Origin of the sequence: Citrobacter sp. Cpo090 (assembly GCF_030332665.1) — a bacterium.
In the GTDB taxonomy this organism is placed as follows: domain Bacteria; phylum Pseudomonadota; class Gammaproteobacteria; order Enterobacterales; family Enterobacteriaceae; genus Citrobacter; species Citrobacter portucalensis.
Map to the genome: position 1 here is coordinate 344706 of NZ_JAOWHK010000030.1, position 115343 is coordinate 460048.

Below are 115343 nucleotides of genomic sequence, written 5' to 3' on the forward strand. Positions count from 1 at the left end.
CAGCGCAATCGCAATGTTCTGGCGAATATTGGCGTGGGTGGCCCGCGCCAGCTGAATCATTTGCACCAGACCACGCAGACGGTTGTGGGTCAGGGCGGCATCGGCGGTTTCCAGCGCGACGTCGGTCCCGCTCCCCATTGCAATGCCGATGGTAGCCGCTTTCATTGCCGGAGCGTCGTTGATACCGTCGCCAACCATCGCCAGCGGCGACTGTTGGTTAAGATGGGTAACGGCCTGCACCTTATCTTCCGGCAAGAGCCCCGCTTTGAATTCGAGACCCAGTTCACTGGCAATCGCCGCCGCCGCGCGTGGGTTATCACCGGTCAGGATCACCCCTTTTACGCCAATCTGATTAAGCTCGCTGATGGCGCTGCGAGCGTCGTCGCGCAGTGTGTCCTGCAGGGCCAGCACGCCGAGAACGATATCGTTACGCAGCACCAGCACCACCGTTTGGCCCGCGCTTTCCAGCTCACTTATCTGCCCGGCAAAGGCGTCGGCAGGCTGTTTACCTGCGGCGCAAATCAGTACGCGCTCGCCGTTGACCAGCGCTTCAATTCCAGAGCCAACCAGAGCCCGTTGCTCTTTTGCGACAGGAATAGCCAGTTCGCGCATTTGTGCTTCCCGGACAATCGCCTGTGCCAGCGGGTGTGTCGCGCCTTGCTCTACCGCTGCCGCCAGCGTCAGCAGTTCAGCCTCACCGATACCACTCGCTGGATGAATCGCTGTGACGCGCGGTTTACCGACGGTCAGGGTACCGGTTTTATCAAACGCCACCTGTGTGACTCTACCCAACTGCTCCAGCGCGGCACCGCCTTTGATTAACGCCCCACGACGCGCCGCGGCGGCAAGACCAGAGGTAATGGCTGCGGGGGTTGAAATCACCAGTGCGCAAGGACAGCCAATCAGCAGCAGCGTCAGTCCTTTGTAAATCCACTCCTGCCAGGATGCGGCAAACAGTAGCGGTGGAACGAGGGTGACCAGCAGCGCAACCGCCATAATGGCCGGGGTGTAAATCCGGCTGAAACGGTCAATAAAGCGCTCAATCGGGGCGCGGCGTTCTTCCGCTTCTTCAATCAGCTTCAGAATACGGTCAATGGCGCTGGCACCCGGTTCGGAGAGCACTTCCAGCGTAACCAGACGGTCCACGCTGGTGGCACCTGCCGGAACTTTCTCGCCGATGGCGCGTTCAACCGGGATCGATTCGCCGGTCAGGGCACTTTCATCAAAGCTGGCAAACCCGGAGACCAGTTTACCGTCGGCAGGTAAACGCCCACCCGCGGCAACTTCAATAATATCGCCAGGCCGGAGGGTATTGATAGCCACCTCTTCGCGCTCGCCGTTACGCAGGCGCGTGGCGGTTTCCGGCTTGAGCGCCATCAGTGCGCTGACCCCTTTACGGGCGCGACTGGCGGCCCATCCTTCCAGGCGTTCGCCAATTAAAAACAGCAGCAGCACCATAGCGGCTTCCGCTGTCGCGCCGATAAACAGTGCGCCAATGGCGGCGACGCTCATCAACGTTTCAATGGCAAAGTAGCTGCCGGTTTTCATCAGGCGCAGAGCCTGACGGGCAATGGGATACAGTCCGACCAGCGTGGTGGCGATAAACGCTATCTGACCGAAGGGATGATTGAACTGCTCCAGCCCCCAGCTAACCGCCATCATGATAATCAGCGAAATCAGCGGCAGGTTTTCTTTAAAACGTGACTCGGGGGCGGCGTCCGTCGCGTGCTCATCGCGCAGGGTATAGCCTGCTTTTTGCACCGCGTTTTCAACTTGCTGGCGGATATCGGAACCCGCATCGACCACCAGTTTTTCAGTGGCGAACAGAACCTGGACCTGGTTAACGCCGCTGACCTGGCGGACCGCATTCTCTACTTTGCGGGCACAAGCCGCACAGTCCATGCCCGCCACTTTCCAGGAATAGCGGGTACCTTGTACGGTATCGGATACGGGTGGTGTAGTGGAGCAGCTTCCTTCGCAGCAGCAGTCATCCACCTTTTGTGGCGCAGGCGCTGGCTTAAAAGAAGAGAATTGTGGGGCCTTTTTGCCACTGGTATCAGGTGTCGACATGGCATCCTCCGGTTGATAATCATTTCGTATTAACCGGAGGATACACTCTGGAGTCGACTCCAGAGTCAAGCGTTTTAAAGATACAACGAACGAACAATCAGGAAATGCCCGGCGAAGTAGCAGGCGGCGGCAATTGCGTTATCGGCGCGGAAGCGGCGACGATAATGGCTACCCAGCCAGACAATGTTGCCGATGAACAGGAGCGATGCGCCCAGAAATGCCGACAGTGCCGGGGCTGTCGGGCGGAAGAACCACAACTCACCGGCCATCCAGACCATCATCAGCGTGATGCCGATAAAGGTGCAGATAGCGACACGCAACTCTTCCAGACGTGTCCAGATCACGGCGATCAGCAACGCCCCCAGCACCACCAGCACCAACGGCAAAGGCCAGAAGAACGACAGCGTCATTTGGCTGGCGAAGTAGATGGTGTACAGCAGATGCGACAGGAAGAATGCCCCCACGGCGTACAGCAGGCGTTGGCGCGGCAATAACGTCAGCGCATCGCCCAGCAGCGAGGCAAGCAGACCCGCCAGCACCAGATAGCTGATAGCGTTAAACATTGGCGCCTGCCAGGCCAGCAGCGCCAGCAGGAGTAACGTCAGGGGCTTAAAGACCCAGCGTTGCCAGGCGGGCCCACGATAGGAAGCATCCACGAACAACCATGCGGAAAGGCAGACAGCGATAAACGACCAAAGCATCATAGTTCCTTGAATTCGTTATTTTTTCGTGAGCGGGGTGCTCACGGCTCTACTGTCCAGTGTAGAGGTCGACACTGCCAGATGACAACACCATAACAGGCGATGTATGCTTATTTCCGCATTTTCTGATGGGTTAATAATATGAGTAAGCCACCACTTTTTTTCATTGTTATCATTATCTTAATAGTTGTTGCTGCGTCGTTTCGCTTTGTTCAGCAGCGGCGAGAAAAAGCCGATAATGATGCGGCGCCGCTGGTGCAAAAGCAGGTGGTGGTGAGTAACAAACGGGAAAAACCGCTTAATGATCGACGATCCCGTCAGCAGGAAGTGAGCCCGGCAGGAACCAGCATGCGCTATGAAGCCAGCTTTAAGCCACAAAACGGGGGTATGGAGCAGACGTTTCGTCTGGATGCCCAGCAGTACCACGCGTTAACGGTCGGGGATAAAGGCACGCTGAGTTACAAAGGTTCGCGATTTGTTGATTTTACGCTTGAACGCTAAGGTGTCATCTGACTGATGCCGGATGCGGCTTACGCCTTATCCGGCCTACAGATTTTTTCACCCCGCCTCGCAACGCGCCGCCGGGCGATAAGATCACAGTTACTTCTTCAACTGATCTTTAATCTTCTTCTGCCACACCAGCAACTCAAAGACGCCGAACAGAAAAATACGGATTTTCTCTCCGTTGGTCATCTGCGGGCCATCTTTTGGCATGGTGCTTTTTAGCAGCGCCAGTTGCATACCATGCATCAGCACCATAAATATCAGTGCGACGTTAACGAAGATGTTAAGCGGGCGTGGAAAGGGTTGGAAAATATTCAGTAGTAAAAATGCCCAGACGCACAGCATCAGCAGGCGTCCCAGGTTAATCAGCATCGTGTTCTCCTCGTGCTTCACGTTGGTACAGGCGATAGGCGACCTGTCCGGCGACTTTCTCACGGTATAGCGACCAGTTCACCGGAACCGGTGGCAAGCCGTTTTCTACTTCGCTTTCAACGTAAATATACGCTTCATTTGCCAGCCAGCCATGAGTTTCCAGAAGAGTTAATGTTTCTTCCAGTAATCCTTTGCGAAACGGCGGGTCAACAAATACCACGTTATGCGGCGTACCTGCCTGAGCCAAAAATGTCAGCGTATTGGTATTGACGACGCGGGCATGGGAGGCTTTCAGGGTGGCGAGATTCTTTTGTAGCTGCTGAGATACCGCGCGATCCATCTCCAGAAGCGTCGCATTTGCCGCATAGCGAGAGAGGGCTTCCAGCCCCAGCGCGCCGCTGCCGGCAAAGCAGTCCAGACAGTGAGCATCGACCATTACCGGGGCCAGCCAGTTAAACAACGTTTCGCGCACACGGTCAGTGGTCGGACGCAGGCCGGGGCTGTCCGGAACCGGGAGTTTACGGCCACGCCATTGCCCGCCAATAATGCGGATCTGGCCGCTACCAGAGTGATTCGGTTTTTTCATTTCAATTATTGCTCAATCCGCTGCTGACGTGTCATTCCAGGCGGTGATGTGAGTTAAGTTAAGTGATAGACTATTTCATCATTTTTTTAGCTGCTATGTACATAGCGTTGACGCTGTGCCATGAAGCAACAGCGGGGGAGTGTAGTCGCAAATGGCGAAAGAGAAAAAACGTGGCTTTTTTTCCTGGCTGGGCTTTGGTCAAAAAGAGCAGGCACCGGAAAACGAGACAGAAGTAAAAAACGAAGAACAACAACCGGTTGCTGAAGAAACTACCGTCGTTGATGAACAGCCGCACGTCGAGGAAACCCGTAGCGAGGCCGAAACGCAAGCCTTTGCCGCTGAAGTCGTTGAAGTAACTGAACAGGTTGCGGAAATCGAAAAACTGCAGCCGGAAGACGAACCTGTCGCCGAACAAGCGCAGCCGGAGATTGAGCCGGTTGCTGAACCCGTTGCTGAAACTGTAGTGGAAACGCCAGCAGCGGTGGTTATCGAACGCGAAGAATTGCCGCTGCCGGAAGAGGTGAAAACCGAGGAAGTTTCTGCCGAAGAGTGGCAGGCCGAAGCGGAAACCGTGGAAATCGTTGAGGCGGCTGAAGAAGAAGCCGAAAACGAACCGCAACTGACCGACGAAGAGCTGGAAGCGCAGGCGCTGGCCGCTGAGGCTGCTGAAGAAGCGGTTATGGTGGTGCCGGTAGAAGAACCTGCTGTAGAAGAACCGGTAGAAGAAGAGGTGGTTCAGGAGCAGGAAAAACCAACCAAAGAAGGTTTCTTTGCGCGTCTGAAACGCAGCCTGCTGAAAACAAAAGAAAACCTCGGTTCCGGATTTATCAGTCTGTTCCGCGGTAAAAAGATCGACGATGATCTGTTTGAAGAGCTGGAAGAGCAGCTGCTGATCGCTGACGTGGGTGTAGAAACCACCCGCAAAATCATTGCGAATCTGACGGAAGGCGCCAGCCGCAAGCAGCTTAAAGATGCGGAAGCGCTGTACGGTCTGCTGAAAGAAGAGATGGGTGAGATTCTGGCGAAGGTTGACGAACCGCTGAATGTTGATGGCAAAACACCATTTGTTATCTTAATGGTTGGCGTCAACGGCGTGGGCAAAACCACCACTATCGGTAAGCTGGCGCGTCAGTTTGAGCAGCAGGGTAAATCGGTCATGCTGGCGGCAGGCGATACTTTCCGTGCGGCAGCGGTAGAACAGCTGCAGGTCTGGGGTCAGCGTAACAACATCCCGGTGATTGCTCAGCATACCGGCGCGGATTCCGCGTCCGTTATCTTTGATGCTATCCAGGCGGCGAAGGCGCGTAATGTGGACGTGCTGATCGCTGATACCGCAGGGCGTTTGCAGAATAAATCGCACCTGATGGAAGAATTGAAAAAAATCGTTCGCGTCATGAAGAAGCTGGACGAAGATGCGCCGCATGAAGTTATGCTGACTATCGACGCCAGCACCGGGCAGAATGCGATAAGCCAGGCCAAACTGTTCCATGAAGCGGTGGGCTTAACCGGTATCACCCTGACCAAGCTGGACGGTACGGCGAAGGGCGGGGTTATCTTCTCGGTTGCCGATCAGTTTGGCATCCCTATCCGCTATATCGGTGTGGGCGAACGTATCGAGGATTTACGTCCGTTTAAAGCGGACGATTTTATAGAGGCACTTTTTGCCCGAGAGGATTAACAATGATTCGCTTTGAACATGTCAGCAAGGCCTATCTCGGTGGGAGACAAGCGCTGCAGGGAGTGACCTTCCATATGCAGCCTGGCGAGATGGCGTTTCTGACCGGCCACTCCGGCGCGGGGAAAAGTACCCTGCTGAAGCTGATTTGTGGAATTGAACGGCCCAGCGCCGGGAAAATCTACTTTAGCGGGCATGACATCAGCCGTTTGAAAAACCGTGAAGTGCCTTTTCTGCGTCGTCAGATTGGCATGATTTTTCAGGATCACCACCTGTTGATGGACAGAACCGTGTTTGACAACGTGGCAATTCCGCTGATCATCGCGGGTGCCAGTGGGGACGATATTCGTCGTCGCGTGTCAGCGGCGCTGGATAAGGTCGGACTGTTGGACAAAGCGAAAAACTTCCCGATTCAGCTCTCCGGCGGTGAACAACAACGCGTCGGCATTGCCCGCGCGGTGGTGAATAAACCTGCGGTACTGCTGGCGGATGAACCAACGGGGAACCTGGATGACGCGCTGTCAGAAGGGATCCTGCGCCTGTTCGAAGAGTTTAACCGCGTCGGGGTCACGGTATTAATGGCCACGCACGATATTGGCCTGATCTCCCGTCGCTCCTATCGCCAAATGGTTCTGAGCGATGGACATCTGCATGGAGGCCTGGCGCATGAATAGACGTGACGCTATTAACCAAATCAAACAGTTCGGTGGCCGACTGGATCGCTTTCGTAAATCGGGCGGTGCGCCGGGTGACGGCGGCCGCAACGCGCCAAAGCGTGCGAAAGCCGCGCCAAAGCCGAACTCGCGTAAAACCAATGTCTTTAACGAGCAGGTACGTTATGCGTTTCAGGGCGCGTTGCAGGACCTGAAAAGCAAGCCGCTGGCGACGTTCCTGACGGTGATGGTTATTGCCATCTCCCTAACGCTGCCAAGCGTGTGCTACATGGTTTATAAGAACGTAAACCATGCGGCAAGCCAGTATTATCCGTCCCCGCAGATCACCGTTTACCTGCAAAAAACGCTGGATGATGATGCGGCGGCGCGGGTGGTTGGTCAGTTGCAGGCCGAGCAGGGCGTGGAGAAAGTAAATTATCTTTCCCGTGACGACGCGCTGGGCGAATTCCGTAACTGGTCTGGCTTTGGCGGCGCGCTGGATATGCTGGAAGAGAACCCGCTGCCGGCTGTGGCGGTTGTTATTCCGAAACTGGACTTCCAGGGAACGGAGTCGCTGAACACGCTGCGTGACCGCATCGCGCAAATCAACGGTATTGACGAAGTGCGGATGGATGACAGCTGGTTCGCCCGCCTGGCGGCGCTGACGGGCCTTGTCGGACGCGTTTCCGCGATGATTGGCGTGCTGATGGTGGCGGCGGTCTTCCTCGTCATCGGTAACAGCGTGCGCCTGAGTATTTTTGCGCGTCGCGATACCATTAACGTGCAAAAACTGATTGGCGCGACGGATGGATTTATCCTGCGTCCGTTCCTCTACGGCGGTGCACTGCTCGGTTTTTCCGGTGCATTTCTTTCACTGATTTTGTCAGAAATTTTGGTGATGCGTCTGTCGTCAGCGGTGACTGAGGTGGCACAGGTATTTGGAACTAAGTTTGATATCAATGGGTTATCGTTCGATGAGTGCCTGTTATTGCTGCTGGTGTGCTCAATGATTGGCTGGGTGGCAGCCTGGCTTGCCACGGTTCAACATTTACGCCACTTTACCCCCGATTAAAAAATCTCTGGTATAATCTTTCCCTGCACTGAGTAGTTCGCTCTGCAGGGAAAGAGTCCCTGTTGTCTCTTCCCGGCGTATTCATTGTGATGTCACATTTTGTGCGTAATCTATACACATTACGACATGGAACTTGTGGATAAAATCACTGTCTGATAAAAGATTGAATGATATTCTCGTTGCTCATAAGCTCTGGCATGGTTGTTGCTACTGGTTTTTGTTAATTAGTTTTTAGCCAATGCGCCAGATGAAAAGATTGAGAGGATTTGAATGACCAAAGAAATGCAAAATTTAGCTTTAGCCCCTGTTGGTAACCTGGAATCTTACATCCGGGCTGCGAACGCGTGGCCGATGTTGTCGGCTGACGAGGAGCGGGCACTGGCTGAAAAGCTGCATTACCAGGGCGATCTGGAAGCAGCTAAAACGCTGATCCTGTCTCACCTGCGCTTTGTTGTTCATGTTGCTCGTAATTATGCGGGTTATGGCCTGCCGCAGGCGGATCTGATTCAGGAAGGTAATATCGGCCTGATGAAAGCCGTGCGCCGTTTCAACCCGGAAGTGGGTGTGCGCCTGGTTTCCTTCGCCGTGCATTGGATCAAAGCTGAGATCCACGAATACGTTCTGCGTAACTGGCGTATCGTTAAAGTCGCGACCACCAAAGCACAGCGTAAGCTGTTCTTTAACCTGCGTAAAACCAAGCAGCGTCTGGGCTGGTTTAACCAGGACGAAGTTGAGATGGTTGCTCGCGAGCTGGGTGTTTCCAGCAAAGACGTGCGCGAAATGGAATCCCGTATGGCGGCGCAGGACATGACGTTTGACATGTCTTCAGACGACGAGTCTGACAGCCAGCCGATGGCCCCGGTGCTGTATCTGCAGGATAAATCTTCTAACTTTGCCGACGGCATTGAAGAAGATAACTGGGAAGATCAGGCCGCGAACAAACTGACCCACGCAATGGAAGGTCTGGACGAGCGTAGCCAGGACATCATTCGTGCCCGTTGGCTGGACGAAGACAACAAGTCGACGTTGCAGGAACTGGCCGATCGCTACGGCGTTTCCGCTGAACGTGTTCGTCAGCTTGAAAAGAACGCCATGAAAAAACTGCGTGCGGCGATCGAAGCGTAATCTTCCAGCCGACCTGGAAATGCTGATAAACCCTGGATGAAAATCCGGGGTTTTTTGTTTTTATCTCTCCCCCTCTCTCCTGACGTTTATGCTTTTTGTCATCAAGTTGTTATCTGCATGTCAAATTTAGCTATTCCAAAATAATAAAAATCGGGTATGTTTTAGCAGAGTATGCTGCTAAAGCACGGGTGGCTATCCAATAATCGAAATAAAGTGCTGAACAACAACATCACAACACACGTAATAACCACAATAATGGGGATTGTCAGGATGAATATGAAGGGTAAAGCGTTATTGGCAGGATGTATCGCCCTGTCTTTGAGCAATATGGCGTTTGCTAAGGATATTAAAGTTGCTGTCGTCGGCGCAATGTCCGGTCCGGTAGCGCAGTATGGCGATCAGGAATTTACTGGTGCAGAGCAGGCGATTGCAGATATCAACGCCAAAGGTGGCGTGAAAGGCGACAAACTGGTCATGGTGAAATATGACGATGCCTGTGACCCGAAACAAGCGGTAGCGGTAGCTAACAAAGTGGTCAACGACGGGATTAAATATGTTATCGGCCACCTGTGCTCGTCTTCCACTCAGCCTGCGTCAGATATCTATGAAGACGAAGGCATTCTGATGATCACCCCAGCGGCAACGGCGCCGGAGCTGACCGCACGCGGCTATAACCTGGTGATGCGTACCACCGGTCTGGATTCCGATCAGGGCCCGACTGCTGCCAAATATATCGTTGAAAAAGTGAAGCCGAAGCGCATTGCGATCGTTCACGACAAACAACAGTACGGTGAAGGCCTGGCGCGTTCCGTACAGGACAACCTCAAGAAAGCCAACGCTGACGTGGTGTTCTTCGACGGGATCACCGCTGGCGAGAAAGATTTCTCTACGCTGGTGGCGCGTCTGAAGAAAGAGAATATCGATTTCGTTTACTACGGCGGTTACCACCCGGAAATGGGGCAGATCCTGCGCCAGGCACGCGCTGCGGGTCTGAAAACCCAGTTTATGGGACCAGAAGGGGTAGCGAACGTGTCGCTGTCTAACATCGCGGGTGAGTCTGCAGAAGGCTTACTGGTAACGAAACCGAAGAACTACGATCAGGTTCCGGCGAACAAACCGATTGTGGATGCGATCAAAGCCAAGAAACAGGATCCGAGCGGTGCATTCGTATGGACCACCTACGCCGCGCTGCAATCCTTGCAGGCCGGTCTGAACCAGTCTGACGATCCGGCTGAAATTGCCAAATACCTGAAAGCCAACACAGTGGAAACCGTAATGGGGCCGCTGTCATGGGATGCGAAGGGCGATCTGAAAGGCTTCGAATTCGGCGTGTTTGACTGGCATGCTAATGGTACGGCGACAGACGCCAAATAATTTTCCTGGCGCCTTTCGCGCTGCAGATGCGTTGGCTACGTTATTCAACCCCGGTCACTTACTTATGTAAGTGACCGGGGACTTCATAACTTGCCGTCTTCCTGCAACGTGAAATTCCTGGAAAATTGCGAGGCGGTTTTTTATCTTTTTTCCCAGCCATTTTTCTGAGCCGTAAACCCTAACGCCTGCATAAACGCGGCCATCACGCTGCGATCTTCAACGCCGACGTCGGCCATCCACCATGAACTCACGTCAGGGTTTTCCCGGATGACTTCTTCGATCAAATACTGCCCGACACCGCGACGGCGGGTGATATCGCGTACGCGTAATGAATCTAATGCGCCTTGCGTGCCGCTCAGGGTTACGCGAACCGCGCCTAACAGACGCTCGTTAAAGCGTGCGGCGTAGATCCGGTGCGTTTCATCTACGCTTAACGATGAGGCGGAATATTCCGGCCAGATTTTGCCCAGATCAATCTGGTCCTGGTCGCTAAAGTTATCTAAACGAACGATGGTCAGCTTCATTAACAGCATGTCCAAATCACAAAAGATGGAATGAGTGTACCGAAATAATTCGCCCGGATGCTTTCTCTTTTTTATGTGAATAACCAGATTAATAATTTTGTAACAACGGTAATGACAGTTTGAAACCGTAGAGATTGAAAAACAGGCAGAATAATACCCTGGAATGCAGCATTTTATTCGGCTCTTTGTACCGTTATTTTATGCTGACAAATGTACTTTTTTTTGTTTATCTATAGTGAAAAGCAGAATATTATCTTTTCTTAATCGACTGAAAAATAGAGATTTTAGCCTGATTTTGCTTAAAAAACTGCGCTAAACCATTAATGAGACTGGTAAAAATAGTGCAGTTCAAAAAAAGCACAGACTGCTTTTTAACCACATAAATACAAAATATTAATTACGTCACGAATGGGGATTCAGGTAATGAAACGGAATGCGAAAACAATCATCGCAGGGGTGATAGCACTGGCAATGTCACACGCGGTCATGGCGGAAGATATCAAGGTCGCTGTTGTCGGTGCGATGTCAGGCCCGGTCGCGCAGTGGGGTGATATGGAATTTAATGGCGCACGTCAGGCCATTAAAGATATCAATGCCAAAGGCGGGGTCAAAGGCGACAAACTGGTCGCTGTGGAATATGACGACGCTTGCGATCCGAAACAGGCCGTTGCGGTAGCGAACAAAATCGTCAATGACGGCATTCAGTACGTTATTGGACATCTGTGCTCATCTTCCACGCAGCCCGCATCAGATATTTATGAAGATGAAGGCATTCTGATGATTTCTCCGGGTGCCACTAACCCGGAACTGACCCAGCGCGGTTACGCACACATCATGCGTACAGCGGGTCTGGACTCCTCTCAGGGGCCGACCGCCGCGAAATACATTCTGGAGAAGGTGAAGCCGCAGCGTATCGCCATCATTCACGATAAACAGCAATACGGTGAAGGCCTGGCGCGTTCAGTGCAGGACAGCCTGAAAGCGGGCAAAGGCAACATCGTTTTCTTTGACGGGATTACCGCCGGAGAAAAAGATTTTTCTGCGCTGATCGCCCGCCTGAAAAAAGAAAATATCGACTTTGTTTATTATGGCGGCTACTACCCGGAAATGGGGCAAATGCTGCGCCAGGCGCGTTCCGTCGGGCTGAAAACCCAGTTTATGGGACCAGAGGGCGTCGGCAATGCGTCGCTGTCTAACATTGCCGGTGATGCTGCTGAAGGCATGCTGGTAACTATGCCAAAACGCTATGACCAGGATCCGGCGAATAAGGCTATCGTCGATGCGCTCAAAGCTGACAAGAAAGATCCAACCGGACCGTACGTGTGGATCACTTACGCAGCCGTCCAGTCATTGGCGACAGCAATGGATCGCAGCGGTAGCAAAGAGCCGTTGGACCTGGTGAAAGATCTGAAAGCACACGGGGCTGATACCGTGATTGGGCCGCTGAAATGGGACGAAAAAGGCGATTTGAAGGGATTTGAGTTTGGTGTCTTCCAGTGGCACGCAGACGGTTCATCGACCGTTGCGAAGTAATACCTGAAGACGAGTTATCCCACCGCCCGTGCAAAACGGGCGGGTTAAGAAAGGTTACCTTATGTCCGAGCAGTTCCTCTATTTCTTGCAGCAGATGTTTAACGGCGTCACGCTGGGAAGCACCTACGCGCTGATCGCCATCGGTTACACGATGGTGTACGGCATTATCGGCATGATCAACTTCGCCCACGGCGAGGTGTACATGATCGGCAGCTATGTCTCCTTTATGATCATCGCTGCGCTAATGATGATGGGTATTGATTCCAGTTGGCTACTGGTCGCGGCGGGCTTCGTCGGCGCGATTGTGATTGCCAGCGCCTACGGCTGGAGCATTGAACGTGTGGCGTATCGGCCCGTGCGCAGCTCCAAGCGCCTGATCGCGCTGATTTCCGCTATCGGGATGTCCATCTTCCTGCAAAACTACGTCAGCCTGACGGAAGGCTCGCGCGACGTGGCGCTGCCCAGCCTGTTTAATGGCCAGTGGACTGTCGGCAGTAGCGAAAACTTCTCTGCTTCCATCACCACCATGCAGGCGGTTATCTGGATTGTAACCTTCCTGGCGATGCTGGCGCTAACGATTTTCATCCGCTATTCGCGTATGGGCCGCGCCTGTCGCGCCTGCGCTGAAGACCTGAAAATGGCCAGCCTGCTCGGGATTAACACCGACCGCGTGATTGCGCTGACCTTTGTGATTGGTGCGGCTATGGCGGCGGTAGCGGGCGTGCTGCTCGGTCAGTTCTACGGCGTAATTAACCCGTACATCGGCTTTATGGCCGGGATGAAAGCCTTTACCGCGGCGGTACTGGGCGGAATCGGTAGCATCCCTGGGGCGATGATCGGCGGCCTGATTCTGGGCGTCGCGGAAGCGCTCTCCTCTGCTTATCTGAGTACTGAATACAAAGACGTGGTTTCATTCGCGCTGCTGATTCTGGTGCTGCTGGTGATGCCAACCGGTATTCTGGGTCGCCCGGAGGTAGAGAAAGTATGAAACCGATGCATTTTGCAATGGCGCTGCTCTCTGCCGCTATGTTCTTCGTCCTGGCGGGCGTCTTTATGGGCGTTCAGTTAGAGCTGGACGGTACCAAGCTGGTGGTCGATACCGCCGCGGATATCCGCTGGCAGTGGGTGTTTATTGGCACTGGCGTGGTCTTTCTCTTCCAGCTGTTGCGTCCAGCCTTCCAGAAAGGCCTGAAGAGCGTCTCTGGACCGAAATTTATTCTGCCGGCGATTGACGGCTCCACCGTTAAACAGAAGCTGTTCCTGGTGGCGCTGCTGGTGATTGCCGTGGCGTGGCCGTTTATGGTGTCGCGCGGTACGGTGGATATCGCCACGCTGACGATGATTTATATCATCCTCGGCCTCGGCTTAAACGTGGTGGTGGGGCTTTCCGGCCTGCTGGTGCTGGGCTACGGCGGCTTCTATGCCATCGGCGCTTACACCTTCGCGCTGCTGAACCATTACTACGGTCTGGGCTTCTGGACCTGCCTGCCGCTGGCGGGGCTGGTTTCAGCTGCTGCGGGCTTCCTGCTCGGCTTCCCGGTACTGCGCCTGCGCGGTGATTATCTGGCGATTGTGACCTTAGGCTTCGGCGAAATCGTCCGTATTCTGCTGCTCAACAACACCGAAGTAACCGGTGGTCCAAACGGTATTAGCCAGATCCCGAAACCGACCTTTTTCGGTCTGGAGTTCAGCCGTACCGCCCGTGAAGGCGGCTGGGATACCTTCAGCAACTTCTTTAACGTCAAGTACGATCCGTCTGACCGCGTCATTTTCCTCTATCTGGTGGCGCTGCTGCTGGTGGTCTTCTCGCTGTTTGTTATTAACCGTCTGTTGCGTATGCCGTTGGGCCGTGCGTGGGAAGCGCTGCGTGAAGATGAAATTGCCTGTCGTTCTCTGGGCCTTAACCCCACGCGCATCAAGCTGACCGCCTTTACCATCAGCGCCGCGTTTGCCGGTTTTGCTGGTACGCTGTTTGCCGCGCGCCAGGGCTTCGTCAGCCCGGAATCCTTCACCTTTGCCGAGTCGGCCTTTGTGCTGGCGATTGTGGTACTGGGCGGAATGGGCTCACAGTTTGCGGTGATCCTCGCGGCCATCCTGCTGGTAGTGTCACGCGAGCTGATGCGTGATTTCAACGAATACAGCATGTTAATGCTGGGTGGCTTAATGGTACTGATGATGATCTGGCGTCCGCAGGGCTTGTTGCCGATGACCCGTCCACAGTTGAAGCTGAAAAACGGGGAAGCAAAAGGAGAGCAGGCATGAGTCAGCCATTATTATCCGTTAACGGCCTGATGATGCGCTTCGGCGGTCTGCTGGCGGTAAACAATGTTGAACTGGAACTGCGACCGCAGGAGATTGTCTCGTTGATCGGCCCGAACGGCGCGGGAAAAACCACGGTTTTCAACTGTCTGACCGGTTTTTATAAGCCGACAGGCGGGATGATTAAGCTACGCGACCAGCACCTGGAAGGGTTGCCGGGTCAGCAAATCGCGCGTATGGGCGTGGTGCGTACTTTCCAGCACGTGCGTCTGTTTCGTGAGATGACAGTGATTGAAAACCTGCTGGTGGCGCAACATCAGCAACTGAAAACCGGCGTCTTCTCCGGCCTGTTGAAAACTCCGTCGTTCCGTCGCGCGCAGAGTGAAGCGTTGGATCGCGCCGCCACCTGGCTGGAGCGTATTGGCTTGCTGGAGCATGCCAACCGTCAGGCCAGTAACCTGGCCTACGGCGACCAGCGTCGTCTGGAGATTGCCCGCTGCATGGTGACCCAGCCGGAAATCCTGATGCTCGACGAACCCGCCGCGGGCCTCAACCCGAAAGAGACCAAAGAGCTGGACGAGCTGATTGCTGAACTGCGTAACCATCACAACACCACCATTTTGTTGATTGAGCACGATATGAAGCTGGTGATGGGGATTTCCGACCGTATTTACGTGGTGAACCAGGGCACGCCGCTGGCGAATGGGACGCCGGAACAGATTCGTAATAACCCGGATGTTATCCGCGCCTATTTAGGTGAAGCATAATGGGGGCGAGGATTAATATGGATAAGGCGATGTTATCGTTCGACAAAGTCAACGCCCACTACGGCAAGATACAGGCGCTGCACGACGTCAGCTTGTATATCAACCAGGGTGAAATCGTGACGCTTATCGGTGCCAACGGCGCGGGAAAAACCACGCTGCTCGGCACCTTGTGTGGCGACCCGCGAGCGACCAGCGGGCGAATCGTCTTTGATGGTAAAGACATTACCGACTGGCAGACGGCGAAAATCATGCGCGAAGCGGTAGCGATTGTGCCGGAAGGGCGTCGCGTGTTTTCCCGCATGACGGTGGAAGAGAACCTGGCGATGGGCGGCTTCTTTGCCGAAAAGGACCAGTTTCAGGAACGCATCAAATGGGTGTATGACCTGTTTCCCCGTCTGCATGAGCGTCGTATTCAGCGTGCGGGCACGATGTCCGGCGGTGAACAGCAGATGCTGGCGATAGGCCGTGCGCTGATGAGCCAGCCGAGGCTGCTGCTGCTTGATGAGCCGTCGCTAGGGCTGGCGCCGATTATCATCCAGCAGATTTTTAACACCATCGAACAACTGCGCGAGCAGGGGATGACCATCTTCCTCGTCGAACAGAACGCCAACCAGGCGCTGAAGCTCGCCGATCGCGGCTACGTGCTGGAAAACGGTCATGTGGTGCTGGAAGACACCGGTGATGCGTTACTGGCTAACGAAGCGGTGCGTAGCGCGTATCTGGGCGGTTAATCATTCTTTGAATAGACAAGGGGCCGCTGTGGCCCCTTTTTATTGCTCTATGTTATTATTGAGAATAGTTATCAATAATAAAAATGAACATGGAGAAAGGATGATTCGTTCAGGTACCTGCATAATGATTGGAAGTCTGTTATTGGCGCTTTCATTCAATACACTGGCCTCAATACCGCAAACGTTCGACCCCCGCGACCCCGCTATCTGGGAAGAGAAGCCGGACAACCCGTTAGCGCAATCTGATTCGCCCTGCGAAGTGTTTACCAGCTCGGTATGCCCTGGCTGGGAAGATGATAAATCAGATATCCAGCGTGAACGTGAGCGACGAGAGCAGCAGCGTTTACAGAATGAATATGAACGACGCTTGCGTCGGGATTAATCTTCCTTGCTGGAGCAGCAGATAACACTATCCTGGCCGGAGAAGGTATAGCGATATCCGGCTTTGTTGTGCACCACCCCGCATTTTCCTGTCACTACGCTTTCACCGCCTTGCCATCTGTTTGTCGCCTTACTATCTTTTTTTTGTAATAAAAAAGTTATTTTTCTGTCATTCGAGCATGTCATGTTACCCCCGCGAGCATAAAACGCGTGATATCGCGCATCCGGCACAACAAGAGAGATAACCGATGATATCGTTACGACATACAGCTTTAGGACTGGCACTTAGCCTGGCATTTGCAGGTCAGGCACTGGCGGTCACCACTATCCCGTTCTGGCATTCAATGGAAGGCGAACTGGGTAAAGAAGTTGATTCACTGGCGCAACGTTTTAATGCAGCCAATCCCGACTACAAAATTGTTCCGCAGTACAAAGGCAACTACGAGCAGAGCCTGAGTGCAGGAATTGCCGCTTTCCGTACCGGAAATGCGCCTGCGCTGCTGCAGGTTTATGAAGTGGGTACGGCAACAATGATGGCTTCGAAAGCCATTAAACCGGTCTATGAAGTATTCAAAGAGGCTGGCATTAACTTCGATGAGTCTCAGTTCGTACCGACGGTTTCCGGTTACTACACCGACTCTAAAAGCGGACACTTGCTCTCCCAGCCATTTAACAGCTCCACTCCGGTGCTGTACTACAACAAAGATGCCTTCAAAAAAGCCGGTTTAGACCCTGAGCAGCCGCCGAAAACCTGGCAGGATCTGGCGGAGTACACCGCTAAGCTGAAAGCCGCAGGCATGAAGTGCGGTTACGCCAGCGGCTGGCAGGGATGGATTCAGATTGAAAACTTCAGCGCCTGGAACGGTCTGCCGGTAGCAACCAAAAACAACGGCTTTGACGGTACTGACGCGGTGCTGGAGTTCAATAAACCGGAACAGGTGAAACATATCGCTCTGCTGGAAGAGCTGAACAAAAAAGGTGATTTCAGCTACTTCGGTCGTAAGGACGAATCCACAGAGAAGTTTTATAACGGGGATTGTGCCATTACCACCGCCTCTTCCGGGTCTCTGGCCGACATCCGTCACTACGCTAAATTTAACTATGGTGTCGGGATGATGCCGTACGATGCCGATGTGAAGGGCGCGCCGCAGAATGCGATTATCGGTGGGGCCAGCCTGTGGGTGATGCAGGGTAAAGACAAAGCAACCTACGAAGGCGTGGCGCAGTTCCTCAACTTCCTGGCGAAGCCTGAAATTGCTGCCGAATGGCACCAGAAGACCGGCTATCTACCGATCACCACCGCTGCCTACGACCTGACCCGTGAGCAGGGCTTCTATGAGAAGAATCCTGGGGCAGATATCGCCACCCGCCAGATGCTGAACAAGCCGCCGTTGCCGTTCACCAAAGGGCTGCGTCTGGGCAATATGCCGCAGATCCGCACCATTGTGGATGAAGAGCTGGAAAGCGTCTGGACCGGGAAGAAAACCCCGCAGCAGGCACTGGATGCCGCCGTTGAGCGTGGCAATCAGTTACTGCGCCGCTTTGAGCAATCGACCAAGTCTTAAGTGTATAAGTGCCTGATGGCGCTGCGCTTATCAGGCCTACAAGTTCGTAGTTTGTAGGCCGGATAAGGTGCTTGCACCGCCATCCGGCACCTTCCAGGAAAAGAACCTACATGTCTTCATCCCGTCCGGTATTCCGCTCGCGTTGGCTTCCCTATTTGTTGGTGGCTCCGCAGCTGGTTATCACCGTTATTTTCTTTATCTGGCCCGCCGGTGAAGCGCTGTGGTACTCGCTACAATCCGTTGATCCGTTTGGTCTTTCCAGCCAGTTTGTCGGACTGGAAAACTTTGTCGCGCTGTTTCATGACCCGTACTACCTCGACTCATTCTGGACCACCATTAAGTTCAGTACGTTAGTGACGGTAAGCGGTCTGCTGGTGTCGTTGTTTTTTGCGGCGCTGGTGAATTACGTGGTGCGCGGCAGCCGTTTCTACCAGACGCTGATGCTCTTGCCCTATGCCGTCGCACCCGCCGTCGCCGCCGTATTGTGGATCTTTCTTTTTAACCCAGGACGTGGGCTGATTACCCATTTTCTCGGTGAGTTTGGCTATGACTGGAACCATGCGCAAAACAGCGGTCAGGCGATGTTCCTGGTGGTGTTCGCGTCGGTCTGGAAGCAGATTAGTTACAACTTCCTGTTCTTCTTTGCCGCACTGCAGTCTATCCCGCGGTCGCTGATCGAAGCCGCTGCGATTGATGGCGCGGGGCCGGTTCGCCGCTTCTTTAAGCTGGCGCTGCCGCTGATAGCCCCAGTGAGCTTCTTTCTGCTGGTGGTGAATCTGGTTTACGCCTTCTTTGATACCTTCCCGGTGATCGATGCCGCCACGGCGGGTGGACCGGTACAGGCGACCACGACGTTGATTTATAAGATCTATCGCGAAGGCTTTGTTGGGCTGGATCTCTCCGCTTCGGCCGCGCAATCAGTGGTGCTGATGTTCCTGGTCATTATTTTGACGGTGGTGCAGTTCCGCTATGTGGAAAGTAAGGTGCGTTACCAATGATTGAGAACCGTCGTGGGCTGACAATATTCAGCCATGCCATGTTGATTATGGGGATCATGGTGATCCTGTTTCCGCTGTACGTCGCGTTTGTCGCGGCGACGCTGGACAACAAAGCGGTGTTTGAAACGCCGATGACGCTGGTTCCCGGCACGCAGTTGCTGGAGAACATGAAATACATCTGGGTCAATGGTGTCGGCGTCAACAGCGCGCCGTTCTGGTTGATGATGCTTAACAGCTTCATCATGGCGTTCAGTATTACGGTAGGGAAAATCACCGTCTCCATGCTCTCCGCATTCGCCATCGTCTGGTTCCGCTTTCCGCTGCGCAATCTGTTCTTCTGGATGATTTTTATCACCCTGATGCTGCCGGTTGAGGTACGTATTTTCCCAACAGTGGAGGTTATCGCCAACCTGAAAATGCTCGATAGCTACGCGGGTCTGACGCTGCCGTTGATGGCATCGGCTACTGCGACCTTCCTGTTCCGACAGTTCTTTATGACCCTGCCGGATGAACTGGTTGAGGCGGCGCGTATTGACGGCGCATCACCGATGCGTTTTTTCCGCGATATCGTACTACCGCTGTCAAAAACCAATCTGGCGGCGCTGTTTGTTATTACCTTTATCTACGGCTGGAACCAGTATCTGTGGCCGTTGTTAATTATTACCGACGTCAATTTGGGCACTGCGGTAGCGGGTATCAAAGGCATGATCGCCACCGGTGAAGGTACCACGCAGTGGAACCAGGTAATGGCCGCCATGCTGCTGACGCTCATCCCTCCGGTAATCATCGTGTTAGCCATGCAGCGCGCCTTCGTACGCGGTCTGGTCGATAGTGAGAAATAAAAATGGCTGGTTTAAAACTACAGGCAGTAACCAAAAGCTGGGACGGCAAAACCCAGGTAATTAAACCGCTGACGCTGGACGTCGCGGACGGGGAATTTATCGTGATGGTTGGCCCATCCGGTTGCGGAAAGTCTACGCTGCTGCGGATGGTGGCCGGGCTGGAGCGGGTGAGCGGCGGCGATATCTGGATTGATAATAAACGCGTCACCGAGATGGAGCCGAAGGATCGCGGTATTGCGATGGTCTTTCAAAACTACGCGCTCTACCCGCATATGAGCGTGGAAGAAAACATGGCCTGGGGGCTGAAAATCCGCGGGATGGGCAAGGAGCACATTGCTGAGCGGGTAAATGAGGCGGCGCGTATTCTCGAGCTGGGTGAGCTGCTCAAACGTCGTCCGCGCGAACTTTCCGGTGGCCAGCGTCAGCGCGTGGCGATGGGGCGAGCGATTGTGCGCGACCCAGCGGTATTCCTCTTCGATGAGCCGCTTTCTAACCTCGATGCCAAGCTGCGCGTACAGATGCGTCTGGAGTTACAACATCTGCATCGCCGCCTGAAAACCACTTCGCTATACGTGACGCACGACCAGGTTGAAGCGATGACCCTCGCCCAACGGGTGATGGTGATGAACAAAGGCATTGCCGAGCAGGTAGGTACGCCGGTTGAGGTGTATGAAAAACCTGCCAGCCGCTTTGTGGCGAGCTTTATCGGCAGCCCGGCGATGAACCTGCTGGACGGGCGCATCAGCGCTGCGGGCACCCATTTCGAACTGGAGGGCGGCATGACGTTACCCATCGGCAGAAGCGCGAGAGAGTCTATTGGGCGTAACATGACGTTGGGTATCCGCCCGGAGCATATTGCGCTAAGCTCGCAGGCCGAAGGCGGCGTGCCGTTGGTTGTTGATACACTGGAAATGCTGGGTGCAGACAACCTGGCACACGGACGCTGGGGTGAGCAAAAGCTGGTGGTGCGACTGGCGCATCAGCACCGCCCGACGGCAGGCAGCACGCTGTGGCTGCATCTGCCGGAAAATCATCTGCATCTTTTTGATGGCGAAACAGGACAACGCGTATGAGTAACTGGCCTTACCCCCATATTGTCGCCCATCGTGGCGGCGGTAAGCTGGCCCCGGAAAACACCCTGGCGGCGATCGACGTGGGGGCGCGATACGGGCATACCATGATCGAGTTTGACGCTAAATTGTCGAAAGACGGTGAGATCTTCTTGCTGCATGACGACAACCTGGAGCGAACCAGCAATGGCTGGGGCGTGGCAGGCGAGCTGAACTGGCAGGATTTATTGCGCGTGGACGCCGGCGGCTGGTTTAGCGGTGAGTTTAAAGGTGAACCGCTGCCACTGCTGTCGCAAGTGGCCGAGCGCTGCCGTCAGCACGGAATGATGGCAAATATTGAAATTAAACCTACAACCGGCTCCGGAACACTAACCGGCAAAGTCGTGGCGCTGGCTGCGCGGGAACTGTGGGCGGGAATGACGCCACCACTGTTGTCATCCTTTGAAATTGATGCGCTTGAAGCGGCGCAGCAGGCGGTGCCTGAACTGCCGAGAGGCTTGCTGCTGGACGAATGGCGCGAGGACTGGCGCGAGCTGACCACGCGGCTTGGCTGCGTCTCTATTCATCTTAATCATAAGCTGCTGGATGAGGCGCGCGTGGATGCGCTGCGCGACGCTGGGCTACGTATTCTGGTGTATACCGTCAACCGACCCCAGCGCGCGGCGGAACTCCTGCGCTGGGGAGTGGACTGCATCTGTACCGATGCCATTGATATGATTGGTCCGGATTTCCAACCTTTTTAAGGCCCAATCGTTTTTAACGGAACGTTAGGCTGCGGCGTGCTGGAGGGCTTCAGCATGTCGCCATTCTTTTTCTCCGACAGCATATGTTGCTTATTCAGCGCGCTGTCCGGGTTACGAGTTCCACTCAACATCCCACCGTTGCTGTTGGGCAGCATTTGCTGCTGACCGGAATTCAGCTCGCCTGGCTGAGACTGAAGGACTCGCTGGGAGTTGGTGTTGATTTGATTTTCCATATGCTGTTGCTGCATACGCGTCTGCGTTTGCAACTGTTGGTTGAGCATCCCTTTCTGCTGAATCTGCTGCGTTTGCATTTGGGTTTGCATACGCTGCTGGCTCGGGATCTGATAACCAGGTTGGTTCGGGTTATTCATGGTGTTGATGGGCTGTGCAAAGCCTGCAAACGGCAACAGCATGGCTAAAAGTAAGAGTCGTTTCATCGCTTTTCTCCTCTCGGGGATCTCTTAAGTTTACTCCTTTCTCGCCGTTACGATGATTATTTCAGAGTTATGCACCAGGCTTAGTGGGGGCCGACCCCCATACATCTGGAGAATAACGATGATAAAACCGACGTTTTTACGCCGGGTAGCCATTGCTGCTCTGCTCTCAGGAAGTTGTTTTAGCGTTGCTGCCGCGCCAGCTGCGCCACCGCCGGTATCTTACGGAGTCGAGGAAGATGTGTTCCATCCCGTACGCGCTCAGCAAGGGATGGTGGCCTCCGTGGATGCTTTAGCTACCCAGGTTGGGGTGGACATTCTTAAACAGGGCGGGAATGCCGTCGATGCCGCCGTGGCTGTTGGCTATGCGCTGGCGGTGACGCATCCCCAGGCGGGCAATCTGGGCGGCGGTGGTTTTATGCTGCTGCGTACCAAAGACGGTAACACCACAGCGATCGATTTTCGTGAAATGGCTCCCGCTGGCGCGACCCGCGACATGTTCCTTGATGAACAGGGCAACGCCGATGCGAAAAAGTCGCTGACGTCGCATCTGGCATCCGGTACGCCGGGTACCGTGGCGGGTTTCTCGCTGGCGCTGGAGAAATACGGCACGATGCCGCTGAACAAAGTGGTGCGCCCGGCGATGAAGCTGGCGGAAGAGGGCTTTGTGGTTAATGACGCGCTGGCCGACGATCTGAAAACCTATGGCAGCGAAGTGATCCCCAATCACGAGAACAGCAAAGCTATTTTCTGGAAGGACGGCGAGCCGCTGAAAAAAGGCGACAAGCTGGTGCAAAAGAATCTGGCGAAGAGCCTGGAAATGATTGCCGAGAATGGCCCGGATGCGTTTTATAAAGGGGCGATTGCCGATCAGATAGCCGGGGAAATGCAGAAGAACGGCGGGCTGATGACCAAAGAGGATTTAGCCAGCTATAAAGCCGTGGAGCGTACGCCGATCGGCGGTGACTATCGCGGATATCAGGTGTTCTCCATGCCACCGCCGTCCTCTGGTGGTATTCACATCGTGCAGATCCTCAATATTCTCGAAAACTTCGACATGAAGAAGTACGGGTTTGGCAGCGCCGATGCCATGCAGGTCATGGCTGAAGCGGAAAAATATGCTTACGCCGACCGTTCAGAGTATCTGGGGGACCCGGATTTTGTGAAAGTGCCGTGGCAAGCGCTGACCAACAAAGCCTATGCTAAAACGCTTGCCGATCAGATTGATATCAACAAGGCTAAGCCTTCCAGCCAGATCAAACCTGGCAAGCTCGCCCCGTATGAAAGCAACCAGACCACTCACTTCTCGGTGGTGGATAAAGACGGCAATGCCGTGGCGGTGACCTATACCCTGAATACCACCTTCGGAACCGGCATCGTGGCGGGCAACACCGGTATTCTGCTCAATAACGAAATGGATGATTTCTCCGCTAAGCCGGGCGTACCAAACGTTTATGGACTGGTGGGCGGTGATGCCAACGCGGTTGGGCCGAAGAAGCGTCCGCTGTCATCAATGTCGCCGACTATCGTGGTAAAAGACGGGAAAACCTGGCTGGTTACCGGCAGCCCTGGCGGAAGCCGAATTATCACTACCGTGCTGCAAATGGTGGTCAATAGCATTGATTTCGGGATGAACGTAGCCGAAGCGACCAACGCGCCGCGCTTCCATCATCAGTGGTTACCGGATGAACTGCGCATCGAGAAGGGCTTTAGCCCGGATACAATCAAGCTGCTGGAGCAAAAAGGACAGAAAGTGGCGCTGAAAGAGGCGATGGGTAGCACCCAGAGCATTATGGTTGGACCGGATGGCGCACTGTATGGCGCGTCTGACCCGCGTTCCGTGGATGATTTAACGGCGGGATACTGATTTTTGATTAATAGCCCGGTGTCAGGCACCGGGCGTTTTGTTGGCTATGCCGTGAGCAACCGCGCTGGATTATCAATACAGAGCCTGCGCAGAGTATCGTTGTCTACTCCACGGGCAGCCAGATAGGCGAGGAAAACATTCGGGACAAATCCCCAACCGTTCCCCCCATTTTTTGCCCACATCTGTTTGAGAAAAACATCATGGCTTAAAACTATCTGATCGGCGTAACCCAGTTCAATCAGATGTGCTACCGCATCAGCGGTCTCCTGAACGCCAGGGGCGATACCTTCTTTAGGGAAGGTAATGTCCAGACCAATCATGTCAAATTCAAGCCACACGCCGCGGTCGAGCATTTTACGTTGATAGGCAACATCTTTTCCTGACGGGTCCGAGTGTGCCAGCGAAACTTTTGCCGGAGAGACGTTCATCTCTTCAAGGACAATATCCAGTACCTCATCACCCAGTCGCAGCCACCCTGGCATATGGATATTCATCGCCGTATGGGGATTATTACGTTGTGCCAGAGACGCTGCCCGTAGACTGTTCCGCTCCGCTTGGGTAAATGCGGGTGATACGCCAATTTCACCGATCATACCGGCGCGAATATCCGTCTCGCCAATCCCCTGATTCAGTTCCTTATCAATTAGTGCGGCTAATAAATCGACAGGTTTATGGATCCTGGCGCTTTCAAACTTCTCCAGATAAGGTCCTGATGAAGCAACGATATTCAAACCGGTTTTTATTGCCACCTCCCGTAACGATGAAGCGTCCCGGCCGATAGACTCAGAACCCGTCGCGTCGACGATCGTCCTGCCTCCCAGTGACATAAAATTATTGATTTCAAAGATGACATCATCAATCTCTTTTCTGTCCATGTTATCGGCGCAGCAGTATGGATCGTGTTTCAGTCCCCATTGAAGGTCAGCACTGACTTTTTTCCCTACCAGTTGTTGTGAAAAAGCATAATGTGGTTCATCAACAACAGATGACAGATCGTTAAACAGATGCTCATGCGGGAGCGTTAGACCCATATCAGTGTGCGCCACTGAGCCTGTCACGGTTTGCAGGAAACCTTTCATCCTGACACCTCCATTTTTTGCGCCATTTTGGATGCTCTGTATTCAGGAATGGTGGTAACAATTGCGCCCACTAACGCGAACAACGTGCCGATGATAGTGACCAGATAGACCGTATTGCCTAAGGATGGGATCAATTCATCAATCAATACCGACCCAAGCAACTGGCCTGCGGTAGACGCTACACCCAGCATCAGCAGACCTAAGCCTCTGACCAGAATCGCCATCAGCCCGATGGACAGCAGACCCAGCGGGCCACCGAGATACATCCACCACGTATCGGGTAACTGGACGGTGACATGGCCTAATGCGACACGTATCGCCAGTGCAGCGCCCAGCACACAAAAGCCGACAATGAAGTTCCAGGTAATGGAAACCAGCATGGAGCCCGTTGCCTCGGCGACTTTGGCATTTCCAGCAGGCTGCCAGCCAGCGAGTAATCCTGCCAAAAATGGAAGGATAGCGAGCAGGATAAAGGAGGTTGAATGCCACTGTGGCGACACGACAAAAATCGTGGCAATAACCGCGAACAATGCGCCAGCAACGCGCCATGGCGTGAAGTATTTCTTCTCATCCACACCGACACCAAAACGGTCGCACAGTAGGCCGGAAAGGAGCAGGGCGGAAATTAATGCAGTTTGAAACGTGGCAACGCCCAACGCGCTGGCTGATGCCCCTTCCGAAAATACAACCATCGCTCCACATAATCCGGCAAACCAATTCCACAGCGGGATTTTTCTCTTTTTAATCAGCGTCGGGATCGACGCGAATTGCTGTCGTGTTTCTTTACGCGCAATAATAATGAAAAACATGACGACCAGACCGCTGGCGAACGAGATTACTGCGCAAGCATTACCATCTTGTAACCAGTGTCCCAATTGCCCATTAACGGCAGACTGCATTGGGGAAAGCATACCGGCTAAGATAGTTGCAAGCATCAGTAAGGGAGTTGAGTACTTATTTTTGTTCATACATCAATCCTTGTATTTTATAAAAGGAGTAACTTTCGTTACTCCATTGTTTTTTATTTTCTGGCGATGAATTGAAGCGTGTTAACCCACAGGTCGGTATAAAACGGCCAGGACATAAATTGCTGTGTTCCCCAGTGCGGCGAACAGTCGCTCATGAAGCAGGCGGTTTTACCTTGTTGGTATTCACCGAACACTAACAGCGGGTCATTATTTATTGTTAAAACGACATCGGCATCTTCTCTGGCGACAACCTGGTTGTATCCAAGAAATACCGGGTAGTCTGAGAATCCGTTAACGACAGGATGTTCAGGGGAGATAGCCTCAGCGTAGATACCCTCTGGTTTTTCTACCCGGTCATCGCCGTCAAGCATAATAACTGGCAAAACCTCGGCAAGAATGGTGTTCTTGTAATTAGCTTTGGCCTCAATGCCCATAAATGACAAATAGCCGCCAATCATGAGTAATCCACCACCATTTTTGACATACTCTTTAATTGATTCCAGAGCATTGGGCTTTATTTTTAGCTGATAGAACGTCTCGTTTTGCAACAGGAACGTATTGCTACCGATATCGCTAATGACAATGACATCATAGCGGTTTAGTTCATCAATGCTCTCTGGAAATGCAATTTGCACGGTGTGAGCCGGCATATAATCAATTTCTATACCACCTTTCTTTAAGCATTCCAGCAACCATGTAGCACCTTCTTCATATTTACTGGAGGTAAAACTGTCATAGCCTTTTGAATGAATCATGTGAATATGCCAGGATTCTCCAATAAAGAGCACCTTTAGTTTTTTCTGCGTATTGTTCATAGTCTGCTCCTTGATTTAGTGAGTAGAGATAGTTTGTTTGTAATGTGAGCCCTGAATGCGATGAAGAACGGATTCGTTTTCTGGCATGTCAGAGGCATTGGGTGTTTCAACAGCAAGCGAGGCGAATGCGCTGGCGTAGCACAATGCAGATGCCAGTGATTTTCCTTTAGCAAGGCCAGACGCGAGTGCGCCATTGAAGGCATCGCCAGCTCCAGCAGTATTTTTTACAACGGCCGGAAATGCCGGAGAATAGATGAATTGCGTTCCGTCATAAGCGAGAGAACCTTTGCTACCCAATGTGATAATGGTATTTTTGACACCTTTTTGATGAATAATCTTCGCTGCACATTTGGCTGATTCAATATCGTTGACGGACATATTTGCCAGCAGGCCAGCTTCAGTTTCATTTGGCGTGATATAATCGATATTATCAATGATGTTATTAACCATTTCATTATATGGCGCTGGATTGATAATGACCGGGATATCATTTTTCTGTGCGAGACGAATGGTTTGTTGAAGTGCCTCGTAATTTGTCTCCAGTTGTACGAGAACAATATCTGAATGAACGATGGCCTCTTTTTGTATGGTGATTTCATCAGGTGAAATTGTCATGTTAGCACCGGGATAGATGGCGATGACGTTATCCCCGGTATCTCCATTCACCATAATAGTCGCTGTTCCTGTTTGTGTTTCTTTGGTCTGATAGATAACGCTTTTATGGATTTTTGATGAGTTTATAAAATTAATGGCGTAATCACTGAAATGGTCTGACCCTACTTTAGTAATAAAATGCACATCAGAATCGGCATAGCTTGCTGCTAATGCCTGATTGCATCCTTTACCACCGGGCGAAAAAATAAATTTATCGGCAAGCAATGATTCGCCTGTCGAGGGTAGCCTCGGTAGGTAACTGATAATATCAACATTGAACGAGCCAATAACACATACATTATTCTTCATGGCAGAGAGACCTTTTTTTATTTTCTGCGCTGATTCATATTTTTCCAGCACATAAGCAATTTCGTTTTTTGCAACGTTATCAAGAGAGTCAAGGGTAATAAATGCACCACCATGACAGCGAGTGAGATATCCCTGTCCGGCAAGTTCATTGAGATCTGAGCGAATAGTTTCCTTTGTTACCTTGAGACTTTTCGCCAGATTTGAAACTTTTACAACTCCCGAAATACTGATTTCTTTCAATATTCTATGATGGCGTTCAAATTTCATTTTTTACCTCACCGTGGTTAAGTTAGTCCCAGGGGAAGTATATTGTTGTGATTGTCACCATAAAGTGATGGCAGAAACCAAAAAAAAACAAAAATGTAATATTAATAATATTAAAGTTACGAAAAATAGCGATGAAGATAGAAATTTGAATAACCATATAATTCAGGTGGTTGTCAGGCCTGAACATGACGGTGGGGGGAGACGATAAGCTGTAATCAACAACTCTATGCCAGGACTGGATGGCGCTTCCGTTCCTGAATTTTTCGGTGGGATATAAAAGAGAATGGCCTACAGCGTTCTAAGCGGTGTAGGCCTGACTGGTTAGTTATGGCGCATATCCCTGCAGTGATTCGGACCAGCGGAATATTTGGCTGCTTTTATCCTGCAGGTTAACGCGTTCTAAATCATAAAATCCGTGCGTCTTTGCCGAGCGCATTTTGAGAATGTACTTACTTTCGGTGATGTCGTGCTGCCTTGTGCCGTCTTTATTCCATTCTCCGGCGATGTCCGTATATTGATAAACAAGGTCGGAATACACGTTGATTATCTTGCTGTCTTTGATGGTGTAGAGTTCCAGCACTTCATAAAATGCGCCCCCGCCGGAGTAGGCATCGGAGTATCCACCCCGCACCCCGAACGCCAGGGTATCGGGTGCGATCTGGTACGGTGCCAGATCCAGCTTTGTATAATATGCCAGTGGTCTGACGGACTCATCATCGCTCTCTTTTTCTGCGGCTTTATTCCACTCTGAGAGCTGGTTTAACGGTTTTTCCGAGCGTGCAATCGGCGTTAGCTGTGGGTTCTGCCAGGAAAAAACGCCGAGATACAATTTATTAGCGCGCCCGTTGCTGTAGTTTTCCGGGCAGGTGTTATCCGCGTATTTTTTTGCTTGCTCGGCGTTAGCCTTATTATCGGCAAAACAGGCAATGCCAATATATTTACCGTCTTTTCCCCAAGGTTTAGCACCGGTCAGGATCAGGTTGTCAGGATCTTCATTCGGTGCAACCCAGGCAATCCATTGCTTTTCAGATAAGCCCTGAGGAAGCTCACCAAATCCTTTCACAGGGGTTGCTCCCGCCATTTGCTCAGCAAAAATCTGTTTACCTTCCGGATGTTGGATGGCACTGGGTACGGAATCGAGATTTTGTACGGTAGTGGCAAAAGCAGGGGAGAGCGAGGCCAGCAAAACCAGGGGAAACAACTTTTTCACTATTGCGTCCTTTCAATAAGCAGGGCGATATGACTCGCCCTTAAATTTATTTCACGCGCGCCATAAAGTAGGCATCAACGTACTCACCATTACGCAGGCCGTATTTCTTACCGGTACCTTCGATTTCAAAGCCGTATTTCTTATACACCGCCACGGCAGGCTCATTATCAACAAATACGGTCAGCTCAATACGATCGACGCGTAGCCAGTTGTCGCACATGTCGATCATTGTGCGAATCAGCGCGCTGGCAACACCGCGGTTGTGCCACCGAGCATCCACGCAGATACCAAAATCGGCTACGTGGCTGCGGCGTGGGCGCTGCGCAACCTCAATACAGAGATGCCCCACGACGATATCGTCAATGCAGGCAACCAGTTGTTTAACCCCGGCTTGCTCGGTTAGCCGCGCCTGCCACATTTCGAGGGAAGGATGAGGAACCTGTAGCGTGTTGTGGTACACCTCCGGCTGGGCGTGGATCTGACGAATTGCGTCGTAATCTTTTGGTTCAGCGTGGCGTATCACTATCTCACTCATTCCTTATCTCCTGCAGGGTTAATTGTGTATTTACACTCGCTGAGAAAGAAAAATCCGTCAACTGCATTTTTTTGCAAAAAGAAGTAGACAAGTGCGAATGAGAATGATTATTATTGCTCTGCGTTCAGGGGAACCCCTACGGAGAACCTGAAAGCACGACATTGCTCACATTGCTTCCAGTATTACTTTAGCCAGCCTTGCGCTGGCTTTTTTTTGGTTTTGTTTCTGCCTGGCTTACTTGTCATTTTGTCCCTGAGTAGGGCGAGTGATGCCGGATGGTGCTTACGCTTATCCGGCCTACAGCTGAGACCTGGGTTTTGTAGGCCGGATAAGGCAACGCCGCATCCGGCACGATGACAGGATGGATTCAGTCTCCAGCCGCTTTGCGCTATGGTGTAGACAATCACCTTCAAAAGGATCGTCTCATGACCTTACACTGCGCATTTATTGGTTTTGGTAAAAGCACCACCCGCTACCATTTGCCGTACGTCCTTAACCGCAAAAATAGCTGGCACGTCGCGCACATTTTCCGCCGCCACGCCAAGCCGGAAGAGCAGGCGCCGCAGTATTCACATATTCACTTCACCAGCGACCTCGACGAGATCTTAAATGATCCGCAGGTGAAACTGGTGATCGTCTGTACCCATGCTGACAGCCATTTTGATTACGCTAAACGCGCGCTGGAAGCGGGTAAGAATGTGCTGGTTGAGAAACCCTTCACGCCGACGCTTGCGCAAGCAAAAGAGCTGTTTGAACTGGCGCAAAGCAAAGGGCTGACCGTTACGCCGTATCAGAATCGCCGTTTTGACTCCTGCTTCCTCACCGCGAAAAAAGCCATTGAGAGCGGCAAGCTCGGCAAGATTGTGGAGGTTGAAAGCCATTTCGATTACTACCGTCCTGAAGCAGAAACCAAGCCGGGACTGCCGCAGGACGGCGCGTTTTATGGTCTGGGCGTACACACCATGGATCAGATTATCTCGTTGTTCGGACGCCCCGATCATGTGGCCTACGACATCCGCAGCCTGCGTAACAAAGCGAACCCGGACGATACCTTTGAAGCGCAGCTGTTTTACGGCGACCTGAAAGCCATTGTTAAAACCAGTCATCTGGTGAAAATCGACTATCCGAAGTTTATCGTGCATGGCACCAAAGGCTCGTTTGTGAAATACGGCATCGACCAGCAGGAAACCAGCCTGAAGGCCAATATCATGCCGGGTGAGCCAGGTTTCGCCGCTGACGATTCTGTTGGGGTGCTGGAGTACGTCAACGATGACGGCATCACGGTAAAAGAAGAGGTAAAGCCGGAAGTGGGCGATTACGGTTGCGTCTATGACGCGCTGTATCAGACGCTGACCGCCGGTACGCCTAATTACGTCAAGGAATCTGAAGTTCTTACCAACCTGGAGATCCTCGAACGCGCCTTTGAACAGGCAACGCCTGCCACGATAGCCCTTGCCAAATAGCCTGCACAGACTCCTCTGGGTTTGTTCATATTTTTTGAACAGAGGAGTCAATTTTCACCCTCTATGATCCCAGGCGGATTGAGTCCACACTTACTCCATCGAAAACATCTGGGGGTGAACACAATGATCTACTTACGCAAAGCTAACGACCGTGGCCACGCTAATCATGGCTGGCTTGATTCCTGGCATACCTTCTCTTTTGCCAACTACTATGACCCGAACTTTATGGGGTTCTCGGCACTGCGCGTGATTAACGATGACGTGATCGACGCAGGTCAGGGATTTGGTACTCACCCCCATAAAGACATGGAAATCCTGACCTACGTGCTGGAAGGTGCGGTGGAGCATCAGGACAGCATGGGCAACAAAGAGCAGGTTCCGGCTGGTGAGTTCCAGATCATGAGCGCCGGGACGGGGATCCGTCACTCGGAGTACAACCCGAGCAATACTGAGAAGCTGCATCTGTATCAGATCTGGATCATGCCGCAGGAAAACGGTATTACGCCGCGCTATGAACAGCGCCGTTTCGATGCCGCTCAGGGTAAACAACTGGTGCTGTCGCCGGATGCCCGTGATGGCTCGCTGAAAGTGTACCAGGATATGGAGCTGTACCGTTGGGCGCTGGTCAAAGATGAGCAGTCGGTGCATCAAATTGCCGCGGAACGCCGCGTCTGGATCCAGGTCGTAAAAGGTAACGTGACGATTAACGGGACCAAAGCGACCACCAGCGACGGTCTGGCAATCTGGGATGAACAGGCAATTTCTATTCATGCCGACAGCGACAGCGAAGTGTTGCTGTTTGATCTGCCGCCAGTATAACGTGCTGTAACCCTTTGTAGGCCGGATAAGACGCGAAAGCGTTGCCATCCGGCTTTTCATCGTTTGTCATTAATTCCATGCGTCCGTGGTAAACTGGGGGAATCTATCCCTTTTTAACGCTTCAGGACGATGAAAAAGAAAAGACCCGTACTTCAGGATGTAGCCGACCGCGTGGGCGTGACCAAAATGACGGTCAGTCGCTTTTTGCGTAACCCGGAGCAGGTCTCCGTGGCGCTGCGGGGCAAAATTGCCGCTGCACTTGATGAGCTGGGTTATATTCCCAATCGCGCTCCTGATATCCTTTCTAACGCCACCAGCCGCGCTATCGGCGTACTGTTACCGTCTCTCACTAACCAGGTTTTTGCTGAAGTGCTACGCGGCATTGAGGCCGTCACCGACGCCCATGGTTATCAAACTATGCTCGCGCACTACGGCTATAAGCCTGAAATGGAACAAGAGCGTCTGGAATCGATGCTGTCGTGGAATATCGATGGTCTGATCCTCACCGAACGTAGCCATACGCCCCGTACGCTGAAAATGATTGAGGTTGCGGGTATCCCGGTGGTTGAACTAATGGACAGCCAGTCTCCGTGTCTGGATATCGCCGTCGGTTTCGACAACTTCGAAGCCGCGCGCCAGATGACTGCCGCTATCATCGCCCGCGGGCATCGTCATGTTGCCTATCTTGGCGCACGTCTTGATGAACGTACGATCATCAAACAGAGGGGCTACGAGCAGGCAATGCGCGATGCCAACCTGGTGCCGTACAGCGTGATGGTCGAGCAGTCTTCTTCCTACTCCTCCGGTATTGAACTCATCCGTCAGGCGCGGCGCGAATACCCGCAGCTCGACGGCATTTTCTGTACCAACGATGACCTGGCGGTAGGGGCGGCCTTCGAATGTCAGCGTTTAGGGCTGAAAATCCCGGATGACATGGCGATTGCCGGATTCCACGGTCACGACATCGGGCAGGTGATGGAGCCGCGTCTGGCGAGCGTGCTCACGCCGCGTGAACGGATGGGCAGCATTGGCGCAGAACGCCTGCTGGCGCGCATTCGCGGTGAAGCAGTCACGCCTAAAATGTTAGATTTAGGTTTCACCTTGTCACCGGGCGGATCTATTTAAGCCAACAAGTTTGAAGTAGCTCACACTTATACACTTCGAGCACGAATGGATATTGCTTCTCTATTTATCCGGCTGGACAATGTTACCGATAACAGTTACCCGTAACAATTTCCTGATTCTTGTACCAGTGGGGGCAACGCTTTGAGCACGACTAATCATGATCACCACGTTTACGTTCTGATGGGCGTATCGGGCAGCGGTAAATCTGCTGTCGCCAGCGAAGTGGCGCATCAACTGCAGGCCGCGTTTCTTGATGGCGATTTTCTCCATCCGCGCAGCAACATCATGAAAATGGCTTCCGGTGAGCCACTTAACGATGACGACCGTAAACCGTGGTTACAGGCGCTTAATGACGCCGCTTTTGCGATGCAGCGTACCAACAAGGTTTCGCTGATCGTCTGTTCTGCCTTGAAAAAAGTCTACCGCGACCAGTTGCGCGACGGTAACCCGAACCTCTCTTTCATCTATCTGAAAGGGGATTTTGACGTTATCGAAAGCCGTCTGAAGGCGCGTAAAGGCCACTTCTTCAAAACGCAGATGCTGGTTACCCAGTTTGAAGCGCTGGAAGAACCGGGTGCGAATGAAAACGATGTACTGGTGGTCGATATCGATCAACCACTGGACGGTGTGGTCGCCAGCACCATTGAGGTTATTAACCAGGGCAGTAAGTAGTGAGCACATTAACGCTTGTTTTAACAGCAGTAGGGTCCGTTTTGTTACTGCTGTTTTTAGTGATGAAGGCGCGTATGCACGCCTTCGTTGCTTTGATGGTGGTATCCATTGGTGCAGGTCTCTTTTCCGGTATGCCGCTCGATAAAATCGCGGCGACCATGGAAAAAGGGATGGGAGGCACGCTCGGTTTCCTGGCGATTGTGGTGGCGCTGGGGGCGATGTTCGGCAAGATTTTGCATGAGACCGGCGCGGTCGATCAGATTGCCGTCAAGATGCTGAAATCTTTCGGTCACAGCCGTGCGCATTATGCGATTGGCCTGGCCGGCCTGATTTGCGCACTACCGTTGTTCTTTGAAGTGGCGATTGTGCTGCTGATTAGCGTGGCGTTCTCAATGGCGCGCCACACCGGTACTAACCTTGTGAAGCTGGTCATTCCACTGTTCGCGGGCGTGGCGGCTGCCGCAGCGTTCCTGCTGCCGGGGCCTGCACCGATGCTGCTGGCCTCTCAGATGCACGCCGACTTTGGCTGGATGATCCTGATTGGCCTGTGCGCCGCGATTCCGGGCATGATTATCGCCGGACCGCTGTGGGGTAATTTCATCAGCCGTTACGTTGAGCTGCACGTACCGGAAGACATTACCGAGCCGCATCTGGGTGAAGGCAAAATGCCCTCCTTTGGTTTCAGCTTATCGCTTATCCTGCTGCCGCTGGTACTGGTTGGTCTGAAAACCATCGCCGCACGCTTTGTTCCGATCGGTTCTTCAACCTACGAATGGTTCGAGTTTATCGGTCATCCGTTTACCGCGATTCTGGTTGCCTGTCTGGTGGCGATTTACGGTCTGGCGGTGCGCCAGGGCATGCCAAAAGACCGCGTGATGGAAATCTGCGGCCATGCGCTGCAACCGGCGGGGATTATTCTGCTGGTGATTGGTGCGGGCGGTGTGTTCAAACAGGTACTGGTGGATTCCGGCGTCGGTCCGGCGCTGGGCGAAGCGTTAACCGGTATGGGCCTACCGATTGCCATCACCTGCTTCGTGCTGGCGGCGGCGGTGCGTATCATTCAGGGTTCCGCGACCGTGGCCTGCTTAACGGCGGTCGGTCTGGTGATGCCAGTGATTGAGCAACTGAACTACTCCGGTGCTCAGATGGCGGCACTGTCTATCTGTATCGCGGGCGGGTCTATCGTGGTCAGCCACGTTAACGACGCCGGTTTCTGGTTGTTCGGTAAATTTACCGGCGCGACCGAAGCGCAAACGCTGAAGACCTGGACGATGATGGAAACCATCCTCGGTACGGTCGGCGCGATTGTCGGTATGGTTGCCTTCCAGCTGTTGAGCTGATGGTATTGCCCGGTGGCGCTAGCGCTTACCGGGCCTACAAAATCAAAGAAAATACTGTCACCCCTTCATCCACATCCGCACGCCGTCGAGGAACATCTGGGTTGCCATCATTACCAGAATCAGCCCCATCAGGCGCTCCAGCGCGTTAACTCCTTTCTCGCCCAGCAGGCGTAAAAACAGCGAAGACTGCAGCAAAATCACGAATGTACCTCCCCAGGCGATCAGCAGCGCAATCACCAGATGCCCCATCTGGTTCGGATACTGATGCGACAACAGCATTAATGAGGCCAGGATTGTTGGACCGGCAACCAGCGGGATCGCCAGAGGTACGATGAACGGCTCTTCACCAGCCGGAAGCCCGGTGCTATTCCCGGTGGCGCTGGGGAAAATCATCTTAATGGCGATCAGGAACAAAATGATGCCCCCGGAGATCGATACGGTTTCCGCGCGCAGGTTAAGAAATGCCAGAATTTTCTCGCCCGCAAACAGGAAGATCAGCATCACCAACAGCGCAATAAACAGCTCGCGAATCATAATCGCGCGGCGACGTTTTGGTTCGGTATGTTTCAATACGGACATGAAAATGGGCAGATTTCCGAGCGGATCCATAATCAGGATCAATAAAACTGCCGCTGAAATGATTTCATTCATAACTCAAATTCCCTGATAATTACCGCGGACTTTCTGCTTGCTTGCGCAGCGGGATAAGTCGCATTACTGATGGCTTCGCTATCATTGATTAATTTCACTTGCGACTTTGGCTGCTTTTTGTATGGTGAAGGATAGGCCAGTAGGATACTGGTTAGCATACACAGCACACATCTCTGCAGGAAAAAAACGCTATGAAAAATGTTGGTTTTATCGGCTGGCGCGGTATGGTCGGCTCTGTTCTCATGCAACGCATGGTTGAGGAGCGTGACTTCGACGCCATTCGCCCTGTTTTCTTTTCTACTTCCCAGCTCGGGCAGGCGGCACCGACGTTCGGTGGCACCGCGACCGGCACACTTCAGGACGCTTTTGATCTGGATGCGCTGAAGGCGCTCGATATCATCGTGACCTGTCAGGGCGGCGATTATACCAACGAAATCTATCCAAAGCTTCGTGAAAGCGGTTGGCAGGGTTACTGGATTGACGCAGCCTCTTCGCTGCGTATGAAAGACGATGCCATCATTATTCTCGATCCGGTTAACCAGGATGTCATCACCGACGGCCTGAACAAAGGTATTAAGACCTTTGTCGGTGGCAACTGTACCGTTAGCCTGATGCTGATGTCCCTTGGTGGTCTGTTTGCCAATGACCTGGTCGACTGGGTTTCCGTGGCGACCTATCAGGCGGCTTCCGGCGGTGGCGCGCGTCATATGCGCGAACTGCTGTCCCAGATGGGTCATTTGTATGGCCATGTGGCCGATGAACTGGCGACCCCTTCCTCTGCTATTCTCGACATCGAACGTAAAGTGACGACCCTGTCCCGTAGCGGTGAACTGCCGGTTGATAACTTTGGCGTACCGCTGGCCGGTAGCCTGATTCCGTGGATCGACAAACAGCTCGATAACGGTCAGAGCCGTGAAGAGTGGAAGGGACAGGCGGAAACCAACAAAATTCTCAACACGTCTTCCGTGATCCCGGTTGATGGTCTGTGCGTGCGCGTCGGTGCGCTGCGCTGCCACAGCCAGGCGTTCACCATTAAACTGAAAAAAGATGTGTCTATTCCGACCGTGGAAGAACTGCTGGCGGCGCACAATCCGTGGGCCAAAGTTGTACCAAACGATCGGGATATCACCATGCGTGAGTTAACCCCGGCGGCCGTTACCGGCACGCTGACCACGCCAGTAGGCCGTCTGCGTAAGCTGAACATGGGACCGGAGTTCCTTTCAGCCTTTACCGTGGGCGACCAGTTGCTGTGGGGTGCTGCGGAGCCATTGCGCCGTATGCTGCGCCAATTGGCGTAATAGTTTGTTAACGATCAAGGGGTGAGGAATCACCCCTTTTTTTGCGTAATACAGGAGTAAGCGCAGATGTTTCATTTTTTACCAGGAGTAAGATAAAGCATTGGCTATTCTTTAAGGGTGACTTAGTACCGGAGGTATTAAGTTGTTGCCTGAAGGTGGGACGACGCAGAGAGGATGCACAATTGTGCTGCGCCGTTCAGGTCAAAAAAAGTGTCACTACCTGATGTCGAAAATCAGTTGGAAGGGGTGACACCATAAAACAGGATGACAACCATGTCCGTTCGTATCGATAGAGACGTGATTAATGCGCTAATTGCAGGCCATTTTGCGGATCCTTTTTCCGTACTCGGTATGCACCAAACTGATGCTGGACTTGAAGTCCGCGCCCTATTACCTGACGCCACCGAAGTGTGGGTGATCGAACCCAAAACCGGACGCAAAGTCGGCAAGCTGGATTGCCTCGACTCTCGCGGTTTTTTCTGTGCAGTACTTCCCCGCCGTAAAAATTTCTTTCGCTATCAGCTGGCCGTTGTCTGGCATGGACAGCAGAATTTGATTGATGACCCTTATCGTTTTGGCCCGCTGATCCAGGATATGGATGCATGGCTGTTATCTGAAGGTACGCATCTGCGACCTTACGAAACGCTGGGTGCGCATGCGGATACCATGGATGGCGTCACCGGTACGCGTTTCTCCGTCTGGGCGCCCAACGCCCAGCGTGTTTCGGTGGTTGGTCAGTTCAACTACTGGGATGGCCGTCGCCACCCGATGCGCCTGCGTAAAGAAAGCGGTATCTGGGAGCTGTTTATCCCCGGCGCGCAGCATGGTCAGCTGTATAAATACGAGATGATCGATGCCAACGGTAAGCTGCGAATCAAAGCGGACCCTTACGCCTTCGAAGCGCAAATGCGCCCGGAAACCGCGTCACTTATTTGCGGTCTGCCGGAAAAAGTAGTGCAAAGCGAGGAGCGTAAAAAAGCCAACCAGTTTGATGCGCCGATCTCTATCTATGAAGTACATCTGGGTTCATGGCGTCGTCATACCGATAACAACTTCTGGCTGAGCTACCGCGAACTGGCGGATCAGCTGGTGCCTTACGCCAAGTGGATGGGCTTTACCCATCTCGAACTGTTGCCAATTAACGAGCATCCGTTCGACGGTAGCTGGGGCTACCAGCCTACCGGCATGTATGCGCCGACCCGTCGCTTCGGGACGCGCGATGATTTCCGCTATTTCGTTAATGCCGCGCATCAGGCGGGGCTGAACGTCATTCTCGACTGGGTGCCGGGCCATTTCCCATCGGACGACTTTGGCTTGGCAGAGTTTGATGGCACCAATCTGTATGAGCACAGCGACCCGCGCGAAGGGTATCACCAGGACTGGAACACGCTGATTTACAACTACGGTCGCCGTGAAGTCAGCAACTACCTGGTGGGTAATGCCCTGTACTGGATTGAACGTTTTGGGATCGACGCGCTGCGCGTGGATGCCGTGGCGTCGATGATTTATCGCGACTACAGCCGTAAAGAAGGGGAATGGATCCCGAACGAATTTGGCGGTCGTGAAAACCTCGAAGCCATTGAATTTTTGCGCAATACCAACCGCATTCTTGGCGAACAGGTGCCGGGTGCGGTGAGCATGGCGGAAGAGTCCACCGATTTTGCTGGCGTCTCCAGACCGCAGGACATGGGCGGTTTAGGGTTCTGGTATAAGTGGAACCTGGGCTGGATGCACGACACGCTGGACTACATGAAGCTGGATCCGATTCATCGCCAGCATCATCACGACAAGCTGACCTTCGGCATGCTGTACAACTACACCGAAAACTTTGTCCTGCCGCTGTCGCACGATGAAGTGGTACACGGTAAAAAATCCATTCTCGACCGCATGCCGGGAGACGCATGGCAGAAGTTTGCCAACCTGCGCGCCTACTACGGCTGGATGTGGGCCTTCCCGGGCAAGAAACTGCTGTTTATGGGCAACGAGTTTGCGCAGGGACGTGAGTGGAACCATGACGCTAGCCTCGACTGGCATCTGCTGGAAGGCGGCGATAACTGGCACCACGGCGTACAACGACTGGTGCGCGATCTGAACCACACCTACCGGCATCACAAAGCGCTGCACGAGCTCGACTTTGACGCTTATGGCTTTGAGTGGCTGGTGGTGGATGACAACGAACGTTCGGTGCTGGCGTTCGTCCGTCGTGACAAGGTCGGCAATGAAATCATCGTGGTCAGTAACTTTACGCCTGTGCCCCGCCATGGCTATCGCTTCGGTATCAATCAGCCAGGCAAATGGCGTGAGATCCTCAATACCGACTCGATGCATTACCACGGCAGCAATACCGGCAACGGTGGAGCGGTGCACAGCGATGAAATCGCCAGTCATGGTCGTCAGCACTCACTGAGCCTCACGTTGCCGCCGTTGGCCACGATCTGGCTGGTTCGGGAGGAGTAATGACGCAACTGGCAACCGGCAACGCCACCCCCCATGGTGCAACGTATGACGGCCATGGCGTCAATTTCACACTCTTTTCGGCCCACGCTGAACGCGTTGAATTATGCGTATTCGATGAGCAAGGGTGCGAACTTCGCTATGACCTGCCGGGGCGTAGCGGTGATGTCTGGCACGGCTATCTCGCCAACGCCCGGCCCGGTCTGCGCTATGGCTATCGCGTCCATGGCCCATGGCAACCGCAGCAGGGCCACCGGTTTAATCCGGCCAAGCTGCTGCTTGATCCTTGCGCCCGTCGGGTGGATGGCGAGTTAAAAGATAACCCGCTGCTGCACGGTGGGCTAAATGAACCGGATCATCATGATAATGCCACCATCGCGCTGAAGGGCGTGGTGGTGTCCGATCATTATGACTGGGAGGATGATGCCCCGCCGCGCACGCCGTGGGGCAATACCGTGATTTACGAAGCGCATGTCAAAGGGTTGACGTATTTGCATCCTGACCTGCCGGAAGAGATTCGCGGAACCTACAAAGCGCTGGGCCATCCAGTGATGATCGATTACTTCAAGCGCCTCGGCATTACCGCGTTGGAGCTGCTGCCGGTGGCGCATTTTGCCAGCGAACCACGGCTTCAGCGGCTGGGGCTGTCGAACTACTGGGGCTACAACCCGGTAGCGATGTTCGCGCTGCATCCGGCCTATGCCTGTTCGCCGGAGAGTGCGCTTGATGAGTTTCGCGATGCGGTAAAAGCGCTGCACAAAGCGGGGATTGAGGTCATTCTCGATATCGTTTTGAACCACAGCGCCGAGCTGGATCTCGAAGGGCCCGTCTTCTCGCTGCGCGGAATTGATAACCGTAGCTATTATTGGATCAGGGACGATGGTGATTACTACAACTGGACCGGTTGTGGGAACACCCTCAATCTGAGCCATCCGGGCGTTGTGGAATACGCATGTGAATGCCTGCGTTACTGGGTTGAAACCTGTCATGTGGATGGTTTTCGTTTTGATTTGGCTTCCGTCATGGGGCGTACACCTGCGTTTCGTCAGGATGCGCCGCTGTTTACCGCGATCCAAAACTGTCCGCTGCTCTCACGCGTTAAGCTGATTGCGGAGCCGTGGGATATTGGTGAAGGCGGGTACCAGGTGGGGAATTTCCCTCCGCCGTTTGCCGAGTGGAATGACCATTTCCGCGATGCGACGCGACGCTTCTGGCTCCAGCGTAATCTCTCGTTGGGCGAGTTTGCCGGGCGTTTTGCCGCATCCAGCGACGTGTTTAAACGCAATGGTCGCCAACCCAGCGCGACGGTCAATCTGGTGACTGCGCACGACGGTTTTACGCTACGCGACTGTGTGTGCTTCACAAATAAGCACAATGAAGCGAATGGTGAGGAAAATCGCGACGGCACTAGCAATAACTACAGCGACAATCATGGTAAAGAAGGATTAGGCGGCACGCTGGACCTGATTGAGCGGCGGCGCGACAGCATTCATGCGCTGTTAACCACGCTGTTGCTCTCCCAGGGGACGCCGATGTTGCTGGCGGGCGATGAGCATGGTCATAGCCAGCACGGCAACAATAACGCTTACTGCCAGGATAACGCCCTGACCTGGCTGGACTGGCAGCAGGCAAACAGCGGGCTAACCACATTTACCGCTGCCCTGATCCATCTTCGTCAGCAAATTCCTGCATTAACGGACGATCGCTGGTGGGAAGAGGGCGATGGCAATGTTCGTTGGCTGAATAAGTACGCACAACCCTTAAGTGCGGATGAGTGGCAAAACGGCCCGAGACAGATGCAAATCCTGCTTTCAGACCGTTTTCTGATTGCAATAAATGCCACGCTTGAGGTGACAGATATCGTTTTACCTGAAGGGGAATGGTGTGCCGTTCCCCCATTTGCCGGAGAGGATAATCCGGTGCTTACGGCTGTCTGGCAGGGACCTGCGCACGGACTGTGTGTGTTCCAGAGAAGATAAAAAAGGAGTTAGTCATGGTGAGTTTAGAGAAGAACGATCGTGTAATGTTGGCGCGCCAGCTGCCATTAAAATCTGTTGCCCTGATTCTGGCCGGTGGCCGCGGTACCCGCTTAAAAGATTTAACCAACAAACGTGCCAAACCTGCTGTGCACTTTGGCGGTAAGTTCCGCATTATCGATTTTGCCTTATCCAACTGTATTAACTCCGGGATCCGCCGTATTGGCGTGATCACCCAGTACCAGTCTCACACGCTGGTGCAGCATATTCAGCGTGGCTGGTCGTTCTTTAGTGAAGAGATGAACGAGTTCGTCGATCTGCTGCCTGCTCAACAGAGAATGCAGGGTGAAAACTGGTATCGCGGTACGGCGGATGCGGTGACCCAAAACCTGGACATCATTCGACGCTATAAAGCGGAATATGTGGTGATCCTCGCGGGCGATCATATCTACAAGCAGGACTACTCACGCATGCTGATCGACCACGTCGAGAAAGGCGCGCGTTGCACCGTGGCCTGTATGCCAGTGCCTATTGAAGAGGCCAGCGCGTTTGGCGTGATGGACGTGGACGACACCGATAAAATTATCGAGTTCGTTGAAAAACCCGCCAACCCGCCGGCTATGCCAGGCGACCCGACCAAATCTCTTGCCAGTATGGGGATCTACGTTTTCAACGCCGATTACCTGTATGAATTGCTGGCGGAAGATGATCTCGATGAAAACTCCAGTCACGATTTCGGCAAAGACATTATCCCGAAAATCACCGAAGCTGGCATGGCGTATGCACATCCATTCCCGTTGTCCTGCGTACAGTCTGACCCAGAATCCGAGCCGTACTGGCGTGACGTGGGTACGCTGGAAGCCTACTGGAAGGCGAATCTCGATCTGGCTTCAGTGACGCCTGAACTGGACATGTACGACCAGGACTGGCCAATCCGTACGCACATGGAATCGCTGCCACCGGCAAAATTTGTTCAGGACCGTTCCGGCAGCCACGGAATGACGCTGAACTCGCTGGTTTCTGGCGGATGCATTATTTCGGGTTCAGTGGTGGTGCAGTCCGTTCTGTTCCCACGAGTGCGGGTGAATTCATTCTGTAACATTGATTCGGCAGTGTTGTTACCTGAAGTGTGGGTGGGACGTTCGTGCCGCTTACGTCGTTGCATTATCGACCGTGCCTGCGTTATTCCCGAAGGCATGATAATTGGTGAAAACGCGGAAGAAGATGCACGTCGTTTCTACCGTTCAGAGGAAGGTATTGTACTGGTCACGCGTGAAATGCTGCGCAAACTGCAGATCAAACAGGAGCGATAATGCAGGTTTTACACGTTTGTTCAGAGATGTTCCCCCTGTTAAAAACCGGGGGACTGGCGGATGTTATTGGGGCGTTACCAGCCGCGCAAATTGCCGATGGCGTGGATGCCCGCGTGTTGCTCCCGGCGTTTCCTGATATTCGTCGCGGCATTCCCGATGCGCAGGTGGTGACGCGTCGGGATACCTTCGCCGGACGTATCACGCTGCTGTTCGGGCATTTTAACGGCGTGGGTATTTACCTGATTGACGCGCCGCATCTCTATGACCGCCCCGGTAGCCCGTATCACGACACTAACCTGTTTGCGTATACCGATAACGTACAGCGTTTTGCATTGCTGGGCTGGGTTGGCTGTGAAATGGCCTGTGGCCTTGACCCATTCTGGCGCCCGGATGTGGTGCATGCGCACGACTGGCATGCGGGGCTGGCCCCGGCGTATCTGGCGGCGCGCGGCCATCCGGCGAAATCGGTGTTCACCGTCCACAACCTGGCGTATCAAGGCATGTTTTATGCAAAGCATATGGATGACATCCAATTGCCATGGTCGTTCTTTAATGTGCACGGACTGGAGTTCAACGGGCAGATTTCGTTTCTGAAGGCAGGGTTGTACTACGCCGACCACATTACGGCGGTGAGTCCAACCTACGCGCGGGAAATTACCGAGCCGCAGTTTGCCTACGGGATGGAAGGTCTGTTGCAGCAACGTCATCGTGAAGGACGTCTTTCCGGCGTGCTGAACGGCGTTGATGAAAAAATCTGGAGCCCGGAAACCGATCTGCTGCTGGCATCGCGATATACGCGCGACTCGCTGGAGGAGAAGGCGGAAAACAAACGTCAGCTTCAGATAGCGATGGGACTTAAGGTTAACGATAAAGTGCCGCTGTTTGCAGTAGTCAGCCGTCTGACCAGTCAGAAAGGGCTGGATCTGGTGCTGGAAGCGCTGCCGGGGTTGTTAGAGCAGGGTGGACAGCTGGCATTGCTAGGCGCGGGCGATCCGGTATTACAGGAAGGATTCCTCGCTGCGGCGGCGGAACATCCGGGGCAGGTGGGTGTGCAGATCGGCTATCACGAAGCCTTCTCGCACCGCATCATGGGTGGGGCCGATGTGATATTGGTTCCCAGCCGTTTTGAGCCATGTGGCTTAACGCAGTTGTATGGATTGAAGTACGGCACGCTGCCACTGGTGCGGCGCACCGGTGGGCTGGCTGATACAGTCTCTGACAGTTCGCTGGAAAACCTGGCGGACGGTATCGCCAGTGGGTTTGTATTTGAAGATAGTAATGCCTGGTCGCTGTTACGCGCGATCCGGCGTGCTTTCGTATTGTGGTCCCGGCCTTCGCTGTGGCGGTTTGTACAACGTCAGGCCATGACTATGGATTTTAGCTGGCAAGTCGCGGCGAAGTCATACCGTGAGCTTTACTATCGCTTGAAATAGATATCCAGGAATCACCTATATGAATGCTCCATTTACTTATGCATCGCCCACACTCAGCGTAGAGGCACTTAAGCATTCTATTGCCTATAAGCTGATGTTCACAATTGGTAAGGATCCGGTCATTGCCAATAAACATGAGTGGCTGAACGCCACGTTGTTCGCGGTGCGCGATCGTCTCGTGGAGCGCTGGCTGCGTTCTAACCGTGCGCAATTATCCCAGGAAACTCGCCAGGTCTATTACCTGTCTATGGAGTTTCTGATTGGCCGCACGCTTTCCAATGCACTGTTATCGTTGGGTATTTATGACGATGTCAAAAATGCGCTGGAAGGTATGGGGTTGGATCTTGAAGATCTGATCGACGAAGAAAACGACCCGGGTCTTGGCAACGGTGGTCTAGGACGTCTGGCTGCCTGCTTCCTGGACTCTCTGGCAACGCTGGGTCTGCCGGGACGCGGCTACGGTATTCGTTATGACTACGGCATGTTCAAGCAGAACATTGTTGATGGCCGACAGAAAGAGTCACCGGACTACTGGCTGGAATACGGTAACCCGTGGGAATTCAAACGTCACAACACGCGCTACAAAGTGCGTTTTGGCGGGCGTATTCAGCAGGAAGGTAAGAAAACGCGCTGGATAGAAACCGAAGAGATCCTCGCGGTTGCCTACGACCAGATTATCCCCGGGTACGACACCGACGCCACCAACACGCTGCGCCTGTGGAATGCCCAGGCCAGTAGCGAGATTAATCTCGGTAAGTTTAACCAGGGCGACTATTTTGCGGCGGTGGAAGATAAAAACCACTCCGAGAACGTCTCCCGCGTACTGTACCCGGACGACTCCACCTATTCAGGGCGCGAACTGCGCTTGCGTCAGGAGTATTTCCTGGTCTCCTCCACGGTGCAGGACATTCTGAGCCGTCATTACCAGCTGCACAAAACCTACGACAACCTGGCGGATAAAATCGCCATTCACCTGAACGACACCCATCCGGTGCTGTCGATCCCTGAGCTGATGCGACTGCTGATCGATGAGCATAAGTTCAGCTGGGACGATGCGTTTGAGGTCTGCTGCCAGGTCTTCTCGTATACCAACCACACCTTGATGAGCGAAGCGCTGGAGACCTGGCCTGTCGATATGCTGGGCAAAATTCTGCCGCGCCATCTGCAAATCATCTTTGAGATCAACGACTACTTCCTGAAGACGTTGCAGGAACAGTATCCGAACGATACCGCTCTGTTGGGGCGGACGTCGATTATCGATGAGTCTAATGGCCGTCGCGTGCGTATGGCGTGGCTGGCGGTGGTGGTGAGCCACAAGGTTAACGGCGTTTCCGAGCTGCACTCCAACCTGATGGTGCAGTCGCTGTTTGCTGATTTTGCGAAGATTTTCCCGACTCGTTTTTGCAACGTCACCAACGGCGTGACGCCGCGCCGCTGGCTGGCGCTGGCTAACCCGTCGCTCTCTGAAGTGCTGGATGAGAATATTGGCCGCACCTGGCGAACCGATCTCAGCCAGCTCAGCGAGCTTGAGCAGCACTGCGATTACCCGCTGGTAAATCAGGCGGTGCGCCGTGCGAAGCTGGAGAATAAAAAGCGTCTGGCCACGCTCATTGCCCAGCAGCTTAACGTGGTGGTGAACCCGAAATCGCTGTTTGATGTGCAGATCAAGCGTATTCACGAATACAAACGGCAGTTGATGAACGTGCTGCATGTGATCACCCGCTACAACCGCATTAAGGCCGATCCTGACGCTGAGTGGGTGCCGCGTGTGAATATCTTCGCCGGTAAAGCGGCTTCCGCTTATTACATGGCGAAACATATCATTCACCTGATCAACGACGTCGCTAAAGTGATCAACAACGATCCGCAAATTGGCGACAAGCTGAAAGTGGTGTTTATCCCCAACTACAGCGTCAGCCTGGCGCAGGTGATTATTCCTGCTGCCGACCTGTCTGAGCAGATTTCTCTGGCCGGGACCGAAGCCTCCGGTACCAGTAATATGAAATTTGCTCTCAACGGAGCGCTGACCATCGGGACGCTGGACGGTGCCAACGTTGAGATGCTGGAGCATGTGGGCGCAGAAAATATCTTTATCTTTGGTAATACGGCGGAAGAGGTCGAGGCTTTACGCAGCCAGGGCTACAAGCCTCGTGAGTATTATGAGAAAGACGAAGAGCTGCACCAGGTGCTAACGCAGATTGGCAGCGGGGTGTTCAGCCCTGAGGAGCCGGGACGCTATCGCGACCTGGTGGATTCGCTGATCAACTTTGGCGACCATTATCAGGTACTGGCGGATTATCGCAGCTACGTTGATTGCCAGGATAAGGTAGACGAACTGTATCGTCATCCGGAAGAGTGGACCACCAGGTCGATGATTAATATCGCCAACATGGGCTACTTCTCGTCGGACAGGACGATCAAAGAGTACGCCGAAAATATCTGGCATATTGATTCGGTGCGCTTGTAACACACGATGCCGGGGGCGCTTCGCTTGCCCGGCCTACGTTTATGCACTCTTGTAGGCCGGATAAGGCGCTAGCCGCCATCCGGCATTTTTATCAGGAGGCCAGCGACAGCTGGTGTTTCTCGATATACTCCGCCAGCCACTGGGTCATGCGCGACTGCTGCTCAGCGTTCAGCCACATCCCTTCTTTCGTGCGACGCCACAACGCATCTTCCGCACGACGAACCCATTCGTGATCGACCAGATATTTCAGCTCGGCCTCATAAAATTCATGGCCAAAGTCTTCACCTAACTCGGCAAGCGAGGTGGCTTCGCCGATGACCCATTCGGTGTTGCTGCCGTAGGTACGAGAGTAATGGCGCGCCAGCGATTCGGTCAGGAACGGGTAGCGACGGCGCAGTTTGGCCGCGTAATCTTCGCGATCGCCGCCAATGTCACCGCCTGGCAGAATGCACTCTTTCGTCCACGCCGGACCAATTCCCTGATAGTACGATGCCAGTTTTTCCATCGCGTGCTCAGCCAGCTTACGATAGGTCGTCAGCTTACCGCCAAAGACCGACAGCAGCGGCGCTTTGCCGTTTTCGTCGTGGATATCCAGCGTGTAATCACGGGTGATCGCCTGCGGTGAGTCAGACTCGTCATCGCACAACGGACGCACGCCCGAGTAAGTCCAGACGATATCATCACGGCCCAGCTGCTTCTTAAAGTGCGCGTTGTAAACCTTCAGCAGGTAATTGATCTCGCTTTCATCAATTTTCACCGCTTTCGGATCGCCTTTGTATTCAACGTCTGTCGTCCCGATGATCGAGAATTCGTCCATCCATGGGATAACAAACACAATGCGTTTATCTTCGTTTTGCAGAATATAAGCTTGCTTCTGGGTATGTACGCGCGGCACTACGATGTGGCTGCCTTTGATCAGGCGAATACCGTACGGCGATGGTAAGTGCATACCATCGTCGAAGAACTCTTTCACCCACGGACCGGTGGCGTTGACCAGGCCACGCGCCTGCCAGGTGTGTTTTTTGCCGGTATCGATATCTTCAGCTTCAACAATCCACAACCCGTTTTCACGGCGAGCAGAGGTGGCGCGAGTGCGGGTTAATACTTCTCCGCCTTTGCGTACGACCATTTGGGCGTTTGCCAAAACCAGCCGTGCATCGTCTACCCAGCAGTCAGAATATTCGAAACCGCGCACAATCTCAGGTTTCATTACGGAATCTGCGCCAAAACGCAAACCTGTAGAACTTGGCAAACTGGTGCGTTTGCCCAGATGATCGTACATAAACAAACCAATGCGGATCATCCACGCCGGACGCAGGTGCGGGCGGTGGGGCAGACGAAAGCGCATCGGGAAGGCGATATGCGGTGCCATTTTCAACAGCACTTCACGTTCGGCCAGCGCTTCGCTTACCAGACGAAATTCGTAGTGTTCCAGGTAGCGCAGGCCACCGTGGATGAGTTTGGAGCTAGCGGAAGAGGTGGCACAGGCTAAATCCTGCGCTTCCAGCATCAGCACGGATAAACCGCGTCCAGCGGCATCTGCCGCGATACCGGCACCGTTGATGCCTCCACCTATCACAATCAGATCTTTGGTTTCCATGCTGGCCTCTCGCACTTTCGTTATAGCTCATTAATGTTCGTTATCGAGCATAATAGCAAAGAATCGCGCCATTGGTAACATCGGATAAACAATTTACAGTGATACATATAACATTATGGCGTTTAACTGCCGTCGGGACGTACACTAAGCAGTAACATGTCCGAAAAGCGTCACCTGCCATATAAAGAAGAGAGAGCAATGGATCAGTTTGAATGTATTAATGTCGAAGAAGCGCATCAGAAGCTGCACCAGGGGAGCGCGGTATTAGTGGATATCCGTGATCCGCAAAGCTATGCCATGGGTCATGCCCCGCAGGCGTTTCATCTGACGAACGACACGCTGGGGACATTTATGCGCGAGCATGATTTCGACACCGCCGTATTGGTGATGTGTTATCACGGCAACAGCAGTAAAGGCGCGGCGCAATATCTTCTTCAGCAGGGCTATGACGCGGTTTACAGCGTTGATGGCGGCTTCGACGCCTGGCATCGACATTTTCCGGCAGAAGTGACATACGGTTCGTAAGCTAACAAAGATGCAGCCTGAAACGGGCAGGATATATATACTGTCCTCTTTTGTGTGGAATAAGCGACAGCAACCATGTTGATGATTACCTCTTTTGCTAACCCCCGCGTGGCGCAGGCATTTGTTGATTATATGGCGACACAGGGCGTTATCCTGACGATTCAACAACATCAGCAAACGGATGTCTGGCTGGCGGATGAGTCCCAGGCCGAGCGCGTGCATGCTGAACTGGCGCGATTTCTGGAGAATCCGGGCGATCCGCGCTACCTCGCGGCAAGCTGGCAGTCGGGTCAGACCGACAGCGGTCTGCGCTACCAGCGTTATCCATTCCTGGCCACATTGCGCGAACGCGCAGGCCCGGTAACCTGGTTGGTGATGGCCGCGTGTGTGCTGGTCTTTATCGCGATGAACGTGCTGGGCGACCAGGCGGTGATGCTCTGGCTGGCATGGCCGTTTGACCCTTCGCTGAAATTTGAATTCTGGCGTTATTTCACCCACGCTTTTATGCACTTCTCGCTGATGCATATTCTGTTCAACCTGCTGTGGTGGTGGTATCTCGGCGGTGCGGTTGAAAAGCGTCTGGGCAGTGGAAAGCTGATTGTTATTACCGTGATCAGTGCCCTGTTGAGCGGCTATGTTCAGCAGAAATTTAGCGGTCCGTGGTTTGGTGGCCTGTCTGGCGTGGTTTATGCGCTGATGGGCTACGTGTGGTTGCGCGGTGAGCGCGATCCGCAAAGCGGTATTTTCCTGCAGCGTGGTTTGATTATCTTTGCTTTGATCTGGATTGTTGCCGGCTGGTTTGATCTATTCGGCATGTCGATGGCGAATGGCGCTCATATCGCCGGGTTGGCCGTGGGTCTGGCAATGGCGTTTGCCGATACTATAAATGTACGGAAACGAACTTGATTCAAGTTTTGTGGTGCCGGAAGGCGATGTGCGTTTGGACCAATTTGTAGGCCGGATAAGCGACAGCGCATCCGGCAAAATTTCAGGGAACAACAATGAAGCAAACACAACGACATGACGCGATCATCGAGCTGGTAAAAAAACAGGGATACGTCAGTACTGAAGAGCTGGTGGAGCATTTCTCCGTTAGCCCGCAGACGATTCGCCGCGATCTTAACGATCTGGCCGATCAGAACATGATTTTGCGCCATCACGGCGGCGCGGCGCTGCCATCCAGCTCGGTCAACACCCCGTGGCATGACCGTAAAGCGACGCAGACGGCGGAAAAAGAGCGCATTGCCCGCAAAGTTGCCACGCAGATCCCGAACGGCTCAACGCTGTTTATTGATATCGGAACCACGCCGGAAGCGGTGGCCCACGCGCTGCTTAATCACAGCAATTTACGCATTGTGACCAACAACCTCAATGTGGCGAATACGCTAATGGCGAAAGAGGATTTCCGCATAATCCTCGCCGGTGGTGAACTACGTAGCCGCGACGGCGGTATTATGGGTGAAGCGACCCTCGACTTTATTTCTCAGTTCCGTCTGGACTTCGGCATCTTAGGGATCAGCGGCATCGACAGCGATGGTTCTCTGCTGGAGTTTGATTATCACGAAGTTCGCACCAAACGCGCGATCATTGAGAATTCACGGCATGTGATGCTGGTGGTGGACCACTCGAAGTTTGGGCGTAACGCGATGGTGAATATGGGCAGCATCAGCATGGTGGATGCGGTGTATACCGACACGCTGCCGCCTGCTGGCGTGATGCAGGTGATTGCTGACCATCATATCCAGTTAGAGCTGTGCTAAGGTAATTCCAGGCCTGATAAGCGTTGCGTATCAGGCATTAACTAAACGCCGTACCCCATCATCTTCAGCAGCTTCTGCGCATGTTGCACCGCATCCTGGCGATGTGCGACGCCAAGTTTTTGGTACAAATTGCGGATGTGCGTCTTGATGGTCGTGGCCGCGACGGCCAGCTCTCCGGCGATCTGCTCGTTGCTGTAACCCGAATAAATCAGTCCCAGAACCTGCCATTCGCGCTGGGTCAGCGGGCTGGTGCGGATAAGCTCCGGCACTTCCGGGTGAGTAAGCAGACGCTCAACAAACCCTTCATCGAAGTGGGCGAATTTATGGCGGTGGTGCTGGTTAATCTCACGCAAAATGCGCTGGGCGCGGTGCTGATCGAGCTCCGGTAAGGTATTAAGCTGAATCAGCTGACGCAGTTGTTGCGCCATGGCTTCGCCTTCGATAACAAAGTGGCTGATAAACCCGGTGCGGTTCGCCAGCTGTAGGGCGTCGAGTAACACACGCTGGGCGTCATTTTTGCGCCCTGCCTGCCAGTAGAGCTGATTAAGCAGCAGCAGGTTACGGTTCAGATCGCTCATCAGGCGCAGATTGCGCGCATTTTCATTCAACTCTTCCAGTACAATTTCAGCCGGTTCAAACTCGCCGAGCAGGATTTGTGCGCGAGCGATGTTGCGCCACTGGCTTTGCAGGAAGTGGTTATTGGCGAATTCCGGTTTCGGCGTGTGGCGCAGCCAGTTGGCGGCCGAGTTTTTGTCACCCACCATTTGCCAGTAAATCACCCGCACCTTATCGGCATTTGAGATCCAGTCGCTGTGATAGTGACCGTTGCCCAGCAGATTTTCCAGACGGTTGAGCAGGCTGCGAGCGTTATCGAGATCGCCCCGTGCCAGTGAACACTGAACCAGCAGCGCCAGACACTGTAGCTGTTGCTGCGGCTGGAAAGTGGAAAGCAGTTCAATACCGCTACGGGCAGAAGCTTCTGATTCATCCAGACGCGCCCATGCCCACAGTAGCTGCGCGCGAATACGTACTAGGAATTCGTGCATCGGCAGCTGTTCCAGGTGCTGCTCTTTGATCAGCTGGAACGCTTTTTCCTGAGTTTCCCAGGCGGCCTGTAAAAAGCCCTGGGCAAACAAAATTTCGCTTTGCTGGATAAGGCTCCACAGCGCGTAATGCCAGACGTCATGATGACGCGCCATTTGCTCGGTTTGCTGCATCAACGCCAGAGAGCGCGTGAGATCGCCCTTACAGTGCAGGACTTCGCCGTGCACCGAGGTAGCAACGATACGACTATAGAACCAGGCGATGGGTAACTCATCCAACGCCAGTTTCGCCAGGCGTTCGGCTTCGTCAGGATTTCCATCATTAATCGCTACCTGTGCGCGCAGGGCGTTAAATTCAGCGTGCAGCGTTGGTTCCATGTCGCCTTTCATTTCCTGCTCTGCGCGCGCCAGCAGGGTGTTAACCTCTCCGTAGCGGTGCTGGCTTTGCATCAGCCAGGCTTGTAAAAGAACCAAACGCGGATTTTCCAGCAGGCTTTCCCACGGCAGGGCTTTCAGCGACTCTTCCAGTAACGTCAGTTCGCTATGGTTAAACAGTCCCCACGCATGATTAAGCAGGATATCGCGCAGCATATGGGCGTCGCCGGCCGCCAGCGCGTGGTGGATAGCTTCGCTGGGGAAGCCTTGCGCCATCCAGCTTTCAGCTGCGGCGCGGTGTATTTCGGGCAGTTCGTTCGCCAGCTCCCATTGGCAGCGCTGGCGTAAAAAACTGCCAAACAGTGGGTGATAGCTGAACCACTCGCCAACGTCATCCATCCGCTGCAGGAATAACCCCTGGCGCTCAATTTCTTCCAGCCGCATCTGACCGTTTTCTTCCCCGGTAACGCGGACGATCAGCGCATCGTTCATGGAACGCAGAATGGCGCTTTTCAGCAGGAAGTGACGGGTACCGAGATCGACGCTGTCCAGCACTTCATCAACCAGATAATCGGACAAATGGCTGGCGTTGATCCCGGCGAGGCGTCGTGCCGACTGGTGCGCGGAATGATTGTTCTGGCGGGCGGAAAGGGCGATCAGTTGTAACGCAGTGGCCCAGCCAGCAACGTCATCGCACATCCGGCTGCTTTCTGCCGCTTCGATGGGGGAGGACAAACGTCGGTCGAAAAATTGTTTGGCTTCCTGATGGTTAAAGGCTAACTGTTGGCTGCCTATCTCCAGCAGTTGATCGCGTACCCGCAGGTTGGCAATACCCAACTGCGGCAGGTTGCGCGACAGCACGACCAACGTGAGGTTCTCAGGCTGATGACGCAGGAAGAAACGCATCGCTTCGTGAATGGCCGGATTAGAGATCAGATGATAATCATCCACCACCAGGTAGAGCGGGCGGTGCCACTCGGCCAGTTCGATAAATAGCTGGGCAAACAGTGATGTCAGGCTGGCGTACTGACGTTTTTGCACCATTGCTTCGCTGGTGGTGCAGTGTCCACCTGTTGCCTGTTGGATAGCGGCGATCAGATAGCTGGAAAAGCGCTCTTGCTGATTATCGCCCTCATCCAGAGAGTACCAGCCTAAATCATTTTTCCCTGCCGCCCATTGTGAAACCAGCGTCGTTTTTCCATAACCAGCAGGACTTGTTATCAGGGCAAGCCTGAAATTGTTCGCGCCGGAAAGTTTAGCCAACAGGCGCTCACGAACCACCGTATGGTCGAGTCGAACCGGACGACTTAATTTAGACGGAATCAACATAAGTTAGTCACTTCACTGTGTGAAAATAGGGAAGAATGATTTTTTTTGCGCTTCGTAATTAATAGATATAAGGTCGGCCAGATTGGTGTTTTATGCAAGCTAAGCGGACTTTTTGTGTGTCTGATTTTGCACTATGTCACAAATCTATACATCTATTGCAATAAATGTTTTAAAGAGTCGCAACAGGCGTGGCGACTGGATTCGTCGTTATTTTAACTGTGTCGAAAAAATCTCTTTTTTAGAGGGTTACTCGAACAGCTAATTAAAATCACCGAATTATGTGGCCGACTTAAAAGTTCTATATGAATCATCTTATCCGGCACAGATATTTCAGGTTAGAAACTATTTCTCTGTTTACATATTGTTTCCCATCGTCACTCCACTATTTGATATTGTCGATGTATCCCTTGTTATTAATGCGTCGTCTGTAGGGCGTTACAGGGGCGTTGTGTGGGGATTGCGCGAATTTACGGGTGATTACGCCCCCTTTAAGTGGCAGCGATCACACTTTTATGCTCATCCCCGCTCCTCCTCCCTCCCTAATCCGTGCCAGGATGAGGAATGTCAACAACGAGCCAGGCAAACTAGCGATAACGTTGTTTTATTACCTAAGGATCTGGAACCCCTATGTCACAGCCTACTTTCAACAAAGATCAATTTCAGGCTGCCCTGACGCGTCAGTGGCAGCGCTTCGGTTTACTGTCGGCTCAAGAAATGACGTCGCGCCAGTGGTGGCAGGCCGTGAGTGGGGCGTTGGCTGAGTTACTCAGCGCCCAGCCTGCGGCGAAACCGGCAAAAAATCAGCGTCATGTTAACTACATCTCGATGGAGTTTTTGATTGGTCGTTTGACCGGCAACAACTTACTCAACCTTGGCTGGTATCAGGCGGTGAGCGATGAGCTGAAAGCGAATGACGTCAACCTGACTGACCTGCTGGAAGAAGAGATCGATCCGGCGTTGGGTAACGGTGGACTGGGACGCCTGGCGGCCTGCTTCCTTGACTCGATGGCGACAGTCGGCCAGTCGGCGACGGGCTATGGCCTCAACTACCAGTATGGTCTGTTCCGTCAGTCGTTTGCCGATGGGCAACAGATGGAAGCTCCGGATGACTGGCATCGCGGCAGCTACCCGTGGTTCCGTCACAACGAGGCGCTGGATGTGCAGGTAGGTATTGGCGGCAAGGTCACCAAAGAAGGGCACTGGGAGCCAGGTTTTATCATCACCGGCCAGGCCTGGGATTTGCCGGTTCTCGGCTACCGTAACGGCGTCGCGCAACCGCTGCGTCTGTGGCAGGCCAGCCACGCGCACCCGTTTAACCTGACCAAATTTAATGACGGCGATTTCCTGCGCGCAGAGCAGCAGGGCATCGACGCCGAAAAACTGACGAAAGTGCTGTACCCGAACGATAACCACACCGCGGGTAAAAAGCTGCGCCTGATGCAGCAGTACTTCCAGTGCGCCTGCTCCGTAGCCGACATTCTGCGTCGTCATCATCTGGCAGGGCGTAAGCTGCACGAACTGGCTGATTACGAAGTCATTCAACTTAACGATACTCACCCGACTATCGCGATCCCTGAACTGCTGCGCGTGCTGATTGATGAGCACCAGATGAGCTGGGATGATGCGTGGGCGATTACCAGCAAGACCTTCGCTTACACCAACCACACCCTGATGCCGGAAGCGTTAGAGTGCTGGGATGAGAAACTGGTGAAAGCACTGCTGCCGCGCCATATGCAAATTATCAAAGAGATTAACGACCGCTTTAAGGCGTTGGTCGATAAAACCTGGCCGGGTGACGCTGAAGTCTGGGCGAAACTGGCAGTGGTGCACAATAAACAGGTACGTATGGCCAACATGTGCGTGGTCAGCGGTTTTGCGGTTAACGGCGTGGCGGCGCTGCACTCCGATCTGGTGGTGAAAGATCTGTTTCCGGAATATCACCAGCTCTGGCCGAACAAATTCCATAATGTCACCAACGGGATTACTCCGCGCCGCTGGATTAAGCAGTGCAACCCGGCGCTTGCCGCGCTGCTGGATAAATCGCTGAAAAAAGAGTGGGCTAACGATCTCGACCAGTTGATCAACCTGGAGAAATACGCCGACGACGCGAAGTTCCGCCAGCAGTATCGTGACATCAAACTGGCGAACAAAGAGCGCCTGGTGAAGTTTATTAAAGCGCGTACCGGTATTGAAATAACGACTAACGCTATCTTTGATATTCAGATTAAACGTCTGCATGAGTACAAGCGCCAGCACCTGAACCTGCTGCATATTCTGGCGTTGTACAAAGAAATCCGTGAGAACCCGCAGGCAGATCGCGTGCCGCGCGTATTCCTGTTTGGCGCAAAAGCGGCACCGGGTTACTACCTGGCGAAAAATATCATCTTCGCCATCAACAAGGTTGCGCAAACCATCAATAACGACCCGCAAGTGGGTGACAAACTGAAGGTCGTCTTCCTGCCGGATTATTGTGTATCGGCGGCGGAAATGCTGATCCCGGCGGCGGATATCTCTGAGCAGATTTCAACCGCAGGGAAAGAGGCTTCCGGCACCGGTAACATGAAGCTGGCGCTGAACGGCGCATTAACCGTTGGGACGCTGGATGGCGCAAACGTCGAAATCGCTGAGAAGGTGGGTGACGAGAATATCTTTATCTTTGGTCATACCGTGGAAGAGGTGAAGGCGCTCAAAACCAAAGGCTACGACCCGGTGAAATGGCGTAAGAAAGACAAAGTGCTGGATGCTGTCCTGAAAGAGCTGGAAAGCGGGAAATACAGCGACGGCGACAAGCATGCCTTTGACCAGATGCTGCACAGTATCGGCAAGCAGGGCGGCGATCCGTATCTGGTGATGGCGGACTTCGCGGCCTACGTTGAAGCTCAGAAGCAGGTTGACGTGTTGTATCGTGACCAGGATGCCTGGACCCGGGCGGCGATTCTGAATACCGCGCGTTGCGGCATGTTCAGCTCGGATCGCTCCATCCGCGATTATCAGGCTCGTATCTGGCAGGCGAAACGTTAAGGAATCGCGATGGAAAGCAAACGTCTGGATAATGCCGCGCTGGCGGCGGGGATCAGCCCCAATTACATTAATGCCCACGGTAAACCGCAGTCTATTGGTGCCGAAACCAAACGGCGTTTGCTTGACGCCATGCATCGCACCACCGCTGCCACTCAGGTGGCGGTAACCCCGGTGCCGAACGTCATGGTCTATACCGCTGGCAAGAAAATGCCGCTGGCGGTTGAGGGAAGCGGAGAGTTTAACTGGCTGCTGACCACCGAAGAGGGCGTGCAGCACAAAGGGCATGCCGTCGGCGGTAAATCTTTTAACCTTCCGGCGAAGCTGCCGGAGGGGTATCACACGTTGACCCTGACCCAGGGCGAGCTGCGTACCCATTGTCGTATCATCGTGGCACCAAAGCGCTGCTACGAACCGCAGGCGTTGTTAGCCGGGCAGAAGCTGTGGGGGGCATGTGTTCAGCTCTACACCCTGCGATCGGAAAAGAACTGGGGGATCGGCGATTTTGGCGATCTCCGCACCATGCTGGTGGATGTGGCGCAACGCGGTGGCGCGTTTATCGGGCTTAATCCGATTCACGCGCTGTATCCAGCGAATCCGGAGAGCGCCAGCCCGTACAGCCCGTCGTCACGCCGCTGGTTGAACGTTATCTATATTGATGTGAACGCCGTAGATGATTTCCGTCTGAGTAAAGAGGCGCAGGCGTGGTGGCAGAAACCTGCGACTCAGCAAGCTCTGCAACGCGCGCGCGATGCCGAGTGGGTTGATTATTCTGCTGTTACCGCACTGAAGATGACGGCGCTACGTATGGCGTGGAAAAGCTTCTCTGCGCGTGATGATGAGCAGATGGCGGCATTTCGCCAGTTTGTGGCTCAGGAAGGGGATAGCCTCTACTGGCAGGCAGCCTTTGATGCGCTGCATGCGCATCAGGTGAAAGAGGACGCATTGCGCTGGGGCTGGCCGGTGTGGCCAGAAGCTTTCCAGTCGGTGGACTCGCCAGAGGTAAAACGCTTCTGTGAAGCGCATCGTGATGACGTAGATTTCTACCTGTGGTTGCAGTGGCTGGCGTATACCCAGTTTGCTGACTGCTGGAAAACCAGCCAGGGGTTTGCAATGCCAATTGGACTGTATCGCGACCTGGCCGTTGGCGTGGCCGAAGGCGGGGCGGAAACCTGGTGTGACCGCGAGTTGTATTGCCTGAAAGCTTCGGTTGGCGCGCCGCCGGATATTCTCGGTCCGCTTGGGCAAAACTGGGGACTGCCGCCGATGGATCCGCACATCATCACGGCACGTGCTTACGAACCGTTTATCGAACTGCTGCGCGCCAATATGCAAAACTGCGGCGCGCTACGTATTGACCATGTTATGTCGATGCTGCGTTTGTGGTGGATCCCTTACGGAGAAACTGCCGATCACGGTGCCTACGTGCATTATCCGGTTGACGATCTGCTGTCAATTCTGGCGCTGGAAAGTAAACGTCACCACTGCATGGTGATTGGTGAAGATCTGGGTACTGTGCCGGTGGAGATCGTCAGCAAGCTGCGTGACAGCGGCGTCTACTCCTACAAAGTGCTTTATTTTGAGAATGACCATGAGAAAAACTTCCGTGCGCCGAAAGCGTACCCGGAACAATCAATGGCAGTCGCGGCGACGCATGACCTTCCTACGCTTAAAGGTTATTGGGATAGCGGCGATCTGACGCTGGGTAAAGCTCTGGGCCTGTACCCGGATGAAGTCGTGCTGCGTGGGTTGTATCAGGACCGAGAACTGGCGAAACAGGGGCTGCTGGACGCGCTGCACAAATACGGCTGCCTGCCAAAACGTGCCGGTCACAAGGCGTCCCTGATGTCGATGACGCCGATTCTGAATCGCGGCATGCAACGCTACATTGCTGACAGCAACAGTGCGCTGCTGGGCCTGCAGCCGGAAGACTGGCTGGACATGGCTGAGCCGGTCAACATTCCGGGGACCAGCGACGAGTACAAAAACTGGCGGCGAAAACTCACCGCCACGCTGGAGCAGATGTTTGCCGATGAAGGCGTGAATAAGCTGATTAAGGATTTGGATAAGCGCCGAAAAGCGGCCGCGAAGAAGAAGTAAAAAAGCCGGGGATTTCCCCGGCTTTTTTATGGTGATGACTCGTAGCACGTAGGCCTGATAAGCGTAGCGCCATCAGGCACTGTTTTATCAGACGACCATACCCAGCAGCAGACACCCTACCAGACCGCAGACGGAGATAATGGTTTCCAACATTGACCATGACTTGATGGTTTCACCGATGGTCAGGTTGAAGTACTCCTTGAACAGCCAGAATCCAGGGTCGTTCACGTGGGAGAAGATGACGGAACCGGAACCAACCGCAATAACCATCAGCTCAGGGCTTACGCCGGTCGTTGCAATCAGCGGTGCCACAATCCCACCTGCAGTAATCGCTGCAACGGTCGCGGAACCCAGTGCTATACGCAGTACCGCAGCGATAGACCATGCCATCAGCAGTGGAGACACGTTAGAGCCGTGCATCATTGAAGCGATGTATTTGTCCACGCCGCTATCAACCAGGACCTGTTTGAAGGCTCCGCCACCGCCGATGATCAACAGCATCATCGCGATGATTTTGATAGAGGACACCAGCGTGTCGTTAATCTGATCCATTGAACGCCCACGGTTCAGACCAAAAGTGAACATCGCAATCAGCACTGCAATCAGTGTTGCCATGACCGGGTCACCGAGGAATTCAGCAACCGTCAGGAAAGCATGACCTTTCGGCAGAATCATCTCCGCCACGGCGCGCATTGCCATCAGGATAACCGGGACCAGAGAGGTCCAGACGCTGACGCCAAAGCCTGGCATCTCTTCTTCAGTGAAGGTTTTTGCGCTGTACAGACCTTCCGGGATTGGCTTATCAATGCCTTTCAGGAAGCGAGCGTATACCGGACCGGCGAGAATAACGGTCGGGATTGCCAAAATCGTACCAAACAGCAGAGTTTTACCCATATCTGCGTGGAAAATGGTGGCAATAGCGGTTGGACCCGGGTGCGGCGGTAGGAAGCCGTGAGTAACGGACAGCGCAGCAGCCATTGGCACACCAACGTACAGCAGCGGGATGTTAGCAGCGGCGGCAATGGTGAATACCAGCGGCAGCATCAGCACGAAGCCGACTTCGTAGAACAGGGCAAAACCGACGGTGAAGCCGGTTAATACCACCGCCCATTGAATGTGTTTTTTGCCGAATTTAGCAATCAGCGTGGTTGCGATGCGCTGTGCGCCGCCACAGTCCGCCAGCATTTTGCCCAGCATGGCGCCAAAACCCATAATCAGGGCGAGGCTGCCAAGGGTTCCGCCGACGCCGGCTTTAATCGAACCGATGACTTTATCCAGTGGCATCCCTTGCATCAATCCGACAGCAAGCGCCACCAGGACGAGAGCGATGAAGCCGTTCATTTTGAAACGGATCATCAGGAGGAGTAACAAGATTACACCGATAGCAACGATGACTAATGGCATGATTTACCTGGCCTTTACTTTGTTATGGGTAACGTCAGTGTTTAGATGACAAATTCCGATTGTCCCGACCGGGAACAGAGTATTCTCAGCACCAATGCTGGTTGCCTGCAAAACTAATCAGTTTAGTTGGCTATTATGTGTGTGTTAGGTGCTGATGCGAATGATACGGGTAACATGCAGCGCTTGAAAATCACCTGGGCAGGCAAAATTTAAATTATGAGAGGCCGGTCAAATTATGAGGGGAATTGTTGCGGGATAAATGCGAAGAAATGCAGGCCCGTAGGTCGGATACAGCGTTTATGCTGCCATTCAGCCGCAATGCCCGATAGCGACGCGGGTGCGTCATATCGGGCTTACGGATATTCTACAGGTTCGGGCGTTAGTAGTAAGAGTGCTCGCCACGCTGGTGTTCGGTTAAATCGCGAACGCCTTTCAGTTCAGGGAATTCAGCCAGCAGCTGCTTCTCGATACCTTCTTTCAGCGTTACATCTACCATTGAACAGCCGTTACAGCCGCCGCCAAACTGCAGAATGGCGTAGCCTTCATCGGTGATCTCCATCAGGGAGACGCGACCACCGTGGCCTGCCAGCTGTGGGTTAATCTGCGATTGGAGCATGTACTCCACGCGTTCCATCAGCGGCGCATCATCGGCAACTTTACGCATTTTGGCGTTTGGTGCTTTCAGGGTCAGCTGGGAGCCTAACTGGTCGGTAACGAAATCGATTTCTGCATCTTCCAGATATGGTGCGCTCAGTTCATCAACATATGCGGTCAGCAGGTCAAATTTAATGGCGGTGTCGGTTGCTTCCACGGCGTCCGGCGGACAATAAGAAACGCCGCATTCAGCGTTAGGCGTGCCGGGATTAATCACAAATACGCGGATTTGTGTCCCTTCTTCCTGATTTGCCAGCAGTTTGGCAAAGTGCGCTTGTGCAGCATCGGAAATATGGATCATAGTAATGGCCTAATAGTTGACTATTTTACTTGGTTATAATACGCCCATCATCGAGGCTCTACAAGGTTCGACACAGGCACCATACCTGGACAGTCGCCGCGCCGTTGCGTAAAAGCAGCTGCGCGATTTCCGCGACGGTACTTCCGGTAGTGACGACATCATCCACAATAACCATATGGAGTCCCTGCACTGGCAATTCAAGGCGAAAGGCATTTTTCAGGTTACGTTTACGTAATCGTGCACTGAGATGGTGCTGTGTGGCGGTTGCCCGAATTCGTGAGATGGTCCGGCTGTCCCAGTCGCAACCCAGCCAGCGCGCCAGCGGACGGCACAATAAATCGCTCTGATTAAACCCTCTGCGCCAGTGTCGGCGTTGCCATAGCGGGACGCTGACCAGCCTGTCCGGTAGAGGAAGACCGCAGACACGCCGAGCTTGTAATACCTCCAGCAACAGCAAACGCGAAAGAGCTGAGGCTGTTTCGCTGCGTCGCGAAAACTTGAGCTGGTGGATAAGCCCGCTCAACGGTGGAGCATAGTCGCTGACGGTGACCAGTCGTTGCCATGGCGGTGGTTTTTGCAGGCAGCGCCCACAGGGAATGACGGTATGAGCGGCAGGGAGTCCACATTGAGGGCACAGGCTGACGTGTTGACGCGTTGCCCGCGTACAGACAGAGCATATCCCCCAATGCCCTAACGTCAGGGGCATTCGGCATAGCCAGCACAATCCCGGTACTGTTAGCATAGATGCATCCTTTCAGGCTAAAAGAGAACAATAACTGATGAATGACATCTGGTGGCAGACCCTGGGTTCGGGAAATTGCCATCTTGTGCTGCTGCACGGATGGGGACTGAATGCGCAAGTGTGGCATTGCATAAGCGAGGAACTGAGCTCGCATTTTACGCTGCATCTTGTCGACTTACCGGGATTTGGTCGTAGCCAGGGCTTCGGTGCAATGTCGCTGGAAGAAATGGCTGAGCGGGTATTGAAACAGGCACCGGAGAAAGCTATTTGGCTAGGCTGGAGTCTTGGTGGGCTGGTCGCGAGCCAGGTAGCGTTAACGCATCCTGAGCGTGTTCAGGCGCTGGTGACCGTCGCGTCTTCCCCTTGCTTTAGCGCGCGGGATGAGTGGCCGGGTATCAAGCCAGAAGTGCTGGCAGGCTTCCAGCAGCAGCTGAGTGAAGATTTCCAGCGTACTGTGGAGCGTTTTCTGGCGTTGCAAACGATGGGCACAGAAACTGCGCGTCAGGATGCGCGAGCGTTGAAGAAAACGGTGCTGGCTTTACCCATGCCGGACGTCGAGGTGCTCAATGGCGGGCTGGAGATTCTGAAAACGGTCGATCTGCGAGAACCGCTGTGCGCGGTGGAAATGCCTTTCCTGCGGTTGTACGGCTATCTTGACGGGCTGGTTCCGCGCAAAGTCGTCCCGATGCTGGATGCACTGTGGCCGCAGAGTGAGTCTTTGGTGTTTGCCAAAGCGGCGCATGCGCCGTTTATCTCGCATCCAGCCGAGTTTTGCGCAGCGCTGCTGGCGTTAAAACAGCGGCTATAAATCCGTTGCGTTGCCCGGTGGTGCCATGCTCGCCGGGCCTGAGATTAATGGCTACGCGTAGCCAGATCCCCAGCGGTCAGGCCAGTAATTCTGAAGATGGTCAGTGGGTCTATACCATCAGCTTGCATGGTTGATGCAATACGTAAGGCTTCCTCTCGTTTACCCTGTTGCAGACCCGTTTGTAACCCCTCTTGTAACCCCTCTTTTAACCCTTTCCTATGGCCTTCCTGAAGACCATTTAGATGCCCTTCCTGTCGTAATCTTTCGGCGATAGTCATCAACTTTTCCTTATGTTGGGGTAAACGTTCGGCGACTTCATGAAGAAACTCGCCAAAATGTGTGGTGTCACCGGCCTGAATTAAATAATTAAACAAGGCTTTCAACTGGTTGTCATTAGCGTGTCCTTTAACAAGCAGGATGGCCAGTTTTTCTACCAGTCCCATCAAATCGCGTTTACGAATATGCTTTTGGATGAGCTCCAAAAGCGCCATCCGGCGATGCTGCATAATCTCGTCATCAGGCATAACGGTGATATCGATCAGTGGAAACGGGGTGCTATAAAATTGTCTGGCGGACTCCGGGTCATCAAACTCGTCCAGCCAACAAAGTGAGTAGGGGTATGGGCTTGCTGTGCCATGATAAAAAAGCATGGGTATAACCAGCGGGAGTTTTTTGTGGCCCGCAGCTAAATGACGGTGCATTACCGCAATGGCATAACGCATAAGCCGAAATGCCATATGGCTATCAGCGGTGCTCTGATGCTCAATGATGGTGTAAATATAGCCATCGCCTTCGCATGTTTTTAACGACCACAGCACATCAGAGTAGTATGCGCGCAAATCGTCCTCAATAAAGCTGCCTGATTCCAGTTGCAGCGTTTTAAAATCGCATAGTTTTTGCAAAGAGGCTGGAAGATGGAGCTGAAGAAAGTCGCGTGCGGTTGCCGGGTGATTTAAGAACGTTTTGAAAATCGCGTCATGCGGTGTGGCAGTTGTGTCAGTGTTCATGGCGATCCGTCACCTGAGAAACAAGATGATGAGACTCTACTTCCCAGGTCACCAGTAATCATCCACGAATTAATAACGATGCGTGGCTGGCTGGAGGATAGATCTTTTTTGCTGAAACAGAGATCTCTTAGTGGAATCCATTACGCAAAAAAGCCGGATATCAGCGTAAACGCGTTATCCGGCTCGGGGGCTGGGGCTTTGTGTAGGCAGGATAAGCGTAGCGCCATCCGGCAAAGAGCATCTGATTAGCGTAAAGCCCACCACTCGCGCAGGCAGGCTTTACCTTCCGGGCAACTTTTGCAGCTTCCGGAAAGACACCCGTCGGCATCTTCCTGAATCCGCACCGCTTTGCCCATCTTTTCTAACTGATTCAGCATGGCGTCAATCATGGGCTGCGGGGTATGCAGCGTGTGGCTAATTTGTGTCGCCTCCATGCGCCCCCGCAAAGCCAATAAATCACGAACCTGAATAAGTGATGCCATTGTCGATAACCTTAGTGGCAATCGCCAGTCGTGCTGGAACAGCAGGAACTCGCCGTTCTGTTGGTTGCCAGCAATGCAAGGTCCACGCGGCTGCGAGCTCGACGCAGCAGGCCCAGCAACACGATGTTAAACAGGATGACTGCTAAAATGCACACCAGGCTATAGGTCGGGTGCTCTTTGTAGCTGACAGTCTGATAAAACAGTGTCGACAGAGAGTAGGCGATATTCAGGCCCCACAGAATTGAGAAGCTCATCCAGCCACGGCTGGATTCACGTGCGATAGCGCCCATCACGGAAATGCACGGTACATACAGCAGAACAAAAATCAGGTAGCTGTACGCGGCGGCGGCGCTGCCAAATTTTTCGCCCATCACGCCCATTGCGCCGGTAGCCATTTCACCATCGCCCTTGCTGGCTTCGATAGGGTTAGCCAGCACGCTCAGGCTGAAGGTGTCTTTCAGGCTTTGCCAGGTTTCATCTACCGCACCGAGAAGCTCGTCACCGAGGTGGAAATCTGCCGGGTTGAACTCTTCTTCCTGAATGTTTTCTGCGGTATAGAGCGTGTTCAGCGTACCGACAACCACTTCTTTCGCCATCGCGCCGGTGAACAGACCTACGGTTGCCTGCCAGTTATCTTCGTGAACGCCAATCGGCTTGAAGACTGGGGTAATGACGCGGCTAACGGAAGCCAGAGCAGAGTCGTTGATGTTGTCGACGATTTTTCCGCTCAGCGAGAAGCTGTTAAACGCGCTGAGGAAAATGCTGACGATGATGATGACTTTACCTGCACGCAGAACGAAGCCTTTCAGACGTTGCCAGGTTTGAATGATCAGACTCTTAATGTGCGGTACGTGGTATACCGGCAGCTCCATCACGAACGGCGTTGCTTCGCCACGCATGATGGTGTGTTTGAGCATCAGGCCGGTCAACACCGCCATAACAATACCCAGTACGTACAGTGAGAAGACCGCCAGTGCGCCGTTCTGACCAAAGAACGCGGCGGCAAAGACGGCGAAAATCGCCAGACGTGCGCCACAGGACATAAACGGTGCCATCATGATGGTCATCAGACGCTCACGCGGGGCGTCGAGTGTACGTGCGCCCATCACTGACGGTACGTTACAGCCAAAGCCGACGATCAGCGGGACAAATGATTTGCCCGGCAGTCCCAGCGCCTGCATTAGACGGTCCATCACAAATGCGGCGCGCGCCATGTAGCCGGAGTCTTCAAGGAAAGAGAGGAACAGGTACATCATGCCGATTTGCGGTACCAGCGGCAGCACGGTGTTAATCCCGCCGCCAAGGCCCTGGGCCAGGAAAATAGTCAGCCAGTCCGGGAAATGTAGCGTATAGCCAATCCACTGAATTCCATGGATAAAGAGCGCAACAGAGCCAACATCAAACAACGGCTGCAGCGCGCCGCCAATGTTGATGGCGAGCAGGAACATCAGGTACATCACGAACAGGAAAATCGGCAGACCGAGGAAGCGGTTGAGGATAATTTTATCTACTGCGGTGGTGAAACGGCTTGGTTCTGCCGTCAGGGTATTACTGACGGTATCGCAGATAGCGGCAATGCACTGGTAACGTGCATCGGCAATATGTAGCGCCGGGTCGTCCATTGTCTCGCTCAGGCGAGCGACCGCGGCATCAAGGTTTTGTGCTGCATCACCGGCGTAAGCACGGCTGTAGATATCGCCTTCCAGCATCTGCAGGCCCAGCCAGCGGCGCTGTTTCAGCGGCATATCTTTGGCCATCGCGTCGGCGAGGGAATCAGCTTCTTGCAGCAGCGGCTGGGCATAATGGACCAGCTCGACGGTGTCGTTTTCTTTGTAGCGATCGATCGCCAGCTTCAGTGCTTCAATGCCGCGGGCGCGGGTGGAGACCAGCGGAACCACCGGGCAGCCAAGACGAGCGGAGAGGGCGTCGATATCGATACGGATTTGCTGTTTCTCAGCAATATCCAGCATGTTCAGTGCGACGATGCAGGGAATACCCAGCTCAAGCAGTTGCAACGTCAGGTAGAGGTTGCGTTCAAGGTTTGAAGCATCGACCACGTTGATCAACAGATCCGCGTCGCCGCTTAAAATATAGTGGCAGGCGATCTGCTCATCGAGAGAGGTTTGGGATGAGATTGTCGTCAGAGAATAGGTGCCGGGTAAATCGACCAGCGTGACCTGATGGTCCGTCGTGGCGAAATGGCCTTCTTTACGCTCAACGGTAACGCCAGCCCAGTTGCCTACACGCTGGCGCGCGCCGGTGAGCTGGTTGAATAAAGTTGTCTTGCCGGAATTAGGATTACCAATTAAACCAATGGTTAGTTTTTTCATTTTTATAGACTCACTGTATTAACAGGAAACCGCTTCCACTTCTAATAACGCCAAATCCTTCTTACGCAATACCAGACTTACGCGACGCGTTTCGATATGGATAGGATCGCCGAGCGGGGCGACGCGTACCACGTTGAAGGAGGAGCCGGGTAGCATGCCAAGTGACAACAGTTTCTGACGATAAGCCGGGCTGATTTCACGAGCAAAACCGGTAATTTTCCACGCACTGTCAGGAGTGAATTGCATAGGGACCTACTTATATCTCGCTAACTGGATGATTACCTCATGGGGCGACAGGGCGGCATGAGACCAGATGATTAGCCAACGTAAGGAAAGAGTAAATAATCAACAAATCAATGATAATGAGAATGGTTTCTATCATCAATAGAATAAATGTGACGGAATGTACAATTGGATAATAATTTGAGCCAATTTTGATATTCCTCAATATTTATTCTGGTTGGGAACGAAGGATTTGTGGAAGTAATTATTGGGGATCTTAATGTTTAATTAAGGTTTCATCTGTTAATGAAGTGATAAATATATTGTGGTGCAAAGCGGAAAATAGATTAAATATGCCGGATGGCGACGCTTATGCGTCTTATCCGGCCTACAAATTAATTGTGTATGACAGGCCGGACAGGGCGTTTACACCACCATCCGGCACACGGTTTAAACTTAGCGTTTTTTACCCATTGCCGCCGCCAGCGCATCCATCATCGCGCTGTTGCCCGCAGGCTGTGCCTCACGGCCACGCGGTTTCGCCGCTTTTGGTGCCGGGCGATTGCCCTGAGTGCGATCGTTATTCCCGCCGCCGCGACGCGCATTAGTTTCACCCGGCTGCTCGTCCAGACGCATGGTCAGCGCGATACGCTTACGTTGCAGGTCCACTTCCAGCACTTTCACCTTCACAATGTCGCCAGCTTTCACCACGGTGTGTGGATCTTCGACAAACTTATTCGACAGCGAAGAGATATGCACCAGGCCATCCTGATGAACGCCGATATCAACAAACGCGCCGAAGTTGGTGACGTTGGTGACTGCCCCTTCCAGAATCATTCCCGGCAGCAGATCGTTCATGGTTTCTACACCATCGGCAAACTGCGCGGTTTTAAATTCAGGACGCGGATCGCGGCCCGGCTTTTCCAGCTCTTTGATGATGTCGGTGACGGTTGGTACCCCGAAGCGTTCGTCGGTAAAATCAGCGGCTTTCAGATTACGTAGTTCGCTGCTGTTACCCATCAGGTCACGCAATGATTGCTCGGTAGCGGCCAGAATGCGTTCCACAACCGGATAAGCTTCCGGGTGAACGGTAGAGGCATCCAGCGGGTTATCGCCGTGGTTGATACGCAGGAAGCCCGCGCACTGTTCAAAGGCTTTAGGCCCCAGACGGCTGACTTTTAGCAGTTGCTGACGGTTCTGGAATTGACCGTTCTCATCGCGCCAGGCAACGATATTTTGCGCCATCATGCGTGTCAGGCCGGCAACGCGGGTCAGCAGCGGTACGGAGGCGGTATTCAGATCGACGCCGACGGCGTTCACGCAGTCTTCCACCACCGCATCCAGCTTACGCGCCAACTGAGTCTGGCTTACGTCGTGCTGATACTGGCCCACGCCGATAGATTTCGGATCGATTTTCACCAGCTCAGCCAGCGGATCCTGCAGACGACGGGCGATAGACACCGCGCCACGCAGAGATACGTCGAGGTCCGGGAACTCCAGCGCCGCCAGTTCGGATGCGGAGTAAACCGACGCTCCGGCTTCACTGACGATCACTTTCTGTGCGGTCACTTGCGGGAACTGCTTCTGCACGTCGAGGAAGAAACGCTCGGTTTCGCGCGACGCTGTACCGTTACCAATCGCCACCAGTTCAACGTTGTGTTTTTCACACAGCGCCGCAACGGCAACGGCGGCTTTGGCGGCCTGACCGGTATGCGGATAAATGGTGTCGGTCGCGACCAGCTTACCGGTACCGTCAACCACAGCCACTTTCACACCGGTACGCAGACCAGGATCGAGGCCCATAGTGGCGCGCAGTCCGGCCGGAGCGGCCATCAGCAGGTCATGCAGGTTACGAGCAAAGACGTTAATTGCTTCGTCTTCCGCACGTTCGCGCACGGTACCCATCAGCTCGGTTTCAAGGTGCATCAGCACTTTGATGCGCCAGGTCCAGCTAACCACGCCTTTACGCCAGCTGTCGGCGGGGGCGTTGTTCAGGCGCAGTCCCAGGTGATCCTGGATAATCTGCTCGCCGTGGCTCTCTTTTGGTGGCTCATCGAATTGCGGATCGGCATTCAGTGAAAGTTGCAATACGCCTTCGTTACGACCACGGAACATGGCCAGCGCACGGTGGGATGGTACTGTAGAAATCGGCTCGTGGTGATCGAAGTAGTCGCGGAACTTAGCGCCTTCCTCTTCTTTACCGCTTACCACGGTGGCGACCAGGTGGGCGTTTTTCCACAGATAATCACGCACTTTCGCCAGCAGCGCGGCGTCTTCTGCGAATCGCTCCATCAGAATGTAGCGTGCGCCGTCGAGGGCGGCTTTGGTATCCGCCACGCCGTTTTCGGCGTTGAGATATTTTGCGGCTTCCGTTTCCGGGTCGTGGGATGGTTCGTTCCACAACAGGTCTGCCAGCGGCTCCAGTCCGGCCTCAATGGCGATCTGCCCACGGGTGCGGCGCTTAGGTTTGTACGGCAGATAGAGATCTTCGAGTTCGGTCTTACTTAACGTGCCGTTGATCGCTTTCGCCAGATCGTCGGTCAGTTTGCCTTGTTCGCCGATAGATTTCAGGATTGCCTGACGGCGGTCTTCCAGTTCACGCAGATATCCCAGACGGGTTTCCAGATTACGCAGTTGCGTATCGTCCAGACCGCCGGTGATTTCCTTACGATATCGTGCGATAAACGGCACGGTGTTCCCTTCGTCAAGCAGGCGAACGGCAGCTTCTACCTGTTCAGCACGAGCCTGAATTTCACCTGCGATAATGCGGCAGAAAGAATCATTCATCATGGATAGCTTCGTCTATAGGATAAAAAATCAGGGGATAGTTATACGGATTGACTGGCAAAAATGCCAGCCATCTACCGGGGCTTCGGATTGTTCCGGTCTCACTTCACGTATTCAATCTCGTTCACGTACCAGCTGGCTTCGCCACCTGGAGTGTTTACTACCGCGAGATCGCCGACCTCTTTTTTCAGCAGCGCCCGCGCCATCGGCGAGTCGATTGAGATGTAATCTTTACGACCGAAGATCTCATCGTAGCCAACAATACGGAATTTGCGGATGTCGCCATCGTCATTTTCAATCTCGACCCACGCGCCAAAGAAGACTTTGCCTTCCTGCTGCGGGGAGTAGTCGACGATTTTCAGATTCTCCATGCACTTGGTCAAATAACGGACGCGACGGTCGATCTCACGCAGGCGCTTTTTATTATACTGGTAGTCGGCATTTTCGCTGCGGTCACCCAGACTTGCGGCCCAGGTAACTTTTTTGGTGACTTCCGGGCGCTCTTCACGCCAGAGATAATTCAGCTCTTGTTTAAGTTTTTCATACCCTTCACGGGTTATCAGGGGCGTTTTCATCTTATTGTTTTACCTTCGACTCTGTGATGATGCGCACAATTAGTATTACGTGAGCATATCAACAGAATAAATAATGTATTGCGAGAAACATTGTATACTTAAGCTGCTGTTTAATATGCTTTGTAACAATTTAGCCTGGAATTCATACCAGAATTCGCTGGTGAGTCACGTTAGCTTTCTTAAGAATATACACTTAAATTGTTGCGAACCTTTGGGAGTAATAACAATGCAAGAGAACTATAAGATTCTGGTGGTCGATGACGACATGCGCTTGCGTGCGCTTCTGGAGCGTTATCTGACCGAGCAGGGCTTCCAGGTTCGAAGCGTCGCAAACGCTGAGCAGATGGATCGTCTGCTGACCCGTGAGTCCTTCCACCTGATGGTACTGGATTTAATGCTGCCGGGAGAAGATGGCCTGTCTATTTGCCGTCGCTTGCGCAGCCAGAGCAACCCAATGCCGATCATTATGGTCACAGCGAAGGGTGAAGAAGTTGACCGTATCGTAGGGCTGGAAATCGGCGCCGACGATTACATCCCGAAACCGTTTAACCCGCGTGAGCTGCTGGCACGTATTCGTGCTGTCCTGCGTCGTCAGGCGAATGAACTGCCGGGCGCACCTTCTCAGGAAGAAGCGGTTATCGCTTTTGGTAAGTTCAAACTGAACCTCGGTACGCGTGAAATGTTCCGCGAAGATGAGCCGATGCCGCTCACCAGCGGGGAATTTGCGGTACTGAAAGCGCTGGTAAGCCACCCGCGCGAGCCGCTGTCCCGCGACAAGCTGATGAACCTCGCCCGTGGTCGTGAATATTCTGCGATGGAACGTTCTATCGACGTTCAGATTTCCCGTCTGCGTCGTATGGTGGAAGAAGATCCGGCGCATCCACGCTACATTCAGACCGTATGGGGTCTGGGCTACGTCTTTGTTCCGGACGGTTCTAAAGCATGAGGCGAATGCGCTTCTCGCCACGAAGTTCGTTTGCCCGCACGTTATTGCTCATCGTCACCTTGCTGTTTGCCAGCCTGGTGACGACTTACCTGGTTGTGCTGAACTTCGCGATTCTGCCGAGCCTCCAGCAGTTTAATAAAGTCCTGGCGTACGAAGTTCGTATGCTGATGACCGATAAACTGCAACTGGAGGACGGTACGCAACTGGTGGTGCCGCCCGCATTCCGCCGGGAAATTTATCGTGAGCTGGGTATTTCCCTCTATTCCAACGAGGCCGCTGAAGAAGCCGGACTGCGTTGGGCGCAACACTATGAATTCTTAAGCCATCAGATGGCGCAGCAGTTGGGTGGCCCAACGGAAGTCCGCGTTGAGGTCAACAAAAGCTCGCCGGTCGTGTGGCTGAAAACCTGGCTGTCGCCCAATATCTGGGTACGCGTGCCGCTTACGGAAATTCATCAGGGCGATTTCTCACCGCTGTTCCGCTATACGCTGGCGATTATGCTACTGGCTATCGGTGGGGCGTGGCTGTTTATCCGTATCCAGAACCGACCATTGGTGGATCTTGAACATGCGGCGTTGCAGGTGGGGAAAGGTATCATTCCGCCGCCGTTGCGTGAGTATGGCGCCTCAGAGGTGCGCTCCGTAACCCGAGCCTTTAACCATATGGCCGCAGGTGTGAAGCAGCTGGCCGATGACCGTACGCTGTTAATGGCGGGCGTGAGCCACGATTTACGTACCCCGCTGACGCGTATTCGTCTGGCGACGGAAATGATGGGCGAAGAGGATGGTTATCTTGCGGAGTCCATCAATAAGGATATCGAAGAGTGTAACGCCATCATCGAGCAGTTTATCGATTACCTGCGTACCGGTCAGGAGATGCCAATGGAGATGGCGGATCTGAACTCGGTGCTGGGTGAAGTGGTTGCGGCAGAAAGCGGCTACGAACGTGAAATCGAAACTGCACTGCTGCCGGGCAGCATTCAGGTGAAGATGCACCCGCTGTCGATCAAGCGTGCGGTTGCCAATATGGTGGTTAACGCCGCCCGCTACGGCAACGGCTGGATTAAGGTCAGTAGCGGAATGGAGCAACATCGTGCCTGGTTTCAGGTAGAAGATGATGGTCCTGGCATCAAGCCGGAGCAGCGCAAGCACTTGTTCCAGCCGTTTGTCCGTGGCGACAGCGCGCGCAGTACCAGCGGCACGGGCCTGGGTCTGGCGATTGTGCAGCGTATTATTGATAACCATAACGGGATGCTGGAGATTGGTACCAGTGAACGTGGTGGGCTGTCGATTCGTGCATGGCTTCCGGTTCCCTTCACACGCGCGCCGGGCAATACGAAAGACGCATAACAAAGGGAGGCGAAATGCCTCCCTTTTTGTTGCTGTAGGCCGGATAAGGCGAAACCGCCATCCGGCACTTTTCGTTACAGCTTCGGTCCGGCGCTAACCAGCGCTTCACCTGCAGGGGTGTCGGTGTATTTCTCGAAGTTCTCGATAAACAGTTTCGCCAGTGCGTTGGCTTTTTCCTGCCACTGTTCCGGAGACGCGTAGGTATTACGCGGATCGAGAATGCGAGTGTCCACGCCCGGCAGCTCGGTCGGGATAGCCAGGTCAAACATCGGCAGACGGAACGTTTCCGCGTCATCCAGCGAACCGTTCAGGATGGCGTCGATAATCGCACGGGTATCTTTGATAGAGATACGCTTGCCGGTACCGTTCCAGCCAGTGTTAACCAGATACGCCTGCGCACCTGCCGCCTGCATACGTTTCACCAGCACTTCTGCGTACTGCGTAGGGTGCAGAGACAGGAACGCTGCGCCGAAGCAGGCAGAGAAGGTCGGGGTCGGTTCGGTGACGCCGCGTTCGGTACCGGCCAGTTTGGCGGTGAAGCCAGACAGGAAGTGGTACTGCGTTTGGTCTGCCGTCAGGCGAGAAACCGGCGGCAGTACGCCAAATGCGTCAGCAGTCAGGAAGATCACTTTGGTGGCGTGACCCGCTTTGGACACTGGCTTCACGATATTATCGATGTGATAAATCGGGTAGGAAACACGGGTGTTCTCAGTTTTTGAACCATCATCGAAATCGATGGAACCATCTTCGCGCACGGTGACGTTTTCCAGCAGCGCGTCACGACGGATCGCGTTGTAGATTTCCGGCTCGGCATCTTTAGACAGTTTGATGGTCTTCGCGTAGCAACCGCCTTCGAAGTTAAACACGCCGTCGTCATCCCAGCCGTGTTCGTCATCGCCAATCAGGCGACGTTTCGGGTCGGTGGACAGCGTGGTTTTACCGGTGCCGGACAGGCCAAAGAAGACTGCCACATCGCCTTTTTCCCCGACGTTTGCCGAGCAGTGCATGGAGGCAATGCCTTTCAGCGGCAGCAGGTAGTTCATCACGGAGAACATACCTTTTTTCATTTCGCCGCCGTACCAGGTGCCACCAATCAACTGGATACGTTCAGTCAGGTTGAAAGCCACAAAGTTTTCGGAGTTCAGACCCTGCTCTTTCCACTGCGGGTTGGTGCATTTAGCGCCGTTCATCACGATGAAATCAGGTTTGAAATCAACCAGCTCTTCGTCGCTTGGGCGGATGAACATGTTTTTGACAAAATGCGCCTGCCAGGCAACTTCGGTAATGAAGCGCACGGAAAGACGGGTATCGGCGTTAGCGCCGCAGAAAGCATCAATGATAAACAGGCGCTTGCCGGAAAGTTGCTGGGTGACTAATCCTTTCAGATGCTGCCAGGTTTCCGGGGAGAGCGGTTTGTTGTCGTTCTTACCTTTACCTTTGTCGGACCACCAGAGTGTGTCGCGCGTGGTGTCGTCACGGACAATGTACTTATCCTTTGGCGAACGTCCGGTAAAGATACCGGTATCAACGGCAACGGCGCCCAGATTCGTTAACACGCCACGTTCATAACCTTCCAGGTTTGGATCAAGTTCTTCCTGGAAAAGCGTGTCGTAGTCTGGATTGTAAACGATATCCTGAACGTCATTGATACCATAAGCCTTGAGATCTTGCGGGGTTAAACTGTTGTTCACACGCATTTCACTGCTCCTTAGCCAATATGTATTACCTGGAATAGTAAGGTTTTTTAGGGATTGTTAACCGCGACAAGGCTCATAGATTTACGCATCCGGGAAAATCACGGGCGACCGAATGCGCTGCGACTCCTGTCACAAAGAGGCAGATATTATGGCAGGAAACCCTTTTTTGTTGTGGAAAATGTTCTTAAAACGTTAATAGAGAGTGTTTTTGGCGGGAATCTTGTGAGTGTAATCGCATTCACGCAAGAAATGAACGTTGGTTATACATGAACAATATCGATTCACTTCCCGTCGTCGTGGTCCGAAATCGCTCTACTAATGCTCAAAATTGTGAAGTTGATGCGATAATTAGCTTTTCCCTTCATTCTGGATACTGACATGGATAGTGCTGAAATTTCACGTACGACGCGTTGGGGCATGATATTCATCGGCCTGTTGCAGGGGACATTATGCTATCTGCTGATGACATATCTGGTGCCCCATAACGACGGCTGGCTGTTCTATGGCATGCCTGCGACGATTGCGATCACCTCGGCACTTTTGCTTACTGTTGTTTCTTTCAAACAACGCTCACTGTGGTTCTGGATGGCGCTGATCTTTGTTGTGGTGCTGGCGATGAGCGTCTGGCTAAAGTGGCAAGTCGAGGACAGTGATAAGTGGCGGCAACATGATGTTTTTATGTTCTATGGTTGGCGCTTACTGCTGATGGCGATGCTTGCTTTGCCCTGGATTCAGTACTCCCTTCATGTCTCTCGTGAGCAGGCGCGTTACCCGCATTTTTATCGGCAATTGTGGCTTAATACGCTGACGTTGCTGATTGTCTTTCTCGCCAACGGTTTGTTCTGGCTGGTGCTCCTTCTATGGAGCGAGATGTTTAAGCTGGTCGGTATTCCCTTCTTCAGCACGCTCTTCTTTGATACCGACTGGTTTGGCTATGTAGCCTTTGGCCTGATTACCGCACTGGCAGTGGTACTGGCTCGTACGCAGTCGCGTCTGGTCACGGCGGTACAAAAATTACTGACGTTTATTGCCACCGGTCTGTTACCTCTGGTCGCGCTGTTGGCGCTGATGTTCATACTGACCTTACCCTTCACCGGGCTGGAGGCTATTTCGCAACGCGTGTCTGCGGCCGGGTTGATGTCAACGCTGACGCTGCTCCTGTTGCTGTTGATGGCTATCGTGCGTGAACCGCAAAAAGAGGCGCTACCCTATCCTGGCGCGTTACGCTACCTGATCAAATGCTCTCTGATTGTCGCGCCCATCTATATGCTGATTGCCGGTTGGTCACTGTGGGTGCGAATACAGCAGTACGGTTGGACGCCTGAGCGTTTGTATGGCGTGCTGGTGGTCGTGGTACTGCTGGTATGGTCGTTTGGCTATCTGGCCAGCATTTTGCGCCGCGGGCGCAATCCGCTTGAGCTTCAGGGGCCAGTCATTCTTGGCGTTTCGTTGCTGACGTTGGGGCTGTTGGTTCTGCTGTCGTCGCCGGTTATTGATGCCTGGCGTATTAGCGTTAACAGCCATATGGGGCTGTATCACAGCGGGAGAATTAAACCGGATCAGGTCAGCCTGTATATGTTGGATCACAGCGGAAAACCGGGGCGCGCAGCGTTGGAAGCATTACAAAAAGATGTGGCGTTTAATCAAGACAGTAAGCGCAGACGCGACTTGAGTTCTCTGCTGCAAGGGAGCCGGGATCCGGTTAAAGAGCTAACCGCAACACAGTTAGTATCGAAGGTTGTGATTGCTCCGGGGAGCCAGAAGCCAGACGATGCGTTCTGGACGTTTGTCAAAACACAGGGGTATCGCATCATCTCTTGCGCTGAGCAGAATGCGTGCGTACTGGTGAGTCAGGACCTCAATGCGGATGGTCATCCTGAGCAGGTGTTATATGCCTTTGGCGATGGGGAGAGTCTGGTCTTCGGCATGCAGAAAAACAAATGGGATTTGTTAGCTGTTGCCAGGCTACCTGAAGGATTCAATAAGGATAAATTGCTGCAGGCGGTGGCGAATCAGCAACTGGGCTCAGCCCCCAGAATCTGGCGGGATATCACTATTGATGGCAAAAGACTGCCGATGACTTATTACACCGAGTGAGTGTGTTGCCGACATCGTTATTGCTGGATGTCGGCGCGAACGCCTTATCAGGCCTACGGCTGTTTTTCCGTAGGCCTATCAGGCAAGACGGTGATTAATGCACCTGTGGATCGGCAGGGGAGGCGTTGCTACGGATCTCAGCAATATCCATGGCGTTAAACAGATAGTGGCTACCGCAGTAATCGCAGTGCATATCGATTTCGCCTTCTTCCGCCAGAATGCTGTCCACTTCTTCGTCCGGCAATGTTTTCAGTGCGCCTGCGCAGCGTTCGCGTGAACAGGTGCATTTGAACTCAACGTCCTGCGGATCGTAGAGAGTAACCTCTTCTTCGTGGTACAGGCGCCAAAGCACTTCGTTGGCCGGCAGCGTCAGCAGCTCTTCGGCCTTAATGGTTTCGGTCAGGGCTGTCAGGTGATCGAAATCATCTGCCTGTGCGTTTTGCGCCGGCATTACCTGCAGCAGCATTCCGCCAGCAGCGGGTTTGCCATCGACGTCGCCAGTGCGGATGAACAGGCGTGTCGGTAGCTGTTCGGAACGCATGAAGTAATCTTCCAGACACGCTGCCAGCGTGTCACCTTCCAGACCGACCACGCCCTGATAGCGCTCGCCTTCTTCCGGGGTAATGGTGATCACCAGGTAGCCGTTGCCCACCAGCGTTTTCAGATCGGCATCTTCAGGAATATCACCCTGCATGCGGGCCACGCCGCGCATCTGCTGATTGTTGTTGCCGTTGATGACGGCCAGGCTCAGCGGACCATCGCCCTGCAACTGCACAGTGATATCACCGGCAAATTTCAGCGTGGCGGTGAGCAGGCTGGTGGCAACCAGTAGCTCAGCCAGCACGTTTTTGACCGGCTGCGGGTAAGTATGATTTTCGAGGATCTGTTGCAGGGTTTCCGAAACGGTCACCAGTTCGCCGCGCACGGCAAAGTTTTCAAACAGATAACGATGTAATTGGTCATGTTGCGGCATAATCATCTCTCTTGCAGGTGACAGTCACTCGCTGTCGCCATGTTTAAATCGTAACAGGTCGCGACGCTCTTTTTTGTCCGGTCGCCTGTCCGGGTGCGGCATGGTTAACGCGTTAAGTTTACGCGCCAGCGCCACTTTTTCGCGTTTTTCCACGCTTTCCGCGGTTTCTTCGTACAGCGTAACGGCTTCCGTGGCCGGGCGACGCTGCTCGGTAATGGCCTTGATAATGACCGTTCGCTCGTCATTTCCCTGGCGCAGGGTGAGGGTGGCGTTCAGCTCGACAATCTTGCTCGGCTTGCTGCGCTGGCCGTTATAGTGCACCTTACCGCCTTCAACCATTTCGCGGGCTAGCGCACGCGTTTTGTAAAAGCGTGCAGCCCACAGCCATTTATCCAGCCTGACTTCAGCAGAGGGCTTTTCTTTCATGGCGTCTCCTTCACATTAGTGAGGGGATCAGTCGGCGGTAGTCATTCAGTGACGGATGGCGTGCGTACTGTTTTTCGGCGATGCCGGAGTCGGGATTGGTCACGCCGAGGCAGTAACGAATACCGTACAGAGCAGCGGCGTCGAGAATGGGTTCGCTGTCGTCAATAAACAGCGTCTTCTCTGCACTCATTCCCGTTTCTTCAGCCACAGCGTGCCATAACCGCTGATCCTCTTTGGGATAACCAAATGTGTGGGTGGAAAGTAATAAATCAAGGTGTGAGGCCAGACCGGTATGCTCAAGCTTCACCGCCAGATTATGCGGATGTGCGTTGGTGAGCAAAATACGGCGCTTGCCGCTGGCTTTTAAGGCATCAAGAAACGGTACGGTATCTTCACGCAAAACGGCGCGCGGTCCCTGTTCCGTTGTCATGGCGCAAATATCCAGATCCAGGCACTCGCTCCAGTAATCCAGGCAGTACCAGTTTAGCGTATGCTGCACGGCATGATACTGCTGACGAATATAGTCCTGAGCTTCCTGAGGAGAGATACCCTGCTTCGCGCCATAGGTTTCCGGCACCAGTTTTTGCCAGAAATAATTATCGAATGCCAGGTCGAGCAGCGTGCCGTCCATATCGAGTAATACGGTGTCGACATCCTGCCAGGCAATATTGATATGCATGGAAACTCCCCAGAAGAAAACATGATGCGCGACAGGGTAGCATATCCTGTCGCGCGAGCGTGTTATCGAATCAGGCTTTCCGGGTCGTCAATCAGCGTTGGATTCAGGCAGCTTTCGTAGTAGCTCTGAATTTCCGCGATGCGGGTGCGGTGACGCTGGTAGCGTCTGAATGCCTGTATGCTGTTGTAGATAGCGCATCCGAGCATAGAGAACATCAGCAGCGTCGTGCCAAGGTAGCGCCATAATCCTGAACGATCCGGAATACGATGCAGGCCAATGTGCTGGGTGCCATTGGCGTCAGTCGAAATATTGGTGACGATCCCCTCCGCGCGAAACGGTGTCTGCATCAGCATCTGCGCCAGGCGCTGGAAGGCGTTCCACTGTTCCTGGGGTGGATAGTCATATAGCGAGGTCGTCGGCCATGGCTGATCGACCAGATCGCTGCCTTCATCGCTGATAATCAGGAAACCACCGGGGGCAGGGCTATTCAGCGCCTGGGCTGCTCGCGCAGTCTCGCGTGAAATAAACGGCGCCGTAGAGGTATTCACCAGATTATCTAACGACTCTGCGCTTACCGGACGCAGCAGCACGTTCACACCATCCAGTTTGCCTGCGTTCGCTCGCTTCACCAGCGCGGCCCAGTCTTTACTGTTACCGAGGTTAACCAGCGCATTTTTTAAGCGTACACATTCATCTTTGGCTGCACACAGATCGGCCGTTTTCAGGACAATCTCACCAAAATCGTCCAGTAATACCATGCCGGACTTTTGGATTGCCGAGCGTAGCGATGCGCTGACGCGAGAGTCATCGTCAGGTTTGGGATGCAGCTGGCGGCTCACTGCCTGCGTGAGCGCGATAGCCTTATTCACCAGATCAGACTCAGGTAGCGGCAATGCGCGCGCGTCATTCCAGATAATTTGCGAGCAATCGAAAGGCATAAACGGCGTGGCAGGCTGCGCATTCCAGCTCCCTTGGGTATGAATGTTACACATACCCGTGCCGCTCAGGTGCAGCGTGTCACCCACGCGAACGCCCGCGTTTTCGAGCTGTTTAACGCTGGTGGCTTCGATAGTTTGCGCGCCCTTCATCCAGGAAAGCGTGACCTTTATCGGCATATCCAGCGGGATCCAAAACAGCAGCATCAGCAGTACCAGCAAGGAGCCGCCCGCGATGACGGCGTTGCGCAGCCAGTGCTGCAACGGGAAGTTTTTCACTTCATCGTGCAGAGATAAAAAACGCCCCTGGCGGACAACGTGGCGATCGAGATAAATATCGATATCCGTTTGCTGGCCAAGGTCTTGGGCGATGTAAGGCTGCCAGTGAGGTGGGTAGATCAGATCAATAATACCCAGCGAGATATTATTAATTTGCTCCTGATCGTTTTCGCCAAACAACCCCCAGCGACGCGGTGTACCGCGCAGACAATGAATTTCCCGCAGGGCGCTTTTGGACGGCGGGGCGAACAATCCCCACAGACCCGCAGCTAACAGCAGCACCGCGCCACCGACTGCCCACGGAACAAACGTATTCGGGATAACCAAACAGAAAAAGAACAGCAGGAATGAGGCGGTTATCAGCAGTGCTTCGCGCAATCCCGAAGGGCGGCTGAGCGCATATTCTTCATGGGTTTCCTGGCGAATATTCAGCAGTTCAATCTGCTCACTTTCTTCACCACGAATTGACGCCTGGGTGGACGCTGTGTGCTGTAACGCATAACCTCGCGCTTCCTGCATATATTCCTGCAGCGTATGGCCGTTCAACGAGATAACCAGCGGTATCGTATTGGTGTGGATTATCTCAACGCTGTTTTCGTCATTGATGTATTGTTCCCAGAAAGGGGGAAGATGTACCTCAACGGAATCAAGATAGTAGCGCCATTTGTTAGGATCGTCGGTGGTAATGCCGTAACGTGTAATCGAACGAGTAAGCACGATGACGCTATTACTTTGGGCATTCAACGTTAATGAGACCGGCGCAGAACTGGCTCCCGTTGGACCAGGTACTTGCTGAATTTGACTAAGGCTTTCGAGATAGTTTTCGACTGCACTGCGTTCTTCAGGCGCGAGTTTACGTTTCGAGGCGTCTGAGAAGACGCTGCTCAAGGGTAAATTTTTCTGCCTGGATTTTGATTTGAGTAGCCATCCTGCAAGCAATGAGCAGGCCAGCAAAGCAGCTAAAAAAATCAGAATGGTGCTCATGCTTTCCCCATCTTACTTAGTCTGTCAGGCGTGGTCAGTCGCACCCTGTTCAATATTCGTGATTCTGTGGTTGGCTATCGGCAAGTGTGGAGTCGAACTTGAGCATCTTTAAGTACAGCCCAGTAAATGCGAATCATAGCAAAATCACTAAAAATGGAATATCAGCAAATTCCTGGAGTTATTTCAACCTATTGACTTTTAATTTGAAATAGGGATTAACTTTTAGTACGTTACATAAATGTAAATAAACGGCAATTCACATTGCCGAAACCGTGCGGTATATCGCACAATAACCCCAGATTTCACAGCAAAGATCCTCACAATGAGCAAATCATTACAGAAACCCACGATTTTGAAAGTGGAAACCGTCGCCCAATCCCGGCTTTTTAAGGTCGAAAGCGTGGACCTTGAGTTCAGCAATGGCGTACGCCGCGTTTATGAACGCATGCGTCCATCCACGCGTGAAGCGGTAATGATTGTGCCGATTGTTGACGACCACCTGATCCTTATTCGCGAATACGCGGTCGGGACCGAGTCCTACGAACTGGGTTTTTCCAAGGGATTAATCGATCCTGGCGAAAGCGTGTTTGAGGCGGCGAATCGGGAGCTGAAAGAAGAGGTGGGGTTTGGCGCAAAAGATCTGACGTTTTTAAAGAAACTCAGCATGGCGCCATCTTATTTCTCCAGCAAGATGAACATCGTGGTGGCAGAGGACTTATATCCTGAATCGCTGGAGGGTGATGAACCCGAGCCATTACCGCAGGTGCGCTGGCCGCTGGCGCATTTGATGGACTTGCTGGAAGATCCTGATTTTCACGAAGCACGGAATGTCAGTGCGCTGTTCCTCGTACGGGAATGGTTGAAAGGGCAGGGGCGGCTTTAATTACGATTGCCAATTGATGCCTTATCCAGCCTACAAAATTCCGGAAGATCAAAGAATTGTACCGAATTTGTAGGCCGGATAAGCGAAGCGTCATCCGGCAATTGATCAGAACAGTTCGTGTGTCTCACCATTATCGATAATGGTTGTCCCCACTTCGTGTACCGCCTGCTGCGTTGGCTGAGTACCTTCAATGAAATACTCTGCACGGCTATTGCCACCGCTTGCCAGTTGTCCTGTGCTGCGATCGATATTGACCGTCACGATACCCGGCGGCGGCGTCAGCGGCTGTTCAGGCACACCTTCCAGCACGGATTTCATGTAAGCATCCCATGCAGGCTGCGCACTCTTCGCACCGCCTTCGTAGCCGGAGATTTGGTCTTTGATCGCGCCGGAAGCTGTCGTATGGCCAAGGTTGCGGCGATGGTCATCAAAGCCGATCCATACCGACGTTACTACCCCTGGTCCGTAACCGGAGAACCACGCATCTTTAGAGCTGTTGGTGGTCCCGGTTTTCCCGCCGATATCATGACGCTGTAAATCGCGACCGGCACGCCAACCGGTTCCCATCCAGCCTGGTTCACCAAAGATATTGGTGTTCAGCGCGCTTTTAATCAGGAAGGCCAGCGGTGTGTTGATCACGTGCGGAGCGTACTCTTGTGTTCCGCTTTGCGCGACCAGTGCCTGGTTAGCCTGCTCAAGCTGTGGCATAGGCACAGCGGCATTCTGCTGTTCCTGCGAGACGGCGACATCTTCTACATTACTGTTTTCCAGCACGTTAGATTTCTGGGTATCGCCGTAAATCACCGGAATATCGCATTCCGGGCAGGCAATTTTCGGCTTCGCTTCGAAGATAACGCCGCCCATATCGCTTTCGATCTTACTGATGAAATACGGATCGACCAGGAAGCCGCCGTTAGACATCACTGCGTAACCGCGTGCCACCTGCAACGGTGTGAACGAAGCCGAACCCAATGCCAGCGACTCGGTATGCACAATGTTCTGTGCCGGGAAGCCGAAACGTTGCAGATACTCTGCCGCGTAATCCACGCCCATGGCGCGCATGGCGCGTACCATCACCACGTTTTTCGACTGACCCAGCCCCTGACGTAAACGGATAGGGCCAGCATACTGCGGCGGTGAGTTCTTCGGCTGCCAGTCGGAGCCGGCACCGGCATCCCAGCGGGAGATCGGTACGTCGTTGAGCATGCTCGCCAGCGTCAGACCTTTATCCATCGCGGCGGTATACAGGAATGGCTTGATGTTGGAGCCCACCTGACGTAACGCCTGGGTTGCACGGTTAAACTTGCTCTGGTTGAAGTCAAAACCACCCACCAGCGCCAGCACCGCACCGTTTTGCGGGTTGATGGAGACCAGTGCGGAGTTGACGTCTGGCACTTGCGCCAGCCACCAGGCATCGCCCACCTGGCGTACCCAGATTTGCTGGCCGGTCTGAACCACGTCGGTCACTTTACGCGGTGTTGGGCCTTGTTGAGTATCCGAGCGGTAAGGACGCGCCCAGCGCATACCATCCATGCGTAATGACACTGACGTACCATCCGCCAGCGCGGCAATGGCTTCCTGCGGATTGGCGCTGGTAACAACCGCCGGCAGCAGAGGGCCATAGGTCGGCAGCGCTTTCAGCGTATCGGTAATTTTCTTGCTGTCCCAACTGCTTTCGCCCACTTTCCACAGCACGTTTGACGGGCCGCGGTAGCCGTGGCGCATGTCGTAATCCATCACGTTGTTACGTACTGCCTGCTGAGCCGCCTGCTGTACTTTGCGCGTAATGGTGGTGGTGATGCGATACCCGTCTTCATAGGCTTTCTCGCCATAACGGTTATACATCTCCTGGCGCACCATCTCAGACAGATACGGTGCAGAGAAAGCGATTTCCGGCGCGTGGTAGTTGGCATCAATGGCCTCGCCGCGCGCCTGATCGTACTGGGCCTGCGTGATGTAGTTTTCGCTCAACATACGCGACAGTACAACGTTACGTCGCGCGGTTGCACGGTCCATCGAATAGAGCGGGTTGAAGGTTGACGGCGCTTTTGGCAGACCGGCAATCACCGCAATTTCACTTAAGCTGAGTTGATCCACCGTTTTACCGAAATAGACCTGCGCGGCAGCACCCACGCCATAGGCGCGATACCCCAGATAGATCTTGTTCAGATACAGTTCGAGGATCTCATCTTTACTCAGCAGTTGTTCAATGCGGATCGCCAGGAACACTTCTTTGATCTTACGCATCAGCGTACGTTCCGGGCTCAGGAAGAAGTTTCTCGCCAACTGTTGGGTAATGGTACTCGCCCCTTGCGACGCGTGACCGGAGAACAACGCGACGCTGGCCGCACGGAAGATCCCCACCGGGTCTACCCCGTGGTGCTCATAAAAGCGGCTGTCTTCTGTAGCGATAAAGGCTTTAAGCATTACCGGCGGCATTTGATCCAGCGTGACCGGGATTCGACGTTTCTCGCCATATTGCGCGATTAGCTCGCCGTCAGCGCTGTAAACCTGCATCGGGATCTGTAAACGCACATCTTTGAGCGTCGCGACGTCAGGTAATTGCGGCTCGATATAGCGATAGAGGCCATAAATCGAGCCTGCTCCCAGCAGGATGCAACATACTGCAAGGATTAATAAATACTTTACGAACTTCACTGGAGATTTCCCATTTAGTGGCATTTGGGCAGTTTATAAACAAACGCGCGGTAGTATAAAGGCAAGCCAGACGCATTGATATACCCGTTAAAGCGACGGGTGATAAGGAGATCATCAGCAATGGCTTTCAATATCTGGAAAATTGGTCTGCATATTCAGCAACATGAAGCGCTGGCTGTCGCTATCGTTCGCGACGCATCCGGTTGGTTTCTACAGCGTTGGTGGCGTATACCGCTGACGTCTCAGGCTATCGTCGATGGCCACATTCGCGAGCCTGAACAGCTGGTCGCCGCGCTACTGCCGTGGAGCCGGGAGCTCCCTCGCCGACACCGTATTCATCTCTCTTTCCCCGCCAACAGGACGTTACAAAAAAAGTTTCCTCGTCCGACAATGACGTTACGCGAGCCAGAGCAAACTGCATGGTTGTCCGGTTCGATGGCGCGTGAACTGGATATGGCGCCGGATGCGCTGCATTTTGATTATAGCGAAGACACGTTGAGTCCGGCGTTTAACGTCACTGCTGCGCAAAGCAAAGAGATTTCAGCGCTTCTGACGCTTATCCAAACCCTGAAGGTGCAGGTTACGGCGATTACACCGGATGCCAGCGCGTTACAGCGATTTATTCCCTTCTTGCCGGAGCATCACCAGTGTCTGGTATGGCGTGATGACGCCCAGTGGTTATGGGCGACCCGTTCGGCATGGGGGCGTAAATCAACGGGTGATATTGGCAGTATCGATGAGCTTGCCACGACATTGTCTCTGCCCTCGACAGCCATTGTGCAATGCTCTCCTGGCGGCTTCGATCCTTTAAGCGTCGTGTCCGTACGCCAGCCGCCCATTCCAACGCAAAGCCATCACTTCGCCATTGCTCTGGGACTCGCTATGGGGGACGCGTACTGATGATAGCGACCATTAATCTTCTGCCCTGGCGTCAGGCTCGGCGTTACGCTTGCCTACGCTTCTGGTGTGTTTTATTTGGCGCTTCACTCTTGCTTAGTATTGGCGTGGTGTTGCGCTATTACAGCGTTTTGAGTGTAGAAAATCGGGCTGAATTGTTGCTGGCAGACGCCGAAAAGACGCGGGCCGAGGCCTTAATGGCGCTAAAGCCGCGTATGCAGCAGCGCCAGCAACGATGGCAGCAGGTGCAGGCAAGGAACAAACAGCGTGAGCAGACCCGAAGCTGGCAGCGGGTTTTGCAAGGGCTGGCGGAATTACTGCCGGAGCAGGCGTGGTTAACAAAAATGACCTGGCAGCAGGACACGCTGGAACTGACGGGCAACACGCTGAACTTTGCCGCGCTGAAGACGCTGGAAGCGCAATTACGTCAGCAGCCATTGTTTCAGTTGAGCAGCCCCGGTGAAACGCAGCAGGATGCGCAGGGACGCTGGCAATTCCACTATCGACTGACACGGAGCGGTGCGCATGATAACGCTCTGTGATGTCTGGTTAGCGCAGTCGCCGCGCTTTCGACTCATCTGCTGGTGTGGCTGGATACTGGGGTTACTCATACTGGTGACGTTATGTCTTTACCCCGTAGCGCGGGAGCGGGCTATGCAACGCGAGACGCTGGTCCAGCAACGTGCTGCTATTCAGATGCAATGGCGAGATGTCTATCTGCTGTCGGCATCACCAGCAGAGCCTGAAGAGAAACTGACCCTGTTCTCCCCATTGTTGTTTCAGACTTCCCTCACTCGTCTTATCCACTGGCAACCTTCCGCGCAAGGCGGAGAGATGACGCTGAAACCAGCCTGGGATGCCATCCCGCCGATGTTTATCCAACTGGCGGATCAGGGGATGAATGTCAGCCGATTTTCGCTTAGCGCAGAAGGCGCGGAGCTGCTGCTAACGCTACAGCTGGAGCGCCTGAATGACGGTTGAACGCTGGCTGTTGATATGTGTAAGCGTACTGATGCTCACCGGTATGCGTAATCCCTTCCTGCCGCCGGAGGACCATTGCCAAATTGCTGAACTGTCGACATGGCGTTTTCAGGGCATGGTGAGCCAGGACACGCGACCCATGGGCATCGTTCAGGATAGCCAGAAAAAATGGCGGCGGGTTAAGCGAAATGACGTCCTGAAAAACGGTTGGACGATTACGCAGATAACGGCCCAGAACATAACCCTCGACACAGAAAAAAACTGCGAACCGCCGCGGTGGCAGTGGCAACGACAAGGAGCGGTAAATGAAGCGATGGATAGCGTTGATAGTAATGGTACTGGTGGTCGGGATAACGAGCGCGCTGGCGACGAAACCGCAAAACGTGACGCTGGTGGTCGATGATGTGCCGGTTACGCAGGTATTGCAGGCGCTGGCTGAACAGGAACAGAAAAACCTGGTGGTTTCGCCAGATGTCAGCGGCGTGATGTCGCTACATTTGACGGATGTCCCCTGGAAGCAGGCATTGCAGACGGTGGTAAAAAGTGCCGGGCTGGTATTACGCCAGGAGGGCAATATCCTGCATGTGCATTCTGTTCAATGGCAGAATGACAATGCGGCCCGCCAGGACAATGAACAGGCGCGGATTCAGGCCAGTTTGCCGCTGGAGCAGCGCAGCATTATTTTGCACTATGCCGATGCCGCCGAGCTGGCAAAAGCAGGAGAAAAGCTGCTCAGCGCCAAAGGGAGCATGACGGTGGATAAACGGACTAACCGCTTACTGCTGCGTGATAATAGCGTTGCGCTTAACACCCTGGAAAAGTGGGTGGCGCAAATGGATTTGCCGGTTGCTCAGGTTGAACTGGCGGCGCATATCGTCACCATTAATGAAAAAAGTTTGCGCGAGCTGGGGGTTAAGTGGTCGCTGGCTGACGCACAACAACCGGGGGCGGTTGGGAATGTTACAACGCTTGCCAGCGATCTCTCTGTAGCCACCGCCACATCCCGCGTGGGATTTAACATTGGCCGTATTAACGGTCGTTTACTGGAACTGGAGTTGTCTGCGCTGGAGCAAAAGCAGCAGTTGGATATCATCGCCAGTCCACGATTACTGGCATCTCACCTGCAACCTGCCAGTATTAAGCAGGGCAGTGAGATCCCTTATCAGGTCTCCAGCGGTGAAAGCGGTGCGACATCCGTCGAGTTCAAGGAAGCGGTACTGGGGATGGAGGTGACACCAACGGTGTTGCAGAAAGGGAGAATCAGGCTGAAACTGCATATCAGCCAGAATGTTCCCGGACAGGTTCTACAGCAAGCAGATGGCGAAGTGCTGGCTATCGACAAGCAAGAGATTGAAACGCAGGTCGAGGTAAAAAGCGGCGAGACGATTGCGCTTGGCGGAATTTTTTCACATAAGAATAAATCTGCAGCCGACAGCGTGCCGCTATTAGGCGACATTCCCTGGCTTGGCTCTCTTTTTCGCCATGATGGTAAAGAAGACGAAAGGCGCGAATTAGTGGTCTTTATTACGCCCAGACTGGTTTCAACGGAATAACTTATGCATGAAAAGCCGTTGTTTTTGCACTGAACACGTTTCAGGGATTTGACGTGAGGGTGTATTTAGCATACAAGGAGTACCGATTTGAGCGTCGGTACTTTTCTTTACTTATGCGGCAGTGAATACGCTTTGCCTTTCCGGTGGTGTGCCATAGGCTTATTGGGTGTCATTTGACTGCGCGATACGTCGCCAGGTCTGATGTTTGCAGGGTAGCATGCCTGCCACGACCAGAAATGCGTTAGGTTTGGTGATTTATTCAGTTGCCAAACCCGCTTGAGTATTGAGATAATTTTCAGTCTGACTCTCGCAATATCTTATGAGGTTTCAGTTCATGTCCTGCTGCGCTGGGTGTCTGCGAAGCGGGTTTACCATTAACGAATAGTCTTAGTAGTACCGAAAAAATGGCAGAGAAACGCAATATCTTTCTGGTTGGGCCTATGGGTGCCGGAAAAAGCACTATTGGGCGCCAGTTAGCTCAACAACTCAATATGGAATTTTACGATTCTGATCAAGAGATTGAGAAACGAACCGGAGCTGATGTGGGCTGGGTCTTCGATGTAGAAGGTGAAGACGGCTTCCGTGATCGCGAAGAAAAAGTCATCAACGAGTTGACGGAAAAACAGGGTATTGTGCTGGCAACTGGCGGTGGCTCTGTAAAATCACGTGAAACACGTAACCGTCTTTCCGCGCGTGGCGTCGTGGTCTATCTTGAAACGACAATTGAAAAACAACTTGCGCGTACTCAACGTGACAAGAAACGCCCGCTGCTGCAGGTAGAATCACCGCCTCGTGAAGTTCTGGAAGCGTTGGCTGACGAACGCAATCCTCTGTACGAAGAGATTGCTGACGTGACCATTCGCACCGACGATCAGAGCGCAAAAGTCGTAGCAAACCAGATTATTCATATGTTGGAAAGCAACTAATTCTGGCTGAATACACACTCGTCTGCGGGTACAAGTAACTAAGGTGGATGTCGCGTAATGGAGAGGATCACAGTCACTCTCGGGGAACGTAGTTACCCTATCACCATCGCGGCTGGTTTGTTCAATGAGCCAGCTTCATTCTTACCGCTGAAATCGGGCGATCAGGTTATGTTGGTGACCAACGAAACCCTGGCTCCCCTTTATCTCGATAAGGTTCGCGGCGTACTTGAACAGGCGGGTGTTAACGTTGATAGCGTTATCCTTCCCGATGGCGAGCAGTATAAAAGCCTGACGGTTCTGGATACGGTTTTCACCGCGTTACTGCAAAAACCGCACGGTCGTGATACCACGTTAGTTGCCCTTGGCGGCGGCGTGATTGGCGATCTGACCGGTTTTGCGGCAGCCAGTTATCAGCGTGGTGTTCGTTTTATTCAAGTCCCGACAACCCTGTTGTCGCAGGTCGACTCCTCCGTTGGCGGCAAAACCGCTGTAAACCATCCCCTCGGTAAAAACATGATTGGCGCGTTTTACCAACCGGCCTCCGTGGTGGTGGATCTCGATTGTCTGAAAACGCTTCCTGCGCGTGAGCTGGCATCGGGGCTGGCGGAAGTGATCAAATACGGCATCATTCTTGACGGTGAATTTTTCAGCTGGCTGGAAGACAATCTGGATGCGTTGTTGCGCCTGGACGGTCCGGCGATGGCGTACTGTATTCGTCGTTGTTGTGAGCTGAAAGCAGAAGTTGTCGCAGCAGACGAGCGTGAAATGGGCTTACGTGCTTTACTGAATCTGGGACACACGTTTGGCCATGCGATCGAAGCTGAAATGGGTTATGGCAATTGGTTACATGGTGAAGCAGTCGCCGCAGGTATGGTAATGGCTGCCTGTACGTCAGAACGTTTGGGTCAGTTCACCTCCGCTGATACGCAGCGCATCATTACGCTGTTACAGCGAGCAGGCTTGCCGGTGAATGGGCCGCGTGAAATGTCCACCGAGGCTTATCTGCCGCACATGCTGCGAGATAAAAAAGTGTTAGCGGGAGAGATTCGTTTGGTGCTTCCGCGAGCGATAGGGAAGAGTGAAGTGCGCGGCGGAGTGTCGCACGAGGTGGTTCTTAACGCTATTGCTGATTGCCAGCAGGCGTAACAACAAGAAAGGTCAGGCTTACGTTGCGAAACGTAGGTCTTTTAGCTTCAGGTTATGTGCAAAGTCGTAAGCATTAACCTTTGAGTGGGGTGTTAAATGGATGAATTCAAACCAGAAGACGAGCTGAAACCCGATCCCAGCGATCGTCGTACTGGTCGTTCTCGTCAATCGTCTGAACGCGATAATGAGCCGCAAATCAATTTTGATGATGTTGATCTGGATGCTGACGATCGCCGTCCTGCGCGCGCACGCAAAGAGCGTGAAGAAGAGCAGGACATTGAAGAAGAGTATGAATCTGATGACGATGCCGTGGATGAAGAGCGTGTAGAACGTCGTCCGCGCAAGCGTAAGAAAGCGGCCAGCAAGCCTGCCTCCCGCCAATATATGATGATGGGTGTGGGTGTTCTGGTACTGCTGCTGCTGATTATCGGCATTGGTTCTGCGCTGAAAGCCCCCTCATCTTCTTCCAATGAGCAGGCAGCATCTGGTGAGAAGAGCATCGATCTTTCTGGCAGCAATGCAACGGATCAGGCGAGCGCAACGGCTCCTGCAACGGGCGCTGAGCAGACCGCTGGCAATACCCAGCAGGATGTTTCCCTGCCACCGATTTCCTCTACCCCGACTCAAGGCCAGGCACCTGCGGCAACTGAAGGGCAGCAGCGTGTTGAAGTGCAGGGCGATCTGAACAACGCTCTGACACAACCGCAAGGTCAGGAGCAGGTTAACAACGCTGTGGTTAACTCTACGCTGCCGACCGAACCTGCGACCGTTGCGCCGATGCGTAATGGTAATGCTGCGCGCCAGACTGCGAAAACGGAAACGACTGAACGTCCTGCTGCTCCGCGCCAGGAACGTAAACAGGCCGTTATTGAGCCGAAGAGCAAACCGCAAACTACGGTGAAAGCGACGCCGACAGAGCCGAAACCTGTTGCTCAGGCAAAACCAACCGCAACTGCGCCGACGACCACAACCAAAGCACCTGTGGTTACCGCTACGCCGAAGGCGACCGCTGAGCCGAAAGCAACCGCGAATACCACGCCTGCTCAGACCGCAACGCCTGCGCCAACCGCAACAGCGTCAACGCCTGTTGCTGGCGGAGCGAAAAGTGCAGGTAATGTTGGAGCGTTAAAATCTGCGCCGTCCAGCCATTACACGCTGCAGCTCAGCAGTTCTTCTAACTACGACAACCTGAACGGTTGGGCGAAGAAAGAAAACCTGAAGAACTATGTGGTGTACCAGACGACGCGTAACGGTCAACCGTGGTATGTTCTGGTGACAGGCGTGTATGCGTCTAAAGAAGATGCGAAACGTGCAGTGTCTACGTTGCCCGCTGATATTCAGGCGAAAAACCCGTGGGCAAAACCGCTGCATCAGGTTCAGGCCGATTTGAAGTAAGATAGGATATGTTCTGCAATGGTTTGATGTTTCGCCCAATTGCGGGACAAAGACTAAAGCGCAGGATGCTGTCGGAGCTTTCTCCACAGCCGGAGAAGGTGTAATTAGTTAGTCAGCATGAAAAAAAATCGCGCTTTTTTGAAATGGGCAGGGGGGAAATACCCCCTGCTTGATGATATCAAACGGCATTTACCTCAGGGTGAGTGCCTGATTGAACCTTTCGTGGGTGCCGGGTCGGTGTTTCTCAACACCGACTTTTCTCGTTATATTCTTGCCGATATCAACAGCGACCTTATCAGTCTCTATAACATCGTGAAGACGCGTACCGATGAGTATGTGCAGGCTTCGCGTGAGCTGTTTATGCCTGAAACCAATCAGGCTGAGGTGTACTATCGGTTCAGAGAAGAATTTAATGCCAGCCAGGATCCGTTCCGCAGAGCAGTGCTGTTCTTGTATCTGAACCGCTTTGGTTACAACGGATTGTGCCGTTATAACCTGCGCGGCGAGTTTAACGTCCCGTTTGGGCGTTATAAAAAACCTTACTTCCCGGAAGCCGAGTTGTACCATTTTGCTGAGAAAGCGCAGAATGCGGAGTTCCATTGCCTCTCCTATGAAGAGTGCATGGACCGTGCGGATAGCAACTCTGTGGTCTATTGTGACCCGCCTTATGCACCACTTTCGGCGACGGCAAATTTCACTGCGTATCACACCAACAGCTTTAGCCCGAAAGAGCAGGCGCATTTGGCCGAGATGGCAGAAAAGCTGGTCAGTAAGCAGATCCCGGTGTTAATTTCGAACCACGATACGCCCGATACCCGTGAATGGTACCGAGCGGCGAAACATTTTCAGGTCAAAGTGCGGCGCAGCATAAGCAGCAATGGCGGCACGCGTAAAAAGGTGAACGAACTGCTGGCACTGTATAAACCAGGAGTCGTAACGCCTGCGAAGAAATAAATCTCAAGGAGAAGCGGATGAAACAGTATTTGATCGCCCCCTCAATTCTGTCGGCTGATTTTGCCCGCCTGGGTGAGGACACCGCGAGAGCGCTGACTGCCGGTGCCGATGTCGTGCACTTCGACGTCATGGACAATCACTACGTACCGAACCTGACCATCGGACCGATGGTACTGAAATCGCTGCGTAAATATGGCATCACCGCCCCGATTGATGTTCACCTGATGGTGAAACCGGTCGATCGTATTGTTCCGGACTTCGCCGCCGCTGGTGCCAGCATCATTACTTTTCATCCGGAAGCCTCCGAGCATGTCGACCGCACTTTACAGCTGATCAAAGAGCATGGCTGTAAAGCGGGCCTGGTGTTCAACCCGGCAACGCCGCTGAGCTATCTGGACTACGTTATGGATAAGCTCGATGTGATCCTGCTGATGTCCGTTAACCCAGGCTTTGGCGGACAGTCCTTCATCCCACAAACGCTGGATAAGCTGCGCGAAGTGCGTCGTCGCATTGATGAATCTGGCTACGATATCCGCCTCGAAGTAGACGGCGGCGTCAAAGTGAACAACATTGGTGAAATTGCCGCAGCAGGCGCAGATATGTTTGTCGCAGGCTCCGCCATTTTCGACCAACCAGACTACAAAAAAGTCATTGATGAAATGCGCAATGAACTGGCGAAGGTAAGTCATGGATAAGTTTCAGGATATTCGGGGCGCTGCATTTGACCTCGACGGCACACTGGTCGACAGCGCGCCGGGATTAGCCGCAGCGGTGGATATGGCGCTGTATGCGCTGGAACTGCCGGTTGCTGGTGAAGAACGCGTTATCACCTGGATTGGTAACGGTGCAGATGTACTGATGGAGCGCGCGCTGGCGTGGTCTCGTCAGGAGCGCGCAACATTACGTAAAACGATGGGTAAACCGCCCGTTGATGATGATATTCCCGCCGAGGAGCAGGTACGTATTTTGCGTAAGCTGTTCGACAGATACTATGGCGATGTCGCACAAGAAGGGACATTCCTGTTCCCTGATGTTGCCGACACGCTGGGTGCGCTGCATGCGAAAGGATTACCACTGGGTCTGGTGACCAACAAACCGACCCCGTTTGTCGCGCCATTGCTCGAAGCATTAGATATCGCCAAGTACTTTAGCGTGGTCATCGGTGGTGACGACGTGCAGAATAAAAAGCCGCATCCGGATCCGCTACTGCTGGTGGCAAGCAAGCTTGGCATCAAGCCTGAGCAAATGCTCTTCGTAGGGGATTCACGCAATGATATTCAGGCGGCAAAAGCTGCTGGCTGCCCGTCCGTTGGCCTGACCTATGGCTACAACTATGGCGAGTCGATCGCGCTGAGCCAGCCCGACGTTATTTACGACCGTATTAATGAACTACTGCCCGCTCTCGGGCTTCCGCATAGCGAAAATCAGGAATCAAAAAATGACTAAGCCCATCGTTTTTAGTGGCGCACAGCCCTCAGGTGAATTGACCATTGGCAACTATATGGGTGCGCTGCGTCAGTGGGTGAGCATGCAGGATGACTACCATTGCATCTACTGCATCGTTGACCAACATGCCATCACCGTTCGTCAGGATGCTCAGCAACTGCGTAAAGCAACGCTCGATACGCTGGCGCTGTATCTGGCATGCGGTATCGATCCTGAAAAAAGCACCATTTTCGTGCAGTCTCACGTACCGGAGCATGCACAGTTAGGTTGGGCGCTGAACTGCTACACCTACTTCGGCGAGCTAAGCCGTATGACCCAGTTCAAAGATAAATCCGCACGCTATGCGGAGAACATCAACGCCGGTCTGTTTGATTATCCGGTACTGATGGCGGCTGACATCCTGCTGTATCAGACCAACCAGGTACCGGTTGGCGAAGATCAGAAACAGCATCTGGAACTGAGCCGCGATATCGCCCAGCGCTTCAACGCCCTGTATGGCGACATCTTCAAAGTGCCTGAGCCGTTCATCCCTAAATCCGGCGCGCGCGTGATGTCTCTGCTGGAGCCGACGAAGAAAATGTCCAAGTCGGATGACAACCGCAACAACGTGATCGGCCTGCTGGAAGATCCGAAATCTGTGGTTAAGAAAATCAAACGCGCGATGACCGACTCTGAAGAGCCGCCGGTTGTACGCTACGACGTGCAGAACAAAGCGGGTGTTTCCAATCTGCTGGATATCCTCTCTGCGGTCACCGGTAAGAGCATTCCGGAGCTGGAACAGCACTTCGAAGGCAAAATGTATGGTCATCTGAAAGGTGAAGTCGCAGAGGCCGTTTCCGGTATGCTGACCGAGCTTCAGGAGCGCTATCACCGTTTCCGTAACGATGAAGCTTTCCTGCAGAAAGTGATGAAAGAAGGTGCGGAAAAAGCCAGCGCCCGCGCATCTGTTACGCTGAAAGCCGTTTACGAAGCGATTGGTTTTGTCGCCAAGCCGTAATGCTCCCTGCGATACTCAAGAAACCGGGTTACGCCCGGTTTTTTTTCGCCTGTTCGTTTGTGAACCTCAAAAAAGTGTGAAGCGCCTCGCCGTTTGCAAATTTCCTTATTGCATCATATCTTCAATTTAATGAAGATATAAATATTCAATTTACTGAAAATATAAAATGCGTCGGACATTTATCAAGAAAGAAGGGGTTGTGCTGACAACCCTGGCCCGTTACCTGCTCGGTGAGAAGTGCGGTAACAGACTGAAAACTATCGATGAACTGGCAACCGAGTGTCACTCATCGGTAGGGTTAACCCAGGCCGCGTTGAAAACGCTGGAATCTTCCGGGGCAATCCGTATTGAGCGTCGCGGGCGTAACGGTAGCTATCTGGTGGAGATGGATAACCGTACGCTGCTAAAGCATGTAGATATTAATAACGTAGTTTGTGCGATGCCGCTGCCCTACACCCGTTTATATGAAGGGCTGGCGAGTGGGCTGAAGGCGCAGTTCGACGGGATCCCGTTTTATTACGCACACATGCGTGGGGCTGATATTCGCGTGGAATGCCTGCTAAACGGCGTCTACGACATGGCGGTGGTTTCCCGTCTGGCTGCGGAAAGTTACCTTGCTCAGGCCGGACTACGCATCACGTTGGCACTGGGGCCGCATACCTACGTCGGCGAGCATCAGCTGATTTGTCGCAAGGGCGAATCTGCAAATGTAAAACGTGTTGGACTCGATAACCGTTCGGCGGATCAGAAAATCATGACCGAGGCCTGTTTTGGCAACCGTGACGTTGAATTGATCGATATGCCTTATCACGAAAGCTTGCAGCGTATTGCGAAAGGGGATGTGGATGCGGTTATCTGGAACGTGGTTGCAGAGGCCGAGCTGGCGGTTTTGGGATTAGAAGCCACGCCGCTCACTAACGATCCACGATTTCTGCAGGCCACGGAGGCCGTGGTACTGACCCGGGCAGAGGATTATCCGATGCAGCAGCTACTGCGGGCCGTTGTTAACAAAGAAGCGCTGCTTGCCCACCAACAACGTGTGGCGAACGGCGAACAGGAACCCAGTTATTAAGTGAAGGCGAACGACATGGAAAACAGGCTTAACCTGCTGTGTGAAGCAGGCGTTATCGACAAGGATATTTGCAGCGGCATGCTGCAAGTGGTCAGGCGGTTGGATGAAGAGTGGTGTTTGCCGATTCACAATGAACAAGGAACCATGGCGATGACCCATATGGCGAGTGCGTTAATGCGTAGCCGCAGGGGTGAAGTGATTGAAGCGCTGGATGGTGAGCTGTTAGAGGAACTGACGCAATCTCATCTCTGGCCAACTATTTTGCTGGTACATCAGGCGTTGCTGAAAGAGTTCACGGTGACGCTGCACGTGAATGAAGAAGGCTACATGCTGGCGAACTTGTATGGATTGTGGATGGCTGCGAACGAAGGCGTCTAAAACCCATGGAGAATTAGCCTATTGCACCCTAAATATTCAAAAAAATGAATATTTAGCTGAAGGATTAGAAACGAGGCAGAGAAATGTTTATAGAGGCATTGAAACGCCAGAACCCCGCGCTTATCTCGGCTGCTATCGCGTTGTGGCAGCAGGGAAAGATCGCACCTGACAGTTGGGTCATTGATGTTGACCAGGTTATTGAGAATGGCAAACGCCTGCTGGATGTTGCCAGACAACATGGCATATCGCTGTATCTGATGACCAAACAGGTTGGACGTAACCCGTGGCTGGCGGAGAAGCTGTTACAGCTTGGCTATGAAGGCATCGTGGTTGTTGATTACAAGGAGAGTCGCGTCATGCGCCGTGCCGGGCTGCCGGTTGCGCATCAGGGACATCTGGTGCAGATCCCGTCGCGGCTGGTCAATGATGCTGTGGCGCAGGGCACCGAGGTCATCACGTTGTTCTCGCTGGAGAAAGCACGCGAAGTTTCCGCTGCGGCGGTGAAGGCCGGCTGCGAACAGAACGTGATGCTGAAGGTGTACGACAAGGATGATTTTCTCTATCCGGGGCAGGAAAGCGGCTTTCCGCTGATGTACCTGACGGATGTGGTCAATGAAATTCGCAGGCTGCCGGGCTTACGCCTGAGCGGGTTGACCCATTTTCCCTGCCTGTTATGGGATGAAAACTCAGCGCAGACGATGCCGACACCTAATCTGCACACACTGGTGAATGCCCGACGTCAGTTGGCGGAAGCCGGGATTGCCATTGAGCAGTTGAATGCGCCGTCAGCCAGTAGCTGTTCGTCACTCCCTCTGCTGGCGGAATACGGCGTCACCCATGCGGAGCCGGGTCATGCGCTGACAGGCACTATTCCTTCCAATCAAAAAGGCGACCAGCCGGAACGCATTGCGATGCTGTGGCTGAGCGAGGTATCGCACACGTTTCGCGGAGACAGTTATTGCTACGGCGGGGGTTATTACCGTCGCGGTCATGCGCATAATGCGCTGGTCTTTACGCCGGAAAATGACGACCCAATAGCCGCGAAGCTCAAACCCGTGGACGACAGCAGCATTGACTACTACCTGCCTGTTGCCGGGGAATTTCCGGTGAGCAGCGCGGTGATCTTCTGTTTTCGCACCCAGATCTTCGTGACGCGTAGCGACGTGGTGCTGGTATCGGGTATTCAGCGCGGTGCAGCTGAAATCGTCGCGCGTTACGACAGTCTCGGCAATATTCTGGAGGACTAATGGCCCGATTCGTGGTGTTAGTAATCGACAGTTTTGGCGTTGGCGCAATGAAAGACGTCACGCTGGTCAGGCCGCAGGATGCGGGAGCGAATACCTGCGGCCATATCCTGGGCGAACTCCCGCAGTTACGCCTGCCGACGCTTGAGAAGTTGGGGCTGATTAACGCTCTGGGCTTTGCGCCGGGCGTGATGAAACCTTCAGCATCGGCAGTCTGGGGCGTTGCAGAGCTACAGCATGAAGGGGGAGATACCTTTATGGGCCATCAGGAGATTTTAGGCACGCAACCTCAAGCTCCGCTGCGGATGCCATTTAGCGACGTCATTGATAGCGTTGAGCAAGCGCTGAAAGCCGCGGGCTGGCAGGTGGAACGTCGCGGCGGCGATCTGGCGTTTCTTTGGGTCAACGATGCGGTTGCAGTGGGCGATAACCTCGAAGCGGATTTAGGTCAGGTCTACAACATTACCGCCAATCTTGCCGTTATCCCGTTTGATGAGGTGCTAAAGATAGGCCGCGTGGTGCGTGAGCAGGTTCAGGTTGGGCGCGTGATTGCGTTTGGCGGTCAGCTTGCAGACAGCCAGCGCATTCTGGATGCCGCCGAGACCAAAGAGGGACGCTTTATCGGCATTAACGCTCCACGTTCCGGCGCCTATGAAAATGGCTTCCAGGTCAGGCATATGGGTTTTGGCGTAGATGAACAGGTACAGGTACCGCAAAAACTGCATGACGCCGGGATCCCTACCGTGCTGGTCGGTAAAGTGGCGGACATCGTTGGTAATCCGCACGGACGCAGCTGGCAAAACCTGGTGGATAGTCAGCAGATCATGGATATCACGCTTAACGAATTTAACGCGGAATCGACGGTATTTATCTGTACCAACATTCAGGAAACCGATCTCGCCGGGCACGCTGAAGACGTAGCACGTTATGCCGAACGGCTGCAGCTTGTTGATCTTAATCTTTCACGCCTTCTGGCCGCGATGGATCCAAATGACTGTCTGGTGGTTATGGCCGATCACGGCAACGATCCGACCATCGGTCACAGCCACCATACCCGGGAAGTTGTACCGGTTCTGGTGTATCGGCAGGGGCTGGAGCCTGCGCAATTAGGCGTCCGGGCGACGTTATCGGACGTTGGCGCTACGGTATGCGAATTTTTCGGCGCGGCGGCACCACAAAACGGCAGCTCTTTTCTTTCGGCATTACGCCTTACAGGAGACACCTTATGAATTTTGATCCGACGGGCTACACCTGGGTCCACGAACATCTGCATATTGATCTCTCCGGGTTCAAGAATAATCTCGACTGCCGGTTAGATCAGTACGATCTCATTTGTCAGGAAATGAAGGATCTCCGGGCGTTAGGCGTCAGCAACATTATTGAGATGACCAACCGCTATATGGGGCGTAATCCGCAATTCATGCTCGACCTGATGCACGATACCGGAATCAATGTGATGGCGTGCACAGGCTATTACCAGGATGCGTTCTTTCCTGAACATGTCGCGGCCCGCAGCGTGGAACAGCTCGCACAGGAGATGGTCGATGAGATTGTCATCGGTATTGATGACACTGAATTGAAGGCCGGAATTATCGCCGAAATTGGTTCCAGCGAAGGGGTGATTACGCCGCTTGAAGAGAAGGTATTTATCGCCGCGGCACGGGCGCATATCGAAACCGGACGTCCCATCTCGACCCACACCTCTTTTAGCACGATGGGCCTGGAACAGCTGCTGCTGCTGCAGGCGCACGGCGTCGACCTTTCTCGCGTAACCGTTGGTCACTGTGACCTGAAAGATAATCTCGACAATATCTTACGCATGATCGATCTCGGCGCGTATGTGCAGTTCGATACCATCGGTAAAAACAGCTATTACCCCGACGAGAAACGCATTGGCATGTTGCACGCGCTACGTAATCGCGGGCTGCTTAATCGCGTGATGCTCTCCATGGACATTACCCGCCGCTCGCATTTAAAAGCCAATGGCGGCAATGGCTACGACTACCTGTTAACCACTTTTATCCCACAGTTGCGCCAGTCAGGATTCAGCCAGGCCGATGTGGACACGATGTTACGTGATAACCCCTCACAATTTTTCCAATAAGGACAGAATCATGAAGAAGATTGGCGTTGCTGGCTTACAGCGTGAGCAGATTAAAAAGACCATCGAAACCGCAGCTCCGGGCTGCTTTGAAGTCTCCATTCATAACGATATGGAAGCGGCGATGAAGGTGAAATCCGGACAGCTGGATTACTACATTGGCGCTTGTAACACCGGCGCGGGCGCAGCGCTGTCGATTGCCATTGCGGTGATTGGCTACAACAAAAGCTGCACTATTGCCAAGCCGGGTATTAAGGCGAAAGACGAACATATCGCAAAAATGGTTGCGGAAGGGAAAGTGGCTTTTGGTCTCTCCGTCGAACATGTTGAACATGCGATTCCGATGCTGGTTAACCATCTGAAATAAAAGGCATGACTATGGATCTGTATATTCAGATTGTGGTGGTGGCCTGCCTGACCGGCATGACGTCACTTCTGGCACATCGCTCGGCGGCCGTCTTTCATGACGGTATCCGTCCGATTCTGCCGCAGCTAATCGAGGGGTATATGAACCGCCGTGAGGCGGGAAGTATCGCGTTTGGTCTGAGTATTGGCTTTGTGGCGTCGGTTGGGATCTCCTTTACCCTGAAAACCGGCTTGCTCAACGCCTGGCTGCTGTTCCTGCCGACGGATATTCTCGGCGTGCTGGCGATGAACAGCCTGTTGGCGTTCGGTCTGGGCGCTATCTGGGGCATATTGATTCTGACCTGCCTGTTGCCGGTGAACCATCTGCTCACGGCGCTGCCGGTAGATGTACTGGGTAGCCTCGGTGAGCTGAGTTCTCCGGTGGTTTCCGCATTCGCACTTTTCCCGCTGGTGGCGATTTTCTACCAGTTCGGCTGGAAGCACAGCATTATCGCGGCGGTGGTGGTACTGATGACCCGCGTGGTGGTGGTGCGTTACTTCCCGCATTTGAACCCGGAATCAATTGAGATTTTTGTGGGGATGATGATGCTGCTGGCGATTGCCATTACGCATGATATTCGCCACCGTGGCGATGAAGAGATGGATGCCAGCGGGTTATCGGTCTTTGAAGAACGAACCTCGCGGATTATTAAAAACCTGCCGTACATCGCCATTGTCGGCGCACTGATTGCCGCCGTCGCCAGTATGAAGATTTTCGCTGGCAGCGAAGTCTCAATTTTTACGCTGGAAAAAGCTTATTCGGCAGGGATTACGCCGGAGCAGTCGCAGACGCTGGTGAACCAGGCTGCCCTGGCGGAGTTTATGCGCGGGCTGGGTTTTGTACCGATGATTGCGACAACGGCGCTGGCGACGGGAGTTTATGCGGTAGCCGGTTTCACCTTCGTCTTCTCCGTTGGCTATCTGGCGCCGAACCCGTGGATTGCGGCAATCCTTGGCGCGATCGTGATTTCAGCGGAAGTGCTGCTGCTGCGTTCCATCGGCAAATGGCTGGGCCGTTATCCGTCAGTGCGTAACGCATCGGACAATATTCGTAATGCAATGAATATGCTGATGGAAATGGCGCTGCTGGTCGGCTCGATCTTTGCCGCTATCAAGATGGCAGGTTATACCGGATTCTCGATTGCGGTGGCGATTTACTTCCTCAACGAATCGATAGGGCGTCCGGTCCAGAAGATGGCTGCCCCGGTCGTAGCGGTGATGATCACCGGTATTGTGCTGAATATTCTCTACTGGTTTGGTCTGTTTGTTCCGGCCTGAGGAGGCTAAAGCATGAAGACGTTCCCTCTGCAAAGCCTGACGCTCGCACAAGCACAGCAAAAGCAGTTTGCGCTGGTGGATACGCTCTGCCGTCACTTTCCTGGCGCTGATTTTCTGGCGGGGGGTGATTTGGGGCTGGCCCCGGGGCTGAATCAGCCTCGGGTCACGCAGCGTGTGGAAAAGGTGTTGGCCGAGGCGTTTCATGCTGAGGCCGCAGCGCTGGTTCAGGGGGCAGGCACCGGGGCTATTCGCGTCGGGCTGGCTGCGCTGCTCAAACCCGGCCAGCGGCTGCTGGTTCATGACGCGCCAGTGTATCCTACGACACAGGTGCTCATCGAGCAGATGGGCATTATTCTCGTCAGGGCAGATTTCAACGATCTTAAGGCCATAAAGCAGGTCATTACGGAGCATCGCCCTGATGCCGCGCTGGTGCAGCACACGCGTCAGCAACCGCAGGATCGTTACGTGTTAGCCGAGGTGTTGGCGGAAATTGCGCGGTGCGGCGTACCGACGTTAACCGACGATAACTACGCGGTGATGAAAGTTGACGGTATTGGCTGTGAATGTGGGGCTACACTGTCTACCTTTTCGTGCTTTAAACTCTTCGGCCCGGAAGGCGTAGGGGCGGTTGTCGGCAAAGCGGAGGTTATCGCTAAAATCCGTGCGACACTTTATTCCGGCGGCAGCCAGATTCAGGGAGGGCAGGCGCTGGAGGTACTTCGTGGACTGGTTTTCGCTCCGGTGATGCATGCGGTACAGGCTGGCGTTTCCGAACGGTTGCTGGCGATGCTCAATAGCGGAGCGCTGCCCGAGGTGAAAAAAGCCGTCATCGCCAATGCCCAGTCGAAGGTGCTAATCGTGGAGTTTCACCAGCCGATTGCTGCCCGTGTGCTGAAGGCGGCGCAAGAGAGAGGTGCGCTGCCATACCCGGTGGGAGCAGAGTCAAAGTATGAGATCCCTCCACTGTTCTATCGTCTTTCGGGGACGTTTCGCGAAGCAAATCCATCGCTGGGAGATTATGCGATCCGTATTAATCCAAACAGAAGTGGAGAACAGACCGTGCTGCGTATTTTGCGCGAGAGTGTGAGTGCGATAACATGTGAATGAGCATCGAATCTATAAATGCAAAAAACCGGGAGATTCCCGGTTTTTTTGTATCTGCGCAATCGCTTTTATTACTGATTTGCAGCCGGACCACAGCCACCAATAATTTTAGAAATCGAAATTGCTGGATGCAGGAAGTAATCGTAGCTGCAGTTATTTTTTGTGTTTTCGATATGACCAGTACACGCGGTAAGCGTAGCCAGAACACCAGCAACTAAGGTGATTTTTGCAAATTTCAGCATGTTAAAATCCTTGTAAGATATCTATTTTAAAATGGATGAAGTCCATTTCTCGGCGGTTAAGATATCAACTAAAATAAATTTTAAGTAGTCCGGATAAAGACATGGCTAGCTTTATATAATTAATGAATTAGATTGTAGGGTAGTTATATTTTGATTAATGATTAATGGTTGTATTTCTGGAGAGGGATATAGCGACTTTCGTTTATTATTTATATCTGCTGGGTGATAAATAAATGCCCTGAATATCAGGGCATTTATTAGCATTCAATTAATGATTCGAGAACCAGTTCAGCTTATCGCGCAGGCCTACCACACGACCAACAATAATTAGCGCCGGGCTTTCAACCTGTTGTGCCAGCTCGCCGAGCTGTGTCAGTACCCCATTGACGACGCGTTGCTTCACGGAAGTCCCGTTTTCTACCAGCGCGACGGGCATATTGGGCTGCATGCCAAATTCAATCAGTTTTTCCTGGATGGTGGCTGCCTGATTCAGTCCCATGTAGAACACCAGCGTCTGTTTTTCTGCCGCCAGGTTTTCCCAGTCCAGTTCTCCACCGGTTTTCAGGTGTCCGGTAACCAGACGTACGCTCTGGGCGTAATCACGATGGGTCAGCGGAATGCCGGAATAGGCGGAACAACCGGAAGCTGCGGTAATACCCGGCACTACAGAGAATGGAATACCGGCATGGCACAGCGTTTCCAGCTCTTCGCCACCGCGGCCAAAGATGAACGGGTCGCCACCTTTCAGTCGTACCACGCGCTTGCCCTGTTGTGCTTCACGCAGCAGGATCTGGTTGATCTCTTCCTGCGGTACGCAGTGATAGCCCGCACGTTTCCCTACGAACACCCGGTCTGCATCGCGGCGTACAAGGTTCATGATGTCGTCGGAAACCAGACGGTCATAGACTACGACATCCGCTTGCTGGATCTGCTGTAGCCCTTTCAGTGTCAGCAGGCCGGCATCGCCAGGACCGGCGCCAACCAGCACCACTTCACCACGGTGATCCAGCGGTTCGCTGAGCAATTGCTCGGTGGTTTCCTCGACGGCTTTCAGGTCATTGTTCGCCAACGACTGCGCCAGGCGGTCATTTACGAATAATTTTTCCCAGAAGCGGCGACGTTCACCCATGCTGGCAAACTGTTTCTTCACGCGGGAGCGCAACTTGCCGGCATACTGCGCGACCTGGCCCAAATGCTGAGGCAGTACGGATTCAAGCCTTTCACGCAGCAGACGGGCAAGCACTGGTGATGTCCCGCCGGAGGAGACCGCCACCATCAGCGGTGAGCGGTCGATAATGGAGGGCATGATAAAACTGGCTGCTTTTGGCGCATCGACTACGTTGCAGAAAATACGACGTGATTCTGCGGCGGTGCTGACGCTTTGGTTGACGGCATCGTCATCGGTGGCGGCAATAGCCAGCCAGCAGGTGTCCAGCAGGGACTCATCGAACGGCCCCTCAACCAGCGTCAGCATGTTTTCATCTGCCCATACTTTGAACTGCGGAATAAACGCCAGCGCATTAACCGTCAAACGGGCGCCTGCTTCCAGCAGTAACCGCGCTTTGCGTTCTGCGACATCACCACCGCCGACGATCAAGCAGTCGCGGTCACGTAGTTGACAAAATATAGGCAAATGATCCACTACATTACCCCTTAATTATTTGGCTGTTATGCCAGATTCTCAGCTTGGTTGATTTTTGCCGGAACAGGACGCTCCGATTTTGGCGTAGCATACCAATAACCTAATCCCATGAATACGACACCGGACAAAGTATTACCGAGTGTCACCCACAGCAGGTTATGACCAATTCCTGACAGGGTATAGGCTTCGCTGTGATGGCCGAACCAGGAGAGGGCAAACAGCGTCATGTTGGCAACGGAGTGCTCGTAGCCGGAAGCAATAAACGCCAGCAGACACCACCAGATAGCGAGGAATTTTGCCGCGCCTTCGGTACGGATTGCCATCCAGATAGCCAGACAAACCAACCAGTTACATAGCGCGCCTTTAAAGAACAAAACCATCGCAGGCGCGGTCGTTTTCGCCAGAGCAACCGAATGGACGATGCTGGTATCGACCGGCAGCAGGCTACCGCCACCCCAGCTGTAAAGCAGGGCGACAAACACGGAACCGACCAGGTTACCCAGCCAGGTTTTTGGCAGAATTGCCCACATCTGACCGTGACTGATGGTGCCCGCTTTAACGCCAAGCGTCAGGAACATCGTGTGTCCGGTGAACAGTTCAGAACCGGCGATAATAACCAGCGTTAAGGCAATACCAAAGGTTGCACCCATTACCAGAGGACGAACGGACGGGTCGAGCAGATTACCGAGGGTGAAAATAAGAATGATGCCGAGACCCACATAGGCTCCTGCCATTGCCGAACTGATCCAGAATCCGAGCGGGTTATTAGCCGACAGGCGTGCGATGCGCGCAGCGTTAGCCGCACACTTATTGATAGTGTCTGTGAACATGTGTTGATTATCCTTTTCTCACTTCATCCTTTGCCCTGCCTCTTTGTTGGCTGCCCTCGCTCACCCCAGTCACATAGTGAACTATGCTCCTGGGGATTTGCTCAGTTGCCGCCGCGATGCAGTACAAATGATTTTGTGATAACAATGAAAATGAAAAAAAATACAAAAAAGGGGAGGCGTTGCGCCTCCCAAAAATTTATTAACCGCGCAGTTGCACCGTGCCGTCTTTCACTCGCGCTTCGTAATGTTTCACGGAGAACTGTTCGTCTTCCATGCACAGACCGTCGCTTAAGCGAAAACGCTGTTTTTTCAGCGGGCTGGCAACCCACAATTCGCCTTGATGTTCAGCTATCAGCCCACGAGAAAGCACGCTGGACTCAAAGAATGGGTCGATGTTGCTGATCGCAAACACCTGGTCGCTGTGATACGGGCGGAAAATCGCAACCTGCTCGTTACCTAACAGGGCGCAGACGCCTGTTGCAGGCAGAATGTCATCGATTTTGCAGATGTTTTTCCACTGGCTCATGCGTTTTCCTCCACCAGAGTCACCGGGATACGCTCATAAGGCGTGGCCGGACGATGTTGTTCACGTTCAGGTACAACCTGGACATTCGGATCGCGTTTATCGCTGTTGATAAAGTGTTTGAAGCGAACCTGCGCAGATGGGGTGTTAACGGTTTCTGTCCACTCGCAGACCACTGCTTCACGCAGACGGGCCATCTCTTCTTCAAGATGCTGATTCAGACCCAGCTTGTCGTCGATGATGACGGACTTCAGATACTCGATACCGCCTTCCAGATTGTCTAACCACGGTGCGGTACGGGTCAGTTTGTCGGCAGTACGGATGTAGAACATCATGAAGCGGTCAAGGTACTTGAGCAGCGTTTCGCGATCGATATCTGCTGCCAGCAGGTCTGCATGACGAGGTTTCATCCCGCCGTTACCGCAAACGTACAGGTTCCAGCCTTTCTCAGTAGCGATGATACCCACGTCTTTACCCTGGGCTTCCGCACATTCACGGGTACAGCCGGAGACGCCGAATTTCATTTTGTGCGGGGTACGAATGCCTTTGTAGCGATTTTCCAGCTCCACGCCGAAGCCCACGCTATCGCCGACGCCGTAACGGCACCAGGTGCTGCCTACGCAGGTTTTCGCCATACGCAGCGCTTTGGCATACGCGTGACCGGTTTCAAAACCGGCTTCAATCAGCTGACGCCAGATTTCCGGCAGGTCATCTTTCTGCGCGCCGAACAGACCGATACGCTGAGAACCGGTAATTTTGGTGTACAGGTTAAATTCACGCGCGATACGGCCCACAGCCACCAGGCCTTCAGGAGTAATTTCGCCACCCGCAGAGCGCGGGATCACGGAGTAGGTACCGTCTTTCTGGATGTTCGCCAGGAAGTTGTCGTTGGTATCCTGCAACGGGGTGTGCTGCGGTTTGAGGATGTACTCATTCCAGCAGGAAGCCAGCAGGGAACCTACGGTAGGTTTACAAACTTCGCAGCCGTAACCTTTCCCGTGTTTTGCCAGCAGCTCTTCGAAGGTTTTGATGCCTTCTACGCGGATGAGATGGAACAGTTCCTGACGTGAGTACGGGAAGTGTTCACACAGGTTGTTGTTAACTTCGATACCCTGTTTCGCCAGTTCGGCGTTCAAGACCTGCGTTACCAGTGGGATACACCCGCCGCAACCGGTACCGGCTTTGGTTTCCGCTTTCAGCGCCGCAACGGTATGGCAGCCTTTGTTGATAGCGGCAACCAGCATGCCTTTGGTGACATCAAAGCAGGAGCAAATCTGCGCGCTGTCCGGCAGTTTATCGACACCGATAGACGGTTTACCGCTGCCCGCGTGTGCTGGCAGAATCAGTGAATCTGGATTTTCCGGCAGTTCGATGGCGTTCAGCACCAGCTGCAGCAGATTGCCGTAATCGCTGGTGTCGCCCACCAGAACCGCGCCGAGCAGGGTTTTGTTATCTTCGCTAACGATCAGGCGTTTGTAGACTTCTTTGCTTTCGTCGAGATAGACATAGCTACGTGCGCCCGGCGTGCGCGCATGCGCGTCGCCAATCCCGCCGACGTCCACGCCGAGCAGCTTCAGCTTGGCGCTCAGGTCCGCGCCTTCAAAGGCGTTTTCGGTTTCGAGAATATGGTCAACGGCAACCTGCGCCATTTTGTATCCTGGAGCGACCAGACCATACACGCGGTTGTTCCAACTGGCGCATTCGCCGATGGCATAGATGTCCGGGTCAGATGTCTGGCAGGTGTCGTTAATGACGATACCGCCGCGTGGCGCGACGTCCAGGCCGCACTGGGTGGCCAGTTTGTCGCGTGGACGAATACCGGTAGAGAAGACGATGAAATCGACTTCCAGTTCGCTACCGTCGGCAAAACGCATGGTTTTGCGCGCTTCGGTGCCTTCCTGAACGATCTCTTTGGTGTTTTTGCTGGTGTGCACACGCACGCCCATGCTTTCAATTTTGCGACGTAACTGCTCGCCACCCATATGATCCAGCTGTTCAGCCATCAGCATTGGGGCGAATTCAATCACGTGGGTTTCAACGCCGAGGCTTTTCAGCGCACCGGCGGCTTCCAGGCCCAGCAGGCCACCGCCGACCACGGCACCGCGTTTGCTGCGGCGTGCGCAAGACTCAATGGCGTTGAGGTCTTCGATAGTACGGTAAACGAAGCAGTCCTGGGTTTCTGAACCTTTAATCGGCGGGATCCACGGGTAAGAGCCCGTCGCCATGATCAGCTTATCGTAGTAAACCGTACGACCGGCGCTGGAGTGGATCACCTTCTCCTGGCGGTTAATGGTAATTGCGCGCTCGCCCACTAACACCTTAACGCCGTGCTTCTCGTAGAATCCTTCACGCACCAAGGAAAGCTCTTCGGCGGTGTGGTGGGAGAAGTAGGAAGACAGGTGTACACGGTCGTACGCTTTGCGGGGTTCTTCACAGAAGACGGTAATATCAAAATTGGCAGCGTCGGATTTATCAAGAAGATCCTCAATAAAGCGATGGCCGACCATACCATTACCGATAATAGCGAGTCTGACTTTGCTCATTTTTGCCTCGATTTCTTTTCTATTACTGCCTACCTTAACGATTCAGCTACCGCGCTTATTGATACAAATCAAATTCGCCCTTATATACTCCTTAAGAGGTATATAACTGATTTGTCAGCATTTTTATAAGTGACGGAATTATTTGGGTTTTCGTGTTTGTATGAATAACGTACAAATTAAAGGGTTTTTGTAAGAATTGGCCTACATGACCAGTGAAAGAAGAGGAGGGCGAGAATGTGCCGGATGACGTGGATACCATCCGGCGGTCAGATTAATGCGTTGCTGGGGCGTTATGCTGGCGATGACGCGTGACAAACCCAAGAATAAAGCACATCACGAATACAACCGCATACAAGCCGTTAGCTGTTTGCAATGCCGCCTGCGGGCCGCTGTGTGCCACGATAGGGCCGGTGACGACGAAAGTGAGCATGGTGCCAATGGTGCCGCAGGTCAGAACGAAGTTAACCAGTTTGGGTGAGGCAACCTTCGTCTGCTGGGAGCCAAGGGTAATGATGGTGGTATAAATCGCGCTGGAGAAGAAGCCCAGCGTCATAATAAACCACGGCATATGCTCTGGTGTACCGGTGATAAACAGATACATCAGGACGGTAGCCAGACCCGCCAGTACGGTCAGGATGCGCTGCAAATCGAAGAAACGCAGAATAAAGCTAAATGCCCACATGCCAACCATGTAAGACATCCAGAAGTCGCTGACCAGTTTACCCGCATCGTTCAGGCTCATGCCCAGACTTTTGGCGTATTCCGGAACCCAGGAGATAAAGCCCAACTGACCGAGGATGTAGCACAGTGCGGCGATCGCCAGAAACAGCACGCCAATCCCCCATTTTTCTTTTACTACCGGCGCGTCTGACTGCTGAGCGTGTTTACCCAGTGCCGGGAATTCACAACCGAAGGTCAGCAGGAAAATGGCGACGTATACGAGGCCGATGCAGGCATAGACCCAATACCATTCGATGCTGCGCGCTAACAGGAACGCGGCAACCATCGGGAAAATCATACCAGCCATGCTGAAGAAGGAGTCAGTAAACAGCAGGCGTGAACCGCGCTGGCGACCTTCGTACATTTGAGTTACCAGAAACGTACCAATCGACATGGTAATACCGCTTACCAGACCCAATACAAACATGGCGGCTGAGAACAAGGCCAGACTATGGCTGAACATCAGTCCGGCAACGGCCAGTACCATCAGGATAAAGCCGAAGCGCAACTGGGTTTTCAGTGGCACGATTTCCATTAACCATGCATTCAGAAAGATAGAGATCAGAATGCCGGCATTCAGGAAGGTGAAGGTGTTACTCATGCTGGAAACGGGCAAATGGAAGTAATCTGCGATGTTTCCCATCACCATCCCGGTGACAATTACCAACGCACCTGTCAGGGCGTAGGAGAGAAAGCTAATCCATGTGAGCTTGATGCGATTGCTGTTAGTCATGACTGGCCTGTATAGAAGTGTAAGGCGCATTGACTGCGCCGTGAGCGGGCAGATTTTAGGCGCTTTAGTGACGCATTTAAATGTTTATTGGTAATTTATAGCTCCGTTACATTTTTTTATGTGATCTGGATCGCATTGGATCGTGAGGCGATAAAGTTACATTTGTTTCAAGTACGTAAAATTAAGTAAAGGGATGGCCTTGTCCTTGAAGGCTCTTTAGAATCAATTCACTTGCTTCATTTCTGCTCTTGTTAAGGAATTCTCATGCTCAAATCGACTCTGGCGGCTGTTGCAGCTGTTCTCGCTCTTTCTGCTCTCTCTCCCGCAGCACTGGCAGCAAAAGGTGACCCGCATGTCCTGCTGACAACCTCTGCTGGTAACATTGAGCTGGAGCTGAACAGTCAGAAAGCCCCGGTTTCAGTGCAAAACTTTGTCGATTATGTCAACAGTGGTTTCTATAACAACACCACGTTCCACCGTGTGATCCCTGGCTTCATGGTGCAGGGCGGCGGTTTTACCGAGCAGATGCAGCAGAAGAAACCTAACCCGCCAATCAAGAATGAAGCCGATAACGGACTGCGTAACACCCGCGGCACGATTGCTATGGCGCGTACAGCGGATAAAGACAGCGCGACCAGCCAGTTCTTTATCAATATTGCAGACAACGCTTTCCTCGATCACGGCCAGCGCGACTTTGGCTACGCTGTTTTCGGTAAAGTTGTGAAAGGTATGGATGTCGCGGATAAGATCTCTCAGGTACAGACCCATGATGTCGGTCCATACCAGAATGTCCCGTCAAAACCGATTGTTATCCTTTCTGCTAAAGTCCTGCCGTAATCGTATTTTGCGCGGGTAGTTCTTGCCCGCGTTCCCCCCTCTCTCTGCGTAACCCGAAATTGCTGCTTATACTTGTGGCAAGTGTCGGCTCATTCAGGGAGGTCACGTGAAAAAACTCACCGATAAACAAAAGTCCAGGCTATGGGAACAACGGCGAAACGCCAATTTCCAGGCCAGCCGACGGCTGGAAGGCGTAGATATTCCACGGGTTACTCTGAGTGCTGAAGACGCCCTGGCGCGTCTTGAGGAACTGAGGAGGCACTATGAGCGATAAATTCGGTGATGGGCGCGACCCATATTTATATCCGGGCCTGAATGTCATGCGTAACCGTCTGGGGATCCATCAGGCGCAGCGTTTGGCTCAGGCGGCTTATGAACTGACGGCGCTGCGTGCGGCGACTATCGAATTGGGGCCGCTTAAACGGGGCTTACCGCATCTGTGCGCCATTCATCGCCAGCTGTATCGGGATGTTTTTGACTGGGCCGGACACCTGCGCGAAGTCGATATCTACCAGGGCGATACTCGCTTTTGCCATTTCGCTTATATCGAGAAAGAGGGCAATGCGCTGATGCAGGACCTGGAAGACGAGTCCTGGCTGGTGGGATCTCCGGAAGACAAGTTTGTCGATCGTCTTGCGCACTATTATTGCGAAATCAATGTGCTGCATCCGTTTCGCATTGGCAGCGGCCTGGCGCAGCGTATTTTCTTCGAACAGTTAGCGATTCATGCCGGGTATATGCTGAGCTGGGATGGCATTCCGGTTGAGGAGTGGAATCAGGCTAATCAGAGCGGGGCGATGGGTGACCTGTCTGCACTGCGGGCGATATTTCGTAAAGTGGTAAGCGAAGCCCCGGAAACTGAGTAGAATAGCGCGGTTCTTATGTACCGGAGCCGCCATGATCCTGCTTATCGATAACTATGATTCTTTTACCTGGAACCTGTACCAATACTTCTGCGAACTGGGCGCTGATGTCCTTGTCCGGCGCAACGACGAGCTGACGCTGGCGCAAATCAACGTGCTGAACCCGCAAAAAATCGTGATTTCCCCTGGACCCTGTACGCCGGATGACGCCGGTATTTCGCTGGAAGTTATTCGTCATTTCGCGGGTAAGATTCCGCTGCTGGGTGTTTGTCTTGGCCACCAGGCGATGGCTCAGGCCTTTGGCGCGAGCGTGGTTCGGGCGGCTAAAGTGATGCACGGTAAAACCTCGCCGATTACCCATAACGGGCAGGGTGTTTTTCAGGGACTCGCCAACCCATTAACGGTAACGCGCTACCATTCTCTGGTGGTTGCTCCTGAGACGCTTCCCGAGTGCTTTGAGGTGACAGCATGGAGTGAAACGCAGGAGATTATGGGCATTCGTCACCGTGAGTGGGATATGGAAGGGGTGCAGTTTCACCCAGAGAGTATTCTCAGCGAACAGGGACATCAGTTGCTGGCTAATTTTCTCAATCGCTGATTTGTGGTTGCTATTCAGTGATTTTTTATTCATATTTTGTGATTATAATTTCACTAGCATTTCTGCTTAACAGGGTGGTAATGACATGGCAACTGAACAAACTGCAATTACGCGCGCGACATTCGATGAAGTGATTCTGCCGATTTATGCACCGGCTGAGTTTATCCCGGTAAAAGGAAAAGGGAGTCGAGTGTGGGATCAACAGGGCAAAGAGTATGTTGATTTCGCGGGCGGCATTGCAGTGACCGCGCTAGGGCATTGCCATCCGGCGCTGGTTGAGGCGTTAAAAATCCAGGGCGAAACCCTGTGGCATACCAGCAACGTTTTCACCAACGAACCGGCGTTGCGCTTAGGCCGTAAAATCATTGATGCGACCTTTGCCGAGCGCGTGCTGTTCATGAACTCCGGTACCGAAGCCAACGAAACCGCCTTTAAGCTGGCGCGCCACTATGCCTGCGTGCGTCATAGCCCGTTCAAAACCAAAATCATTGCCTTCCATAATGCGTTTCACGGCCGTTCGCTTTTTACCGTATCCGTTGGTGGGCAGCCGAAATACTCCGACGGCTTTGGACCAAAGCCAGCGGATATCATCCATGTCCCGTTTAACGATCTGCATGCGGTCAAAGCGGTGATGGACGATCACACCTGCGCGGTGGTGGTTGAGCCTATTCAGGGAGAAGGTGGCGTCACTGCGGCAACGCCGGAATTCCTGCAAGGTTTACGTGAGCTTTGTGATCAGCACCAGGCGCTGTTGGTATTTGATGAAGTGCAGTGCGGGATGGGGCGTACCGGCGATTTGTTTGCCTATATGCACTACGGCGTGACGCCGGATATCCTCACCAGCGCGAAGGCGCTCGGCGGCGGCTTCCCGGTAAGCGCGGTGTTGACCACTCAGGAGATTGCCTCCGCATTCCACGTGGGCTCGCACGGATCCACTTACGGCGGCAACCCGCTGGCCTGCGCGGTAGCGGGGGCAGCGTTTGATATCATCAACACGCCGGAAGTGCTGGAAGGCATTCAGGCCAAACGTCAGACGTTTGTCCAGCATTTGCACAAGATTGATCAACAGTTCGATATTTTCAGCGATATTCGCGGGATGGGGCTGCTGATTGGCGCCGAGTTGAAGCCGCAGTTTAAAGGCCGGGCGCGCGATTTCCTCTATGCCGCCGCGCACGAAGGGGTGATGGTGCTGAACGCCGGGCCGGACGTAATGCGTTTCGCGCCGTCACTGGTGGTAGAGCAGGCGGATATCGATGAAGGGATGCAGCGCTTCGCGCAGGCGGTAGCGAAGGTGGTGGGCTGATTGCCGGATGGCGGCGCGAGCGCCTTATCCGGCCTACAGGGTAAGGTGTGATTCGTAGGCCGGATAAGCGTAGCGCATCCGGCAGTCGATCTTAGCCCTTCATATCCCGTAACCGACGGCTCAGCCAGATCCCGTGGTGCGGTCGCTGACGCCATGCAACCGACGAAATGGTGTGCATGGTATTCAGATGCCCTAATACCCTTTGTAGATGCTGCTCCAGGGTGCTTAACGGACCGTGGGACAGCATCTCTGGCGCTTCGAGAATATTCACATCTCCGGAGCTTCCCGGCCCATCATATTCCAGTCGCTGCTGACAGCGCTGGAGCGCGATTTCGCAGGATTCCAGATACCGCTGCGCCAAATCCGGCGTCAGCATCGTATGTTCCCTTGCCAGCGTAGTCATCGCGTTGATGTGTTCGACGATGAACTGGCTGTGCGTGACCCACAGTTTCATATCTGCCAGGTAGTGCGAGTTAAATCCCGGCTCCTGCATTGCCTGGTTCAGCGAGTTGAACAGCGTGTTTTGCGTCTGGTTGACCCGCATGCGTTGATACGCCAGCGGTGTAGCCTGCGGATCGTTGCTGAGGATCACGCGAATAGCCTCCTGGTCGGCTTCCAACGCATCGTGGGCGTTCTTACGCAGCAGGCCGCTCTGCCACTGTGGCCACAGCCAAAGCGTGCCGCCAAAGGCGATTAAGCAGCCTATTACCGTGTCAACAAACCGCGGTACGATAAACTGTTCCCCGTTCAGCGTCAGCAGTTGCAAGGTGTATACCGCCGTTACCGTAAAACCGACGGTAGCCCAGCCGTAGTTTTTGCGGATGATCAGATAACTCACCAGGGTGATCAGCAGCATGGCCGCCAGCGTGAAACCTTCAGGAATATGAAAGTGCAACGTGACGCCGGCAATAACCAGTCCAACGAGCGTACCTACGGAACGATGTAAGATGCGCACCCGGGTCGCCCCGTAGCCATTTTGCGTAACAAACAGGATTGTCATCAAAATCCAGTAAGGCTTTGGCAGGTGTAAGGCGCTGCCCATCAGGCTGGCGATGCTCAACATAACGCTGATGCGTCCGGCGTTGCGCAGCGCCGGGGATTTCAACGACAGGTAGTTTTTCAGGGCAGGGATCAGCGGCAACCGACGCTGCTTGTCAGCCATTAAGTCACGGGCATACAGCGGGCGCTGGGTACGTAGTACGCGGGCAATACGGCTGAAGTGCCAGTAGCAAAATTGTCCCACCGGATTGTCCGGATGCTGCCTGGCGATTTTCTCCAGCGTACCAATCTGCTTTTCCATCGAGAAACGGGTTGGCAAGCGGTGATACAAAATATCATCGGCCAGTACCCGAAGGCGTTCGGCGACGGTACGCGCGTTCCAGCGAATCACCTGTTCGGCGTGGCTGCGCTCAACCAGTTTTTGCACTTCTTCTGGCTGGTGGAGGCTAACGGAAATATGTTCCTGTAAATCCAGCGCCTCCTGAAAGGCACGCAGCAGGCGTTTGTATTCGTTGTTGTGATGCGCCGACAACATATGCATTTGCTGATAGCACTGGGTAATCAGATCCACGGCCTTTTGTTGGCGAACCAGCAGGGGAGGTAGCGCTTTTTCTGGGTCGGCATGCTGGGTCAGCATGCTGTACTTGGCCTCACAGTAATCGGCTAATTCACGATATAACAAACTGAGCGATTCGCGGAGCGGTTGCTCGCGCCACATCCAGAACCAGAACCAGTTAAACAGGCCATACCATAACGTGCCCAGCGCGTAGATCAGCAACGGCTCCCAGACGGGCATATTCCCGGCCAGGCTGAGCGTGAAAATCGCCGCGATAAGCGAGGCTGGCAGTAATCGCGCATGCAAAGGGCTTAGCTCGGCGGTTACGCCAAGAATCAGCGTCAGGCCGGTGAGGATCAATGGCAGCGGTATAGTTTGCGCAAGCAGTAGCTGCATGATCAAACTGCACCCGGCAAACAGCGATGCACCAATGACTAAGCGTTTGAAAAAGCGCTTGTGCGGGGTATCAAGACCGGCAATGTTGCAGCAGGCAGGGACGAGGGAAAAGAGAAGCCCCAAATGAAGCTGACCGATGATCAGACCAACAGCCACAGGTAAACATAGCACCAGCGTTTGTCGTAGTGCGTAGTTGATCTCTGGGTGGTATATCAGTCTTCGCCACATCGGTGCAAACAAAAGTGGCGCATTACTGGGTAACGCGCCACTTCGATGGGGTTAACGCGTGCCGTAGACGACGATGGTCTTACCGTGTGCGGAGATCAGGTTCTGATCTTCCAGCATCTTCAGAATACGACCGACGGTCTCACGGGAGCAGCCAACGATCTGGCCGATTTCCTGACGGGTGATTTTAATCTGCATGCCGTCCGGGTGTGTCATCGCGTCAGGCTGTTTCGCCAGATTCAGCAGAGTCTGCGCGATACGACCGGTTACGTCGAGGAAGGCAAGGTTGCCCACTTTTTCAGACGTGACCTGCAGACGACGAGCCATCTGAGAAGACAGGCGCATCAGAATATCCGGGTTGACCTGGATTAATTGGCGAAATTTTTTGTAGGAAATTTCAGCGACTTCACATGCGGTTTTGGCACGTACCCAGGCGCTACGTTCCTGACCTTCTTCGAAGAGGCCTAATTCACCAATAAAATCGCCCTGATTCAGATAAGAAAGGATCATTTCTTTCCCTTCTTCATCTTTGATCAGCACTGCCACGGAGCCTTTAACGATGTAATACAACGTTTCCGCTTTTTCACCCTGGTGAATCAGCGTGCTCTTCGATGGGTACTTATGAATATGGCAATGAGACAAGAACCATTCGAGAGTCGGGTCTGTTTGCGGTTTGCCAAGCACCATGCGCGGTTATCCTCTGTTATAAGCTGTCTCCAGAGCCAGAAAACGACGCTGCCTCTGGGTTTGCAAAAATATGCTTCCCGCTACCTGGGAAAGGGGCTGTCAAAAAT

102 protein-coding genes (1 of these 102 only partly in view) are annotated in these 115343 nt (G+C 53.4%); 64 read left to right on the forward strand and 38 right to left on the reverse strand.

The features are described 5' to 3' along the window. Both zntA and OGY83_RS14420 read right to left on the reverse strand, forming a co-directional pair. Positions 1-2070, reverse strand: the 5' portion of a protein-coding gene (zntA, locus tag OGY83_RS14415; protein WP_286636150.1) for a Zn(II)/Cd(II)/Pb(II) translocating P-type ATPase ZntA. The gene continues 129 nt to the left of window position 1, outside the view; 2070 of the gene's 2199 nt are visible here — the first part of the coding sequence; the start codon lies at positions 2068-2070; its stop codon lies off the left edge, out of view. A gap of 74 nt (positions 2071-2144) precedes the next feature. Beyond that, positions 2145-2771, reverse strand: coding sequence for a lysoplasmalogenase (locus tag OGY83_RS14420; RefSeq protein WP_123268824.1), 627 nt, complete (start codon positions 2769-2771; stop codon positions 2145-2147). A gap of 141 nt (positions 2772-2912) precedes the next feature. Between OGY83_RS14420 and OGY83_RS14425 the strand changes: the two genes are divergently transcribed. After that, a complete protein-coding gene (locus OGY83_RS14425) occupies positions 2913-3272 on the forward strand; it encodes a DUF2500 domain-containing protein (RefSeq protein WP_079938146.1) in 360 nt (119 codons plus the stop codon). Between the two features lie 99 nt (positions 3273-3371). Here OGY83_RS14425 and OGY83_RS14430 read toward each other — a convergent pair whose 3' ends face one another. Then, on the reverse strand, positions 3372-3647 hold the full coding sequence (locus tag OGY83_RS14430; protein ID WP_003023415.1) for a DUF1145 family protein: 276 nt from the start codon (positions 3645-3647) through the stop codon (positions 3372-3374). Continuing rightward, a complete protein-coding gene (gene rsmD / locus OGY83_RS14435) occupies positions 3637-4233 on the reverse strand; it encodes a 16S rRNA (guanine(966)-N(2))-methyltransferase (protein WP_003827565.1) in 597 nt (198 codons plus the stop codon). The genes OGY83_RS14430 and rsmD overlap by 11 nt, the downstream gene beginning before the upstream one ends. A gap of 151 nt (positions 4234-4384) precedes the next feature. Between rsmD and ftsY the strand changes: the two genes are divergently transcribed. The 5 genes from ftsY (at position 4385) to OGY83_RS14460 (ending at position 10132) form a co-directional block, all read left to right on the forward strand. Then, complete coding sequence (ftsY, locus tag OGY83_RS14440) at positions 4385-5911, forward strand: signal recognition particle-docking protein FtsY (RefSeq protein ID WP_286636151.1); 1527 nt, start codon at positions 4385-4387, stop codon at positions 5909-5911. 2 nt (positions 5912-5913) lie between these two features. Beyond that, positions 5914-6582 carry a cell division ATP-binding protein FtsE gene (ftsE, locus tag OGY83_RS14445; RefSeq protein WP_003023420.1) on the forward strand — a complete coding sequence of 223 codons (669 nt, stop codon included), beginning with the start codon at positions 5914-5916 and terminating at the stop codon, positions 6580-6582. Further along, a complete protein-coding gene (gene ftsX / locus OGY83_RS14450; protein ID WP_003837835.1) occupies positions 6575-7633 on the forward strand; it encodes a permease-like cell division protein FtsX in 1059 nt (352 codons plus the stop codon). The genes ftsE and ftsX overlap by 8 nt, the downstream gene beginning before the upstream one ends. A 270-nt stretch (positions 7634-7903) precedes the next feature. Further along, complete coding sequence (gene rpoH, locus OGY83_RS14455) at positions 7904-8758, forward strand: RNA polymerase sigma factor RpoH (RefSeq protein WP_003023425.1); 855 nt, start codon at positions 7904-7906, stop codon at positions 8756-8758. Between the two features lie 270 nt (positions 8759-9028). Further along, positions 9029-10132 (forward strand): branched-chain amino acid ABC transporter substrate-binding protein, encoded by a 1104-nt coding sequence (locus OGY83_RS14460; protein WP_286636153.1) that lies wholly within the window; start codon positions 9029-9031, stop codon positions 10130-10132. Positions 10133-10272: 140 nt separating this feature from the next. Here the strand turns inward: OGY83_RS14460 and panM are convergent, their stop codons facing one another. After that, on the reverse strand, positions 10273-10656 hold the full coding sequence (gene panM, locus OGY83_RS14465; RefSeq protein ID WP_079938207.1) for an aspartate 1-decarboxylase autocleavage activator PanM: 384 nt from the start codon (positions 10654-10656) through the stop codon (positions 10273-10275). A gap of 423 nt (positions 10657-11079) precedes the next feature. Here panM and livK point away from each other — a divergent pair, with 423 nt between their 5' ends. From livK to ugpQ, 11 genes are all read left to right on the forward strand, one after another. Continuing rightward, positions 11080-12189, forward strand: coding sequence for a high-affinity branched-chain amino acid ABC transporter substrate-binding protein LivK (gene livK, locus OGY83_RS14470; RefSeq protein WP_043018611.1), 1110 nt, complete (start codon positions 11080-11082; stop codon positions 12187-12189). 61 nt (positions 12190-12250) lie between these two features. Next, positions 12251-13177 carry a high-affinity branched-chain amino acid ABC transporter permease LivH gene (gene livH / locus OGY83_RS14475; protein WP_079938142.1) on the forward strand — a complete coding sequence of 309 codons (927 nt, stop codon included), beginning with the start codon at positions 12251-12253 and terminating at the stop codon, positions 13175-13177. Then, positions 13174-14451, forward strand: a complete 1278-nt coding sequence (gene livM / locus OGY83_RS14480; protein WP_048215381.1) for a branched chain amino acid ABC transporter permease LivM — start codon at positions 13174-13176, stop codon at positions 14449-14451. The genes livH and livM overlap by 4 nt, the downstream gene beginning before the upstream one ends. Then, positions 14448-15215, forward strand: coding sequence for a high-affinity branched-chain amino acid ABC transporter ATP-binding protein LivG (livG, locus tag OGY83_RS14485; protein WP_286636155.1), 768 nt, complete (start codon positions 14448-14450; stop codon positions 15213-15215). The genes livM and livG overlap by 4 nt, the downstream gene beginning before the upstream one ends. Positions 15216-15232: 17 nt before the next feature. Beyond that, a complete protein-coding gene (gene livF, locus OGY83_RS14490; RefSeq protein ID WP_003827581.1) occupies positions 15233-15946 on the forward strand; it encodes a high-affinity branched-chain amino acid ABC transporter ATP-binding protein LivF in 714 nt (237 codons plus the stop codon). A gap of 100 nt (positions 15947-16046) precedes the next feature. Next, entirely contained in the window at positions 16047-16328 is a 282-nt protein-coding gene (locus OGY83_RS14495; protein ID WP_286636156.1) for a hypothetical protein, read from the forward strand. A gap of 247 nt (positions 16329-16575) precedes the next feature. Next, positions 16576-17892 carry a sn-glycerol-3-phosphate ABC transporter substrate-binding protein UgpB gene (gene ugpB / locus OGY83_RS14500; protein WP_003827583.1) on the forward strand — a complete coding sequence of 439 codons (1317 nt, stop codon included), beginning with the start codon at positions 16576-16578 and terminating at the stop codon, positions 17890-17892. 110 nt (positions 17893-18002) lie between these two features. Continuing rightward, positions 18003-18890, forward strand: coding sequence for a sn-glycerol-3-phosphate ABC transporter permease UgpA (gene ugpA / locus OGY83_RS14505; RefSeq protein ID WP_048215384.1), 888 nt, complete (start codon positions 18003-18005; stop codon positions 18888-18890). Next, complete coding sequence (gene ugpE, locus OGY83_RS14510; RefSeq protein WP_003023450.1) at positions 18887-19732, forward strand: sn-glycerol-3-phosphate ABC transporter permease UgpE; 846 nt, start codon at positions 18887-18889, stop codon at positions 19730-19732. The genes ugpA and ugpE overlap by 4 nt, the downstream gene beginning before the upstream one ends. 2 nt (positions 19733-19734) lie before the next feature. Then, on the forward strand, positions 19735-20805 hold the full coding sequence (locus OGY83_RS14515) for a sn-glycerol-3-phosphate import ATP-binding protein UgpC (protein WP_123268815.1): 1071 nt from the start codon (positions 19735-19737) through the stop codon (positions 20803-20805). After that, positions 20802-21545 carry a glycerophosphodiester phosphodiesterase gene (ugpQ, locus tag OGY83_RS14520; RefSeq protein ID WP_286636157.1) on the forward strand — a complete coding sequence of 248 codons (744 nt, stop codon included), beginning with the start codon at positions 20802-20804 and terminating at the stop codon, positions 21543-21545. The genes OGY83_RS14515 and ugpQ overlap by 4 nt, the downstream gene beginning before the upstream one ends. Here the strand turns inward: ugpQ and OGY83_RS14525 are convergent. Continuing rightward, entirely contained in the window at positions 21542-21982 is a 441-nt protein-coding gene (locus OGY83_RS14525) for a DUF2756 family protein (RefSeq protein ID WP_079938135.1), read from the reverse strand. The two genes, ugpQ and OGY83_RS14525, sit on opposite strands and share 4 nt — an antisense overlap. A gap of 118 nt (positions 21983-22100) precedes the next feature. Here OGY83_RS14525 and ggt point away from each other — a divergent pair, with 118 nt between their 5' ends. Next, positions 22101-23846 (forward strand): gamma-glutamyltransferase, encoded by a 1746-nt coding sequence (ggt, locus tag OGY83_RS14530; RefSeq protein ID WP_286636158.1) that lies wholly within the window; start codon positions 22101-22103, stop codon positions 23844-23846. Positions 23847-23890: 44 nt separating this feature from the next. Here the strand turns inward: ggt and OGY83_RS14535 are convergent, their stop codons facing one another. The 6 genes from OGY83_RS14535 to yhhY form a co-directional block, all read right to left on the reverse strand. Beyond that, on the reverse strand, positions 23891-24925 hold the full coding sequence (locus tag OGY83_RS14535) for a phosphotriesterase family protein (RefSeq protein WP_286636159.1): 1035 nt from the start codon (positions 24923-24925) through the stop codon (positions 23891-23893). Next, positions 24922-25893, reverse strand: a complete 972-nt coding sequence (locus tag OGY83_RS14540) for a DMT family transporter (RefSeq protein WP_079934302.1) — start codon at positions 25891-25893, stop codon at positions 24922-24924. Before OGY83_RS14540 ends, OGY83_RS14535 begins: the two co-directional genes overlap by 4 nt. Positions 25894-25946: 53 nt before the next feature. Next, the gene (locus OGY83_RS14545; RefSeq protein ID WP_286636160.1) at positions 25947-26708 is read right to left on the reverse strand and encodes a glutamine amidotransferase; all 762 of its coding nucleotides are present in this window, start codon (positions 26706-26708) and stop codon (positions 25947-25949) included. A 15-nt stretch (positions 26709-26723) separates the two neighbouring features. Beyond that, positions 26724-27938 (reverse strand): PfkB family carbohydrate kinase, encoded by a 1215-nt coding sequence (locus OGY83_RS14550; protein WP_286636161.1) that lies wholly within the window; start codon positions 27936-27938, stop codon positions 26724-26726. Positions 27939-28263: 325 nt separating this feature from the next. Then, the gene (locus OGY83_RS14555; protein ID WP_286636162.1) at positions 28264-29148 is read right to left on the reverse strand and encodes a hypothetical protein; all 885 of its coding nucleotides are present in this window, start codon (positions 29146-29148) and stop codon (positions 28264-28266) included. Between the two features lie 46 nt (positions 29149-29194). Then, positions 29195-29683 (reverse strand): N-acetyltransferase, encoded by a 489-nt coding sequence (yhhY, locus tag OGY83_RS14560; RefSeq protein ID WP_123268806.1) that lies wholly within the window; start codon positions 29681-29683, stop codon positions 29195-29197. Positions 29684-30108: 425 nt separating this feature from the next. Between yhhY and OGY83_RS14565 the strand changes: the two genes are divergently transcribed. The 5 genes from OGY83_RS14565 (at position 30109) to gntU (ending at position 35102) form a co-directional block, all read left to right on the forward strand. Further along, entirely contained in the window at positions 30109-31146 is a 1038-nt protein-coding gene (locus OGY83_RS14565; RefSeq protein ID WP_286636163.1) for an oxidoreductase, read from the forward strand. Positions 31147-31269: 123 nt separating this feature from the next. Further along, the gene (gene yhhW, locus OGY83_RS14570; RefSeq protein WP_003023472.1) at positions 31270-31965 is read left to right on the forward strand and encodes a quercetin 2,3-dioxygenase; all 696 of its coding nucleotides are present in this window, start codon (positions 31270-31272) and stop codon (positions 31963-31965) included. Between the two features lie 129 nt (positions 31966-32094). Continuing rightward, positions 32095-33090: a gluconate operon transcriptional repressor GntR gene (gntR, locus tag OGY83_RS14575; RefSeq protein WP_003023473.1), complete on the forward strand. Its 996-nt coding sequence runs from the start codon at positions 32095-32097 to the stop codon at positions 33088-33090. A gap of 141 nt (positions 33091-33231) precedes the next feature. Then, positions 33232-33762 (forward strand): gluconokinase, encoded by a 531-nt coding sequence (gntK, locus tag OGY83_RS14580; protein ID WP_003023475.1) that lies wholly within the window; start codon positions 33232-33234, stop codon positions 33760-33762. Next, positions 33762-35102 carry a gluconate transporter gene (gene gntU / locus OGY83_RS14585; RefSeq protein ID WP_286636165.1) on the forward strand — a complete coding sequence of 447 codons (1341 nt, stop codon included), beginning with the start codon at positions 33762-33764 and terminating at the stop codon, positions 35100-35102. Before gntK ends, gntU begins: the two co-directional genes overlap by 1 nt. A 57-nt stretch (positions 35103-35159) precedes the next feature. Here gntU and yhgN read toward each other — a convergent pair whose 3' ends face one another. After that, a complete protein-coding gene (gene yhgN / locus OGY83_RS14590; RefSeq protein ID WP_003023480.1) occupies positions 35160-35753 on the reverse strand; it encodes an NAAT family transporter YhgN in 594 nt (197 codons plus the stop codon). 191 nt (positions 35754-35944) lie between these two features. Between yhgN and asd the strand changes: the two genes are divergently transcribed. From asd to glgP, 6 genes are all read left to right on the forward strand, one after another. Beyond that, positions 35945-37051, forward strand: coding sequence for an aspartate-semialdehyde dehydrogenase (gene asd, locus OGY83_RS14595; RefSeq protein ID WP_016157652.1), 1107 nt, complete (start codon positions 35945-35947; stop codon positions 37049-37051). Between the two features lie 273 nt (positions 37052-37324). Next, positions 37325-39508 carry a 1,4-alpha-glucan branching enzyme gene (gene glgB, locus OGY83_RS14600; protein ID WP_191234562.1) on the forward strand — a complete coding sequence of 728 codons (2184 nt, stop codon included), beginning with the start codon at positions 37325-37327 and terminating at the stop codon, positions 39506-39508. Then, positions 39508-41484: a glycogen debranching protein GlgX gene (gene glgX / locus OGY83_RS14605; RefSeq protein ID WP_079938125.1), complete on the forward strand. Its 1977-nt coding sequence runs from the start codon at positions 39508-39510 to the stop codon at positions 41482-41484. The genes glgB and glgX overlap by 1 nt, the downstream gene beginning before the upstream one ends. Positions 41485-41498: 14 nt before the next feature. Beyond that, positions 41499-42794, forward strand: a complete 1296-nt coding sequence (gene glgC / locus OGY83_RS14610) for a glucose-1-phosphate adenylyltransferase (protein ID WP_079938124.1) — start codon at positions 41499-41501, stop codon at positions 42792-42794. Further along, on the forward strand, positions 42794-44227 hold the full coding sequence (gene glgA, locus OGY83_RS14615; RefSeq protein ID WP_123268800.1) for a glycogen synthase GlgA: 1434 nt from the start codon (positions 42794-42796) through the stop codon (positions 44225-44227). Before glgC ends, glgA begins: the two co-directional genes overlap by 1 nt. 19 nt (positions 44228-44246) lie before the next feature. After that, positions 44247-46694 (forward strand): glycogen phosphorylase, encoded by a 2448-nt coding sequence (glgP, locus tag OGY83_RS14620; protein WP_079938122.1) that lies wholly within the window; start codon positions 44247-44249, stop codon positions 46692-46694. A 91-nt stretch (positions 46695-46785) separates the two neighbouring features. Here the strand turns inward: glgP and glpD are convergent, their stop codons facing one another. Then, positions 46786-48294 carry a glycerol-3-phosphate dehydrogenase gene (gene glpD, locus OGY83_RS14625; RefSeq protein ID WP_003023494.1) on the reverse strand — a complete coding sequence of 503 codons (1509 nt, stop codon included), beginning with the start codon at positions 48292-48294 and terminating at the stop codon, positions 46786-46788. A 198-nt stretch (positions 48295-48492) separates the two neighbouring features. Between glpD and glpE the strand changes: the two genes are divergently transcribed. The 3 genes from glpE to OGY83_RS14640 all read left to right on the forward strand — a co-directional run bounded on the left by glpE (position 48493) and on the right by OGY83_RS14640 (position 50579). Further along, positions 48493-48819 (forward strand): thiosulfate sulfurtransferase GlpE, encoded by a 327-nt coding sequence (glpE, locus tag OGY83_RS14630; RefSeq protein WP_079938121.1) that lies wholly within the window; start codon positions 48493-48495, stop codon positions 48817-48819. Positions 48820-48894: 75 nt separating this feature from the next. Beyond that, the gene (gene glpG, locus OGY83_RS14635) at positions 48895-49725 is read left to right on the forward strand and encodes a rhomboid family intramembrane serine protease GlpG (RefSeq protein ID WP_079938120.1); all 831 of its coding nucleotides are present in this window, start codon (positions 48895-48897) and stop codon (positions 49723-49725) included. A gap of 95 nt (positions 49726-49820) precedes the next feature. Next, positions 49821-50579, forward strand: a complete 759-nt coding sequence (locus OGY83_RS14640) for a DeoR/GlpR family transcriptional regulator (RefSeq protein ID WP_003023499.1) — start codon at positions 49821-49823, stop codon at positions 50577-50579. Between the two features lie 41 nt (positions 50580-50620). On the opposite strand, the gene malT is transcribed toward OGY83_RS14640, so the two are convergent. After that, complete coding sequence (malT, locus tag OGY83_RS14645; RefSeq protein ID WP_286636171.1) at positions 50621-53326, reverse strand: HTH-type transcriptional regulator MalT; 2706 nt, start codon at positions 53324-53326, stop codon at positions 50621-50623. 627 nt (positions 53327-53953) lie between these two features. On the opposite strand from malT, the gene malP reads away from it, so the two are divergent. Further along, entirely contained in the window at positions 53954-56347 is a 2394-nt protein-coding gene (malP, locus tag OGY83_RS14650) for a maltodextrin phosphorylase (protein WP_286636174.1), read from the forward strand. A 9-nt stretch (positions 56348-56356) separates the two neighbouring features. Further along, positions 56357-58444 (forward strand): 4-alpha-glucanotransferase, encoded by a 2088-nt coding sequence (malQ, locus tag OGY83_RS14655; RefSeq protein ID WP_286636175.1) that lies wholly within the window; start codon positions 56357-56359, stop codon positions 58442-58444. 87 nt (positions 58445-58531) lie between these two features. Here malQ and gntT read toward each other — a convergent pair whose 3' ends face one another. The 3 genes from gntT to gntX all read right to left on the reverse strand — a co-directional run bounded on the left by gntT (position 58532) and on the right by gntX (position 61545). Next, a complete protein-coding gene (gene gntT / locus OGY83_RS14660; protein WP_003023507.1) occupies positions 58532-59848 on the reverse strand; it encodes a gluconate transporter in 1317 nt (438 codons plus the stop codon). Between the two features lie 379 nt (positions 59849-60227). After that, a complete protein-coding gene (gene nfuA / locus OGY83_RS14665) occupies positions 60228-60803 on the reverse strand; it encodes a Fe-S biogenesis protein NfuA (RefSeq protein WP_003023509.1) in 576 nt (191 codons plus the stop codon). A 58-nt stretch (positions 60804-60861) separates the two neighbouring features. Beyond that, positions 60862-61545, reverse strand: coding sequence for a DNA utilization protein GntX (gene gntX, locus OGY83_RS14670; protein ID WP_286636176.1), 684 nt, complete (start codon positions 61543-61545; stop codon positions 60862-60864). Positions 61546-61582: 37 nt separating this feature from the next. Between gntX and bioH the strand changes: the two genes are divergently transcribed. Next, a complete protein-coding gene (gene bioH / locus OGY83_RS14675; RefSeq protein WP_286636178.1) occupies positions 61583-62353 on the forward strand; it encodes a pimeloyl-ACP methyl ester esterase BioH in 771 nt (256 codons plus the stop codon). Between the two features lie 44 nt (positions 62354-62397). On the opposite strand, the gene OGY83_RS14680 is transcribed toward bioH, so the two are convergent. The 6 genes from OGY83_RS14680 to greB form a co-directional block, all read right to left on the reverse strand. After that, positions 62398-63360 (reverse strand): Rpn family recombination-promoting nuclease/putative transposase, encoded by a 963-nt coding sequence (locus tag OGY83_RS14680; RefSeq protein WP_191213803.1) that lies wholly within the window; start codon positions 63358-63360, stop codon positions 62398-62400. Between the two features lie 245 nt (positions 63361-63605). Beyond that, positions 63606-63842 carry a [Fe-S]-dependent transcriptional repressor FeoC gene (feoC, locus tag OGY83_RS14685; protein WP_003023516.1) on the reverse strand — a complete coding sequence of 79 codons (237 nt, stop codon included), beginning with the start codon at positions 63840-63842 and terminating at the stop codon, positions 63606-63608. An 11-nt stretch (positions 63843-63853) separates the two neighbouring features. After that, positions 63854-66172: a Fe(2+) transporter permease subunit FeoB gene (gene feoB, locus OGY83_RS14690; protein WP_003827652.1), complete on the reverse strand. Its 2319-nt coding sequence runs from the start codon at positions 66170-66172 to the stop codon at positions 63854-63856. An 18-nt stretch (positions 66173-66190) separates the two neighbouring features. Continuing rightward, entirely contained in the window at positions 66191-66418 is a 228-nt protein-coding gene (gene feoA, locus OGY83_RS14695) for a ferrous iron transporter A (protein WP_003023519.1), read from the reverse strand. A 432-nt stretch (positions 66419-66850) separates the two neighbouring features. Continuing rightward, on the reverse strand, positions 66851-69184 hold the full coding sequence (locus OGY83_RS14700; RefSeq protein ID WP_191228066.1) for a Tex family protein: 2334 nt from the start codon (positions 69182-69184) through the stop codon (positions 66851-66853). 98 nt (positions 69185-69282) lie between these two features. Beyond that, positions 69283-69756: a transcription elongation factor GreB gene (greB, locus tag OGY83_RS14705; RefSeq protein ID WP_003023524.1), complete on the reverse strand. Its 474-nt coding sequence runs from the start codon at positions 69754-69756 to the stop codon at positions 69283-69285. Between the two features lie 226 nt (positions 69757-69982). On the opposite strand from greB, the gene ompR reads away from it, so the two are divergent. Together ompR and envZ are read left to right on the forward strand one after the other, a co-directional pair. After that, positions 69983-70702, forward strand: a complete 720-nt coding sequence (gene ompR / locus OGY83_RS14710) for an osmolarity response regulator transcription factor OmpR (RefSeq protein WP_001157751.1) — start codon at positions 69983-69985, stop codon at positions 70700-70702. Further along, positions 70699-72051 (forward strand): two-component system sensor histidine kinase EnvZ, encoded by a 1353-nt coding sequence (envZ, locus tag OGY83_RS14715; RefSeq protein ID WP_003827658.1) that lies wholly within the window; start codon positions 70699-70701, stop codon positions 72049-72051. The genes ompR and envZ overlap by 4 nt, the downstream gene beginning before the upstream one ends. Positions 72052-72125: 74 nt before the next feature. Here the strand turns inward: envZ and pckA are convergent, their stop codons facing one another. Beyond that, a complete protein-coding gene (gene pckA / locus OGY83_RS14720; protein WP_003023529.1) occupies positions 72126-73748 on the reverse strand; it encodes a phosphoenolpyruvate carboxykinase (ATP) in 1623 nt (540 codons plus the stop codon). A 378-nt stretch (positions 73749-74126) separates the two neighbouring features. Here pckA and OGY83_RS14725 point away from each other — a divergent pair, with 378 nt between their 5' ends. After that, on the forward strand, positions 74127-75845 hold the full coding sequence (locus tag OGY83_RS14725; RefSeq protein ID WP_286636180.1) for a DUF4153 domain-containing protein: 1719 nt from the start codon (positions 74127-74129) through the stop codon (positions 75843-75845). A 94-nt stretch (positions 75846-75939) separates the two neighbouring features. Here the strand turns inward: OGY83_RS14725 and hslO are convergent, their stop codons facing one another. The 4 genes from hslO to igaA form a co-directional block, all read right to left on the reverse strand. Further along, the gene (hslO, locus tag OGY83_RS14730) at positions 75940-76818 is read right to left on the reverse strand and encodes an Hsp33 family molecular chaperone HslO (RefSeq protein WP_003023531.1); all 879 of its coding nucleotides are present in this window, start codon (positions 76816-76818) and stop codon (positions 75940-75942) included. Positions 76819-76842: 24 nt separating this feature from the next. Beyond that, positions 76843-77244, reverse strand: coding sequence for a ribosome-associated heat shock protein Hsp15 (gene hslR / locus OGY83_RS14735; RefSeq protein WP_016157639.1), 402 nt, complete (start codon positions 77242-77244; stop codon positions 76843-76845). Between the two features lie 10 nt (positions 77245-77254). Further along, positions 77255-77923 (reverse strand): GMP/IMP nucleotidase, encoded by a 669-nt coding sequence (yrfG, locus tag OGY83_RS14740; protein ID WP_003023533.1) that lies wholly within the window; start codon positions 77921-77923, stop codon positions 77255-77257. A 62-nt stretch (positions 77924-77985) separates the two neighbouring features. After that, positions 77986-80121, reverse strand: coding sequence for an intracellular growth attenuator protein IgaA (gene igaA / locus OGY83_RS14745; protein ID WP_191213808.1), 2136 nt, complete (start codon positions 80119-80121; stop codon positions 77986-77988). Positions 80122-80443: 322 nt separating this feature from the next. On the opposite strand from igaA, the gene nudE reads away from it, so the two are divergent. After that, on the forward strand, positions 80444-81004 hold the full coding sequence (gene nudE, locus OGY83_RS14750; RefSeq protein ID WP_003827667.1) for an ADP compounds hydrolase NudE: 561 nt from the start codon (positions 80444-80446) through the stop codon (positions 81002-81004). A 105-nt stretch (positions 81005-81109) separates the two neighbouring features. On the opposite strand, the gene mrcA is transcribed toward nudE, so the two are convergent. Next, positions 81110-83662, reverse strand: coding sequence for a peptidoglycan glycosyltransferase/peptidoglycan DD-transpeptidase MrcA (mrcA, locus tag OGY83_RS14755; RefSeq protein ID WP_048227408.1), 2553 nt, complete (start codon positions 83660-83662; stop codon positions 81110-81112). Positions 83663-83782: 120 nt separating this feature from the next. On the opposite strand from mrcA, the gene OGY83_RS14760 reads away from it, so the two are divergent. The 20 genes from OGY83_RS14760 (at position 83783) to OGY83_RS14855 (ending at position 101542) form a co-directional block, all read left to right on the forward strand. Next, the gene (locus tag OGY83_RS14760; protein ID WP_286636182.1) at positions 83783-84562 is read left to right on the forward strand and encodes a type IV pilus biogenesis protein PilM; all 780 of its coding nucleotides are present in this window, start codon (positions 83783-83785) and stop codon (positions 84560-84562) included. Then, positions 84562-85101, forward strand: a complete 540-nt coding sequence (locus OGY83_RS14765) for a PilN domain-containing protein (protein WP_286636184.1) — start codon at positions 84562-84564, stop codon at positions 85099-85101. The genes OGY83_RS14760 and OGY83_RS14765 overlap by 1 nt, the downstream gene beginning before the upstream one ends. After that, the gene (locus OGY83_RS14770) at positions 85085-85540 is read left to right on the forward strand and encodes a HofO family protein (protein WP_286636185.1); all 456 of its coding nucleotides are present in this window, start codon (positions 85085-85087) and stop codon (positions 85538-85540) included. The genes OGY83_RS14765 and OGY83_RS14770 overlap by 17 nt, the downstream gene beginning before the upstream one ends. Beyond that, entirely contained in the window at positions 85530-85943 is a 414-nt protein-coding gene (locus OGY83_RS14775; protein ID WP_286636186.1) for a HofP DNA utilization family protein, read from the forward strand. The genes OGY83_RS14770 and OGY83_RS14775 overlap by 11 nt, the downstream gene beginning before the upstream one ends. Further along, complete coding sequence (gene hofQ, locus OGY83_RS14780; RefSeq protein ID WP_286636187.1) at positions 85846-87093, forward strand: DNA uptake porin HofQ; 1248 nt, start codon at positions 85846-85848, stop codon at positions 87091-87093. The genes OGY83_RS14775 and hofQ overlap by 98 nt, the downstream gene beginning before the upstream one ends. Before the next feature lie 404 nt (positions 87094-87497). Next, positions 87498-88019 carry a shikimate kinase AroK gene (gene aroK, locus OGY83_RS14785; RefSeq protein WP_003023552.1) on the forward strand — a complete coding sequence of 174 codons (522 nt, stop codon included), beginning with the start codon at positions 87498-87500 and terminating at the stop codon, positions 88017-88019. Positions 88020-88076: 57 nt separating this feature from the next. Then, on the forward strand, positions 88077-89165 hold the full coding sequence (aroB, locus tag OGY83_RS14790; RefSeq protein WP_286636188.1) for a 3-dehydroquinate synthase: 1089 nt from the start codon (positions 88077-88079) through the stop codon (positions 89163-89165). Positions 89166-89261: 96 nt separating this feature from the next. After that, positions 89262-90560, forward strand: coding sequence for a cell division protein DamX (gene damX / locus OGY83_RS14795; RefSeq protein WP_191213816.1), 1299 nt, complete (start codon positions 89262-89264; stop codon positions 90558-90560). 117 nt (positions 90561-90677) lie between these two features. Next, complete coding sequence (gene dam / locus OGY83_RS14800) at positions 90678-91514, forward strand: adenine-specific DNA-methyltransferase (protein WP_003023558.1); 837 nt, start codon at positions 90678-90680, stop codon at positions 91512-91514. A gap of 17 nt (positions 91515-91531) precedes the next feature. After that, positions 91532-92209 carry a ribulose-phosphate 3-epimerase gene (rpe, locus tag OGY83_RS14805; protein ID WP_003023561.1) on the forward strand — a complete coding sequence of 226 codons (678 nt, stop codon included), beginning with the start codon at positions 91532-91534 and terminating at the stop codon, positions 92207-92209. Then, positions 92202-92960, forward strand: coding sequence for a phosphoglycolate phosphatase (gene gph / locus OGY83_RS14810; RefSeq protein WP_286636189.1), 759 nt, complete (start codon positions 92202-92204; stop codon positions 92958-92960). Before rpe ends, gph begins: the two co-directional genes overlap by 8 nt. Further along, positions 92953-93957, forward strand: coding sequence for a tryptophan--tRNA ligase (gene trpS / locus OGY83_RS14815; protein WP_003827687.1), 1005 nt, complete (start codon positions 92953-92955; stop codon positions 93955-93957). The genes gph and trpS overlap by 8 nt, the downstream gene beginning before the upstream one ends. Positions 93958-94123: 166 nt before the next feature. Then, positions 94124-95029 (forward strand): GntR family transcriptional regulator YhfZ, encoded by a 906-nt coding sequence (yhfZ, locus tag OGY83_RS14820; protein WP_079938103.1) that lies wholly within the window; start codon positions 94124-94126, stop codon positions 95027-95029. A gap of 15 nt (positions 95030-95044) precedes the next feature. Further along, positions 95045-95407, forward strand: a complete 363-nt coding sequence (locus OGY83_RS14825; RefSeq protein WP_103014742.1) for a PRD domain-containing protein — start codon at positions 95045-95047, stop codon at positions 95405-95407. A gap of 83 nt (positions 95408-95490) precedes the next feature. Continuing rightward, complete coding sequence (locus tag OGY83_RS14830) at positions 95491-96654, forward strand: YhfX family PLP-dependent enzyme (protein WP_286636191.1); 1164 nt, start codon at positions 95491-95493, stop codon at positions 96652-96654. Further along, a complete protein-coding gene (locus tag OGY83_RS14835) occupies positions 96654-97880 on the forward strand; it encodes a phosphopentomutase (RefSeq protein WP_286636192.1) in 1227 nt (408 codons plus the stop codon). Before OGY83_RS14830 ends, OGY83_RS14835 begins: the two co-directional genes overlap by 1 nt. Next, a complete protein-coding gene (locus OGY83_RS14840; protein WP_286636193.1) occupies positions 97877-98755 on the forward strand; it encodes a phosphotriesterase-related protein in 879 nt (292 codons plus the stop codon). The genes OGY83_RS14835 and OGY83_RS14840 overlap by 4 nt, the downstream gene beginning before the upstream one ends. 10 nt (positions 98756-98765) lie before the next feature. Further along, a complete protein-coding gene (locus tag OGY83_RS14845; RefSeq protein WP_003023576.1) occupies positions 98766-99119 on the forward strand; it encodes a DUF2620 domain-containing protein in 354 nt (117 codons plus the stop codon). Positions 99120-99130: 11 nt separating this feature from the next. Beyond that, positions 99131-100435: a YhfT family protein gene (locus OGY83_RS14850; protein ID WP_123268779.1), complete on the forward strand. Its 1305-nt coding sequence runs from the start codon at positions 99131-99133 to the stop codon at positions 100433-100435. 12 nt (positions 100436-100447) lie between these two features. Then, on the forward strand, positions 100448-101542 hold the full coding sequence (locus OGY83_RS14855) for an aminotransferase class I/II-fold pyridoxal phosphate-dependent enzyme (protein ID WP_191234583.1): 1095 nt from the start codon (positions 100448-100450) through the stop codon (positions 101540-101542). Positions 101543-101610: 68 nt separating this feature from the next. On the opposite strand, the gene OGY83_RS14860 is transcribed toward OGY83_RS14855, so the two are convergent. The 6 genes from OGY83_RS14860 to tsgA form a co-directional block, all read right to left on the reverse strand. Further along, positions 101611-101781, reverse strand: a complete 171-nt coding sequence (locus OGY83_RS14860) for a YhfL family protein (RefSeq protein WP_003827690.1) — start codon at positions 101779-101781, stop codon at positions 101611-101613. Between the two features lie 268 nt (positions 101782-102049). Further along, positions 102050-103423 (reverse strand): siroheme synthase CysG, encoded by a 1374-nt coding sequence (gene cysG / locus OGY83_RS14865; RefSeq protein WP_286636195.1) that lies wholly within the window; start codon positions 103421-103423, stop codon positions 102050-102052. Positions 103424-103449: 26 nt separating this feature from the next. Beyond that, positions 103450-104253 (reverse strand): nitrite transporter NirC, encoded by an 804-nt coding sequence (gene nirC, locus OGY83_RS14870; RefSeq protein WP_137370395.1) that lies wholly within the window; start codon positions 104251-104253, stop codon positions 103450-103452. Positions 104254-104452: 199 nt separating this feature from the next. Beyond that, on the reverse strand, positions 104453-104779 hold the full coding sequence (gene nirD / locus OGY83_RS14875; RefSeq protein WP_003023590.1) for a nitrite reductase small subunit NirD: 327 nt from the start codon (positions 104777-104779) through the stop codon (positions 104453-104455). Continuing rightward, positions 104776-107319 (reverse strand): NADPH-nitrite reductase large subunit, encoded by a 2544-nt coding sequence (gene nirB / locus OGY83_RS14880; protein WP_003023592.1) that lies wholly within the window; start codon positions 107317-107319, stop codon positions 104776-104778. Before nirB ends, nirD begins: the two co-directional genes overlap by 4 nt. A gap of 271 nt (positions 107320-107590) precedes the next feature. Next, a complete protein-coding gene (gene tsgA / locus OGY83_RS14885; protein WP_032945197.1) occupies positions 107591-108772 on the reverse strand; it encodes an MFS transporter TsgA in 1182 nt (393 codons plus the stop codon). Between the two features lie 264 nt (positions 108773-109036). Between tsgA and ppiA the strand changes: the two genes are divergently transcribed. From ppiA to argD, 5 genes are all read left to right on the forward strand, one after another. Beyond that, on the forward strand, positions 109037-109609 hold the full coding sequence (ppiA, locus tag OGY83_RS14890) for a peptidylprolyl isomerase A (protein ID WP_003023595.1): 573 nt from the start codon (positions 109037-109039) through the stop codon (positions 109607-109609). Between the two features lie 106 nt (positions 109610-109715). Then, positions 109716-109883, forward strand: a complete 168-nt coding sequence (ficA, locus tag OGY83_RS14895; RefSeq protein ID WP_003827708.1) for a FicA/YhfG family antitoxin — start codon at positions 109716-109718, stop codon at positions 109881-109883. Next, on the forward strand, positions 109873-110475 hold the full coding sequence (locus OGY83_RS14900) for a putative adenosine monophosphate-protein transferase Fic (protein WP_286636198.1): 603 nt from the start codon (positions 109873-109875) through the stop codon (positions 110473-110475). Before ficA ends, OGY83_RS14900 begins: the two co-directional genes overlap by 11 nt. Positions 110476-110506: 31 nt before the next feature. Further along, the gene (gene pabA, locus OGY83_RS14905) at positions 110507-111070 is read left to right on the forward strand and encodes an aminodeoxychorismate synthase component 2 (protein WP_123268775.1); all 564 of its coding nucleotides are present in this window, start codon (positions 110507-110509) and stop codon (positions 111068-111070) included. An 85-nt stretch (positions 111071-111155) separates the two neighbouring features. After that, the gene (argD, locus tag OGY83_RS14910) at positions 111156-112373 is read left to right on the forward strand and encodes a bifunctional acetylornithine/succinyldiaminopimelate transaminase (RefSeq protein WP_286636200.1); all 1218 of its coding nucleotides are present in this window, start codon (positions 111156-111158) and stop codon (positions 112371-112373) included. A gap of 91 nt (positions 112374-112464) precedes the next feature. On the opposite strand, the gene OGY83_RS14915 is transcribed toward argD, so the two are convergent. Both OGY83_RS14915 and crp read right to left on the reverse strand, forming a co-directional pair. Then, entirely contained in the window at positions 112465-114552 is a 2088-nt protein-coding gene (locus OGY83_RS14915; RefSeq protein WP_286636209.1) for a YccS/YhfK family putative transporter, read from the reverse strand. Between the two features lie 51 nt (positions 114553-114603). Then, positions 114604-115236, reverse strand: a complete 633-nt coding sequence (gene crp, locus OGY83_RS14920; protein ID WP_000242758.1) for a cAMP-activated global transcriptional regulator CRP — start codon at positions 115234-115236, stop codon at positions 114604-114606. Positions 115237-115343 lie beyond the last annotated feature (107 nt).

What these genes read in the sequence shown, in the direction of transcription:
- OGY83_RS14420 (WP_123268824.1), bottom strand. Translation starts at nt 2,771, where the DNA reads ATGCTTTGGTCGTTTATCGCTGTCTGCCTTTCCGCATGGTTGTTCGTG.
- OGY83_RS14425 (WP_079938146.1), top strand. Translation starts at nt 2,913, where the DNA reads ATGAGTAAGCCACCACTTTTTTTCATTGTTATCATTATCTTAATAGTT.
- OGY83_RS14430 (WP_003023415.1), bottom strand. Translation starts at nt 3,647, where the DNA reads ATGCTGATTAACCTGGGACGCCTGCTGATGCTGTGCGTCTGGGCATTT.
- rsmD (WP_003827565.1), bottom strand. Translation starts at nt 4,233, where the DNA reads ATGAAAAAACCGAATCACTCTGGTAGCGGCCAGATCCGCATTATTGGC.
- ftsY (WP_286636151.1), top strand. Translation starts at nt 4,385, where the DNA reads ATGGCGAAAGAGAAAAAACGTGGCTTTTTTTCCTGGCTGGGCTTTGGT.
- ftsE (WP_003023420.1), top strand. Translation starts at nt 5,914, where the DNA reads ATGATTCGCTTTGAACATGTCAGCAAGGCCTATCTCGGTGGGAGACAA.
- ftsX (WP_003837835.1), top strand. Translation starts at nt 6,575, where the DNA reads ATGAATAGACGTGACGCTATTAACCAAATCAAACAGTTCGGTGGCCGA.
- rpoH (WP_003023425.1), top strand. Translation starts at nt 7,904, where the DNA reads ATGACCAAAGAAATGCAAAATTTAGCTTTAGCCCCTGTTGGTAACCTG.
- OGY83_RS14460 (WP_286636153.1), top strand. Translation starts at nt 9,029, where the DNA reads ATGAATATGAAGGGTAAAGCGTTATTGGCAGGATGTATCGCCCTGTCT.
- panM (WP_079938207.1), bottom strand. Translation starts at nt 10,656, where the DNA reads ATGAAGCTGACCATCGTTCGTTTAGATAACTTTAGCGACCAGGACCAG.
- livK (WP_043018611.1), top strand. Translation starts at nt 11,080, where the DNA reads ATGAAACGGAATGCGAAAACAATCATCGCAGGGGTGATAGCACTGGCA.
- livH (WP_079938142.1), top strand. Translation starts at nt 12,251, where the DNA reads ATGTCCGAGCAGTTCCTCTATTTCTTGCAGCAGATGTTTAACGGCGTC.
- livM (WP_048215381.1), top strand. Translation starts at nt 13,174, where the DNA reads ATGAAACCGATGCATTTTGCAATGGCGCTGCTCTCTGCCGCTATGTTC.
- livG (WP_286636155.1), top strand. Translation starts at nt 14,448, where the DNA reads ATGAGTCAGCCATTATTATCCGTTAACGGCCTGATGATGCGCTTCGGC.
- livF (WP_003827581.1), top strand. Translation starts at nt 15,233, where the DNA reads ATGGATAAGGCGATGTTATCGTTCGACAAAGTCAACGCCCACTACGGC.
- OGY83_RS14495 (WP_286636156.1), top strand. Translation starts at nt 16,047, where the DNA reads ATGATTCGTTCAGGTACCTGCATAATGATTGGAAGTCTGTTATTGGCG.
- ugpB (WP_003827583.1), top strand. Translation starts at nt 16,576, where the DNA reads ATGATATCGTTACGACATACAGCTTTAGGACTGGCACTTAGCCTGGCA.
- ugpA (WP_048215384.1), top strand. Translation starts at nt 18,003, where the DNA reads ATGTCTTCATCCCGTCCGGTATTCCGCTCGCGTTGGCTTCCCTATTTG.
- ugpE (WP_003023450.1), top strand. Translation starts at nt 18,887, where the DNA reads ATGATTGAGAACCGTCGTGGGCTGACAATATTCAGCCATGCCATGTTG.
- OGY83_RS14515 (WP_123268815.1), top strand. Translation starts at nt 19,735, where the DNA reads ATGGCTGGTTTAAAACTACAGGCAGTAACCAAAAGCTGGGACGGCAAA.
- ugpQ (WP_286636157.1), top strand. Translation starts at nt 20,802, where the DNA reads ATGAGTAACTGGCCTTACCCCCATATTGTCGCCCATCGTGGCGGCGGT.
- OGY83_RS14525 (WP_079938135.1), bottom strand. Translation starts at nt 21,982, where the DNA reads ATGAAACGACTCTTACTTTTAGCCATGCTGTTGCCGTTTGCAGGCTTT.
- ggt (WP_286636158.1), top strand. Translation starts at nt 22,101, where the DNA reads ATGATAAAACCGACGTTTTTACGCCGGGTAGCCATTGCTGCTCTGCTC.
- OGY83_RS14535 (WP_286636159.1), bottom strand. Translation starts at nt 24,925, where the DNA reads ATGAAAGGTTTCCTGCAAACCGTGACAGGCTCAGTGGCGCACACTGAT.
- OGY83_RS14540 (WP_079934302.1), bottom strand. Translation starts at nt 25,893, where the DNA reads ATGAACAAAAATAAGTACTCAACTCCCTTACTGATGCTTGCAACTATC.
- OGY83_RS14545 (WP_286636160.1), bottom strand. Translation starts at nt 26,708, where the DNA reads ATGAACAATACGCAGAAAAAACTAAAGGTGCTCTTTATTGGAGAATCC.
- OGY83_RS14550 (WP_286636161.1), bottom strand. Translation starts at nt 27,938, where the DNA reads ATGAAATTTGAACGCCATCATAGAATATTGAAAGAAATCAGTATTTCG.
- yhhY (WP_123268806.1), bottom strand. Translation starts at nt 29,683, where the DNA reads ATGAGTGAGATAGTGATACGCCACGCTGAACCAAAAGATTACGACGCA.
- OGY83_RS14565 (WP_286636163.1), top strand. Translation starts at nt 30,109, where the DNA reads ATGACCTTACACTGCGCATTTATTGGTTTTGGTAAAAGCACCACCCGC.
- yhhW (WP_003023472.1), top strand. Translation starts at nt 31,270, where the DNA reads ATGATCTACTTACGCAAAGCTAACGACCGTGGCCACGCTAATCATGGC.
- gntR (WP_003023473.1), top strand. Translation starts at nt 32,095, where the DNA reads ATGAAAAAGAAAAGACCCGTACTTCAGGATGTAGCCGACCGCGTGGGC.
- yhgN (WP_003023480.1), bottom strand. Translation starts at nt 35,753, where the DNA reads ATGAATGAAATCATTTCAGCGGCAGTTTTATTGATCCTGATTATGGAT.
- asd (WP_016157652.1), top strand. Translation starts at nt 35,945, where the DNA reads ATGAAAAATGTTGGTTTTATCGGCTGGCGCGGTATGGTCGGCTCTGTT.
- glgB (WP_191234562.1), top strand. Translation starts at nt 37,325, where the DNA reads ATGTCCGTTCGTATCGATAGAGACGTGATTAATGCGCTAATTGCAGGC.
- glgX (WP_079938125.1), top strand. Translation starts at nt 39,508, where the DNA reads ATGACGCAACTGGCAACCGGCAACGCCACCCCCCATGGTGCAACGTAT.
- glgC (WP_079938124.1), top strand. Translation starts at nt 41,499, where the DNA reads ATGGTGAGTTTAGAGAAGAACGATCGTGTAATGTTGGCGCGCCAGCTG.
- glgA (WP_123268800.1), top strand. Translation starts at nt 42,794, where the DNA reads ATGCAGGTTTTACACGTTTGTTCAGAGATGTTCCCCCTGTTAAAAACC.
- glgP (WP_079938122.1), top strand. Translation starts at nt 44,247, where the DNA reads ATGAATGCTCCATTTACTTATGCATCGCCCACACTCAGCGTAGAGGCA.
- glpD (WP_003023494.1), bottom strand. Translation starts at nt 48,294, where the DNA reads ATGGAAACCAAAGATCTGATTGTGATAGGTGGAGGCATCAACGGTGCC.
- glpE (WP_079938121.1), top strand. Translation starts at nt 48,493, where the DNA reads ATGGATCAGTTTGAATGTATTAATGTCGAAGAAGCGCATCAGAAGCTG.
- glpG (WP_079938120.1), top strand. Translation starts at nt 48,895, where the DNA reads ATGTTGATGATTACCTCTTTTGCTAACCCCCGCGTGGCGCAGGCATTT.
- OGY83_RS14640 (WP_003023499.1), top strand. Translation starts at nt 49,821, where the DNA reads ATGAAGCAAACACAACGACATGACGCGATCATCGAGCTGGTAAAAAAA.
- malT (WP_286636171.1), bottom strand. Translation starts at nt 53,326, where the DNA reads ATGTTGATTCCGTCTAAATTAAGTCGTCCGGTTCGACTCGACCATACG.
- malP (WP_286636174.1), top strand. Translation starts at nt 53,954, where the DNA reads ATGTCACAGCCTACTTTCAACAAAGATCAATTTCAGGCTGCCCTGACG.
- malQ (WP_286636175.1), top strand. Translation starts at nt 56,357, where the DNA reads ATGGAAAGCAAACGTCTGGATAATGCCGCGCTGGCGGCGGGGATCAGC.
- gntT (WP_003023507.1), bottom strand. Translation starts at nt 59,848, where the DNA reads ATGCCATTAGTCATCGTTGCTATCGGTGTAATCTTGTTACTCCTCCTG.
- nfuA (WP_003023509.1), bottom strand. Translation starts at nt 60,803, where the DNA reads ATGATCCATATTTCCGATGCTGCACAAGCGCACTTTGCCAAACTGCTG.
- gntX (WP_286636176.1), bottom strand. Translation starts at nt 61,545, where the DNA reads ATGCTAACAGTACCGGGATTGTGCTGGCTATGCCGAATGCCCCTGACG.
- bioH (WP_286636178.1), top strand. Translation starts at nt 61,583, where the DNA reads ATGAATGACATCTGGTGGCAGACCCTGGGTTCGGGAAATTGCCATCTT.
- OGY83_RS14680 (WP_191213803.1), bottom strand. Translation starts at nt 63,360, where the DNA reads ATGAACACTGACACAACTGCCACACCGCATGACGCGATTTTCAAAACG.
- feoC (WP_003023516.1), bottom strand. Translation starts at nt 63,842, where the DNA reads ATGGCATCACTTATTCAGGTTCGTGATTTATTGGCTTTGCGGGGGCGC.
- feoB (WP_003827652.1), bottom strand. Translation starts at nt 66,172, where the DNA reads ATGAAAAAACTAACCATTGGTTTAATTGGTAATCCTAATTCCGGCAAG.
- feoA (WP_003023519.1), bottom strand. Translation starts at nt 66,418, where the DNA reads ATGCAATTCACTCCTGACAGTGCGTGGAAAATTACCGGTTTTGCTCGT.
- OGY83_RS14700 (WP_191228066.1), bottom strand. Translation starts at nt 69,184, where the DNA reads ATGATGAATGATTCTTTCTGCCGCATTATCGCAGGTGAAATTCAGGCT.
- greB (WP_003023524.1), bottom strand. Translation starts at nt 69,756, where the DNA reads ATGAAAACGCCCCTGATAACCCGTGAAGGGTATGAAAAACTTAAACAA.
- ompR (WP_001157751.1), top strand. Translation starts at nt 69,983, where the DNA reads ATGCAAGAGAACTATAAGATTCTGGTGGTCGATGACGACATGCGCTTG.
- envZ (WP_003827658.1), top strand. Translation starts at nt 70,699, where the DNA reads ATGAGGCGAATGCGCTTCTCGCCACGAAGTTCGTTTGCCCGCACGTTA.
- pckA (WP_003023529.1), bottom strand. Translation starts at nt 73,748, where the DNA reads ATGCGTGTGAACAACAGTTTAACCCCGCAAGATCTCAAGGCTTATGGT.
- OGY83_RS14725 (WP_286636180.1), top strand. Translation starts at nt 74,127, where the DNA reads ATGGATAGTGCTGAAATTTCACGTACGACGCGTTGGGGCATGATATTC.
- hslO (WP_003023531.1), bottom strand. Translation starts at nt 76,818, where the DNA reads ATGCCGCAACATGACCAATTACATCGTTATCTGTTTGAAAACTTTGCC.
- hslR (WP_016157639.1), bottom strand. Translation starts at nt 77,244, where the DNA reads ATGAAAGAAAAGCCCTCTGCTGAAGTCAGGCTGGATAAATGGCTGTGG.
- yrfG (WP_003023533.1), bottom strand. Translation starts at nt 77,923, where the DNA reads ATGCATATCAATATTGCCTGGCAGGATGTCGACACCGTATTACTCGAT.
- igaA (WP_191213808.1), bottom strand. Translation starts at nt 80,121, where the DNA reads ATGAGCACCATTCTGATTTTTTTAGCTGCTTTGCTGGCCTGCTCATTG.
- nudE (WP_003827667.1), top strand. Translation starts at nt 80,444, where the DNA reads ATGAGCAAATCATTACAGAAACCCACGATTTTGAAAGTGGAAACCGTC.
- OGY83_RS14760 (WP_286636182.1), top strand. Translation starts at nt 83,783, where the DNA reads ATGGCTTTCAATATCTGGAAAATTGGTCTGCATATTCAGCAACATGAA.
- OGY83_RS14765 (WP_286636184.1), top strand. Translation starts at nt 84,562, where the DNA reads ATGATAGCGACCATTAATCTTCTGCCCTGGCGTCAGGCTCGGCGTTAC.
- OGY83_RS14770 (WP_286636185.1), top strand. Translation starts at nt 85,085, where the DNA reads ATGATAACGCTCTGTGATGTCTGGTTAGCGCAGTCGCCGCGCTTTCGA.
- OGY83_RS14775 (WP_286636186.1), top strand. Translation starts at nt 85,530, where the DNA reads ATGACGGTTGAACGCTGGCTGTTGATATGTGTAAGCGTACTGATGCTC.
- hofQ (WP_286636187.1), top strand. Translation starts at nt 85,846, where the DNA reads ATGAAGCGATGGATAGCGTTGATAGTAATGGTACTGGTGGTCGGGATA.
- aroK (WP_003023552.1), top strand. Translation starts at nt 87,498, where the DNA reads ATGGCAGAGAAACGCAATATCTTTCTGGTTGGGCCTATGGGTGCCGGA.
- aroB (WP_286636188.1), top strand. Translation starts at nt 88,077, where the DNA reads ATGGAGAGGATCACAGTCACTCTCGGGGAACGTAGTTACCCTATCACC.
- damX (WP_191213816.1), top strand. Translation starts at nt 89,262, where the DNA reads ATGGATGAATTCAAACCAGAAGACGAGCTGAAACCCGATCCCAGCGAT.
- dam (WP_003023558.1), top strand. Translation starts at nt 90,678, where the DNA reads ATGAAAAAAAATCGCGCTTTTTTGAAATGGGCAGGGGGGAAATACCCC.
- rpe (WP_003023561.1), top strand. Translation starts at nt 91,532, where the DNA reads ATGAAACAGTATTTGATCGCCCCCTCAATTCTGTCGGCTGATTTTGCC.
- gph (WP_286636189.1), top strand. Translation starts at nt 92,202, where the DNA reads ATGGATAAGTTTCAGGATATTCGGGGCGCTGCATTTGACCTCGACGGC.
- trpS (WP_003827687.1), top strand. Translation starts at nt 92,953, where the DNA reads ATGACTAAGCCCATCGTTTTTAGTGGCGCACAGCCCTCAGGTGAATTG.
- yhfZ (WP_079938103.1), top strand. Translation starts at nt 94,124, where the DNA reads ATGCGTCGGACATTTATCAAGAAAGAAGGGGTTGTGCTGACAACCCTG.
- OGY83_RS14825 (WP_103014742.1), top strand. Translation starts at nt 95,045, where the DNA reads ATGGAAAACAGGCTTAACCTGCTGTGTGAAGCAGGCGTTATCGACAAG.
- OGY83_RS14830 (WP_286636191.1), top strand. Translation starts at nt 95,491, where the DNA reads ATGTTTATAGAGGCATTGAAACGCCAGAACCCCGCGCTTATCTCGGCT.
- OGY83_RS14835 (WP_286636192.1), top strand. Translation starts at nt 96,654, where the DNA reads ATGGCCCGATTCGTGGTGTTAGTAATCGACAGTTTTGGCGTTGGCGCA.
- OGY83_RS14840 (WP_286636193.1), top strand. Translation starts at nt 97,877, where the DNA reads ATGAATTTTGATCCGACGGGCTACACCTGGGTCCACGAACATCTGCAT.
- OGY83_RS14845 (WP_003023576.1), top strand. Translation starts at nt 98,766, where the DNA reads ATGAAGAAGATTGGCGTTGCTGGCTTACAGCGTGAGCAGATTAAAAAG.
- OGY83_RS14850 (WP_123268779.1), top strand. Translation starts at nt 99,131, where the DNA reads ATGGATCTGTATATTCAGATTGTGGTGGTGGCCTGCCTGACCGGCATG.
- OGY83_RS14855 (WP_191234583.1), top strand. Translation starts at nt 100,448, where the DNA reads ATGAAGACGTTCCCTCTGCAAAGCCTGACGCTCGCACAAGCACAGCAA.
- OGY83_RS14860 (WP_003827690.1), bottom strand. Translation starts at nt 101,781, where the DNA reads ATGCTGAAATTTGCAAAAATCACCTTAGTTGCTGGTGTTCTGGCTACG.
- nirC (WP_137370395.1), bottom strand. Translation starts at nt 104,253, where the DNA reads ATGTTCACAGACACTATCAATAAGTGTGCGGCTAACGCTGCGCGCATC.
- nirD (WP_003023590.1), bottom strand. Translation starts at nt 104,779, where the DNA reads ATGAGCCAGTGGAAAAACATCTGCAAAATCGATGACATTCTGCCTGCA.
- nirB (WP_003023592.1), bottom strand. Translation starts at nt 107,319, where the DNA reads ATGAGCAAAGTCAGACTCGCTATTATCGGTAATGGTATGGTCGGCCAT.
- tsgA (WP_032945197.1), bottom strand. Translation starts at nt 108,772, where the DNA reads ATGACTAACAGCAATCGCATCAAGCTCACATGGATTAGCTTTCTCTCC.
- ppiA (WP_003023595.1), top strand. Translation starts at nt 109,037, where the DNA reads ATGCTCAAATCGACTCTGGCGGCTGTTGCAGCTGTTCTCGCTCTTTCT.
- OGY83_RS14900 (WP_286636198.1), top strand. Translation starts at nt 109,873, where the DNA reads ATGAGCGATAAATTCGGTGATGGGCGCGACCCATATTTATATCCGGGC.
- pabA (WP_123268775.1), top strand. Translation starts at nt 110,507, where the DNA reads ATGATCCTGCTTATCGATAACTATGATTCTTTTACCTGGAACCTGTAC.
- argD (WP_286636200.1), top strand. Translation starts at nt 111,156, where the DNA reads ATGGCAACTGAACAAACTGCAATTACGCGCGCGACATTCGATGAAGTG.
- OGY83_RS14915 (WP_286636209.1), bottom strand. Translation starts at nt 114,552, where the DNA reads ATGTGGCGAAGACTGATATACCACCCAGAGATCAACTACGCACTACGA.
- crp (WP_000242758.1), bottom strand. Translation starts at nt 115,236, where the DNA reads ATGGTGCTTGGCAAACCGCAAACAGACCCGACTCTCGAATGGTTCTTG.